This window comes from Nonomuraea sp. NPDC049400 (genome assembly GCF_044466425.1).
GTDB lineage: Bacteria > Actinomycetota > Actinomycetes > Streptosporangiales > Streptosporangiaceae > Nonomuraea.
Window position 1 is genome coordinate 1 of the sequence record NZ_JBITMP010000002.1, and the last position, 114102, is coordinate 114102.

Below are 114102 nucleotides of genomic sequence, written 5' to 3' on the forward strand. Positions count from 1 at the left end.
AGGGAGCCACACCAGCGGCAGACGACTGAGAGCCACACCCGCCCCTCCCGGGGCATCTGAACCCTACGAGCTCAGACGCTTCAACGGTAGGGACGGCTGACCCGCTGGCCTTCGTGATCGTGTCCCACTGTGTTTCCTTCTGAGGGGTGTTCCGTTGCTTCGGAACCTCACGGTACGGGGCGGGCCCTTGGCGTCCCCTTTGTGCTGCATGAACGTTTCATGAGTTCATCGAAAGCCTTTTCGGCGATATGAAACTGTAACTGAGCTGCTCCCTAGCTGATCAGCAAAGGTGAGCGCAAAGATCCGCAGTTCACGGTGTGTGCGCGTGGTTGCGGCGGGCGATTGACAGGCCCTGCCCGGCCGTTCTACGTTCCCGAAAACCTTTTAGGTAGACCGCTTCGATCCCTGTTAGCGCTAACACTAGCGATCGCTAGATTGTAAGGGGCGAACTCATGAGACGACGCTGGGCAGCGGCCCTCACCGCGGCACTCGTGCTCATCCTCGGCAATGCCACGCCCGCGAACGCGGGCGCGCCGATCACCACCGCGATCTACACGGCCGACCCGGCCGCGCTGGTCGTCGGCGACACCCTGTACCTCTACACCGGCCACGACGAGGCACCGCCGGGCGGCACGAACTTCGTCATGCGCGACTGGCACGTCTTCACCTCGAGCGACGCCACCAACTTCACCGACCAGGGCGCCAAGCTCTCGATCTCGAACTTCTCCTGGGCGGGCGCCGACGCCTGGGCGGGCGAGGTCGAGCGCGGCGCGGACGGCAAGTACTACTGGTACGTCCCGGTCAACGGCAACGGCGCAGGCTGGATGGACATCGGCGTGGCCGTCGGCGACAGCCCGCTCGGCCCGTTCCGCGACGCCAAGGGCGGCCCGCTGATCAGCGACAGCACCCCCAACTCCTCCCCGCTCAACATCGACCCGACCGTCTTCACCGACGACGACGGCCAGGTCTACATGTACTGGGGCTCCTACTACGGCCTGCGCGCGGTCAAGCTCAACGCCAACATGACCTCCATGCAGGGTTCGGTGATCACGCCGAGCGGCGTGTCGAACTTCTGGGAGGCCCCCTGGATGTTCAAGCGCAACGGCGTCTACTACCTCGCCTACGCGGCCAACGACTCGGCCTGCTCGGCACCGGGCTACGCCTGCATCCGCTATGCCACCGCGAGCAACCCGCTCGGTCCGTGGACGCACCGGGGCGTGGTGCTCGACCAGGTCAGCTCGACCACCAACCACCCGGCGATCATCGAGTACAAGGGCCAGTGGTACATGGTCTACCACAACGCCGCCGCCCCGGGCGGGGGCAACTTCCGCCGCTCGGTGACCATCGACAAGCTCTACTTCAACGCCGACGGCACCATGCAGAAGGTCGTACAGACCGGCGGGCCCACCACTCCGGGCAACCTGGCGGCCAGCGCCACCCCGTCCACCTCCTACGTCTCGCCGTGGGAGACGCTCGCCGCGGTCAACGACGGCTACACCCCGGCGAACTCGGCCGACCACAGCCACGGCGCCTACGGCAACTGGGACCACCAGGGCACCGAGTGGATCGAGTACCGCTGGGCCGGCGCCCAGAACATCTCCAGGATCCAGACCTACTGGTTCGACGACGACCTGGGCATCGACCTGCCGGCCTCGTGCCAGGTGCAGTACTGGAACGGCAGCGCCTACGTCAACGTGCCCGGCCAGTCGTCCTGCGGCGTGGCGGGCAACACCTTCAACACCACGACGTTCACCTCGGTCAACACGACCCGGCTGCGGCTGAACATCACCTCCAAGTCCGGATACTCGACCGGCGTGCTCGAATGGAGGGCCTTCTCATGAGGCGTGTCTTAGTCGCCCTGCTCCTCGTCATGGGTCTGGTGGCGTTACCGGCCCAGGCCGACCAGACCATCGGCTTCCCGACGTTCAACGGCCCGGCCATCCCCGCGCCGCCGGGGTCGTACACGACCGGCAACATGATGCAGGCCATCTACAACGCCGAGAGCTCCGGCACCGACTTCTGGATGGACCGGCTGCTGGCCCGCTCGGGCAACGACCCGGCCGGCACGTGGCTCATGTCGCGCGGACGTGCGCTGTTCATGAAGACCCACACGCCCGGCACGCTGGGCTTCGCCGGCCAGGCGGCGTACTGGGAGAGCATCAGCAACAACAACGCCTTCACCGTCGCCGTCACCCCCGGCACCTTCACCGAGCAGGTGAACTCGCGCTGGCAGGCGCCCAGCTACTGGAAGAGCCGGCACACCAGCGGCTCCATCACGGTCGACCAGACGAAGTTCATCACCGAGAACAACGTGGCCGTGGCCAACCTGGCCATCACCAACGGCGGCTCCGCCTCGACGACGCTGCAGCTGCGGGCCACCTCGCCGTACGCCACCACCGGCAGCGGCAGTGAGCTGACCGGCCAGGTGAACGCCTACAACAACCTCACCACGCTCTACCCGAGGCTCACCGGCGACGGGTTCACAGTCTCCAGCGGCGGCCTCAACAGGTCCGTGACGGTCGCGGCGGGAGCGACGGCCACCGTCAAGGTCGTCATGGGGTTCGTCACGAACGAGATCCCGGCCTCCCGCACCGAATACGACGCCTACGCCGGCTACACGCCCGCCACCGCGTTCGCCACGCACGTGCGCGCCTACAACAAGTGGTGGGCCGACAACGTCCCCTACATCGACGTGCCCGAGCCGGCCATCAAGAAGAACATCTACTACCGCTGGTGGCTGATGCGCTTCAACCACCTCGACGCCGACATCCCCGGGCAGACGTTCCAGTTCCCCACCTCCGTCGAGGGCGCGCTGGGCTACAACAACGCGATCGTGCTGACCCAGCCCATGCACATCGACGACCTCAAGTACCTGCGTAACCCGATCTACGGGTACGGCGACTGGCTGAGCGTCGGCCAGGTCTCCAAGAACGGCCGCTTCGTGGACAACCCGGGCGACCCGGAGAACTGGTCGAACAGCTACACGCAGTACATCGGCGAGGCAGCCTGGAAGAGCTATCAGATCCACGGCGGCCAGCCCGCCATCGCCGCGAACCTGGCCCGCTACGCCGAGCAGGACGTCAAGGGCCAGCTGTCCTACTACGACACCGACAACAACAAGCTCATCGAGTACGACTGGGGCGCCCTGACGGGCAACGACGCGGACGCCGTCTCCTTCCACTGGAGACCCAACCAGAGAATGGACCGCGCCGAGGCCGCCTACCAGTACAGCGGGGCGCTGGCCGCCGCGCAGGCGTACGAGGCGATCGGCAACACGGCCAAGGCCAACGAGATGCGCACGCTGGCCACCCAGATCCAGAACGCCATCGTGAACGTGCTGTGGAACCCGAACAGGCAGCTGTTCGAGCACCGGCTGAAGCCCACCAACGAATGGGTGCCGTGGAAGGAGATCAACAACTACTACCCGTTCGCCGTCGGCGCGATCCCCAACACCGCCACCTACAAGCAGGCACTGCGCCTCTTCGACGATCCGGCGCAGTATCCGATCTTCCCCTTCTACACCGCCAACCAGGCCGACAAGGCGGCCTCGGGCACCGGCAGCAACAACTTCTCCACGATCAACTCCACCGTGCAGTTCCGCCTGCTCTCCTCGGTGCTGCGGAACTACTCCAACGAGTGGATCGACACGACCTGGTACAAGAAGCTGCTCTACTGGAACGCCTGGGCGCAGTACATCAACGGCAACACCCAGTATCCGGACGCCAACGAGTTCTGGGCGGACTGGAACGGCTCGTCGATCACGTACCGCTCGTGGATCCACCACAACATCCTGGGCAGCAGCAACTGGACCGTGATCGAGGACGTCGCCGGGCTGCGGCCGCGCAACGACGCCAAGGTGGAGCTCTCGCCGATCAACATCGGCTGGTCCCACTTCACCGTCAACAACCTGCGCTACCGCAACGCCGACCTGACCATCGTCTGGGACGACCCCGCCGACGGCGTCGTGCGCTACCCGGGCGTGCCCGAGGGCTACTCGATCTTCATTAACGGCAGCCGGGCGGCCACGGTGTCGTCGCTGGTGCCGTTCACGTGGGACCCGGCCACCGGTAACGTCACCACCAGCGGGACCGTCACGCACCACGTGGCCGTGCCCGGGCTCCAGGCGCCCACGCAGGTCGTCCACTCCAGCGCCCGCATGGTCGACATGCTGGCCAAGGCGGGCGTCGATCTGACCGACAACCTCACCAACCTCGCCGCCGACGCCACCGCCACCGCTTCCACCACCGCCTCGGGCAGCTCCGCGGCGGGGGCGAAGGACGGGTTCCCGATCAACGAGCCGTTCTGGGGCGGCACCACCGCGGGGCAGGACTGGTACGAGCTGAACTTCGGCGCGACCCGCACGTTCAACGAGGTCCGGCTCTACTTCAAGGACAGCCGGCCGGCCAGCTCGACCTATCGGGCGCCGGCGTCGTACACGATCCAGTACCACAACGGCAGCGCCTGGGTGGACGTGCCCGGCCAGGCCAAGACCCCGGCCGCGCCACGGGCCAACTACAACGTCGTCCAGTTCACCGCGATCAACGCGCAGCGGATGCGGGTGCTGTCCACGGCGGCCTCCGGCGCCAGGACCGGGCTCACCGAGGTCAAGGTCCACAACCGGGGCGGCGTGCAACCGCCCCAGAACCCCAACCTGGCGCTGGCGGCCACGCCGTCGGCGTCGTACACCTCGTCGTGGGAGAGCGTGGCCGCGGTCAACGACGGGATCGACCCGCCGTCGTCCAACGACACCGTCAACCCGCGCTGGGGCTGCTGGCCGGAGACCGGGCAGCAGTGGGTGGACCTCACGTGGTCCTCGGCCCAGTCCCTGAAGCGGGCCGAGGTGTACTTCTTCGACGACGACCAGGGGATCGACATGCCGGCGTCGTGGAAGCTGCAGTACTGGAACGGCAGCGCGTACGTGGACGTGCCGGGCGCGTCGGCGTACACGCTGAACAAGAACGCCTACAACAGCCTCACCTTCACCGCCACGAGCACGACCCGCCTGCGGGTGCTGCTCACCGGTAACGGCAGCAACTCCGTGGGCCTCCTGGAGGTCAAGGCCTACGCCGGCTGACGCCGCGGCAGGGGGCGTGCTCCCACGGCACGCCCCCTGCCGCTCGGCGTCGCCGGGCGGGGCGGATGATCAGCTCGTTCGGTAGTCGGTGCCGAGCGTGACGTCGCGCCACACCTCGAACCCGGTCCTGAGCGCGTCGAGGCGGGCGCAGGCGATGTCGTAGGCGGCCTGGCCCAGCAGCAGGCGCAGCGGCGGCTCGCCGGCCTGGACGGCGGCGATGATCGCCTCCGCCGCGCGCCCCGGATCGCCTGGCTGGTGGCCGTAGGTGGCCAGGGTGGAGGTACGGCGCACACCCGCGGTCTCCGCGTAGTCGTCGATGCGGACGGGGGACTGGCGCATGGAAGGCCCGGGCCAGTTCGTACGGAACGCCGCCGGCTCGACGATCGTCACCTTGATGCCCAGCGCCGCGACCTCGGCCGCCAGCGATTCGGAGATGCCCTCGACGGCGAACTTGGTGGCGTGGTAGTACCCCGTCGCCCCGAACGCCGCCAGGCCGCCGAGCGAGGAGATGTTCACGACGTGGCCGCTCCTGCGGGCGCGCATGCCCGGCAGCACGGCCTTGGTGACGTCGATCAGCCCGAACACGTTGGTGTCGAACAACGCGCGGACCTCGTCGTCCTGGCCCTCCTCGACGGCCGCCAGGTAGCCGTAACCCGCGTTGTTGACCAGGACGTCGATGCGGCCGAAGGCGGAGTCCGCCTGCTTGACCGCCTCCGCGATCTGGGCCTTGTCGGTGACGTCGAGCGGGAGGGCCACGGCCCGGTCGCCGTGCTCGGCGACGAGGTCGGCCACCTGCCGGGGGTCGCGGGCGGTGACCGCCGCGCGCCAGCCGCGTTCCAGCACGGCGGTGGCCAGCGCGCGGCCCAGGCCGGTGGAGCAGCCGGTGATGAACCAAACGGACATGAGTTGTATATCTCCCAGTACATGGGCATGGCGAAACAGCGCCTCGGCCAACATTCGGCCAGGTGCGCCCGGGCCGGCGATCGGGAGTTAGCGTGGAGCCATGAGGCTCGTCGGGCTCGTCATCGCCTGCGCCGGGCTGCTGCTCGCGGCACTGACCGGCGACTTGATCGGCATCGTGGTGGGACTCGCGATGGTGGTGACCGGCTCGGTCATCTACGTCACCCACCACGACGGCACCGTCTTCTGACACCCGCCTCAGCGAAGGCGGCCCGCTCCGGCTCCCGCGGGGACGAGGGCGCGCAGCGCTCGGGGCGGGTGGACGCGGGTGAACAGCGCCGGAGTCCAGCCTGCGTCCGAACCGACGGCCGTGCCGTTCGCCGCGTTGTACGCCGCGTTGTACGCGGCCACCAGGTTGTCCTTGGCGGTGATCGCAGTGCCGTTGAGCACCGACAGGACCTTCGCCGCCGCGATGCCGTCGAAGGCGTTGCTCTCGGCGTAGACCTTGGAGCCGAGGCCCACACCGACGGCGAATTCCGGTGTCAGCTTCCGGTGCAGCCGCCGGCGCCCGCGTTCGCCGGCGTGGAGTTGAGCGCTTGCAAGGTCATGGCTGCGCCCAGAGAGGGCAATTCTAGAGCGCGTGCTCTGTTATTGTGGCAGACATGCCTCGCCCACGAGTTCACGATCTTGATTGGTTCCTGGACGTCGCCGAGCAGCTGGTGGCCGACGGCGGTCCGGAGCGGTTCGCGGTGCGCCGGGGACAAGGGTCAATCTCGTGATGCACGAGGTCGTTCAAGGATCGTCTTCTGCCTCAGCTGAGAATCGCAGAGGCAAGGCCCCGGATGAAAACAACGGATCGGAGCATGACACGTGAAGCGTAAGACCACCCTCGCCGTCGCCGCGCTATTGCTGAGCGCCACAAGCCTGATCGGCTCGAATGCGACCGCTCATGCCAGCTCGGCCGCATCCGACTGCCCTGCGTTCTGCATATACGAGCATGACGACTTCAACTTCTGGGGCGGGCGTTTGGTGGTCTTCTGGCCAGAAGGCCCCTGCCGGAACGTGCACAGCAGCAGGAACAACATGGCGAGCTCGATGATAAACAATACAAGCCGATCCGTAAGGCTGTATGACCGCAAGAATTGCGCCGGTCCGGTGGGCTACACCGCCAAGCGCAACAGCGAAGACAAGGACTTCACCAACAACGGCTTCGACAACAAGCTGAGCTCAATGAGATAGCCGTCGCGCCAGAAGGGGCGGAGTGTGCACTCAGCGGCATCGCCGCCACACTCCGCCCATGTTTCACAGGAGCTCAACGTGCCCGTTCGGCTGAGTAGCGCTGTTCTCGTTCTGGTCGTCGCAGCCAATGGTTGCTCGGCGGCGACGGCAGGTTCCCCCTCCGAGAGCGGAACGAGGACCGCTTCCGTCACGAACGTTCCGCCCGCGGGGGAAGAAGCGCGGAAGCTCGTTGTCCCGTTCGACGCGTACAACTTCTCCCCGGCCGAGATCATGACGATCGAGGCCGCGCAGGATCTCCTCATCCGTGACTGCATGCGCGGCAAGGGGGTGAAGTGGAAACTCTTGCCCCTCCCGGCCGAGGACGACATCGAACCGCAGAACCGCCGCCGTTACGGCGTCATCGAGCCGCAAATCGCCCAGTTCTTCGGCTACCACGCCCCGCTCGACCGGCCATCGGTGGCTCGGCACAACGCGGAACGGGACGCCCGGTTGAAGAAACTGTCGCCTGCGGCGCGGCGTGCCGTTTACGGCGACCCCGCCAATGACGCGGAAGGATGTTCGGACAAAGCCCAGGCGCACCTTTTGAAGGACGCTCCGGAGACCGACGCGTCCTTGTTCAACACGCTTATTCGGCAGACTTTTGACCGATCCCGGCGTGACGGAGATGTCGTGCGGGCCTTCCGTGCCTGGAGCGCATGCGTGCAGAAAAAAGGGTTTCAGTACCCAGACCCGCTCGCGGCCATCACCGATGAGCGGTGGATGAAGACCGAGAGGCCCTCCCGTCAGGAAATCATGGCGGCGGAGACGGACGTGTGGTGCAAAAAGAAGAGTGATCTTGTTTTCATCTGGGCCGCGACGGAGAAACGCATTCAGCAAGACGCCGTTCATGCTCACGCAGAGTATTTTCGGACACTCAAGACCCGCAAGGATCGGCAACTCGATGCCGCCCGCTGGGTCCTCGCCCGCGGGTGAAGTCCGGCCGTGACGCCGCCGGCGTGTTCCGTGCCGTGGCGAAACGGCGTTCACGGACGCCGATCTGTTCTCCGAGGCGGGCGGCCAAGCACAGGGCTTCGTCGATGGCCGCACCCGTTGGGAGATCGCGCCTTTCACATAGATGATCTCGGGGTGTTGTCGGCCGGGTTCCCGAGCGCCGCCACGAGCTCGGCCCCGGTCCTGACGACGTGGACGTCCTCGGGGCGGGCGGCCGAGCCGCCGGTGGTGGCCGACGCCCGGCCGTCATTGCGCGGGAGCACCTCGCGGCCGGGCTCGCGCGGGATCGGGCAGGTGCCGGCGGACCGGGTTCCAGCCGTCGCCGCCCGCCAGGTACTTCTCGGGGGTGAAGGCGGCGGCCTGATCGGGGCCGAGCTGCGGCCGGTCGTCGTTGACGGTCGCGCCCGGGCCGTAGTTGCGGTACTCGGACAGGCGGGCGTCCCGCCAGCTCAAGCCGGACATGTCGGTCCACGGCGCGTCCTTGATCTGCTGGCCCAGCCACGACTCGCGCACCAGCACCTGGCCGCGGGCCGTGGCCGAGCCGCCCGCCGGCCACGGGCGGCCCAGGTGGAAGGTGCGGGCGGGCGCGTCGCTGGTGAGGTGGCTGCGGTAGATCAGGAAGCCGTACGGGTTGCTCAGCTCGGTGCTGGCGGCCGTCACATAGCCGTTGTTGTCGGCGCTGCCGCGCGTCTTCCCCTTGATCAGGCAGTGGTCGAAGACGGCGGTGGCGCGGCCGAAGATGAAGTCGACGTCGCCCTCGACGTAGCAGCCGGTGAAGTACTGCCTGGCGACCGTCGTGGCCGAGGCGGTGTTGGCGTACAGGGTGTCCTGGTTGCCGATGAAGCGCACGTTGTCGTACACCTGCCGGTCGCCCGTCGTCCGCACGGCCACGGCCTGGCTGTTGCCATGGGCGGCCTCGTAGTAGGCGTTCTCGAAGGTGAGGTTGCGGGCGGTGAAGTCGGGGGCGCTGATCGTGTACGAGGCGCTGCCGGAGGTGCCGTACGGTCCCGAGCCGTCCGGCTTCTGCGTGGCCGCGGAGGCGTCGAACGTGAGCACCACCTCGCGGGGATCCCGCGTGTCGCCGACCAGGTGGCAACCTCGCCCGGGAATTGCGGCAATCGGTTGCATGAAATGCTGATCTAGTACCCTCACTCCGTCAATACTCTGCAGTGAAACGCACTATTGCTGCAACAATCGATTGCAAGATACCGGGCGATCTTGACCGCCGGAGCGCGCCGCCTCTACAGTCCGCCTGATATTTATCGGCGTTTCCCTGAAACTTTCATCGGGAGCATCGTGCGCACCCTTAGAGCCCTGGTGGCCGCCGCCCTGTTATGCCTCGTGCCCGCGGTGTCCGCGCACGCCGCGGCGGACGTCACGTACGACTTCGAGGACGGCACCACCCAGGGATGGGGTCCGCGCGGCGGCGGCGTCTCCGTGGCCGTGACGACGGACGCGGCCCACGGCGGGACCGGCAGCCTCCTGACCACCGGCAGGACCGCCACGTGGCACGGCGCGTCGATCAGCGCGCCGTTCGTCAGGGGCGTCGGTTACACCGTGACCGCGTACGCGCGGCTGGTGAGCGGCCTGCCGTCGAGCACGATCGCGCTGACCGTGCAGCGGACCCCGACCGGCGGCGACACGACGTACGAGCGGGTCGCGGCGGCCACCGTGACCGACGGCGGATGGGTGCGGCTCTCGGGTAACTACCTGTTCACCGCCGAGTCCGCCGGCGTGCAGCTCTACGCCGAGAGCTCCGACGCGACCAGCGATTTCTACCTGGACGACATCGTCATCACCCCGCTCGGCGACCCCACGCGCGAGCCGATCAGCAGCGACTTCGAGGACGGCACCGCGCAGGACTGGACGCCCAGGGCCGCCGCCGCGCTCGAGCCGAGTACGGCGGCCGCCCACGCGGGCAGCCGCGCGCTGGCGGTGAGCGGCCGGTCGGCCTCTTGGGACGGCCCCGCGCTGAACGTGCTCGGCCGGATGGCCAAGGGCGACAAGTACGCCCTGTCGGTGTGGGTGCGGCTCGGACCGGACACCGCCTCGGGCCGGCTCGGCCTGTCGATCGAGCGCAGGAGCGGCGGCACCACGAGCTACGAGCGCGTCGTCTCGCCGAAGGACGTGCCGGCCGGCGAGTGGGTGCGGCTGTCCGGCACGTACACGCTCGCGTACGACGTCGACTTCCTCAGCCTGTACGTCGAGTCCGACAGCGGCACTTTCCCCTTCTACCTGGACGACTTCTCCATGACCTACGTCCAGCCCAAGCCGATCCAGACCGACATCCCCGCGCTCAAGGACAAGGTGCCGTTCGTCATGGGATCGGCGTTCACCAGGCCCGACACGCTCGGCGTGCACGGCGAACTGCTGGCCAGGCACTTCAACGGCGTCACGCCCGGCAACGAGCTCAAATGGGACGCCACCGAGCCGAGGGAGGGCGAGTTCACCTTCACCGACGGCGACTACCTGGTGGACTTCGCCACCCGGCACGGCATGAAGATCCGCGGCCACACGCTCGCCTGGCACAGCCAGACCCCTGACTGGGTCTTCCAGAACGCCGGCAAGGAGCTGCTGCTCAAGCGCCTGGAAACGCACGTGCGCACGCTCGTGACCAGGTACAAGGGCAAGATCGCGGCCTGGGACGTGGTCAACGAGGTCATCGACGAGAACCAGCCCGACGGCCTGCGTCGCTCCAAGTGGTACGAGATCGCCGGACTCGACTTCATCCGCACGGCCTTCCGCGTCGCCCACGAAGCCGACCCGGACGCCAAGCTCTTCATCAACGACTACAACACCGAGTTCCCCCGCAAGCGGGAGGCCCTGTACGCGCTGGTCAAGCGGCTCAAGGATGAAGGGGTGCCGATCGACGGCGTGGGCCACCAGCTCCACCTGAACATCGAGCACCCGCCCGCCTCCTCCGTCGAGGCCACGATCGAGCGCTTCGCCACGCTCGGCGTGGACCAGCAGGTCACCGAGCTCGACGTCAGCATTTATACCGACTTCGTCTCCTCGTACGACACGATCCCGCCCGAGCTGCTCGTCCAGCAGGGGCACCGGTACAAGGAGCTGTTCGACGTCTTCCGGCGGCAGGCCGCGAAACTCAGCTCCGTGACGGTGTGGGGCGAGTCGGACGACGTGAGCTGGCTGCGGTCGTGGCCGATCCCGCGGCTGAACGCACCGCTGCTCTTCGACGACGAGCTGCAGGCCAAGGCCGCTTACTGGGGCGTCGTTGACCCGTCCCGGCTGGCGCCACTGGCACGGAGGCTGGCGGCGCCGGCCGGGACGCCCAAGGTGGACGGCAAGCGGGACCTCGAGTGGGACCTGCTGCCGGACTCGCCGGTCGCGCGCGTGGGCGACGTGTCCGCCGGGTTCCAGGCGCGCTCGTCCGCCAAGGGGCTCTACCTGCTCGCCGAGGTCACCGATCCGACCGTCGGCAAGGACGACCGGGTCACGTTCACCGTGGACGGCACGCCGTACGTTGTGGGGCGGGGCGGTGGTCCCTCTGGCGGCGCTACGGGCGGGCAGCATGGAGGGAAGGCGGCGGTGCGGCCGACCGCGACCGGGTACCGCGTCGAGGCGCTGGTCGGGACGGGCACAGACGTGAACGTCACCGTGCACGACTCCTCCGGCGAGGCCGTCTGGAACGGTAAGGTGACGCCGGCGCCCGCGGTCAAGCTCACCTCGGCCGCCCACCGCACGCCCGCGCTCGACGGCGTCGTGGACCGGGCCTGGTCGGCCGCGCCGGAGATCCGCACCGGGACCTGGATCCAGGGCACGTCCGGCGCCACCGCCAAGGTACGGTCGCTGTGGAACGGATCCACGCTGTACGTCCTCGCCCAGGTCGCCGACCCGGCTCTGAGCGAGGAATCCCCGAACCCCTGGGAGCAGGACTCCGTCGAGATCTTCGTGGACCCGGGCAACGGCAAGACCAAGGGTTACGAGGACGACGACGGGCAGTACCGCGTCAGTTTCTCGGGCCGGGTCACGGTCGGGGGGACGTTCGACGCGGGCGGCGTCAAGGACCACGTGAAGGCGGCGGCCAAGACGGTGCCCGGCGGATACGTCGTCGAGGCGGCCATCGACCTGCCCACGATCACCCTGGCGCCGGGCACGCTGCTGGGCTTCGACGTCCAGGTCAACGACGCCACCGGCACCGCCAGGACGAGCGCGGTGACCTGGAACGACAGCACGGGCCGCGCCTACCTGGACACCAGCCACTGGGGCGTCCTCCGGTTGGCCCGGGGGTAGGTGGGCCAGGGCGCATCCACCCGTTGCCCTACTGGGTGGTCGGCCTGCTGACACCCGCCCCGAGCGGTCCTCGCTGCGCTCGGGCTGTCTTCCTGGGGCGCGCCTGGCGGCGCGCAAGGTCTTCGCCAGGGGAGCGCTTCGCGCTCGGGGCTCAGGCGTTCTGATTGAGGCGCGCCTGCGGCGCGACGACACCTCCGGTGTCCAGTCGAGCCCCGCCCCTTGCCCTGTTACCGGCTGGGCCTGCTGATGCCCACCCCTGGCCGGGATGCCTTCGGGCAACCCGTTGACCGGGATGCAACGATTCAGCACTGGTCCTGACGCAAGGATTGCCAGTTCGGAGACTGACGAAATGTGTACACGATTGGGTACACTATAGCCATGCTGATCGAGACTCTGTCCGTGCGCGAGGCGCGTGAGCAACTGCCTCGCGTGCTGGAGCGGTTCCGCAAGGGCGACCGTACGCCGGTGGGCGTGGGGTCGCATCGCAAGACCGAAGCGGTCATGGTTCCGGTCGAGGTGTTTGATGAACTCACTGCGGAGCGGGCGAAGTCACTGACGGAGGCCATGGCGTCGGTGCGGGCTGAAGGATTCACAGCGGGCGCTGAAGCCGAGGCCATTACTGAACGCTGGGCGCGTGGCGAGATCAGTACGGCGCAAATGCGTGAGCTCGTTCGAAGGCTGCACGGCCTGCCGTGACCATTGATCCGTATGCCGACCCCTCCAGTGGTGTGCTGCGGAACCGCCTTGGAATTGCCGATCCCAGGCGGCTGCGCCAGGTGGAAGCGGACTTGACGCTGGTGGCATTGGCGGACCTGCACACCAGGGTCCTGCCCGGGGGCTACGACCTCATCCATCTGTGCTCATTCCATCGCGAGATCTTCGGTGATCTCTACCCGTGGGCTGGTGAGATCAGGGTGGTTGGGATCGCGCGATCGGATCTGTTCTGCCTCCCGCAGCACATCGAGACGTACTCGGCGGAGGTTTTCGGTGCCTTGGCGAAGGAGCGTTACCTGCGTGGGCTCTCGCGCGACCAATTCGTTGACCGGTTGACTCACTATTTCGCAGAGGTCAACGCGATCCACCCGTTCCGCGAGGGTAACGGCCGTACGCAGCGTGCCTTCTTCCGCCAACTCAGTCGTGAAGCGGGTTGGCCCATCGACTGGTCCGATCTGGAACCAGACGGCAATGCGCGAGCGTCAAAGGCTTCGCTGCGCGGCGACAATGAGCCGCTTCGTGTGCTGCTCGACTCATTGCTGAGCCGTGAGCCGATCAAGGATGATTGGCTCGAATCACCAGAGTCCACGCCGTGATCAAGTTCTCGCGGGACGCATGAGACTGGCGAGAAGCCGCCCAACTGAACGTTTGTAAGCTTCTTCGGCGTGTTCTCCCTTCGCGGGTTTCCGCCGCGCCCGGCAGGGCGCTACCTCAACCGCTCCGGCTGCCATGTGATCGTGACCGCGAGCCCCCGACATGTCAGAAAAAGGGACCGCCCCGCGTATCTGAGACGTCGCGCCCCGGGCTGCGTCAAGGACCATGTGAAGGCGGCGGCCAAGACGGTGCCCGGCGGATACGTCGTCGAGGCGGCCATCGACCTGCCCACGATCACCCTGGCGCCGGGCACGCTGCTGGGCTTCGACGTCCAGGTCAACGACGCCACCGGCACCGCCAGGACGAGCGCGGTGACCTGGAACGACAGCACGGGCCGCGCCTACCTGGACACCAGCCACTGGGGCGTCCTCCGGTTGGCCCGGGGGTAGGTGGGCCAGGGCGCATCCACCCGTTGCCCTACTGGGTGGTCGGCCTGCTGACACCCGCCCCGAGCGGTCCTCGCTGCGCTCGGGCTGTCCTTCCTGGGGCGCACCTGGCGGCGCGCAAGGTCTTCGCCAGGGGAGCGCTTCGCGCTCGGGGCTCAGGCGTCCTCATTGAGGCGCGCCTGCGGCGCGACGACACCTCCGGTGTCCAGTCGAGCCCCGCCCCTTGCCCTGTTACCGGCTGGCCTGCTGATGCCCACCCGGACCGGGATGCCTTCGGGCCACCTTGAGCCGACGGGCCAACCCGGTTGGCGGGCCGGCTCGTCATGCCCGCTCTGCCAAGGTCATGGCAGACAGAATGTCTCGGGCCAGAGAAAGCCCGGAGGCAGCGACGAACTTGTATCGGTGGTCCATGGCTTTCGTGACGTCGGCCACGGTGCCAAACCCGTAGTCGAGCGGAATGGGACGGCCTTCCAGATCCAGAACCGCCCCTCCGGCCGCCTGAAGGATGTAATGACCAGTAGCGAGATCCCAAGTGGCGAACCCCTTGGCGAACTCGATCATGGCGTCCCGGGGGATGCGAACGAGGATCAGGGAGCATGTCACCCGTGGAGCCGTCGAGTACGAGCACTGCATAGAGGGCGGCTCGTACCTGATCCGCCGAACGGAGCGGAACGACGTCGGAAAGCCCGTGGTCATGGAGACCGGCCGTGGCATGACACGGATCGCCGTACTTGACCTCTGGAAGCTGATCGCCGTGGGTGACGTCGGCTAGGGCCGCCTGTTCGGTGTTCCGATCGTGCGGCATACGGCCTTGGACATCTCGTCGGTGCCGACGGTCCGCGCTGTGTGCGGGCAGATCCCGCGTCCGCGCTGGACGAACCCACGGCCCCTATCTGGGTCTCAGTTGTCGGCTATGTGATCAGATTCGCGGGAAGGGCCGGTCGGCACCGCGGCGGGCGTTGGCGGCGGCGAGGCGGTCCGGCTGGCGACGGCTGCCAGGATCGCACCTGCCACGGCTGCGGCCGCGGCGGCGCCGAAGGCGGTGGCGCCGGTGTCGTGGGGGCCGGTGAGCTGGCCGGCGACGGCGGTGCCCAGGCCGTAGCCGGCCCACATGAAGGTGTTGAGCCAGGCGAAGGCCTCGGTGCGGTAGTGGGCGGTGGCGTGGTCGGCGAGCAGGGCCGGCACGACCGCGTCGCGCGGCCCGGTCACCAGCCCGACAAGAGTGATCAGTACGGCGAGCGTCACGAAGCCGGGTGCCCAGCCTCCGCCGAGCAGGATGGCCGCCTCGGCGAGCGAGAGCAGGATGAGCAGGCGCCCGCCGGTGATGGGCCAGGCCCGCCCCCCGTACCCGAGAGTGCCGAGGAGGGCACCGGCCGACAGCAGGCCCATCAGCACGCCGGCGGAGGAGGCGGAGCCGAAGGCAGTGGCCGAGGCGACCGTGGCGATGCGCAGGCAGCCGAAGGCGAAGGTGCCGAAGGCGGCGATGGTCAGCAGCAGGAGGGTACGCCGGTGGGTGAGCGGCCCGGCCAGGCGTAGCCTGCCCGGTGGGGTGGGCGCTGCCTGCCGTACCGCGGCGGAGACCAGGAGGAGCGCGGTGCCGAGCAGGACGGCGGCGCCCGCGGCGGTCACCACGCTGTGGGCCGGAACGGCCAGGGTCAGGACCGGCACGAGCAGGGGGCCGGCGATGAACGTCAGCTCGTTGACGGCGTTGTCGACCGCGTAGGCGGCGGGCAGGGAGGCAGCGGGGACGAGGCGTGGCCAGGCGCTTCTGATGACTGATCCAGCGGGCGGGGTGGTGGCGCCGAGCAGTACTGCGGCGCCGATCATCAGGGTAGGCGGGGTGAGCAGGAGGAGAGCGTAAGCGAGGGCGTGGGTGGCCAGGTAGCCGGTCAGGGCCGGGCGGGGGCCGTACCGGTCGGCGATGCGCCCGCCGAGTGGCGCACACAGGGCCAGGGCCAGCGCGTGGCCGGTGAGTACGAGCCCGGCGGGGGCGTAGGAGCCGAGGCGGTCGACGGCGGCCAGTAACAGGGCGAGGCTCAGCACGGGTGTGCCGAGCTTGACGATGAGCCCGGTGACGAGCAGGTGAGGGACGCCCGGTTGGGCGAGCAGACGGCGATAGGGCGCGAACATGGTGAACTCCGTTACCATCTAACCAAATTATGCCTATGACACACGGAGAGGTGTTACTAGTCAAGTGGAAATAGCCTGTAACGTGACCCGGCAGGCGCCGCTGATCGCCGAGCTGGTCAACCTGGCCACGGCGCAATGGCGGGGCGGCGCCTCAGTGCGGCCACTGGCGGGCGAGGAACTGGCGACAGCGTTCGCCGCCCAGCTCGGCGACCGCGCGAGTGCATCCCTGCGCGCCGTCCCGGACGCGGGGCGGCATCTGGCCGAGCTGGCCACCGAGCTGCGGCAGGTGCTGCTGGCCGAGCATCCGGCGGACCAGGCGGGCCGCATCAACGCCATGATCCGCCGGTATGGCGCCCAGCCGTACCTGGTCGAGGATGTCGGCCAGCCGTTCCACCTGCATTTCCATGGTTCGGGTGGCACCCAGGTGGGGGCCCTGGGCGGCGAGTTCGCCACGGCGCTGGCCCTCATCGTGGACGGCTACGGCCCAGACCGCTTCGGGGCGTGCGAGGCGCACCAGTGTGAGGCGGTCTACATCGACCTGACCCGCAACGCCTCGCGCCGTTACTGCAGCACGGCGTGCACGGCTCGAGCCAAGACCGCTGCCTACCGCAGCCGCCGCCAAACCTGACCAAGGCTCGCCCGGACGATGGGATGGACGGTCATGATGTCCCGCCACTGGAGCAGAGGTGGGTGCTCAGCGTCCGGGTGACCCACTGCTCCCAGCGCTCCCGCGGCCAACCCCGCTCCTGCACGAAAAGCAGGTACAGCTCGGGGCTGAGCAGGCCGTACAGCAGGTCGGCGGCCTCCTCCACCGACACCTCGGCCCGCGCCCCGGGTTTGCCGACAAGCGCCTTGGCCGCACCCTGCTGGACGACATATCGGGGATCGACGTCGTGCGGCCACAGCGCGGCCACCTCGGGGTCGCTCGCGACCGCCGCCTCCAAGACCTTGCCGATCGGCGCGACGCGCTCCAGGACCGAGGTCGTGCCGGCGACGTAGGTGCGCAGCATGTCTTGGGCGGTGTCGGCGGCAAGCGCGGCGGTGTACCACGGCCGGTCCATCGTGGCCACCGGCTCGTCATCGCCCGCGATCGTGACGTCGACCAGCTCCTTGAGCAGGGCGCGCTTGTTGCCGAAGACGAAGTAGATCGTCTGCACCGCGACCCCGGCCTTCTCGGCGACGTCCTGCAGGTTCGTCGCCCCGTATCCGTCCTGCACGAACAGCTCCGATGCCGCCGCGAGGATGCGCCGACGCGTCTCTTTCGCCTTCTGAGCCCGCTTGTTCGTCCGCTTGACATCGCTCATAGCTAGAGTCTATCTCTAGATTAAGTCGCTAGAAGTCAACTCTAGAGAGCAGGTCCAGTCATGACGGTCATCAGTGTCACCCGCTTCCAGGCCGATCCCGCGGACGCCGAGCAGGTTCAGGCCCGGCACGCCGCTCTGGTCACCGCGATCAGAGCCGCTCACCCCGGCCTCACCGAGGCACGCCTCGGCCGGCTGAACGAGGAGACGTGGGTCGGCGTCTGGCGTTGGGATTCGGCCGCCAGCCTGCAGGCGGCCCGCCAAGCCGCGCCCGGCACCCCTGCGGCCGTCGCGGCGTTCTCGGTCGCCCGCGACGTCATGGCGGAGGACATCGAGGTCCTGGCCGAGCTCTGACCGCCTGCCCCGGCACCGGAACCCCGGAGCCGGGGCTTCCCCGAATCGAGGAGATGACATGATCGAAATCGACGCGTTGACCAAGGTGTACGGCTCGGCGCAGGTCCGGGCGGTCGACCAGGTGTCGTTGCGCATCCCCGCCGGATCGGTCTTCGGCTTCCTGGGACCCAACGGCGCCGGCAAGACCACCACTATCAAGATGCTGGCCGGCCTGCTGGCCCCCACCTCGGGGCAGGTCCGGCTGGGCGGTTTCGACGTGGCCCGGCAGCGTTCGGCCGCGATGGCGCAGTTCGGCGCCGTGCTTGAAGGCTCGCGCAACGTCTACTGGAGCCTGTCGGCCTGGCAGAACCTGATGTACTTCGGCCGGCTCAAGGGCCTGCGCAAGGCGCAGGTCGCCGAGCGTGCCAACGATTTGCTGACCGATCTGGGGCTGTGGGAGCGCCGCAACGAGAAGGTGGGCGGTTTCTCACGCGGCATGCAGCAGAAGGTCGCAATTGCCGCCGCTCTCATCGCCGGCCCGCCGATAGTGCTGCTGGACGAGCCGACCCTCGGCCTCGACGTAGAGGCCACCCGTACCGTCAAGCACTGGATCGCCGAGCAGGCCCGCGAACTCGGCACCACCATCCTGCTCACCACGCACCAGCTGGATGTGGCCCAGGAGCTGTGCGACCGGGTGGCCGTCATGCGCAAAGGGCGGCTCATCGCCGACCTGCCCACGCAAGAGCTGCTGGCGAGCTTCCGCGAACGCGATCGGTACGAGATCCGCGTGGAAGGAACGGCGCCACCCGGGTTCGACGCCGTCACCCGCGACGGTGTCACCACGATCAGCGTGCGGGTGAGCGGCCCGCGCGAGGTGTACGACGTGGTCGAGCGCCTGCGCACGCAGGGGGTCGTCCTGGAGTCGCTGACTCAGGTGCAGCCCGACCTGGAGGATGTGTTCCTCGCCATGGTGAACGAGGGGTCCCATGCTGGTTGACGTTTTGGGCGCGGAGATCGGCAAGGGCCTGCGCGTGCAGCTGGCCCACCCGATCGGGCATGTCATCACGCTGCTGATCAGCACCACCATGTATCTCGGCCTGCAGTTCGTGCTGGGCGAGGGCGAGCTGCGCCAAGACCTGCTGCCGCAGACGCTCGTAGCGATCGGCGGCTACTGGTTCCTGCAGTACGCCGCTCTGGTGATGGTGGCCGACCTCATCGAGGAGAAACGCGCCGGCACCTTCGCCCAGGCGCAGATGACCCCGGCGCCGCCGTGGCTGCCGATGCTCGGCCGGCTGATCACCGCCTCGGTGTTCGGCCTGGCAGTGGCCGCCGTCGCCGCGCTCGTCCCCATGCTGGTGGCCGGGATCACCGTCCCGCTGCGCTGGGCGGCGCTGGCGCCGGCCCTGCTGCTCGGGATGAACGTGCTGGCCTTCACGTTCCTGCTGGCGGCCCTCGCGCTGGTCTCCCCGATGATCGGCGCCGTGCAGTCGCTGTTCACCGCACTGGTACTGCTCCTTAACGGCTCGTTCCTGCCGCTCGCCTTCTATCCGGACTGGCTGGCCGTACTCGCCAGGGTCCTGCCCACCACGCTGGGCATCGAGGCGCTCACCCAGACGCTGTTCCAGGGCCGGACCCTGGCCGAGGTCTGGAGCGGAGGCACCCTGCCCTGGCTGCTCGCCCACACGCTCGCGCTCATCGCCGCCAGCGGCTTGCTGTTCGTCCGCAACCACCGCCGAGCTCTGCAGGAGTTCTCATGACCTTCGGCCGCGGATTCGCCGCAGAAGTCCGCAAGGGCCTGCTCAACCTCGCCGCCGGATGGCGCCAGGTCCTCATCCAGATGATCACTTTTCCGCTGTTCTACCTGCTCATCGTGCTGTTCATGGGGCGCGGGCAACTGCGCTCTGATCTGCTGCTGCCTGTACTGCTCGGCATGGTGGCGCTGACCTTCATCCACGAGCAGGTCAACCGGGTGTTCTGGAGCTACCTGGGCGACATCCAGTCCGGCGTGCTGGAACAGACCTACCTGACCCCGCTGCCCTCGGCCGCGCTCATCCTCGGTCGCCAAGTCGCCGCCGTGATCTCCGCTCTGCCCACCGCGCTGGCCGTCCTGACCACCGGCGCGGTCGCCGTCACCCTCCAGGGCAGGCAGGTGCCCTTCGACGCGCAGGTCATCGTGCCACTGGCCGCCATCGCGCTGGGCACCTGCGGACTGGCTCTCATCTTGTGCGGGCTGACCCTGGTGTTCAAACGCATCGAGATCATCACTCAGCTGTCCGTCGCCGTCTACGCCATCGCCGGCGGCACCCTGGTCCCCTTGGCCGCCATGCCCGACCCGATCGCCTTCCTCAGCCGGCTCCTGGTTCCCATCGCGCCCGGCATCGAGGCGATGCGGGACATCCTGCTCGGCGGGCATTCCTTGGCAGCCCTGCCCACGGGCTGGGGTCTTGGGTGGCTGGTGACCCAGCCGCTGCTCATCACCACCGTCGGGGTGGTCCTGTTCAACGGGCTCGAAAACCTCGCCCGACACCGCGGCACCCTCGGCCGCTATTAGGCCACGCAACGCCTCGGCGACGTACGCCGACAGCAACGGTCGACTTGCGGTGAGATGGCCGCGATCGCGACCCGGAGCCGTTCATGACCTCCACTCTTGGGCCCGACTACCATGTGATCGTGACCGCGAGCCCCCGACATGTCAGAAAAGGGGCCGCCCCGAGTATCCGAGACGTCGCCGCCGCGGCCGGCGTCTCGCACCAGACCGTCTCGCGCGTGCTGAACGACTCACCCCGGGTGCGGCCCGACACCCGCGCCGCGGTGCTGGCCGCGATCGAGCGGCTGGGGTTCCGCCCCAACCGGGCCGCCCGCACGCTCGGCCTCGGCCGGGCCAGCGGCGTCACCGTCGTGACCTCCAACACCATGCTGTACGGCTACGCCGCCACGCTTCAGGGCATCGAGGAGGCAGCGAGGACCGAGGGCGTGGCCCTGGGGATCAGGGTCGTGGAGTCCGCCGAGGTCGAGCAGACGGTCGACTACGTCAGCGATCCGAGCGCGGGCGGGCTGGTGGTGATCGCGTTCGACCCGCTGGGCACGGCGGTGGCGGAGGCGCTGCCGCCGCACATCCCTGCCGTCCTGGCCACTGAGCCGGTCGCGCCGGACCTGGGGCGGGTGGCGATCGCGCTGGACGAGCGCCGGGCCGCCGCCGACGCCACCCAGCACCTGCTCGACCTCGGGCACCGCACCGTCCACCACGTGGCCATCCCGTCCGAGGGGCGCGCCGGGGGACGGCACGAGGGCTGGCGTGACGCGCTGCGCCGGGCGGGCGCGGAGATCCCCTCGATGCTGGCAGGCGGGTGGGACCTCGAGTCGGCGTACGCGGCGGGGGAGCGGCTGGCCCGCTCGCCGGACGTGACGGCGATCCTGTGCGGGAACGACGACATCGCGCAGGGCGTGCGGCGGGCGCTCTACGACGCCGGGAAGGACGTGCCCGGGGATGTCAGCATCGTCGGCTTCGACGACATCCCGGGCTCGGCCTTCTGGACCCCGGCGCTGACCACGGTGCGGATGGACTTCGCGGGGTTGGGCCGGGCGTGCTTCCACGCTGCGCTGGCCGAGCTGGGCGGGCACCCGCAACCGGCCATCTCGCTGGTCCCGCCGCGCCTCATCGTCCGCGAGTCCACCGCCCCTCCGCGCCCGGCCTGACCCGGAACGCTTTGCGTGAGGTGCCGGCTGATCATCAGGCGCCGGATCTGGTTGGTGCCACCCGCGCCATGGTCGCCCAGACGTCGGCCCAGGCGTGGGCGCGCCCGTCGCAGCGAGGGTGGTGGCCCGCGTCAGGATTCGTGAGGGAAGAGCGGGGCGCCGCGTCCGGACTCTCGAAAGCACTTCAGGACAGGCGCAGGTAGGTGCGTTGGATGAAGGGGCGCTCGCACAGGTGGTAGAAGAGGTAGATGCCGGCCTGGAAAAGCGCCGCGAAGGCGAGCCCCTCCAGGGACCGTGACCACAGGGCCCATCCATAGGCGGGCAGGTTGCCGACGCTGTACATGGGGTTGCGTACGTGCCGGTAGGGGCCGGAGACGACCAGTTCGCTCGCGTCGTTGAGAGGGCGGCCGAGGAACATGTCGCGGCAGTAGTAGGTGTCCAGACCGGTCGTGCTCGCGGCCCACAGCTTGTAGAACGTTCCCGTGATCATGAGGGCTGCGCCCGCGGTGCAGGTGACCCAGGTCGGGATGGCGTCGGGGATGTTGCCGCCGTAGGCGTGGATGACGACGGCCTGGGCGAAACCCTGGTTCATGAAGAGCAGACCCAGGGCGACCTCGTAGAGGGCGTAGGCGCGGTCTTCGCCGAAGCGCTTGATGAGGGCGGTGCGGCCGTGTCCGCTCAGCGTCAGGCTCAGCCCTCCGTAATACAGCAGCCACACCACCGCCGCGTAGCCGGTGGCGATGGCCGGTGGCATCAGCAGCGGGGTCATGAGGTAGCACAGGGCGGTCATCGTGCCGAACAGCAGCAGGCGCACCGGCCGGTAGCGGGTGCCGCGCTCCAGGCGCAGGCCGGAGATGCCGAGGAGAATGGTGGGCAGGCGCCAGGCGAGAGCCCGCGGGGCGGCGAGATTGAACATGCGCGGTCTTTCGGTGATGTGACGGTCAAGGCGGAACGAGATCGGGGGTTCGGCCATGTCTTCGGGGCGGGCCACGGGGGAGTGCCGGGCACGGGTGTCGTCAGGCACGGTCGTCGGGCCTTGTGCGGTTGCGGGGCTGGTCAGGACGTCGCCGGCGGGGCGGCGGGCGTTCTGCGGCGGACCGCCATGTGCGGTGGACGGTGGGTGACCACCAGTTGGCGCGTCCGGCCAGGCGCATGACGGCGGGCACGAGCAGAGCACGGATCACGGTGGCGTCCAGCAGCACGGCCAGGGCCAGGCCGACGCCGATCATTTTGAGCGGGGTGAGGCTGGAGGTGGTCAGTGCGGCCATGACGATGGCGAAGATGACGGCGGCAGAGGTGAACAGGCGCCCGGTGTGCTGTAGGCCCCGGGCCACTGCGGTGACGGTGTCGCCGGTGCGCTGGTGTTCCTCGGTGATGCGGGCCAGCAGGAAGATCTCGTAGTCCATGGACAGGCCGAAGGCGACGCAGAGGATCATGCTGGGCATCAGGATGTCGATGCTTCCTGTGGTGGTGAAGTCACCGACCAACCAGCGCAGGTGGCCGTCCTGGAAGACGTAGACCAGAACGCCGAACGTGGCGGTCAGGCTGAGCGCGTTCATCAGCAGCGCCTTGGCCGCCAGCACGACGCTGCCGGTGAGCGCGGTGACCAGGACCAGGGTGGTAAACGCGACCAGGGCCAGCGCCAGGGGCAGGACGCGGCCGATGCTCTGGCGGGTGTCGGCCAGATTCCCGCCGGGCCCGCCGATCAGGACAGGTCCGGGAGCGCGGACCCGGCGCAGCCGATCGACCAGTTCGCTGTTCTCCAGGGAGTAGGGCTCATAGGCGGTGGTGACCACCAGATGGGAGACGGCCGCCCCATCAGGAATGGCGGGTGCCGCCCGAGACGAGGCTCGGATGGCCGAGCCCCGGGTGTAGGAGCCGGTGGCCGTGTCCACGCGCACGACCCCGCTCACCGCTGATGTCCGCTGGGCGTAGTCACTCAGGATCGGGACGTTGGCGCGATTGCCGGGCAGCTCGGGCAGCACGATGGTGGTCGGGGCGATGCCGCCACCTGTGGCGAAATCCCGGCGCAACTGCTGGCCGGCCTGGGCCGCGGGCGCCTGTGGTGGTAGCACCCGGTCGTCCAGGGTGGCGAAGCGGACGCCTGCGAAGGGAACGCCGAGCGTGATCAGCAGCAGGGTGACAGGCACCGCGACGCTGATCGGGCGGCGCATGACGGCGACGGCGGCGTTGAACCACCACCGGCCAGCCGGGCGGCCGGCTCGCCAGGGGCCGGGTATCGGCAGGCTGTTGACGCGTTCGCCGAGCAGCGCCAGGGCGGCCGGCAGCACGAGGAGGCTGGTGATGGCCGCAAGGACGGTGATGGCGATGCCGCCGTAGGCGATGGAGCGGAGGATGGTGAAGGGGAACAGCAGCAGCGCGGCCAGCGACAGGGTCACGGTGGCTGCGGAGTACGCCATGGCGCGTCCGGTGGTCCTCATGGTGACGGCGATGGCCGCGGACGGTTCCCGGCCGCGCGCGAGTTCTTCCCGGAAGCGGGTGATGACGAACAGGCTGAAGTCGACGGCGAGCGCGAACCCGAGCGCGGTGGCGATGCTCAGGGCGAACACCGCGATCTCGGTGACCTCGGTGAGCAGCCGCAGCACGGCCATCGCGCCGACGACGGAGAGGGCGCCGACGAGTACGGGCAGCAGCGCGGCGACGGCGCTGCCGAACACCAGCAGCAGAATGACGAGGGTCAGTGGGGCGGCGATGAGTTCGGCTGTGCGCAGGTCGCGCTCGCTGCGTTCCTGGGTCTCGGCTCTGATCGGGGCTTCACCGGTTGCCGTGACGGACAGGGGCCCCTGGCGGCCGACGAGGCCGGCGACGAGTCTGCGGGCTGCGGTGATCCGATGGGCGTGATCGCCGTTCAGCCGGGCCGTGATGAGGGCGCTGCGGCCGTCCCGGCTGCGCATCGCCGGTGAACGCGTCTCCCAGTACGAGGTGATCCGCGTCGCCGCATGGTCATTCGCCAACGTGGCGGCGAGCCGCATGCCCGCGGCGACGTTGCCGGGGTCGTCCACGGAACCGGCGGCGCGAGCGATCAGTACGAGGTGCGGACTGCCTTGGCCGAGCGTGTTCTGCAGCAGGTCGTCGGCCTGTGCCGAAGCGCTCCCGATCGGACCGGTGTTACCGAGGACGAGCCGGTCCTGAATGTCGTGGCCGACCAGCAGCGCCAGGACGAATGCGGCAGCGGTCAGCCAGAGCACGGACCATTTGGACCGCCTCGGCGCCGCGGCGTGTGACATGCGGGTACTCCTTCTCGACGCGGCGCGTGAGGAATGCGGCGACGACCGCGACGGCAAGGCCGGCACATACGTCACTGAGGTAGTGGTAGCGGCAGTAGACGACGGACGACGTCAGGCTGCAGACGAGGACCAGGCACAGGCGGAAGACGCGTTTGGACACCAGCCGGCGCATGGTGAGCAGCGCGGCCCAGGACATGGCGACGTGGGAGGATGGAAAGCACGTTCCCCGCGGATCCAGCTCCATGATGGAGGTCTGCATCCGGGTGACGAGATAGCCGGACAAATGGGGCGTGCCGAAATCGTCGGCGAGTGCGTGTACCGGCCCTCGCAGCGGCACGAGCAGGTAGCCGGGGTAGCACAGCACATGCGCCAGCACCTGGGCGAACATGAGCCTTGCCGCGTGACGGATCCGCCCTCGGGCCACCAGCCACAACGCCGGAACCGACACGAGCAGGTAGTAGGAGAAGTAACTGGCCATCATCACTTCGGTCAGCACCGGCGTGACGTACCGATCCAGCGCAAGGTTCGGCACCCCGCCCAACGCCCACGTCTCCCATGCGATGACGTCCGCATCGACGTAACGGCCGCGCAGGGCCGTGGCGTATCGCTCGGCGGAGGTGTACAGGTAGGGCTGCAACGCCAGCGGGCAGAAGATCCACAGGCCGGCCGTCCATCGGTGCCGCGGAAACCGATCGGCCAGCACCGCGCAGGTCAGCATGAGCATGGCACAGCCACCGAAGCCCGCCAGCAGTGCCGCAGCCGTGTCCACCTGCTCGGCGAAGAGGGCCACGAAGGCACCGGCAACGGCGAGATAGCCGAGGAACAGCCAGGTCAACGGCGCCTTCCGGCAGGCCTGCCACGAGGCCGACGCCGCGGGGTCGGGCAGCACGGGCAGGGGCGCGTTGACCATCTACGCCGTGAGAACGGACGGCGGCGCGGTGCCGTCCTGCCCGGCGGGGATGAGGCCGAGACGGCGACCGGCGGCAGCACACGCGTCCACGATGCGGGCCAGGTGGGCGTCAGTGTGCGCGGCGGTGACGCTGAGGCGGATGAGCGCCTTTCCCCTGGGGACACCTGGCGGAACCATGGCGTTGGTGTAGACGCCTTCGTTCAGCAGCTCCTTCCACAGGCGCGCACACAGCAAGGTGTCTCCCACCTGTATCGCTATGGCCGGAGTGATGCCCGGGGCGGTGGCGAAGCCGAGTGCCGCCAGATCGGCGCGCAGCCTTTCGGCGGCGGCCATGACGCGCAGGCGGCGTTCGGGCTCGGTGCGGATGATGTGGAGCGCGGCTCGCGCAGCGGCGACGCAGCCTGACGGCAGGGACGCGGAGAACACCGCAGGCCGCGCGTGATGACGCAGGTAGTCGATGACGCGCCGGGAACCCGCGACAGCGCCGCCCAGGGTGCCGAAACATTTCGAGAACGTCAGCGTCTGCACATCCACCGCCGCCAGTTGGCCGAAGTGTTCAGCGGCACCCCTGCCCCCGGCACCGAGCAGGCCGACATCGTGGGCACCGTCCAGGATGAGACGGGCACCGTGGGCGCGAGCCAGCCGTACGATCCCGGGCAGGTCGCACAGATCGCCGTCGGTGGAGAACATGCCCTCGCTGAGAATGAGCCGCCCTTTGTCGGGGCCGGCCGTCTCCAGCAGCCGCTCCAAGTGGCCGATGTCGTTGTGCTGGTAGCGCGCCACGCTTGCCTGTCCCAGCTGGGCGGCGTCGACGAGCGAGGCATGGATGTACCGGTCCACGTACACCACGTCGTTGTGGGCGAACAGCGCGCCTAGGGCGAGATTCGCCTGGTAGCCGGTGGAGACCACCAGGGCCGCTTCCATCTCGAGGAAATCGGCGAGCTCGGCCTCCAGCTCCTCGTGCAGCGCCAGCGAGCCGTTGAGCAGGCGTGAGCCGGAGTTGCCGACTCCGTGCCGGCCGAGCGCGTCAACGGCGGCGGACTTGAGACGCGGATCGTTCGACAGAGCCAGATAGTCGTTGGACCCGGCCATCAGCACGGCACGGCCGCCGATCACGACCTCCCCGTTCTCCAGCCGCTCGGTGATGGGACGGTAGTAGGGGTAGGTCCCCGACTCGACGATGGACTGTTGGTCGGGGCGGGGACGGCATTTACTGAAGGCATCCAGCACAGGCTCTGCTCTCTTCTCATTGCGGCACGTCGGCGTCCACAGACGAACGCCACCCAGCGACGATCACCAAGGGTGATCGCTTGCGGTGCGGGGGCAAGTTTGGAGCAACGAACGCCGAGGAAGGACGTGCCTTGACCAAACCTTTACCCATTGATCGTCACGGAGAGTCACTGGCTCGTCATACTTGGTGCTCCGCAGGAGATCGCACAACGCCCTTCAAGGGGCCTGTGATGCCTGTGTCCACGCCGATCTCAGCATGGAAAGGACGCCTCCGCGTGAGCGACGAGGAGATCTTCGAGGAACTGCGCTCCCTCTGCGTCAGCCTTCTGGACGCCGACCCCGCGGCCCTGAGCCCGGCCACGGATCTGCGCCGCGACCTGGAGGCCGACAGCCTCGATCTGGCCGAGTTGGTGACGGCCGCCGAGGTGCGGTTCGGACACCCCTTCGACTTCGATCTCGCCTTGCGCATGCAGACGCTGGCCGACGCGGTGACACTCGTCCGGGCCACCGTCGACCGCGGCCGTTCGGCGCAGCCCGGCTGATGGCCTCCAACACTCGCGTCGCTGTCACCGGTCTCGGGGTACGCACGCCCGCCGGCCACCATGCCAAGGACCTGTGGGAAACCCTGGCCGCGGGTCGCTCCACCGCGCGCATCATCACATCCTTCGCCGCCGACGGCCTGCCGGTGAATTTCGCCTGCCAAGTGGGCGACCCCAAGTGGGAGGAGCATGTGACGGTCAGGCAAGCGCACCGCATGGACCGCACGACCCTGCTGGCCGTGTGTGCTGCCGCTGATGCCGTCACCGATGCAGGCGAGCTCCACGCACCACCCGAACGCCGCGCGGTGATGACCGGAACCGGGCAAGCCGGCAACGAGACGTACGAGCAGGCGATGCTGGGACACGGCGAGTTTGGGAATCCCACACCGCTGACCGTGCCGAAGAGCATGCACAACGCGGCCGCGGCATGGATCAGCATGCGACATCAGGTCTTGGGACCCAGTCTCACGGTCTCCAGCGCGTGCGCGTCCGGCGGCCACGCGATCGGCGAGGGCCTGCGCCTGATCCGGGACGGTTCGGCCGACGTGGTCGTGGCTGGCGGCGCGGAGGCATGTGTATCACCCTCGGTGTTGTTGGCCTTTCACCGATGCGGCGCCTTGTCCAGGCGCGTCACGGATCCCGAACGGGCCTCGCGTCCCTTCGACATCGACCGCGACGGATTCGTCATGGCCGAAGGAGCTGCCTTCGTGGTGCTCGAGCGGCTCGAGGCCGCCCGGCGGCGCGGCGCCCGCGTCTACGCCGAACTGGCCGGTTACGGCCGTACCTCCGACGCCTACCACCTGACCATGCCGGTACCCGACGGCGGCGGGGCGGAACGATGCATGCGCCAGGCGCTGACCGACGCGCGGCTTTCACCAGGCCACGTGGTACATGTCAACGCCCACGGCACCGGCACGCCTCTCAACGACCTCGCCGAGGCGCAGGCGATCTCACGGGTGTTCGGACCCGGGCAGGTTCCGGTCACCTCGACCAAGAGCGTCATCGGACACGCCCTCGGCGCGGCCGGAGCAATCGAGGCCGTCGTCAGCGCGCTCACCGTGTTCCACGGTGCGGCGCATCCCACCGCCAACCTCGACACGCTCGATCCGGGCTGCGACATCGACGTCGTACGTGCCCCTCGGGCGCTCGCGCCGGGTGCGGTCCTGTCCAACTCCTTCGCCTTCGGCGGCCACAACGCCAGCCTCGTCTTCACCCCATCCGGCACATGAGCCTTTACGCGAAGAACGGTGCCTCCAATGCGGTCCCACCCTCATGCTCCCGCACAGGCGACCCAGCCCGTGCGCTCACGCCGGGAGTTGACGCAGTTCGTCGAACTGCCCTACCACCTCCATCGCGACGACCCGCACTTCGTGCCGCCGCTGCGCAGCGAGTGCCGCCGCCTGCTCGACCGCGGGCGCAATCCCTTCTTCGCCTACGGCGAGGCCGAACTGTTCATGGCCCGCAGCGACGACGGGCGCGTGGTGGGCCGGATCGCCGCCGTGGACAACCCTCGCCACAATGACTTCCACCGTGCCCGCGACGGCTTCTTCGGCCAGTTCGAGTGCGTCGACGACCCGGCCGTGGCCCAAGACCTGTTCGAGGCGGCCGCCGCCTGGCTGCGCCGGCGCGGCCTGAACACCATGATGGGCCCGGTCAACTTCACCACCAACGACGAATGCGGCCTGCTGGTGGATGGCTTCGACGCGCCGCCTTGCGTGCTCATGCCCTACAACCCGCCTCACTACCCGGCCCTGCTGGAGGCCGGCGGGCTGACCAAGGCGAAGGATCTGCTGGCCTTCGAACGCGATGGCCGCCCCTACGACGACCGGATCGTCCGGATCGCCGACAGCGTCCAGTGGCGTCACCGGCTCCGGGTCCGCTCCCTCGACCTGCGCGACTTCAACGCCGAGACGGCCCGTATCAAACACATCTACGACCACGCATGGCAGGAGAACTGGGGCTTCACCCCGATGACCGACAAGGAGTTCACCGCGCTGGCCCGCCGGCTCCGAAAGATCGCTGATCCTTCGCTCGTGCATCTGGCCGAGGTGGGCGACGAGCCCGTCGGCGTCATCCTCGCCCTGCCGGATCTCAACCAGGCTCTGCCGGTCGCGCACGGTCGGCTGACCCGCTTCGGACTGCCGATCGGAGCGGCTCGGCTGGCCCGTGCCGCACGCCGGATCGACCGCGCCCGTTGTGTACTGCTCGGCGTCGTCGCGGAGTTCCGCGGCCGGGGAATCGAAGCGGTGTTGATGCGCCGCCTGCATGAAGCAGGCGTCACCAGAAGCTACCGCGGGATCGAACTCAGCTGGTGTCTGGAAGACAACCACGCCATCCTCCGCACCATCACAGCCGTCGGCGCCACCCACACCAAGACCTACCGGATCTACCAGCGTTCCCTATGACCCGCTACCTCCTCACCGGCGCGACCGGTTTCGTCGGCCACCGGCTGACCCGGATGATCCTTGCCCGCGGGCATTCCGTCACCGCGCTGGCCCGCCCCTCGGCGCGCGCCCAAGCCCTACGCAAGATCGGCGTCAAGGTGATCGACGGTGATCTGAGCACCGGAGCCGGTCTTGGCGAAGCCGTCGCCGACGCCGACCGGGTGATCCATCTCGCCGCCCTGGTCAAGGCACGTACCGCTGCCGACTACTGGACGGTGAATCGCCACGGCACCGCCCGGCTGGCGCGTGAGCTGGCCGCTCTGGCACGCCCGCCCCGCCTGGTGGTCTGCTCATCCCTGGCCGCCGCAGGCCCTTCGGGCGAATCACCGGACGGGCACCCCGGTGGGCCGGTCTCCCACTACGGCGCCAGCAAGCTGGCCGGTGAACAAGCAGTGCGCGAGTACGCCGACCGGCTTCAGGCCGTCGTCGTGCGACCGGGCATTGTCTACGGCCCCGGCGAGCCCGCGCTGCTGCCTGTTCTGGTGCCCATGATCAGACGCGGGCTGGTGCTCAAGGCGGGACTCGGACCGCGCCGCTACTGTCTGCTCTACGTCGATGACCTGTGCACCGCTCTGCTGGCCGCCACCGAACGAGGCACTCCGTTGTCCAGCGACAACCCCGACGCAGGCGTCTACCCGATCTGCGACGGGCTCACCTACGACTGGCCGGACATCTGCTCCGTCCTGGCCCAGGTGATGGGCTGCCGTTCTCCCGCCATCCTGCCGATGCCCATGAGCGTGGTCCACACAGCTGCCCGGCTGGCCCAGCTCATCGGCCGGGTTCGCGGCCAGATGCCGGCACTCAACTCCGACAAGGCCCGGGAGATGGGCTGCGCTCATTGGGTGTGCCCGTCCGAGGGCATCCGCGTGGCTACCCGCGAACTCGGCTACGCTCCGCTCACCCCGCTGCACCGCGGGCTGACCGCAGCGGTCAGTGGAGGCCTGGAAGACACCTGAACGCGGCTGACCTCCAGCCTCGCCCTGCGCCCCAAGCGCAAGACAGCCTTCATCGCCACGTCCGTCGCGACCAGCTTCGCGATGCTGGCCTGCTGGCTGTACGGTAGGCCGGCGTTCCGGCGGCGGGCGTCTGCCGCTCCTTCACGTACGCCACCGCCCGGCCTGACCTCCCCTTGGATACGGATTGCGCCGGGCATTCCAACCCAGAGCCATTCTGCGGAGTTATTTCGATACATGGACCGTTACGAGGGGTTCCATGAGTTCGTGCGTGCCCGGCAGCAGTCGCTGATGCGGACGGCGTACCTGCTCACGGGGAACCCCCATCTCGCCGAGGACCTGTTGCAGACGGTCCTCACCCGCGTCGCCTCTCACTGGGCGAAGTTCGCCAAGAGCGGCAACCCTGAGGCGTACGCGCGCAAGGCCCTGGTGAACCAGGCGCTCTCGTGGCGCAGGCGGAAGAAGATCGAGCTGCCCGAGGCCGAACTGTCGGAGCTGGCCGAGCCCGGGCAGCCACACGACGAGGCGACCGTGCGCCGTCTCGCTCTTCGCCACGCGCTGGCGCAGCTCACGCCGAAGCAGCGGGCGGTGATCGTGCTGCGTTTCTACGAGGACCGCTCAGAGCACGAGACCGCGCAGCTCATGGGTGTCTCGATCGGCACCGTCAAGAGCCAGACCCACTACGCGCTGTCCAAGCTGCGCGCGCTCACTCCCGAGGAGGTGTACCGATGAACACACTGCGTGATGATCTGCATGCGCTGGCCGATGAGGCGCCCGTCGTCGATCTCGCGGCCCAGGCGGTACGGGGTGCGCGCAGAAGGCGCGCGACCCGGCTGGCCGTGGTCGCCGCCGCCGTGACCTGCCTGATCGCGGCTGGTGGGGCTGTGCTGCTGCAGCAGATACGGCCCGCGCCCCCGATCGTGCTCACCCCGCCGGAGACGAAGGCGCTCCCGCTGCCGGCGAAGGGTGTCGGACCGGTGGAGCAGGCGTACCGGCCGGAGTGCCGGAGCGCGGCCAAGGATGCGTGCCGTGTCTGGCGGATCGCGACGCGTGAGGGCGACACGTACGAGCTGGGCAGGGATGTGACGGGGCCGCTGGAGGTCACGGCAGACGGCCGCAGGATCGCGTACTACAGCTCGCAGCGCCGCACGATCGTGGTGCGCGACCTGGAGAGCGGCAAGACCTGGAAATCGCCGCTGAAGCAGCCCGCGGAGGACTTCGCGGTCGAGTACGCGCTCCGCCTGTCGCCCAACGGTCTGCGGTTCATCGTGTCGGGATGGGGCGGCCGGCGCCAGCCGAACAAGCTGGTGGACGTGGAGCGCGGGACGGTGACCGACCTCAAGCGGGGATGGTGGCCGGTGAGCGTGTCGGACGGCTCCGGATCCGTCGTCCTGGCAAAGCCGTACGAGAACACCAGCCAGGTGTGGGTGCTCGGCCACGACCCGATCACCATCCAGGACTTCACGTACTACTACAGCGCTGTCGCGCCCGACGGCCGGACGCTCGCTCGGCTGGGACAGACCTTCGACCCGGATCGAGAGCCGATGGTGCAGGAGGACGGCACAATCGTCACCTTCGATGCCATACAGGCCGGCCGGGAGACCCGTACCCCCATATCCGGACTCCCGGAAGGGCTCCATCTTTCGCGGCTCGGGAGCTGGCTGAACGCCACGGAGGTGAGCGTGCTGGCCACCCCCGAGCGGCACGGCCCGGACGGGCCCCCGTCGCTCGTTTATGCGGTGGATGTGCGGACGGGCAAGAGCAGGGAGCTGTTCGCCTTGCGCAAGGGCGGGCGGAACGTGGTGCCGGGGCTGGTGCGCTGAGCGGGCCGGCTGGAGCGCCGGGCCGCCGAGCGGGATGAGGACGCGGTCAGAGGCCGTTCCAGGTGGGCGGCTGACGACATCGTCAGGCGGTCGGATCGAGGAGGATCCGCATGCGCGCGAAGTCGAACGTGAGCGCGTACGGCTTGAAGAACTCGTGCGTGGGCAGCCCGCCGATGCGGAAGCCGAAGCCGCTCTCGAACCACTCGGGGAACGCGCCGACGAGGCCGGGGATCTGGCGACGGACAGCGGTTCCCAGCGTCACCCTCCCGACGCTCACGGGATGGAGTCCGTCGCCCGGGGGGATCTCGATCCCGGCGGCGGCGAAGGTGGAGCGGGGGGCGGTGAAACCGATGTCGCCGCCCCCGGTGTCGACGAAGAACACCATGCGGTCCAGGTCGTTCACGGCGCCGTGGGACAGCAGGTAGTGGTCGCCCAGGAACCACAGGGGCGCGCTGTGCCTCGCCCGCACGTGCGCGCTCTTGTCCCTGCGCAGGACGAGCGCCTGACCTGGGTAGTCGATGGTGGACAGGAAGCGCGCCAGGACGCTCGTGCCGATCGCACCCTGGGTGACCCTGCCGTCAGGCGCGGTGATCCGGATCGCGTCCGGGATCGTGTGGACCGGCACATTGCCGACACTCAGGTCGCCGAGGGCCAGGCGGTCCACGCGTCCCTGGTACGCCTTGTGCTCGCCGTAGACGGTGCGGCCGGTGGTGTAGCCGTACATGGGGATGCGGAGCGCGTCGGCGTAGTCCTGGTTGAGCGCGAACAGGGCGCCGGTGTCGAGGAAGAACAGCGCGGGTGGAGCGCCGTTCAGCGACGCCTCGATCAGCGGGAGCGGATCGGTTGCCGCGAACGGCACCCGCACCGTCGCGGGACCGGAGATCTCGTACGGCGTGCGCCCGGCGAAGCTCCTCAACTGCCCGGCCGTCGCCGTGGGGCCGTCCTCTTTCACCGAGGGAAGCAGCGCGGCCAGCTCCGCGAACTCGTCCCCACGCCACAGCGCGTCGGCGAGGTTGCTCAGCGCGCGCGAGTGCCCAGGGTCAAGCCGCAGCACCCGCCTCAGCAGGCGTTTGGCCGCGGGCAGCCGGTTGGCCAGCAGCGCGACGTAGGCGTGCTGAGCCAGCGCGTGCACGTGATCGGGATCGCTGGTGAGGACCCGCCGGTAGAGGGCGTCCGCGGCGGCGAAGTCGCCTGATGCGAACAGTTCGTCGGCCTTTTCCAGGGCCTTTCGTGCCGGCACGGCGGCTGCGGCGGCCGGGCCGCTCCAGAGCGCGCTCCCTCCCGCTACAGCGGTGGCCTTTAAGAACGTACGGCGAGTACTCATCGCCACACTCCTTCAAATACTGGTCGGTATCTGGATACCGATCAGTATTCATATACCCTTGGGGATGTCAACCTCGAGGATCGGAGCACGTGCGGTGGGAGAACGGCTCACCCGGCAGGAGCAGCGGGAGCGTAATCGCCTCAACCTGCTGGAGGCCGCGGAGAAGGTGTTCGCGGAGCGCGGCATCCAGGGCGGCTCCATCGACGACGTCGCCGCCGAAGCCGGCCTCACCAAGGGCGCCGTCTACTCGAACTTCGCCGGAAAGGAAGACCTGTTGCTCGCGGTCATGCGCCATCGCCTTGGCCAGGAGGCGCGGGCCCAGTCGGAGCGCCTGCTCCACTCAGGCCGGGAGCCGGACGAGCTGGTGGCGGAATACGGTCAGTACTGGGTGGAGGTGGTGCGCAGCGAGGCGCAGGAGAAATTCGCCCAGATGACCGTGGAGCTCATGATCCACGCCACCCGGCATCCGGCGGTGCGCGAACAACTCGTCGCCGTGCTGTTCCCGCCCGGCGGCAGCTCGGACCGCCATCCTCTGGCGCCTCCGGGCAGCGCGCTGGCCGAGCTGCCGTACGAACAGGCCGACGCGATCCTGAAGTCGCTGGACATCGGCATGCGCCTGCTCACCCTCCTGGCTCCCGAGCACTGCCCTCCGGAGCTGTTCCCCACGGCCCTGCAGCTGCTCAGCGGCCCCAAGGCGGCCGACTGACGGAGCTCGGGCTGGTTTCAGGTTCGCAATGCTGAGGTTTGCGCAGATCAGAGGTCACTGGGCGAGGTGGCGGCTGATGACCAGGCGCTGGATCTGGTTGGTGCCCTCGAAGATCTGCATGATCTTGGCCTCGCGCATGTAACGCTCGACCCGGAACTCGCGCGTGTACCCGTACCCGCCGAACACCTGCACCGCGTCCGTCGTGACCTTCATCGCCACGTCCGTCGCGACCAGCTTCGCGATGCTGGCCTGCTTGCTGTACGGCAGGCCGGCGTCCCGGCGGCGGGCCGCGTCCAGATATGTGGCGCGGGCGCTGGCCACCCCGGCTGCCATGTCCGCCAGCAGGAACCCGAGCCCCTGGTGGTCGATGATGCGCTTGCCGAAGGTCTGCCGCTCCTTCGCGTACGCCACCGCCTCGTCGAGCGCGGCCTGGGCGAGACCGGTGGCGCAGGCGGCGATGCCGAGCCGTCCGGAGTCGAGGGCGCTGAAGGCGATCTGGAGCCCCTGCCCCTCCTCGCCGATGAGCCGGTCCTCCTCCAGGATGGCGCCGTCCCAGTGCGCGCTGGTGGTCGGGACGGCGTGCAGTCCCATCTTCTCCTCCGGCCGCCCGAACGTCAGCCCGTCGGCCGACCCCGGCGCGAGGAAGCAGGAGATGCCCCGCGAACCCTCGCCCGTACGGACGAACAGCGCGTAGAAGTCGGCGATGCCGCCATGGGTGATCCACGCCTTGTTGCCGGTGATCCGGTAGCCGGTCTCGACCCGCTCCGCTTTGCAGGTCAGGGCGCCGGCGTCGGACCCGGCCTGCGGCTCGGACAGGCTGTAGCCGCCGATCAGGCGTCCGGCCAGCATGTCGGGCAGCCACCGCTCCCGCTGGGACGGGGTGCCGTAGGCGGCGACGGGGAAGCAGGCGAGGGTGTGCACGCTGGTGGCGACCGCGACGGCCGCCCACCGCATGGCCAGCTCCTCGATCACCTGCAGGTACACCTCGTACGGCTGCCCGCCGCCGCCGAACTCCTCCGGGTACGCCAGCCCGAGCAGCCCCGCCGCGCCCAGCGTGGCGAACAGCCCTTCCGGGTAGGTCTCGGCGCGCTCGTGCTCGTCGACCCGGCGCGCGAGCTCCTTGTCGGCGATCTCGCGGGTCAGCTCGATGAGGTCCTTGGCGTCCTGGTCGGGCAGCAGCCGCTGGACGGTCACGTTCACTCCTCAGGCAGGGTGCGGGGCGGGCTCGTCGAGTCGCGCGAGCGCGGCCCCGGCACGCTCACGGAACTCAGCTACCCTGGCGAGCTTGATGTCCTCGTACCCTCGGATCAGCTCGGGCAGACCCGCGATCTCCGCGACGGCCTCGGCGGTCGAGGGGGTCAGCCGGGTCAGCGCGGTGCGCATCAGGTCGCGGTATTCGGGGACCAGCTCGCGCTCGACGCGCCGCACATGGGCGTGGCCGAAGACGTCGAACGCCGTGCCGCGCAGCACCTTGGCGGCCCGCAGCCCGCGGAACACGATTCCGGCGGAACGGCGTACCTTGATCTTGCGCTTGAGGCCCATGGCCCGCAGCAGGGGCGGGTGCAGCAGCACCGACACGACCGCGTCGGCGCCGAACTCGCGCTCCCTGCGCTCCTTCTCCGCCGGGTCGAGGTGCAGGCGGGCGACCTCGTACTCGTCCTTGTAGGCCATGAGCCTGTGCAGGGCGCGGGCGTAGGCGAGCCCGATCGCCGTGCCCGCCTCCTCGCCGGCGCGCTCGACCGCCTCGGCCGCCACCCGGCGCACGTCCTCCTCGTACGTACGGGCGTAGGCCGCGTTCTGGTAGCCGGTCAGGTCCGCGACCCGCGTGGCCACCACCTCGTCCAGCCCCTCGGCGACGACCGGCTCCGCCACCGAGGCGGAGAGGCCGGCCGAGTCGGAGAGGCCGGCCGCGGCGGCGCGGCCCCAGCGGAAGGCGGCGAGGTTCTTCTCGACGGCGGCCCCGTTGAGGGTGATGGCCCGCTCGATGGACGCGGCGGAGACCGGCAGGCAGCCGTACTGGTAGGCGGCGCCGAGGAGCAGCAGGTTCGCCGGCATGTGGTCGCCGAACAGCGACTCCGACAGCCCCTGGGCGTCCAGGCACTCGACGCGCTTGGCGGCGGAGGCGACGCGCGTGACCGCGTCGGCGTGACCGGGCACGGCCATCCGGCCGGTCACCATGGCGGCGGTCGGGACGACGGCGGTGTTGAGTACGGCGACGGTGCGTTCGGGCGCGGCGACGGCCAGGTTCGCCTCGGAGGCCGCTCCCAGCAGGTCGAACCCGATGACCACGTCGGCGCTCCCCGGCGAGGCACGCAAGGAGCCGTCCACGGGGCGCGCCGAGATCCGCACGTCGCTGAAGACCGGGCCGCCCTTCTGCGCCAGCCCGGTCTGCTCGAGCCCGGCCGCGTGGAGCCCGTCGAGGTGGGCCGCCATCTGCAGGATCTGCGAGACGGTGACGACGCCGGTGCCGCCGATGCCGGGCATCCTGATCAGGGCCTCGCTCGGCCTGCTCCCGGGCTCGGGCACTTCGGGGGCCGGCGGCGTCTCCCTCCGCGGCTTGGTGCCCGGCTCCACCAGCAGGAACGACGGGCAGTCGCCCTTGAGACAGCTCAGGTCGGTGTTGCACGAGGCCTGGTGGATGCGGGTCTTGCGGCCGTACTCGGTCTCGACCGGCTGCACGGACAGGCACGTCGACACCTCACCGCAGTCGCCGCAGCCCTCGCAGACCCGCTCGTTGATCACGACCTTCTGCGTGGGCACGGGCAGCTTGCCGCGCTTGCGCAGCCGCCGCTCCTCGGCCGCGCAGCGGTCGTCGTGGATCAGCACGGTCACGCCGTCGAGCTCGGCCAGCTCCCGCTCCACCTGGGGCAGGTCGTCGCGGTGCCGCACCGACGCGATCCCCGCCAGCCGTACGTCCCGGTACGTCTCGGGCTCCGGCGTGGTGACCACGATGCGCCGCACGCCCTCGAGGGCCAGCTCGTGCGTCAGCGCGGGCACGTCGAGCCTGCCTTCGGCGCGCTGCCCGCCGGTCATGGCCACGGCGTCGTTGTAGAGGAGCTTGTACGTCATCCGCACCCCGGCGGCGACGGCCGCCCTGATCGCCAGGGAGCCGGAGTGGTGGAAGGTGCCGTCGCCGAGGTTCTGCACGAAGTGCCGGTCACTGGTGAACGGCGCCAGCCCGATCCACTGGGCGCCCTCGCCGCCCATCTGGGTGATGCCCACCTGGGTGCCGCGCCCGTGGCCGTCCAGAGCGATCATGGCGTGGCAGCCGATGCCGACGCCGACCAGCGTGCCCTCGGCGGTGCGGGTGGAGGTGTTGTGGGGGCAGCCGGAGCAGAAGTAGGGGGTGCGCGCGGCCACCAGGGGCAGCATGACGCGGTTCCGCTTACGGGGGCGCGGGGCCGGCTCCTTGCCCAGGCAGGTGGCGATGGCCTTGGCCACGTCGTCGGCGCCCAGGGTGCTGCGGGCGGTGAGCAGCTCCCGGCCCACGACGGCCGGTGCGCGCTCGCCCCCGTACAGGGCCTGCTTGAGGTGCCCCTCCAGGAACGGCACCTTGTCCTCGACCACCAGCACCTTGTCCAGGTCGGACGTCATGGCGGCCAGGTCGTCGTACGCGAGCGGGAACGGCATCGCGAGCCTGATCAGCCGTACCCCGTGCTCGTCCAGCGCTGCGTCGTCGAGGCCGAGGTCCGCCAGCGCCCGCAGCACCACCGCGTACGTGGTGCCGGAGGCGAGGATGCCCAGCTTGGTGTTGCCTTCTCCGGACATCACCCGGTTGAGGCGGTGCGCGCGGGCGTACTCGCGGGCCAGGTCGAGGCGGCGCGTGAGCATGTCGTGCTCGGCGTCCAGCGCGGCCGCGCCGAGCAGGATGGGAGCGGGGCCGCGCTCGCGCTTGTCGGGCACCGGGATGCCGGCGCTCAGCTGCCCGAGGTCGACGGTGGAGGACGCGTCGGCGATGTCCGCGACGATCTTCAGCCCGGCCCAGAGCCCGGTGGCGCGCGACAGGGCCACCGCGTGCAGCCCGAACTCGATGATCTCCGCCACCGAGCCGGGCGCGAGCAGCGGCATGGACAGGCTCTGGCACATGGGCTCGCACGAGCTGGGCAGCGTGGACGACTTGCAGCCGGGGTCGTCGCCGATCCAGGCCACCGCGCCGCCGAGGGGCGCCGTGCCGGCCACGTTCGCGTGCCTGATGGCGTCGGCGGCCCGGTCGAGGCCGGGGTTCTTGCCGTACCAGAAGGCGGTCACGCCGTCGTGCCGCCGGCCCGGCACCTGGCCGAGCAGCTGGGTGCCGGCCACCGACGTGGCGGCCAGCTCCTCGTTCAGTCCTGCCTGGAACACCACGCCCGCCGGCTCCAGATACCGCGCCGCCCGCCCCATCTCCAGGTCCACGCCGCCCAGCGGCGAGCCCTGGTAGCCGGAGACGAACACCCGCGTGTCCAGCCCGCGCTCCTGGTCCAGGCGGCGCTGCTCCAGTGTCAAACGGATCAGGGCCTGGATGCCGGAGATGAGCACCCGGCCGTCGGCCGCCGTGTACTTGTCGTCGAGCGACACGGAAGTCTCGCTCACGCTCACGCGAACCTCCTGGCTTCGTACCTCGCACGGGGATTGCCCGCGTATTCCCAGCACAGCAACGCGGGCATGACATGCGCAAGTATTAGATGAGAAAGTGTGCCTAAGACGCAAACTATGTGGGGACTACGGCCTTGGTGGCTGATGTTCTTTGCGCCGGATGAAGGAGTTCTCGCATGGCTGATGTGGATGAGATCGATCATCGGGTCCTGAGGCTGCTGCGCGAGGACGGGCGCCGGACGTTCTCGGAGATGGCGCAGCTGGTAGGGCTGTCGGTGGCGGCGGTGAAGCGGCGGGTCGACCGGCTCAGGGATCTGGGGGTGATCACCGGGTTCACCGTGCAGATCGACTACTCCAAGCTGGGGTGGGGCATTGAGGCGTTCACGGAGCTACGCTATCCGGGCACGACTCCGGTGAGCGAGATCATCCGCACCGCCGCCGACGTGCCCGAGGTGCAGACGGTGTTCACCATCGCGGGCGATCCCGATGCCCTGATCCATGTGCGGGTACGAGATCTCGGGCATCTGCAGCAGGTCATCGACCGGTTGCGCCGCGCCGGCGACGTGACCGGGACCAAGACGCTGCTGATACTCGGCTCGTGGACCAGGGACGCGCTGGCTCCCCGCTGACCTCAGGACGCCTTGCCGGGCCGGCTGGGCTGGCCTGGCCGGGCGGGGCGGTCGGTGCGGGAGAAGTGCCACACGAGCAGGCCGATGGCGGCGAGCATGGGGATGCCCAGGCCGACCAGCCACACCGACACGCCGGTCAGCGGGAGGACGGCGCCGTCGTCGGTCCTCGTCGTCTCCGCTTCCCCTGACTCGGGCCGGGGATGGCGCCGGCCGGGAGCCACCTCGGCGGCGGGCTGTTCGTACGGGCCGCGCCCCTCGCCGGGACGGGCCCGGTGCGGCCCCTCGCTGGGCCCGCCCTTGATCACGCCACCGCCGTGAACGATGTGGAGCGCGCCTTCGCCGGGGCGGGGTGGGCTCTCGGCCGGCGGACGCCCGTTTCCGGGCCCGGTGGCGTCGGCCGACGGCGCCGCCTTCGAGGTGGCCGTCGCCGTGGGGCGGGAGGCGGGAGGCGTGGCCGCGTCGGGCGCGGGAGGCGCGGCCGGGCCGGGGCTGGGCGGCTGGGCGGTCACGGGGCCGGCGGACGCGCAGGGGCGGCCGTTTCCGCCCGCGTCGACGGCGCACTCGCCCGAGCCGCCGGTGTCAGGAGCGGCCTTGGCCCGCGCCCGTGCCGGGTTGATCATCCGGGTTGAGCGGCCGTCCGTCCCGGTGGCCGAGACCTCGACGTTGTTGGTGACGCGCGTGCCGTCGGGGACTGCCGGGTCGAGCATGACCGGGATCTCGTAGGTCACGCTCGAGCCCGGCGGGATCGCCAGCCCCGCACCGCCGCAGACGACGGTGGCGCCTCGGTTGACGAGGGCGCAGTCGTCGGACAGGAGACCGGGGGTCGTGTTCGGATCGAGGTTGTTGACGATCGTCACGTTCTCGGCGTCGCCGCGTCCGGTGTTCTCGACGGTCACCATGTAGACGGACTCCGCGCCGATGAGCATCGGGTGCGGGGTGACGGTCCCGGTGACCCGCAGCTGCGCGCCGACCGGAGCCGGAACGGTGCCCCCGCCCAACGCGGCGAGCGCGATGACCCCGACGAGCCCTCGCATGATCATCTCGTCCCCTCCGCCGCAACTTTTGCCGCACCTGTCTGACCGGGGACGATCCTGCTCTCACCCATCGAACCCATGGGGACGCCCCAACCGGAACCATGCGCCGCCATGACGAAGCCTTTACCTCTGACGCGGGTGCGCGTTTCCGCGCTCGACGAACACCGGCCACCGCCGGATCCCGGGCGCGTACTGTCGGGATCATGTCAGGTGTTGCCCGCTACGACGAGATCGCCGACTTCTACGCGGACGGCTGGACCGACGTCATCGACGACCCCGCCTCGGTCCGCCTGCTCGACCTGCTGGAACCGGTCGTGGACCTGCGGGTGCTGGACATCGCCTGCGGCCACGGCCGCATCAGCCGCGAGCTCGCCCGCCGCGGCGCCACCGTCGTCGGCGCCGACCTCTCCGAGGCGCTGATCGCCAAGGCGAGGGCCGCCGAACATGACACCCCGCTGGGCATCAGCTACCTCCACGCCGACGTGTCCCGGCCCCTCGAGGCCGGCCTTGCCCCGTTCGACGCGGTGGTCTGCAGCTTCGGCCTCTCCGACATCGACGACCTCGAAGGCGCGATCGCGGCCACCGCCGGCGCCCTCCGGCAGGGAGGCGTCTTCGCCTGCTCGATCCTGCACCCGTGCTTCCCCGGCGGCGGGGGCGTCTCCGGCTCCTGGCCAGGGGACGGGCGTTACCACACGGAGGGCTGGTGGCGCGCCGACGGCGAGCTCTCCTCGCTGCGCCGCCAGGTCGGCGCCAACCATCGCACCCTCTCGACGTACCTCGGCACGTTCCGCCGCCACGGCCTGTGGCTGGACGCACTGGACGAGCCCGAGCCGGCGCCCGCCTGGGCGGCCACGCGGCCGGATGCCGCGAAGTTCCCCGTGTTCCTCGTCATGAAATGCGTCAAGCGGTGATGGTGTGTGGTGTGGCGGCACCCGGAGCACGCCACACCACACACGTACGGGGGTCAGCCCACCCGGCAGGAGACCGAGGGCCAGTTGTGGTTGCCGTTGTGCTGGATCGTGAAGCCGAAGGTGTTCCCGTTGCCGTTGGGCCTCATGGTCATGACATTCCCGCTCGAGTCCCAGGTCGGCGTGCCGTTCCAGGTGTTGATGACCTTCTGCGGACTCTGCAGGGTCACCGTGACGATCCAGGTGTTCGTGCCGGACACCGCCACGGACAGGTTGAAGCGGTCGCTCCACTGCGAGCCCTGCGAGACGGTGGCCGTGCAGCCGCCGCCGCCCGGAGGGGGCGTGCTGGAGCCGGAGCCGCCGAGGGCGGACAGGACGGCGTCGTAGGCGGGCTTCTTGTTGTAGTTGCCGTCGAACAGCAGCGGGGTGCCGCTGCTGCGCCAGGAGTACTTGTCGGTGACGCCCCAGACCGTGATGCCGGTGCAGCGTGAGACGGCCAGGCAGGCGTTGACCACGCTGCGGTAGCTGTTGGCCTGGGCGGTGCCGGAGCCCTCGATGTCCAGCTCGGTGATCTGCACGTCCACGCCGAGGTTGGCGAACTGCTGGATGTTCTGCTGGTAGTTGCCGGGCACCGGGGACTGGCTGTTGAAGTGGGACTGCAGGCCGACGCAGTCGATCGGCACGCCGCGCTGCTTGAAGTCCGCGACCATGTTGTACACGGCGCGGGTCTTGGCGGCGTTGGCGTCGTCGATGTTGTAGTCGTTGTAGCAGAGCTTGGCGGCGGGGTCGGCGGCGCGGGCGGTCCTGAACGCCTCCTCGATGTAGCTGTTGCCGATGCGCTGCTGGAAGACGGAGTTGCGGCGGGCGCCGCTCGAGCCGTCCTGGAAGGCCTCGTTGACCACGTCCCAAGAGTGGATCTTGCCCTTGTAGTGGGCCATGACGCCGTTGATGTGGCTGTTCATGGCGTTGCGCACGTCGGTGGCCGTGGACAGGCCGCTGACCCAGCCGGGCAGCTGGGAGTGCCAGACGAGCGTGTGGCCGCGGATCTTCATGCCGCGGCTCTGGGCGTGGCTGACGATCCGGTCGGCGGGGCCGAAGTTGAACGAACCGCGCGAGGGCTCGGTCGCGTCCCACTTCATCTCGTTCTCGGGGGTGACCGAGTTGAACTCGCGGTTGAGCACGGTGGCGTACGCGGACTCGCCGAGGTGGTTGGCGGCCACGGCGGCGCCGAAGTAACGGCCCTTCTCCGCGGCGGCGGCGCCGAGCGTGCTGGCGGCGCCCGCCGCGGTGGCCATGCACATCACCAAGGTCACGCCGAGTGCCCCTGCGACGAGCGCGGGCTTGAGACTCATGTCTTCGTTCCTCCGGAACGCTGGGGCGGACAAAGCGGTACGGAGAGCTCACCTTGGAAGGTCAGTCTGAGGAGATCCCCGAAATGTGTCAACACACGTCAGAAATATTTCGGACACCTCGTTGACAAGGACCTGCTACGAGGTGCGAAGACTCATTCCGAAACATTTCAGAATCCATGAAAATAACGCATGGCGGGCCGATACGTAGATTTCCGGATGCTTTAGCTGCCGGTTGTGCCTAATGTCAGCCGCGACAAAGTGCCTTCCGAGAAGGTGGGTTCATGCGTGCGCTGACCGTGTTCCTGTCCAGCCTCCTGCTGGCCACGGCTGTCTCCGTCCCCGCCGGTGCGCAGACGAGGCCGGCCGTCGTCACACCTGACGTCGTCTTCCAGCGGGCCGACTTCGCCGCCGGCACGTCCGAGGGGACGACGTCCGGCGACGGCCTGGCGTTCGGCCAAGCCGCCGGCACCGTCCCCTACACCGACGCGCTCGGCACCAAGACCTGGGAGTACGCCCGCTGGACCGGTCCCGAGCGGGCCGTCGGCTTCCCGGCCACCGAGCTGATCGCGTCCTGGACCGCCGACGTGCCCCCGGGCAGCTGGATGCAGGTCGAGACCCGGGCCAGGAACGCCGAAGGGCTGACCAAGTGGTACTCGCTCGGCCGCTGGGCGTACGCGGAAGGCGACATCCGCCGCACCTCGGTGCCGGGACAGGGCGACGCCGACGCCAACGTCGCGGTGGACACGCTGGTCGCGGCGGCGGGCAAGCCCGTCAGCGCCTACCAGTTGCGCCTGACCCTCTACCGCGCGCCCGGCTCCTCGGTGACGCCGCGCGTGCGCACGTCCGGCGTCATGGCCTCCAACGTGCCGGAACGCAAGACCGTGCCGGTCAGCCCCGGCGGCGGCGCCTGGGGGACGGAACTGGCCGTGCCGCGCCGCTCCCAGAACGTCCACCAGGGCCACTACCCCGAGTGGGACGGCGGCGGCGAGGCGTGGTGCAGCCCGACCTCGACCACCATGATCCTCGGCTACTGGGGCAAGTGGCCGAGCTCCGCGGACACCTCCTGGGTCGATCCCGCCGACCCGAACCCCGAGGTCGACTACGCCGCCCGGTACACCTACGACCACGCGTACCAGGGGGCGGGCAACTGGCCGTTCAACACCGCTTATGCGGGGCGGTACGGTCTGGACGGGTTCGTCACGCGGCTGCGGTCGCTGACGGAGCTGGAGCTGCTGATCAAGGCGGGGATCCCGGTCATCACGTCGCAGTCGTTCAAGAAGGGCGAGCTGCCGGGCGCCGGATACGGCACCAACGGGCACCTCATGGCGATCGTCGGCTTCACCGCCTCGGGTGACGTGATCGCCAACGACCCGGCGTCGTCGAGCAACGACGCCGTGCGGCGCGTGTATCCGCGGGCCGACTTCGAGAACGTCTGGCTGCGCAGCTCGAGCAGCGGCGGCGTCACGTACGTCATCCACCCGCCCGGTCACGCGCTCCCCGCCACGACGCCTGGACTGCCCGCCAACTGGTAGCCCCGCTTCGCGTCAGCGGGTTTCCACGGTCGGGGCGTCCCTCTTGCGCGAGAGGCGTCCCGAGAGGGCGGGGAGCAGGCCGTGCGGCAGGAAGAGCACGACCAGGATGAGCACGAGCGCGTACACGGCGTACGACAGCACGCTGGGCGCGTACGACGGCATCCCCGGCAGCGCGGCCAGGCTGTTGAGCCCCTGCACGAGCAGCGTGATCGCGGTGGCCCCCACCACCGCGCCCCAGATCGTGCCCAGCCCGCCGACGACGGCCATGACGATGTACTGGATCGAGATGAGCACGGGGAACGAGCCCGGCGCCACGTACCCGGTGTAGAAGCAGTAGATCCCGCCGGCGAGTCCCGCGAACGCCGCCGACAGCGCGAACACCACCAGCTTGTACCGCCCGACCGGGATCCCCGAGGACGCGGCGGCGGTCTCGCTGGTGGCCAGCGCGCGCAGGGCGCGCCCCGGCCGGGAGTCGATGACGTTGCGGGTCACCAGCATCACCAGCGCCAGCCCCGCCCAGGTCAGGTACGCGTACGCGGCCGCGGAGCCCGCCTCGAACGACCCGACCGCGAACTGCGGGATCGCCTGCAGCCCGATGTCCCCGCCGGTGACCTCCAGCTGCCCGGCCAGCGAGAGCAGGATGAGCTGCATGGCCAGCGTGGCGAACGCCAGATGGTGCCCGCGAAGGCGCAGCAGCGGCACGCCGATCACCAGCGCCGACCCGGCCGCCGCGACGGGTGCCGCGAGCAGTCCGGCCACCGGCGGCACGCCGTGCAGCGACAGCAGCGCGGCGGTGTAGGCGCCGATGGCGTAGAAGGCGCCCTGGCCCAGGGAGACCTGCCCGGCGTACCCCATGAGCAGCGACACCCCGACCGTGACCATCGCGGCCAGCCCGAGCAGGATGTACACGGCCAGCGCGCTGTCGTCGAGCACCGCGGGCAGCGCCAGCGTCACGGCCGCGACCAGCAGCCCGGCCACCAGCCGGATCATGTCGGCTCCTGGGAGACGGCCGAGCGCCGGCTCGCCTGTACGATCATCACGACGATCATGAGACCCAGCGCCACCTCCAGCTGGTGCGACCCGTAGCCGTACCCCGCGGCCATGGTCTCGGCCACGCCCAGCAGCAGCGCGCCGGCCAGCGTGATCACGGGCCGGGTGAGCGCGCCGAAGACGGCCGCGGCGAAGGCGTTCACGATGAGCGTGACGTCGGTGTCGAACGAGATCGGCCGCAGCGGCGTCACCAGCACCCCGGCGATCCCGCCGAGCAGCCCGCCCAGCGCGAACGCCAGCAGCCCCATCAGCCGCGTGTCGATGCCCACGACTCGGGCGGCGTACGGGTTGGACGCGCAGGCCGTCAGCGCCTTGCCCAGGTAGGTGCGCCCGAAGAAGAGCGCGAGCAGGGCGAAAGCGGCCGCCGTCACGCCGATGACCAGCAGGTGCTGCGTCTGGATCCGCGCGCCCGCCACGGTCACCGAGCCTGCGAGCCCGGGCGCGGAGCGCGGCTGGTCGCCCCACAGGACGATCTCGACGGCGTACGCGAGCACGCCCACGCCGAGCGTGACGATCAGCGACGAGAGCGGCGTGGTGTCCCGCTTGCCGATGGCGGCAAGACCCGTCAGCAGGCCGGCCAGCGCCGCGACCAGGACGGCGGCCAGTTCGCTCAATCCGTGCGGGACTCCGAGGCCGAGCAGCGAGGACGTGCACAGTCCCGCCACGACCGCGAACGTCCCTTGCGCGAAGTTCACCACGCCCGTGACCCGGTGGATGACGACCAGCCCGCTGGCGATGAGCGCGATCGCACACCCGACCGCAAGGCCGTTGAGGAGGTAGGTGAGGAACGCGCTCATGTGATCGCCCCGCCCAGGTACGCGCCCGCCACGCGCGGGTCCTCGGCCAGCTCCGCGCATTCGCCCTCGGCCACCGAACGCCCGGATTCCAGCACATAAGCCCGCCGGCACAGGTCGAAGGCGAGCCGCGCGTTCTGCTCGATGAGCAGCACGGTGAGCCCCTGCGACCGGTTCAGCTCGGAGAGGTGCCCGGCCAGGTCGGCGGTCACGTTGGGCGCGAGCCCCAGGGAGAGCTCGTCCACCACCAGCACCGAAGGCCGCGACATCATGGCCCGCCCGAACGCCACCATCTGCTGCTCGCCCCCGGACAGCACCCCCGCCCGCCGCCCGGCCAGCTCGGCCAGCCGGGGGAGCAGGTCGTAGACGTACGAGGGGTCGCGCTCGCCCGAGCGCCATCCAGAGCGCCATCCCCCCAAGGCCAGGTTGTCCGCAACCGACAAATCCGGAAACAGCTGGCGGCCCTCCGGGATGAGCGCCAGCCTGCCCTCGACCTCGACCGTGCCCGAGGCCGGCCGGAGGAGGCCCGCGAGGGTGTTGGCCAGCGTCGACTTGCCCGCGCCGTTCGGGCCGAGCAGGGCGACCATCTCGCCCCGCCGCACGGTGAGCGTGACGTGGTCGAGCGCGGTCGCGGTGCCGTACGAGACGACCAGATCCCTGACGTCGATCATGAGGCCTGTCCGAGATAGGCGGCGAGCACCAGCGGATCGGCCCGCACCTCGGCGGGCGAGCCGTCCGCGATGACCTGTCCCAGGTCGAGCACCACCACGCGGTCGGCCAGCCGCGTCACGAACGCCACGTCGTGCTCGATGAGCAGGATCGTCAGGCCGTCCGCGCGCAGCTCCTCGACCAGCGCGGCGAGCCGCTCGCGCTCCTGGGCGCGCAGCCCGGCGGCGGGCTCGTCGAGCAGCAGCAGCCGGGGCCGTGCGCACAGGGCGCGGGCTAGCTGGAGCGCCCGCTGCTGCCCGATGGGCAGCAGGTCGGCGGGCCGGTCCGCCCAGTCGGCCAGCCCCACCCTCTGGAGCACGGCGTCTGTTTCTGCGCTGGTCTCCCGCTCGTCGCGCCGGTGCCGCGGCAGCCGCAGCGCCGCCGACACGAACCCGGCACCGGTACGGCTGTGCATCCCGACCATGACGTTCTCCCTGACGGTCATGCCGCGGAACACCCTGGCCGCCTGGAACACGATCGACATGCCGAGCCTGGCCCGCCTGTGCGGCGGGAGCCCGTCCACGCGGTGCCCGAGGAACGAGATGCGGCCGCGCTCGGGTGTGAGATGCCCGGTGATCAGGTTGAACAGCGTGGACTTGCCTGCCCCGTTCGGCCCGATGACGCCGCAGACCTCGCCGTCCGCGACGGCCAGCGAGACGTCGCGGACGGCGTAGACGCCGCCGAAGGAGCGGGAGAGCCCGGTGACCGTCAGCACGCGCTACCCCGCGCCGACGGTCTTGGCGAGCTGCTCCTTGGCCCATTCGGTGGGAACGAACTTCCCGTTCTGCACCGTGTTGACCGAGATGAACTCGGGGGAGAGCCCGGAGTGGTCGGTGGGGGAGTAGCGGAAGCGGCCGTTCGGCGTGACCAGGTCCATGCGCTCCAGCGCCTGCTGCACCTTGGCCTTGTCGGTGCCGCCCGCCTTCCTGATCGCCTCGAAGAGCAGCAGGCTCGCGCTGTAGCCGTCCTGCGCGAACTGCGGCGGCGGGTAGCCGTGCTTCTGCTGGTAGGGCTGGGCCATCTGCTCGATGACCTGTTTCTGCTTGCCGTCGGGGAGGTACTCGCCGACGACGCCGATGGCGCTCTGCACGGTCATGCCCTCGGCGGCGCCGCCCATCGGCTCCAGCCAGAGCTTGCTGGCCTGCGACGCGGTCAGGAACAGCGGCGTCTTGAGCCCCGAGGCCACGTACTGCTTGGCCGCCGTCACGCCCGGCGCGCCCGAGCCCCAGAACACCAGCGCCTCTGCGGCCGAGTCGCGCACATGGGTGAAGAGCGGGCTGAAGTCCGAGGTCGTGGTCTCGTACGGCTCGTCCACGGCGATCTTCACGCCGTACTTGGGCGCGAGGGCGACCATGGACTTGTGGCCGGATACCGAGTAGGCGCTCTTGGAGTCCCAGGCCACGGCGACTGTCTTGATGCCCTTGGCCTGGATGTACTGCAGGTAGCGCTCGGCGTACATGCTGGACAGGGCGGGGGTGACGAAGACGTACGACTTGATCGGCTCGACCTGCTCCTGCGCCGGGGCCAGCGACAGGTACGGCATCTTGTCGCGCTGGGCGAGCGGCTCGATCGCGAGCGCCGAGTTGGAGAAGACCGGGCCGATCAGCGCGTCGATCTCGCCCTTGATCTGGTTGTAGGCCACGATGCCCTGGTCGGGAGCGGTCTTGTCGTCGCGCGTGACCAGCTCGACCTTGCGGCCCAGCAGCCCGCCCTGCGCGTTGACCTGCTCGACCGCCAGCTCGACGGCCTTCTTGTCCTCGCTGCCCAGCGGGGTGTAGTTGCCGGTCAGGGAGACGATGAGGCCGACTTTGATCGAGCCTTCGGCGCTTGAGCCGCCGCCTCCGCACGCGGCGACGGCTAACGCGAGACAAACCAGGGACGGGAGCAACCTGCGCATTCAGGACCTCCTGGGATGTGGCCCTGAATGTAGGCAGATACATTACGGCTGTCAATACTGTGCCCAATATACGTGGAGGGCTTTCCGATGCGGCCTCAGTCGGTGATGCTGACGTTCCTCGGAGACCATGTGTACGGCCGCGGCATCTGCGTGTCGTCGGGCAGCTTCATCGAGGCGTTCGCCAAGGTCGGGATCTCCGAGGAGGCGACGCGCTCGATGCTGACCAGGATGGTCCGGCGCGGCTTGCTGCGCCGTCAGCGCTCGGGCCGCCGCATGTACTTCGGCCTCACCCCGACGAGCACGGAGGTGCTCAAGGACGGCGAGCGCCGCATCTGGCACAGCGGCGTCGTCAACGACGCGGACGAGGACCGCTGGACGCTGATCGGCTTCTCGCTGCCCGAGTCCTGGCAGCGGCAGCGGCACGAGCTGCGCTCGCGGCTGGTCTGGGCCGGGTTCGGACCGCTGCAGAACGGCCTGTGGATCGCGCCCGGCGAGGTGGACGCCGCGCGCGTGGTCGAGGACCTCGGGGCGAACATGAAGGTCTTCGCCGCCGAGCCCAGACAGCCGACCGACATGCAGGCGCTGGTCAGGGACGCGTACGACCTGGCGGGCCTGGGCGAGCGCTACCGCGAGTTCCTGCGCCGCTGGGACCGGGCCGATCCCGCGCCGGACGCGCCCGACGACCTGGCGCGCTCCCTGACGCTGCTGACCGGCTGGCTCCAGATCATCAGGACCGACCCGCGGCTGCCGCTGCGCTACCTGCCGCACGACTGGCCGGCGGAGAAGGCGCAGCGGGTCTGCCACGCGCTGCACGAGCGGTTCAGGCCGGAGGCGGCGCGAATCGCGGAGCGGCTCCTCGACGTCGTGCCGGATGTAACTTGGGCAGAACGGTGACAGCGATCGCATAGTGGCCTAACTTGAGGGCTTGAGCGTCAAGGAGCGCCGATGCGGAATCAGGGGATTGGCTCGTGGCCGGCACGCAGGGCCCGCATGACGCCCGAGCGCGTGGCTTTGACGTACCGGGGACGCGACCGCACCTACCGTGAGCTGCGCGAACGGACGTACCGGCTGGCGTCAGCGCTGGGCGTGGGGCGCGGCGAGCGGGTCGCCTTCCTCGGGGTCAACCAGCCCGCGCTGGTGGAGACGTTCTTCGCGGCGGGGCTGCTGGGGGCGGCGTTCGTCCCGCTGAACGCCCGGCTGGCCAGGCCCGAGCTGCGGTTCATCCTGGAGGACGCGCAGCACTCGGTCCTAGTACTGGGCGAGGAGCAGGACGGCGACGGGCTGCCGGGACGTCACGTCGTGGCCGCCGACTACGAGGAGCTGCTCGCGTCCGGTTCGCCCGAGCCGATCGACGAGCCGGTGCGTCAGGACGACATATGCCTGATCATGTACACGTCCGGGACGACGGGACGGCCCAAGGGCGCCATGCTGACCCACGCCAACCTGACCTGGAACACCTTCAACCTGCTGGTCGACGTGCCGCTCGCGCACGACGAGGTCACGCTGGTCAGCGCGCCGCTGTTCCACATCGCGGCGCTGGCCCAGACGCTGATCCCGACCGTGCTCAAGGGCGGCCGGGTCCTCCTGGAGCCCTCCTTCGACGTGGACAGGACGTTCGACCTGATCGAGGGGGAGCGGGTGACGGTGATGTTCGGGGTGCCGTCGATGTTCGGCTTCCTCGCGCGGTCGCCGCGCTGGGCGGGGTCGGACCTGTCGAGCCTGCGGCACCTGCTGTGCGGGGGCGCGCCGGTGCCCGAGCCGCTGATCCGGATATATCAGGATCGGGGGCTGACGTTCCTCCAGGGGTACGGCATGACCGAGACGGCCCCCGGCGCCCTTTTCCTCGGTGCGGAGCACTCGATCACCAAGGCGGGCTCGGCCGGGGTGCCGTGCTTCTTCTCCGACGTCCGGCTGGTCGCGCCGGACGGGACCACCGCGGGTCCCGGCGAGCCGGGGGAGGTGTACGTACAGGGCCCCAACGTCATGCCCGGCTACTGGCGGCGCCCGGAGGAGAGCGCGAAGGCGCTGTCGGCGGACGGCTGGTTCCGCTCGGGGGACATCGGCGTCGCCGACGAGGACGGCTACGTGCGGATCTCCGACCGCATCAAGGATGTGATCATCTCCGGCGGCGAGAACATCTATCCCGCCGAGGTGGAGAGCGTGCTGTACGAGCACCCGGCGGTCGCCGAATGCGCGGTGATCGGCGTGCCGGACGAGAAGTGGGGCGAGGTGGGCATGGCCCTGGTCGTCGTGCGGGGCGGTTCGAAGGCCGAGGCGGGGGAACTGCTGGCATATCTGGACGGCCGCCTGGCCCGCTTCAAAATCCCGAAATATCTGCAGTTCGTGCCCGAATTGCCCAAGAACGCGGCAGGCAAGCTGCTCAAAGCCCCCCTCAGAAAGCTCTACGGGTCCGACCGCCACGACCACAGGAGATGATCTTCAATGCGCACCTCGCCGCCGTTCCGCGCGGACCACGTCGGCAGCCTGCTCCGCCCGCCCGCGCTGCTCACCGCCCGCGAGACCCTCACGGGCGACGCGCTGCGCGAGGCCGAGGACGAGGCCATCAGGGAGGTGGTACGCAGGCAGGAGGAGATCGGGCTGCAGAGCGCCTCCGACGGCGAGTTCCGGCGGGCGTCGTGGCACATGGACTTCATCTACCAGCTCGGCGGCATCGGCCAGGCCGCCGACGAGCACATCACCGTCCGCTTCCACAACGAGCAGGGCGACATCGAGTTCACCCCGGCCGCGCTGCGGGTGCACGACCGGATCAGGCTGACCGAGCCCGTTTTCGCCGACGACTTCGCGTTCCTGCGTGACACGGTGACCACGACAGTGCCCAAGCTGACCATCCCCTCGCCGAGCATGGTCCACTACCGGGGCGGTCCCGCGGCCATCGACCCCGAGGTCTACCCCGACGTCGAGGAGTTCTGGCGCGACCTCAGCGCGGCCTACGCCGAGCAGGTGCGCAGGATCGGCGCGCTCGGGTGCACGTACCTGCAGTTCGACGACACGAGCCTGGCATACCTGAACGACCCGGCCCAGCGGGCGGAGCTGGCCTCCCGGGGCGACGACGCCGAGCACATGCACCTGCGTTACATCAAGCAGATCAACGCCGCTCTCGCCGCCAAGCCCGCCGGGATGACGATCACCACGCACATGTGCCGCGGGAACTTCCGGTCCTCCTGGGCCGCCTCGGGCGGTTACGACTTCGTGGCGGAGGCACTGTTCAACGAGCTGAAGGTGGACGGGTTCTTCCTGGAGTACGACGACGAGCGCTCCGGGGGCTTCGAGCCGCTGCGCTTCGTGCCGCCGGGGAAGATGGTGGTGCTGGGGCTGGTCACGACCAAGCGCGGGGAGCTGGAGTCGAAGGACACGCTCAAGCGGCGGATCGACGAGGCGGCCAAGTTCATCGACCTCGACCAGCTCTGCCTGTCGCCGCAGTGCGGCTTCTCCTCCACGGTGGAGGGCAACCAGCTCACGGCCGACCAGCAGTTCGCCAAGCTCCGCCTGATCGCGGAGACGGCGCGGGAGGTGTGGGGATAGCTGCTCGGCCGTCACGGCAGGACAAGAGCCCGGGCCGGCACCTGCCCGGGCTCTTGCGGCTCGTCAGCGGATGACGATCGTGGTGAGCGCCCGCGGCTGGAGCGTCACCGTGCGGCCCGTCACCGGGGACGGGGTGAGCGAGTTGGCGCCGTCCGTGAGGTACGCGGTCGCCCGGCCGCGCACGCCCTGCCACGTGACGGGCGCGGTGCCGGTGTTGAGCACCTCGATGACACGGGAGCCGTCGGCGTTGCGGAACGCGGAGACCTTCAGCGCCGGATCCGCCGCCTGCGCCTCCAGCCTGACCGCGCCCGGCCGGATGAACCTGCTGTACGCCGCCAGCGCCCACAGCCGCTTGGACACCCGGTACGTCTTCGCCGCGTCGTCGAGCTGCAGCAGCGCCCTGGTGGTGCCGCGGGAGCCGCCCAGCCAGTAGACGTAGCCGCTGACGTTGCCGAGCGTGAGCGCGTCGTGGACGGCCTGCGCGATCGTGAAGCCGTCGTAGCCGCTCCCGTCGTCCCAGTTCTCGTTCCAGGTGCTGCCGCTCGGGTTCCACTCCGACATCCAGGTGCGCCTGCTCGTCGGCAGCGGGGCGTCCACCGGGCTGGCGTACGTGTGCCCGGTGTGGGTCTTCACCCAGCGGCGGGCCTCGGGGTCGGCCTCGATCGCGGCCGTGTACGCCTTCGCCTGGTTCCAGCCGAAGGAGTCGCAGCAGACCACGTTCACGCCCTTGGCGACCGGCCCGAGCACCTTGACGAACTGGGCGGCCTGCTCGGGGGTGAAGCGCATCGAGGCGTACGAGGCCGTCCAGTCGGGCTCGTTCGTGAACCCGAGGTCGGTGATCTTGATGCCTTCCCTGGCGTAGAACTTCGTGTACTGCACCAGGTAGTCGGCGTAGGCCTGCTGCCACTCCGGCTTCAGCGTGCCGCCGTTCTTGTCGGTGCCGTTGTCCTTCATGTAGCCGGGCGCGCTCCAGGCGTCGGCGAAGAAACGCTTCACCCCGTACGCCTTGGCCGCCTTGGCCACCCACACCTGGCTGTTGTCGTCGCCGTCCCAGACGTACTTGGGCGGGGCCTGCGGGCCGCCCGGGTCATCGGGCTGGATCGACACCATGTGGTCGTACGGGCTGCCGGTGGGGGACGAGCCGATGCCCAGCCGCAGGATGCTGAGCCCCGCCCCCTTCTCGCGGTCGAACCACAGGTCGAGGACCTCCCGCTGCTGCGACTCCGACAGTGCCTTGAGCAACTCGTTGCGCCGGAACGCCTGGGAGATGCCGAAGCCGTCGATCTCCTGGTGCCTGACATGCTCGTTCACGGTGATGGCCGGTGGCTGGGACGGGTTCACCGCGGGGACGCCGAGCAGGGCGACCGCGACAACTCCTCTTAACATGACGCCTCCGAAAGTTTTCGGAAATGTATCGATATGTTTCATCGATATCGCCGGAACCGTAAGGCGTCGAGAGGTGCCACGTCAACAGTTCGGCAGGCGTCGCCGTGCGACAGGAGGGAGCGGGCCAGGGTCCCATGAGCCGCGGGGAGCCCTGGCCCGTGGGGTCAGCGGCCGAAGGCGATCGTCCGGCCGGCCTTGACCCGGTCCGCCTTGTACGTCACCTGGTCGATCGAAGTGCCCTTCGGGTCCACCAGGATGATGGTGTCCCCGCGGTTGCCCAGGCGCACGGCCCCGTCCAGCGTCACCCGCAGCGCCGCCCCGCCCTCGACGGTGCCGGTCAGTGCCTTGCGGCCGCCGGAGGCGTCCGACAGGGCCCAGCCCGCGAGGTCGATCGGGCCCGGCGTGAGGTTCAGCAGCGTGACCGTCTCGTGCCCGAGGTCGGCGCCGACCGGGTCGGGGAGTGCCGCCATGATCAGCAGATCCCCGGCCGCGACGAGCGGCGGCTTGACGGGGGCTCCGGGCGTGGCCGGGTCCGGGGCGATGACGAAGTCCTCGGGCCAGACCGTGAGCTGGATCCGCTGACCTGCCCCCTTGATCACGTCGTGCAGGTTGCCGCGTTCGAGCTTGCCCAGCAGGAACACCTCGTCGTCCCGGTTGACCGGGTCCGCCCGCAGCCACGCGTCGAAGCCGTCGAAGTCCGTGAACCCGGCTGCCAGGTACGGCACGATGCGGCGGAACAGCTTCGGCCATATCACCAGGCGTTCCGCGTCGCCCAGGCTGCCGATGGCGGCAGGGCCGTTCGGGTCGGCGGTGGAGCGGGACCAGATGCCGATGGCCTTGCGCCGGGCGGCCTGCGACACCTCTGCCAGGTGCGTACGCAGCTGCGCGGGCAGCGTCGCGTAGAACGCCGGATAGACCAGCCCGGCGGCCAGCAGCATGCCGTTCACGGACCCGTCCACGAGCGCCGGGTCCAGGAACACCGAGGACCCGTCGGCCCCCGGATGGTCGCCCGCGTACACGAACCCGATCAGCCGTCCGTTCGCGTCGATCCCGTTCGTGAGCACGTGACCGCGGACGGAGTCCTGGTCCGCGGAGCGCACCTTGTTCGGCAGGTCGTCCCAGTAACGCACGTTCGTGAAGCCGAGCAGGCGCAGCAGTTCGTCCCGCGCCGCGTTGGCTCCGGCGAGCTCCTGGTGTGTCTCCTCGAAGTGGGTCTCCAGCGCGTCGATGGACTCCAGGCGTATGGAGACGCCGCGGGCGTTGATCTTCGCCGGTCGGCCCGAGCGCCGCGGCAGTGCCTCCACCAGCGCGGGCGAGTCGGGCAGGAACTTCACGGTGTCGCCGTCGGGCTCAGGGCCCTGTCGCGGGAGATCCGCGTACCGGATCACGAAATTGCCGCGTAAGAGCGTGTAGGTCATGGAATTGCCCCCCATCTTGTGGCGAGCGGAGCGTAACTCGCCTTCTGGGTAGCGTCCATGCGCAATTCAGCAGCGATTTCGTGCCATGAAAAGGGGGGTGAAAGGGGGTCAGGCGAGGCGGGACTGGAGGCCGTCGAGGACCCGCTGGAGGCCGTACTCGAAGTTGTCCTCGTCGGACTCGCGGGCGTCCTGGCCGCGCTGCGCGGCGTAGCGGGCACGCAGGCGCGGGTAGTCCTGGACGGCCCGCTCGGCCGCCGGCCACAGGCGCTCCAACCACTCCTGCTCGGTCTGGCCGCTGCGGGCGATCATGGACAGCATCGCGGCCTCGCCGGTGGACACGCCCAGCACGTACGCGACGACCGTGTTCATCGCCTGGTCGGCCTCCTCGGGCGAGAAGCCGCCGGTCTCGAAGATGCCGAGCAGGTGCTCGGTCTGCCGGAGCATGTTGGGCCCGAGGTAGGCCAGGCCCACCTCGCCGAGCTTGGCGGCGATCCAGGGATGGCGCAGGATCGTGGCGCGCAGGCTGCGGGCGACCTGCTCGATGCCCGCCCGCCAGCCGGAGGCGCCGTCCTGCTCCGGCAGGGGCAGCTCGCCGTAGACCTCGTCCACGGCCAGCTCGAACAGCTCGTCCTTGTTGGCGACGTGGCGGTAGAGGGAGGTGGCTCCGGCGTTGAGCCTGCTGCCCAGGCGGCGCATGCTGAGGGCGTCGACGCCTTCCTCGTCGAGCAGCCGGACGGCCTCGGCCACGATCTGCTCACGGCTCAGCGCGGGTTGCTCCCGCTCACGGCGCGGTCTCGCCCACACCGAGGGGATGGGCTGTTCGTTCGACGGCATGACACCTACCATAGCGCACATCGTACGCAAATGCGCACGCCGAACCGTGGGCTTCTCCTCCCCGCTACGGGCGCTGGTGGCCGAAGCGGACCGGTTTCGGGCCACGCAGGCGGACCTCCGGATCGCTCATCGCCTGGTGCGGTGAGGGCCGCTCGACCGCGGGCTCGACGACCGGTTCGGTCTCACCCGCCGCCACGATCCGCCGTACGAGCCGCTCCCGCAGTCGTGCCGCCACCTCCGCGTGCGAGGGGAAGCCTGCGAGGTTGACCAGCTCGTGCGGGTCGTTCTCCAGGTCGTACAGCGCCTGCTCGCGATAGACGGGAGCGGCCGGGTCGTCCCACGGGTGGGCGTCCTCGGCCACGGCGTAGTACTTCCACCGGGACGTACGGATCCCGCGCCCCACCTCGGACTCGCTGACCTGGAAGAACACCTCTTCTGGCCACGGCGAGCGGGGATCGCGCACCAGCGGCAGGAGCGAGCGCCCCTGCATCGCGTCGGGGACCGGCAGCCCGGCGGCCTCCAGGAGCGTGGGCGGGAGGTCCAGCGTGCTGACCGGGCGGGAGACGGCGCCGCCGCCGTCGAAGCCGGGACCGCGCAGGGCCAGGGGCACGCGGAGCGAGGCGTCGTGGCAGGAGCGCTTGTACTCGCCGTTGCGGGTCTTGAAGTGGTTGCCGTGGTCCGAGGTGTACGCCACGATCGTGTCGTCCAGCAGGTCCATGCTGCGCAGCGCGTCGAGCAGCCGCCCCAGTCCCTCGTCCAGGCGCTTGACCTGTCCCAGGTAGCCGCCCATGTGCTGGTGGGCGGTGCCGCCGAGCGCGGCCAGGTCCTGGGGCATCCAGCGGCCCTGGTGGCGCTCCTCGTACCCGTCGGGCGCCGGGTAGTTGTCCACCTCGTTCTGGTGGTGCGGCTCCAGGAAGGACAGGAAGAGGAAGAACGGCTCGTCGTGGTGGTCGGCGACGAATCGGATGGCCGCGTCCACCAGCGCGTCGGAGCGGTAGCCCGGCAGCAGCACGGGGTCGTTCGCCTCGTCGTACACGATCGTGCGGTAGGCGTCCGAGGTGTGCTCGAGGGCGTTGGCCGCCAGCCACGACTGGTAGCCGCCGCGCTGGCCGGCGGGCACGGGCTCGCTGCCGCCCAGGTGCCATTTGCCGATGTAGCCGGTGGCGTAGCCGGCGGCGCCGAAGTGGTGCGCCAGCGTGCGCTCCTCGGGCGGCAGGACGCGGCCGTTGCGGTGGACGCCCGTCGTGGTCGGGTAGCGGCCCGTCTGCAGGGCGGCGCGGGCGGGCGCGCACACCGGCTGCGGGGTGAGCGCGACCGTGGCCTGCGTGCCGTGCCTGGCCATCCGGTCGAGGTTCGGGGTGAAGGGGCCGACGGTGTCCCACCGCTGCTGGTCGGTGAAGAACACGATCACGTTCGGACGCAAGAAATGACTCCTATTTGAGGCCGGTCAGCGCGATGCCGCGGACGAAATATCGCTGGGTGAGGACGAACAGGACGGCGGTGGGGACGAAGAGGATCACCGAGCCGGCCGCCGTGAGGTGCCACAGGGTGAAGTACTCCTGGTTGAACAGGGTGAGCCCGACCGGGATGGTGCGCATCTCGGGCGTCGAGGTGGCGACCAGCGGCCAGAGGAACTCGTTCCACTGGAAGACGAACGTGAACAGCCCGAGGACGGCCAGCGCGGGCCGCGTCTGCGGCAGGATGACGCTCCGGTAGACCCGCAGCTCCGAGGCGCCGTCGATGCGGGCCGCGCTGATCAGGTCGTCGGGGATGGGCTGGATGAACTGCCGCATGAGGAAGATCCCGAACGCGTCCATGAGGAACGGCGCGATCAACCCCTGGTACGTGTTGAGCCACCCCATGTTGGCCATCAGCACGTACAGCGGGATCATCCGCACGAAGAACGGCACCATGAGCGTGGCCAGCAGCGCCACGAAGAGCGTGTTGCGCAGCGGGAAGCGGAACTTGGCGAACACGTACCCGACGAGCGGGTCGAAGACGAGGTGCGCCAGCGTGATGGCCCCGGCCACGACGAGGCTGTTGACGATGAAGTTGCCGAAGGGCGCGCGGGCGAACAGCTCGGCGTAGTTGCCCCACTGCGGCGAGTCCGGCCAGAGCACGGCGTTCGCCGACAGCGTCTCGGCCTCGGTCTGGAGCGAGAGCGAGAGCATGTAGAGCAGCGGGAGCACCGTCACCAGCGAGGCCAGCCCGAGCAGCAGGTAGAGCAGCGTGCGGCGCATCAGTACACGACCTCCCCGCGCCGCCCCGCCCGGAGCTGGACCAGCGTGAACGCCACGATCACGATCAGCAGCAGCACCGACTGCGCCGAGGAGTAGCCGAAGTCCCTGGCACGGAAGGCCACGTTGAAGATGTGGAAGACGGACAGGTCGGTGGCGTCGCCCGGGCCGCCGCCCGTGATGATGTACGCCTGCCCGAACGCCTGCAGCCCCGAGATCACCGCCATGACCGAGACGAACAGCGTGGTGGGCGCGAGCAGCGGCAGCGTGATGCGCCAGAACCGGCGCCACGCGTCCGCCCCGTCGATCCTGGCGGCCTCGTGGTAGGTCTCGGGGATGCCCTGCAGCCCGGCCAGGAAGAGCACCATCGTGTACCCCACGCTCTGCCAGAGCGTCACGGCGGCGATGGTGAGCAGCGGCGCGGTGTTGAGCCACTGCTGCGCGGGCAGCCCGGCCGCGATCAGCACCCGGTTCAGCACGCCCAGCTCGGGGTCGAGGATGTTGCGCCACAGCAGGCCGACGATGGCCACGGAGGTCAGGTACGGCACCAGCAGCAGCACCCGGAACGCCACGCGGCCCTTGAGCGGCTGGTCGAGCGCCAGCGCCAGGACCAGCCCGAGCACGATCGAGCCCACGACCACGGCCACCGCGAAGGCCACGGTGACCAGGAACGAGTGCCGCACCGCCGAGTCGGCCAGCGCCTGCGTGTAGTTGCCCAGCCCGGCCCACTGGTCGGCCTGCGGCCCGGTGCGCAGGCTGGTGGCCACCACGTTGCCGATCGGCAGGTAGAAGAAGGCCGCGAAGAACAGGATGGCCGGGATGAGGAACAGGTAGGCGGTCCGCGCGTAACGGCCGGCGAGCGTGCGGGGCCTCACCGCAGGAAGCCCTCCGCCGACTTGGTGAACGCCGCGAGCGCCTCGGCGGCCGGCTGGTTCTGGATGAGCACCTGCTGGTACATGACCTTGAGCTGCTCCTCCCACTTGCCGAGCTGGCCGGTGAGCCGCACCTGCTGCGAGGAGTCCTTCGCGTACGGGAGCGCGTCGGCGAAGACCTTGGTGACCTCGTTGGAGGCCACCTCGGGCAGCTTCGTCCACGACACGCGCGGCATGAGCATGCCGGTCTCCTTGGTCGCGGCCTGCTCCACCTCGATGGCGGTGATGCGTTTGATGAAGTCCCACGACAGGTCGGGTCTGGCCGCCTTCGCGGGCACGAACATGCTGACCCCGGCCGCCTGCGTGGCCTGCACCTTGTGCTTGAGCGGCGGCGCGACGCCCAGCTCGATGTCGGGGCTGGTCTTCCTGATCGGGTCGAGGTCCCACGGGCCGGTGAGGATCATCGCGGCGCGCTTGGCCGAGAACAGCTTCTGCGGGCCCGAGTAGTCGGTGCTGGACACCGGCACGGGCGCCACCTTGTGCTTGTGGATCAGGTCGGCCTGGAACTGCAGCGCGGCCACCGCGTCCGCGACCGGCGTCATGACCTTGCCGGTCGCCGGGTCGTAGGGGGTGACGCCGGCCTGCGTCAGCCAGGGCCAGACGTAGAGGTAGTCCTGGTTGAGCGCGACGCCGTACACGCCGTCCTTGGTGAGCTTCCTGGCGGCGGCGAGGAACTCCTCCCAGGTGGCCGGCACCTCCACCCCGGCGTCCCTGAGCATGGCCTTGTTGTAGAAGAGCGTGTTGCAGGTCAGGTGGAGCTGCACGCCGTACACCTTGCCCTGGTACGAGTTGCGCTCGACGGTTACGGGCTGCCAGTCGGCGGGGAAGCCCATCGCCTTGCCGTCGCGGTCGACGTAGTCCTGCAGCGAGCGGGCGTTGCCGGAGACGGCGAACTCCTGCACCCACCCGCCGGGCTCCTCGACCAGGTCGGGCACGGTCCCGGAGGCGAAGTCCGCGAGCAGCCTGGTGCGCAGGTCGGGCCACTGGTACTTCTGCAGGTTGACCTTGACCTTGTTGGCCTGCTCGAACTCGGCGATCACCTTCCGGTAGGCCTGGTAGTCGTGGCCGGCGTTCCAGTAGACGGTGAACGTCCCGGGCGCGGCGGCCTGCGGGGCAGGGGCTCCCGCGCAGGACGACAGGACGGGCACGGTCGCGGCGGCGCCGGCGAGGCGGAGCAGGTCACGGCGGGAGAGAGGGGAGGACATCTCGGGTTTTCCCTTCTAACAAGAGCCCCGCCGCAGGAAGGTCCAGGACCGGACGATCTCGCGGGCGGGCGGCGGCTCCTCGGCCTGGAGACGGTCGAAGAGCAGGCGTACGACGTCGGTGTAGTCGTGCCTGAGCGGGCCGACGGTGCTGAGCTGCGGATTGCTGATGAGACCCTCGTCGATGTTGCCGACGCCGACGATCGCGACGTCGCCGGGCACGCTCAGCCCGGCGTCCCTGGCGGCCCAGATCGCGCTGATGGCGGCCCGGTCGGAGGCCGCGAAGATCGCGTCGGGGCGGTCGGGCGAGCGCAGCAGCTCGGCGGCGGTCTGGTAGGCCGCCACGCGGTCGTCCGCGCCCGAGATGATGATCCGCTCGCTCACGCCGTGCCGGTCCAGCGCCGTCGTGTAGCCGAGCAGCCGTCCGGCGGGCTTGTCCCGGTAGAGCTCGTGGCGGTGCGCCAGGAACGCGATGCGCCGCCTGCCCTGGGCCAGCAGGTGCTCGACCGCCTCCGCGCACGCCTCCGCCTCTGGAGTGCGTACGACGTCGCAGCCCTCGAGCCCGCTCTCGTTGCTCAGCACCACCATCGGCAGCCCGGTGGCGGCGAGCCCGGTGAGCAGCTCATGGGTGAGGTGGTCGCCGGTGAGGTTGACCAGCGCGCCGTCGGCGATCCCGCCGCGCAGCACGTCGACGGCGGCCTTCGCGCGGGCCTCGGAGTAGACGGCGAGCGTCACCACCGAGTAGCCGCGCGCGTCGGCCATCTCGTGCAGGTCGGTGGCCAGGCGCTCGTCGCTCGGCACGCCGCCGAGCGAGCTCAGCACCAGGCAGACCCGCTGGGTGCGGCGCTTGCGCAGGCTCCTGGCGGCCTGGTTGGGGGTGTAGCCGAGCTGCCTGGCGGCGTCGAGCACGCGCTGCCTCGTCTCGGCGGCCACGGGGCGGTCCCGGCCGCTGAGCACGTAGGAGACGGTCGCCACTGACACGTTCGCCAGCTCGGCCACTTGTCGCGCTGTTGGTCTCATGTTAGTCGAATAACCTAGCATTCCCTAGGGGGTTAGAGGGAAATTGTCTGCCTCTGAGGTCGGTGGAGAGGCCGAGGTGTCGATGATCCCCATCGCTCGGCTCGTGTGCGTGTTAATCGTTTAGCACGGTAATCCCAGGCGTCCGCCAGATCAACCCGTCTCCTCGGGCTTTCCCCAGCGGCGTTCCCGGAGGTAGACGGATGTTGAGATGATCAAGCGATATCAGGGTCTGGAGGAGCGCGAGGAAGGCCTTCAGCCAGGCGGCGGCCACGGTGCCGTCGATCGGGGGCTGGGCCGGGTGGACCACATCGGCTTCACAGTGCCCGATCTGGAGGAGGCCAGGACGTTCCTGGTGGACGTGCCCGGCTGCGAGTGCATGTACTCGCTAGGTCCTTTCCGGCACGACGACGGTCCCGTGGATGGAGGAGCACCTCAACGTGCACCCGCGCGCGGTGATGGAGCGGCCGCACTTCTTCGGGTGCGGCGGTCAGGCGATCTCCGAGGTGCCGCGCAACAGCGACATCAGCGGGTGTCACGTGGCCCTTGACGCTTTTGGTGTCGCCGCCGAAGACGGCGTCTGTGTACCAGACATTCTTGGAGTAGTTCTTGCAGCTGAACAGAATATCGCTGCTCGCCTGATCGCGTCCGCCGCTCACCCCACCAGCTAGACCTACCCAACAAGCCCTTCCAGGAGAAGGCCCCAGAGCCGCTTCGTACGGGCGCATGTGAGCCATGCGGTTTCATGCGTCTCGTCTCCGGCCTCCGAGCGGACGACGCGCCGGATGAACATGAGCCCACCGGCCTGGCAGAGCTCGTAGATCACGGCCATGCACTCACACGTGTGGCCGCGCACCCGTACGCCCTGTGTTCGAGGGGTCGGCGGCCACCAAGCGAGACGCTCGTGTCCATCCCGGAGGGGTGCTGCGTGAAAACGTGCCAGCTGTAGTCACCCACGACGGACTTCACCTCCTGCGAGGACCGCAGGAGAAACCGTTCGGGACTACTGGCTGTTCAAACCCCAGCAGCGTCCTCAGGCCGTCTCCAGCAGTGGAATCTCCTCCCGCGACATCGGGCCAACGGCATCAGCCCCAGCGCCGTCACTCCCGCAGGACAGGTCAGCCCACACAACTCGTCCGCCCTCATCTCCCGCGACACCCAACCGGGTACAGAGTGCGGCCACGATGGCGAGCCCTCGCCCGCCTTCAGACAGCTGTCCTTGATGACCTTCGTGCAGGACGGGCTCGTTCGATCCCCCGGCGTCCTTCACCGCGACCCAGGCGGCGGTTCCGAGCAACCAGATCCCAACCGTGAAGACACCGCCTGCCGACATTGTGTGCAAGATCGCGTTGCTGGCCAGCTCCACCACACACGAGATCGCATCGTCGCGGACAGGGCAGTCTCCCAGCAGCGCGGTGGCGAGCCGACGCACGGTAGGCAACTGCACTCGTTCGCCGGGGAAATCACAGCGCCAAGCCATACCGTTCATCGCCCCACCTTCCCTTACGTCGGTGGCGCCACTCGCCACCATCCGAACAACGTCCGATGTCACGCTGCGCAGCCGCCTCGATACTGTCATTCGCCATGCAAACTTGCACACGCTCCCATGGCCGGCCCCTGGCGCCGCGACCGCGCTGCGGCTGAGCGCCGACCGCATGACGATCGCCACCGACGGCACCGACGACGCCCTGGTCACCGTCGAACTCCTCGATGCCTCCGGCTCACCGGCCGAGCATCAGGCCAGCCCGGTCACCGACTACTCCACCGAAGACGGCTGGGGCAGCGCCGCGGACACGCCGCGTGCTCGTTGACCGTGCGGCCCAAATCATGCGACTTCGATCTGGCCTTCAACAAGCATGACCACCTGCTTGTAATACCGATACAAGGTTCGGTGGAATTTCCGTGAAACAGAAAAGAGCATCCTGCAAGAACTTGTCAGGCAGTCCCGGCCACCTGCCGCGAAGCGACGATCACACTACTTCAAGGGCCGGTGCGAGCTATGCGAGGAACCCGGCTCGTTTGCGGGCATGGCGGAGTCCGGTGGCCAGGCGAGGCATGGTGAGCACGTGCAGAAATGGTCCAGCTCACTCGATGCCGTCGTCACGCAGACCGAACCGATCCTCGAACCCGAGTCGTCGTACGCGAATCGGCCGCAACGCCTGCAGACCGTTGCGTGGTTGCCATGCACCAGGATATCATCATTACAAATGATCATATGGATATCATCGTTCCCGAGATCTGGGAACACATACTTCCGCATCCTGCTCAACAGGTTATACGGCATCCGGACCAGCTCGGTTTATCGCGTTGATGGCACGGCGCATGATCTCGGTGCTGACCTCGTCGGGGCCCGGCCTCGCCCCAGAACCATTCGTGAGATGCGAGAGTCCGCCGAGCCGTACTTCCTGAAAACACATCGTCTCCTGGATGCGGATCATCTTGATGATCGCATAATCTACTTATGCCGTGACGGCCGTGATGCGCTGGTTTCTGCTGCCCGCCTCTCATCGCTGGCTCAGCTTCAGCGCGCCTCCGAGGTGAAATCTGTAGATGTGTCCCCCGAGGCTGCCGAAATCAGCTTCGAGCATCGCCTCAGGCATCTTCTCGTATACTCGAGTCACAGAGCTTCGGGATCTTGGGCCGAGCACGTCCTGAGGTGGAACGTAAGTACTTCCTGCAGTTCGGTGGCGCTGGTGAGGTATGAGGACCTGGTGTCGGACCCCGTCGGCATCGCGGAGCAGGCCGTTGCTGCAGTGCTTCCAGGGGCCTCGAGGATCGATGGCCAAGTCCCGACTTTCGGAGAACTTCAAACGGCCGATCCTGGCTTTTTTCGCCGCGGAGTCGCGGGAAGCCACCACGACGAACTTCCCGATCGTCTGCAGGATCTCTTTTGGAGCTGCCCGCTCAATGTTGAAGCGATGAATCTGCTCGGCTATCAGCGATGAAAGATGCTTGACGGATATGTCGATTGATGAATCTCGGCAGGATATGCATCCGGCCAATCTTGTAGCCCCATTCTTCGTCGAGGCGAACCGGATCGCACGAACGATCAATCAAGCGCTGGAGAAGTTCGGCGTATCGTTGCTCGAGTTGGAGTTCCGTCGCCACGAAAGCGTCGAAGATCTTCTCCTCTATCGATTTTTGCGCTCCATGGACAGCCAAATCGAGATCTTGGGGGAACTGTCACGCATGGTCGGCGTACCAGAGGAACGAGTTGCGTCTTCTCTGCAGAGTGCGGACACTGCATCAGGTCGCTCCCAGTTCCCGCAGACGTCCCTAGAAGTGGTATTCCGTGCGCAGCACGAAATGACCGGCCTCTTGCGGGCATTGCAGTCGTCCTGCGAGCCGAAAATTCGCTCGTGGGACGCTGACGCACAGGAGATGTATTGGGATTGCAACGTGCGCTGGAACAGGGTGGCCGGCCGATCTGCTGAAGTCGCGGAAATTCTCGGTATTCTGACTGTCGACCCGATGGCAAAACAGGCTTGACGGCGACGCGCAGGGCGACCGAGGTTCATGGGACGGTCCCGTCCGGTGAGGTGATGACGGACCCCGATCCTCTCGGTGGCGCCGGACTATCCCGGCAACGTAGTGCACGACCGGAGACGACAGATCGACGGCAGCGCGATGAAACGGCACCGCCAGTTCCCGATCGTGACGATGTGAATGTGATGATCAACTCATCTATCAAGAGCTTCTTCAGGTCGCCGACCGAACACCGGCATCGCGATCGTGCTGTGACCAGGGCACCCGCCGAGGAGTATGAGAAGGTTCAACGGTAAGCAGCGCGTACACCCGATTAAGGGCTTCCTCCATCCCATCGCGGGGATATACCCCAGCGTTGTACTCGGCTGTCAGGTAAGCGCTCTCGTCGGTGGGGTGGACCCAGTCGATGAAGCAGGTGACACCGGGCCTGGTGTTGATGGGGGACGGCACGGCCCGGTTCAGGTCCACCAGGCGGACGTCGAGACCCGCCAACCGTAGGTCGTCATGTCTGGAGTGTCCGGTGCGGGCGGTGAGCACGCAGGTGGGTGGGCTCGACACATCGACCAGATCTTCCTGCCAGATGCCGTTCACGACCCGTAATGGCAGTGCGTGTTCGATGGTATCGATCAGGTGGTGTTGAACGCTCTCGGCATGACCGCGGCCGCTGGCGTCGCAGAACACCGGGATCCCATGGGCGAAGAGTCCCACGCTTCGCCAGTAGCCGGGTTGACAGCGACCGTGGCCGTTGGTCACCAGCCCGGAGTGCGACAGTCCGGTCGTCTCCTCGAAGGCCTGCAGAACAGCGCCCGCCACCAGAGCGAACTCGGTCACTCCCCGCCTGGCGGCGGCGCTGGCCAGCTCGGATGCAACGCCATCTGGCAGTCGTCGCTCGAACATCACTGTGGTGCCATCGAGATCGGTGCCTGAGGCGATGGGCCACCGCGGCGGATATTGACCATTTGTCTGCCTTGTAGCACGCCACCACTGACGCCTTTGTTCCCCCCAGGAGCCGTGCAATGCCTCGCGCTGGACCGTGGCGAACTCGGCGTAAGGCCTTGCTTGCCGAAGTGCTGCGGGCTCGGGCCCACCGCATGCCGCAGTGTAGAGAACGGTGAGATCGCGGAGTAGCCATGCCACGGATCCAGCGTCCATGACGAGCTTGTCGAACGAAAGACCGAGCAGATGACGCAGTGTGTTGTCGGATGCCAGAGCCACTCGCCATAGTGGCGGCTCGCGTCGTATGAATCGTTCGTTCAACGCCGCGTGCATCTCGACCGGGTCCAAGTCGTCCAGGACCATAAAACGGAGCTGAGTTTCCCGGGTCGTCGCCGCGGAATTCCCCGACGGGTAGTAGCGGCGCAACACGTCGTGCCGAGCGGCGAGGGTACGGAGGGCAGCAAGAAGCGCCGACCGGTTCAACTCACCGGTCAGTTCCCAGCAGACAGTGAGCGGGATCGGGCTTCCCAGCGGTTGCCCGGTGAGTGATCGCAACCAGGACTCCTCCTGCAGTGAGATGTCGTCCATCGCGCTTGCCATCCGTCCTCCTTCTGCTAGTGCGTCTTGGCCGGCGAGGCCACGATCAGCCGGAGCGATGAGCCTTGTCGATCTCGGCCAGCACCCGGTCTGCCAGCTCGTCCGGGGTCAACGCGCCAGAGTCCACGAAGTACGTCCCGACCGGCATCAGAGCACGGGCGGCGAGGCAGCGATCGACTTGGGCGAGGCGCCACTCGCGAATCTCCTCGTCTCGGGTCGGGTCCGGCGCGAGCACCTGTTGCTTGATCCGGGTCCGGAGCACTTCCTTGTCGAGATCGAGGTAGAGGTTGAGCAGGACTTCCCCCGCCTCTACTGCACCACCCTGGATCTGTTCCAGATACAGAGGATTCACGAGGGTCATCGGGACGATTATCGGTCGCTCGTACTGACGGCGAAGTTCCAGCAGTGTGGTCAATGTGAGGCGCCGCCAAATCGGCAGATCCTGGAAGTCTCCGCTCTCCGGTGCCGGTACGGTCGCGCGGAGCAGGAATCCGATCTCCTCGGGATCGAGGACGAGGCTGTCCGGCAGCCTCTCGCGGAGCTTGCCGCTCAGCGTGGTTTTGCCTGCGCCGAAAGCGCCATTGATCCAGATGATCAAATGAATTTCCTTCCCACGTCGGGTCTTTCTACCGCCGTCCCGATCGGCTGGAGTCCATGGGGCTACGGCAACACCTGCGTGAGGCTGCTTCCTGACGCCGGCCACCGTGGCTGTCGCGGGCGCGTCCGCGCTCGCGCATCAATTCGACTGCCCGCCGAGCTCATCCGTCATGGCCATCGCGTCCCAGGCCGCCCCCGCGACCAGATGCAGCCGCAGCTCTCGGGCGCCGTTCATCGCGGTGTGCACCTCCGTCGTGTCGAGGAGGTACGCGTTGCCGTCGGCGGGTACCCGGAAAACCTCGTTGCGCTCGACAAAGACAAACGGAGCATGTTCGGATGTCTTGATGGCGACGTGCAGCCGTGCCGTGTCGTCGCGGTGTACCGAGTAGCAGGTGCGTGCGTCGAGCGCCAGAAGCCTGGCCCGGAACAAAGGGAAGGGGAAGCTGTCGAACGCTTCCTCGAAGTAAGTCCCCCGCAACTCCGGATTGAGCTCGGAATACTCAGTCTCGGGTGCGATGTCCTTCTCCTGATAGCACGATTCGTACCACGGATCGTGCGATCCAGGCCGTACCTGCAGCGCCAGCTGCCGGGTCTGGTCGAAAATGAGCGGATGGCGCATGAGTAGCGCATCCGCCGCTGTGGCGAGCAGGTCAGGATCCAGCCCGAGGTCGATTCGTCCGACCAGTCCGTTGGTCGGGCCGCCGACGGCCGACGTGGGAACAATCCACTTCACATCGATCACGTCACTCTCTTGTACGTGTTGTTGCCGAAGAGGTACTGAGGCGGAAGGGGGATCTGTCCGAATGTGCGCCCGTGTACCAAGGTGTAGGCGCCGAACGAACTGATGGCGATACGATCTCCCACGTTTGGTAGTCGGCCACGCTGTCGGTAGCGCTCCGTCCGCCGCAACCGGTCGTTTTCGTAGAGCGCCGGCCCGTACACATCTCCTCGGAACTCCCAGTGCTCCGTACCGGAGAGAACGAAGACCGTCGAGAAGGCCCAGGGGGCGAGGTTCCAGGGGGAAGCCGCGATCGTCACCGCGTGGTTCGCCCGATCGACGTCGAGGACCTCGCTGATCAGGTACGCGCTGTCCAGCAAAAGCGCGGAGCCGGGCTCGACCCAGCGATGCAGCGGCCGGTCCAGGCAGCGTTCGGCGTCCTCGAACACGGCGCCTACACGTTCCATGGCCTTCCGCAAGGCAGGCAGATCGCGCGACAAAGCGAGGAATCCGCCTCCCAGGTTGATCTCATTGACGCTGCCGAATAGGCCGGCCAGCGCGACCCCGAGAAGCGCCCTGTACTCGAGTGTGCGTGCCACGTCCGCAGAGAGCGCTTCGCCGGTGTGCACGCGCAGTCTGCCGATATCGAGGCCCGACGCTCCTACCTGGGCGATGCTGTCCTCTGAGAGCTCGATGCCGAAGCGGCTCACGCTGTGCCGCATATCGGGATGGCGTAGCGGATCCGGGAGTCGCACCCGGATCCTGAGACCGACAGGTGAGCGCACATTCAGAGCGCGGAGCTGGTCGATCTGTGTCACTGACTGCGCGTCGAAGAGCACATTTCTGCTCAACAGCTCCCGAACGTCGGCTGGCCGGAACGCTGGTCCGGTCGCGGTGAGAACGCCGAATCCTGCGGCCTCGGCCAAATCGCACTCGCCCATCGATTGCGCGTCGGCGTAAATACCGCAGCGTGCCAGTAGACGGAGCACGTCGACATTCGCACATGCCTTCAGCCCGACGCTCAACGCGATGCCACTGTCCACCAGAATTTGTTGTAGCTGTCGCACGTGTGCTTCGAGCCGGGCCCCGTCCCAGAGCACGAACGAAGTGTCGGGGATCGATCCGGCCGCCGCGACGAAATCCGGCGAGGGCCGCTCCACCGGAGATCTGAAGCCGCCCGGCGCGGGTTGCGCGATCGACCAGCCGTCGACTTCGCCGGCCAGATCATGTAACAGGCCCTCGACCTGGCGCCAAGCGGATCTCACGTCGGTGCCTCCCCTCGCACTCGGACAGGTCCGAACGTAGGTCACCGGCCCGGCCGACGAACCTGATAGTTGTCAGGGCAGCCGCTTGCCGAGTCCTGATTACCTTGTGCGAAAACCGAGGCGCCGTCGCATGCGAGGTACCGGCAGATGTCCGTAAATGGGTCGTTCGATCTCTCGCCTTCGCAGCAAATCGTGTGGCTGCATGAACGGCTGTCACCGGGGAGTCGAGCCTACAACTTCACCGCGTACGTGACGTTCCGCGGTGCCCTGGATACGGCTGCCCTTCGGGCAGCGCTGGCCAGGGTGCTGCTCCATCACCCAGGTTTGCGATTGGAACTCGTCGAGACCGAGGACGGCCGACCGGCACAGCGGATCAGCGAATCTTGCGAACCGCGGTACACGGTTGACGACATCTCCGACGAGTCCGATGTCGAAGCGGCCTTCGAAGAGATTCTTGCGGAGGAGTCGAAGAAGGCGTCTTTCGACACCCATCAAGCTCCGCTGGTCCGCTGGCGACTGGTCCAGCTGAGCCGGGACGAACACCGGCTGATCCACGTCGAGCATCACTTGATCCACGACGGGAGGTCCTTCCTGATCCTGATCCGCGATCTTGTTCTCGCTTATCAAGGGTGTGAGCTTCCCAAGGCGACGTCCTACGCGGATCACGTCGCCCAGCTCCCTTCGGAGCGAGATCTGAGCGACGGGTTGAGGTTCTGGGAACATCAGCTGAGCGACGCCGCCTTGGGCGTTCCCCTGTCCGGCCTGACGCGGCCAGGGGGAGTCCGGAGGAACCGCGGCGCCCAGTTCATGCAGGTCTTCGATGCCGAGCTGGCGGGTGGGATCCGTGCACTCGCCACGCGAAGCGGGAGCACCTTGTACACAACGATGCTGGCGTTGTTCGCGGAATTGATGCGGCGACACAGCGGCCAGGACGAGCTGGTACTCGGCTCAGCCGTCGCCAACAGGCCGGCCGAGCACATGAACTCTGTGGGCATGTTCATCAACACCATCCCACTTCGCCTGCGTCTGTCTCCGCGGCTTTCCCTGGAGGAACTGCTCGCCGAGGCAACCGAGACCTTGATCTGTGCCCTGCCACATCAGAACGTTCCCATTCAGCGGATCACCGCGGCTGTGGGGCGACACACCAGCGGTGTGGAAAACCCGCTGTTCAACGTGGCCTTCAGCGCCGTCGACGACGATCTCCCGGACCTTGACACGGCCGGTTTGGATATCGCCCTGACCGAAGGACTCAACAGCGGGACCACCAGGTTTGATCTGGATCTTGTTCTTCGCCCGGACTCGCGGCGGGTGGTAGGACCTAGGTCCGGTCCGGTCGAGATGGAGATCCAATGGGATTACGACGCCGACCTCTTTGACGAATCCATCATCGAACTGCTGGCTGGCCGCTACCTTGATCTCGTTCGTGCCGCGGTGCAAGCCGACCTGCGGACCCCGATCGGCGCGCTCGCCGCACACGAATGGGACAACGCGCCCACCGCGCCGAAGGTGAGCTGGTCTCTGGGCGGTCGGCCCGACGATATGGCCGTGGTCACCGCCTCCGAACGGCTGAACTATGCCGAGATGGACCGCCGGGTCGAGCGGTTGGCCGGGATCCTTCGCAGAGCCGGCGTGACGGCCGGACAGCCGGTGGCCCTTCTGCTGCCTCGTGGCCTCGACTGTGTGATCGGCCTGCTGGCGTGCCTCCGTGCCGGTGCCGTCTATTGCCCGCTGTCGCCGGCTGATCCTCCCGAACGCCGCCGTCGGCTTCTCGACCGTCTGACACCAGCCCTCGTGCTGACCACCCTGGCACAGGGCCGCGGACCGTTACCCACCGTCTTCGTCGACGGTGCGCAGGACGACGTCCAAGTGGTCGCCCGCGATGTGGCCGCCGTCGAAGGTGCCGCCTATGTCATGCATACTTCGGGATCGACCGGGTCCCCGAAGGCTGTCATCGTCAGCCGCGACGCCCTGTTCAGGCAGACCGCTGCCATCGCCGATCGTTACGGGCTGACTGCGGACGATCGTGTCCTTCTCTTCACCCAACCGCACTTCGACGTCTCGCTCGAGGAAATTCTTCCGACGCTCGGCGCTGGAGGGTGCCTGGTTCTTGCGCCGGACGGTGTGCCGAGTGGCCAGGATCTGATCAGGGTGGTCGCCTCCGAGAAGGTATCAGTGGTCAACCTTCCGACCAGCTATGTCTTGGCGGTCGAGGACGAGTTGATCGCCGCGCTCCGCGAGGGACGCTGGTCGCCGCGATTGATCGTGATGGGAGGAGAGCGCCTGCGCGTCGACGCTGTAGACCAGCTGCTCACGGCCACGTCGGCAACGGTGCTCAATGGATACGGGGTGACCGAGGCCACTATCACGTCGACCGTTCACGAGCTCGATGCGAGAAGCGGCGCGGCAGGATCGACCGTCCCGCTGGGACAGGATGTCGACACGGTGATCACCCACATCCTGGATCGCGACCGCCGACCTCTGCCTGACGGGGCCGTTGGAGAGCTCGCCATCGCCGGTTCGACACTCTCCGACGGCTACTTGGGCGACGAGACGACGACAGCCGCCCGGTTCATCCGGCTCGAGCACGTGGGCGGCGGGCAGCGGGTATACCTCACAGGTGACCGGGGTTATCGCGATCTCTCGGGCACATTGCACTTTCTCGGGCGCATCGATGATCAGATCAAATTTCGTGGCTATCGCATCGAGCCGGACGAGATCAAAAGCGTTCTGTTGGACCATCCGGCGGTCGTTGACGCCCATGTCGCCCTGATCAACGGGGAGGCCGAGGGCCAGCTGGTGGCGTACGTCCAGGCGGACACGGACGCGCGTGAGTTGAGGTCGTTCCTCGGCTCCCATCTGTCGGCTCACATGATTCCGTCGAGCTTCGTACTGACGGATGCTCTACCGCGCACCGGGACCGGGAAGGTGGACCGTGCGGCGCTTCCCGTCCATCGTCGCCCGGTGGACGAGTCAGGCCCGGCCCTCAGCGAGCACGAGAAGCGCATCGCCGCAATCTGGGGCGAGGTGCTCGGACTGCAACGGGTGGGCCGGGATGACAACTTTTTCGACCTGGGAGGTCACTCGCTCCTGCTGCTTCGCGTCCATTCCCGGCTTGTCCGAGAGTTCGGCTGGGAGGTGGCGTTGATGACGCTGTTCCGCTTTCCAACGGTGGCAGCACTAGCCGGCCACTTGGCTGGCTCCACCGACGCGGGGGTCGACTCCTTAGCCGGCACAGCGCGGCTCCCCGGACGCGATCGACTTTCCACTGTTAGAAGACGACGTGCCGGGCTTGGGCGACGCCAGAGAGAGCACGAGGAGGACAAGTGAGCCAGGACGAGAGTTTCATCGCTGTTGTGGGCATGGCCGGCCGCTTCGCGGGCGCGGCCGACCTTGACGAGTACTGGGCCAACCTGAGTGGCGGCGTGTCCTCTATCGCCCGCTATGCGCCGCAGCGGATCGGCGCTGAGACATACGTTCCTGCGCGAGCTGCGATCGACGACGTCTGGGATTTCGATGCCGAGTTCTTCGGCTACTCCCCGCGCGAGGCGACCATACTGGACCCCCAACATCGGATCTTCCTGGAGATCTCGTGGGCAGCGCTGGAGGATGCCGGCTATGACCCGCATAACTGCCCGTGGCCGGTAGGGATATACGCGGGCAGCAGCCAGACGGAGTTCGACCGGCTCGTCCGCCAGCACACCACCGTGGATGAATGGACGTTGCGGCTGGCCACCGCGATGGACCTGCTGACCGCGCGTACGGCCTACAAACTCGGCCTTACCGGGCCGGCTGTCACCGTGCAGACGGCTTGCTCGACCTCCCTCGTCGCCGTGCACGTCGCCGCGCAGGCCCTGCTGGCAGGGGAGTGCGACGCCGCGCTCGCAGGTGGCGTCTCCGTGGCCGTTCCCCCCGCTGTGTCGCAGTTCCGAAAAGGCGGACCCGCGTCACAGGACGGTCACGTACGTGCCTTCGACGCCACGGCCAGCGGCTTCGTGCCCGGTGATGGGGCCGGGGTGGTGGTGCTGCGCCGGCTGGCGGATGCAGTGAGAGACGGCGATCACGTGCGTGCCGTGATCCGGGGCTCCGCCCTCAACAACGACGGCCAGTTGAAGATCGGTTTCACTGCTCCTAGCGTGCACGGTCAGTCGGAGGTCATTCGCGCGGCTCACGTCGTCGCAGGAGTCGATGCCGGAGACATCGGCTACGTCGAGGCCCATGGAACCGGCACGCCGCTCGGCGATCCGATCGAAGTCGACGCGCTTACGGCCGCCTTTCGTGCCTCGACCGATGCGTCTGGCTTCTGCTGGATCGGATCGGTCAAGACGAACATCGGCCACACCGATGCGGCCGCCGGAATAGCGGGCTTCATCAAGACGGTCCTGTCTCTTGAGCATCAACAGATTCCGGCGAGCCTCGGCTTCGGGCGGCCTAATCCACAGATCGACTTCGCCAGGAGCCCTTTCAGCGTCAACACTGAGCTGCGGCCTTGGACCCCACGATCTGGCACGAGACTGGCGGGCGTCAGCAGCCTCGGGATCGGTGGTACCAACGCTCATGCCATCCTCGAAGAGGCGCCAAGTCTCCGTTCGACACCCAGCTCGAGGCGATGGCACCTTCTCACGCTGTCGGCCAAGACCCCGTCGGCCCTCACAGCCCTATCCAGCGCAGTGTCCCAGGCGCTTCGTCGCCGACCGAGCGTCGCGCTCAGTGACGTCGCGTGGACGTTGCAACAGAGCCGTAGCAGTCACCCGTTCCGGCGCTTCGTGGTTTGCTCTTCGGCTGTGGAGGCCGCCGAAGAGCTGGCACGTCCCGCTGAGGATGGCACGGACCAGGCCGGCAGTGTCTCGTTCAACCCCGTCATGCTCCTGCCCGGTGCTCTCGCCGGCGATTACGAAAGCGAGCCGGTCTATCGGCAGACCTTGGAACGATGCCTCGGCATCGCCGGTAGCTCGACCGGGCCGGTTCAGACTTTCGCGCGAAATTACGCGCTGTGCCGGCTCTGGCAAGGTTGGGGAATCGAACCAGTCGCTCTGATAGGCCTGGGTACAGGCACCGTCGCGGCCGCGTGTGCCGCCGGTGCCGTGACCGAGGAAGAAGCTGTTGCCTTGATCACCAGGTCTGAGGCGCCACGAGCGGCGAAGGCGCCCGAGATCCCCTGGCTATCAGGTGTCACCGGTGGATGGGTGACGGCTGACGACATCGACGACCCGACTTTCTGGTCGGCACAACTCGGTGAACAGATCCGGTTCGACGCCGCTCTCGCGACCCTCCTCGAGTGGAGGAATCTGACGCTGATCGACCTCGGCTCGTCGCAGACAGCTGCTGCCGAGTTGCGCGGCCGCCTCGATGGCACAGGCCGCCACCGACTGCTGCCCTCGTCCGGTGCCGAAGCAGACATGCGGACGATGCTCACCGTCCTTGGTGAACTCTGGTCAGCCGGCGCTGCCCCTCACTGGCATCGACTGTACAGCGGTGACCGTCCGGTTCGTGTCTCGCTTCCGGGGTATCCGTTCGAGCGCAGGACCTACCGGCCCGGACCAGCGCCCGTCGTGCCCGTCATCCAGGAGACTCCGCAAGATTCGGAGGGCGACGGGCGCGCGTCGACCCCCGCAGATAGCCCCAGCGTCCTGGAGTGGGTCCTGCTTGTTTTCGAAGAGTTGTTCGGTATCACCGGTATCAAGCCCGAGGACAACTTCCTGGCGCTGGGTGGCGACTCGCTTCTGGCCGTTGAGCTGTCCACGCGCGCAAACGAGGAGTTCAATGTCGCCTTGCCGCTCCGGGCTGTCTACACCACACCCGTGGCCAAGGATTTCGCCGGTGTCCTGGAGACGGAGATCGGGTCGAGCCGGACGTGAAACTCCTTGTCCTGGGCGGTACATCGTTCGTCGGTCGTGCCATCGTGAACGCGGCGCTGTCGCGTGGGCATGCTGTCACGACCTTTAACCGCGGCCGCACGGGGTCGGATGTCCCTGGTGTGGCAGTGCTCAGGGGCGATCGCGACCGTGACGACGGTCTGAACGCTCTGCAAGGCAGGACCTTCGACGCTGCGATCGACACCTCAGGGCTGGTGCCTGCGCAGACGCTCCGGACGGTGCATGCTCTCAGCCGATCCGTGGGGTTCTACGCATATGTGTCGAGCGTTTCCGTTTACGCGGACTGGGAGCGGACCAGAGTCGATGAGGAATCGCGGGTGCTCGACGCGGACCCTTATGAGGACGGCGATCCAGGCAATCCTCGTCGGTACGCAGTGCGCAAGGCCGGTTCCGAACGAGCGGTCGCCCTCGGCTATCCGGCTGACCGTTCGCTGATCTTGCGGCCCGGCACGATCGTCGGTCCATACGACAACGTCGGACATCTGCTCTGGTGGCTCCAGCGCATCGCGCAGGGTGGAGAGGTTCTCGCACCCGGCTCACCGGACCGTGGACTCCAGCTGCTGGATGTACGTGACATGGCCGATTTCCTCGTCGCCCGGGTCGAGAACTGGGCGCCGGGGGTCTTGAACATGGTTCCCTGCCGGGCGAACACGACAATGGGCGGTCTTCTCCGCGCCATGGCAAGCGTGACGGGCTCCGATCCCGAATTCGTATGGGCAAGCGATCAGGAACTACTTGAGGCAGAGGTTCTTCCGTGGCTGGAGATGCCTTTCTGGCTTCCCGACCAACCGCGTTATCGGGCGGCATGGGCCGTCTCCGGTGACCGTGCCGCAGCGTCAGGGCTCGACCCCCGGCCTATCGAGGACACACTCGGTGATACCTGGCAGTGGCTGGCGGCCGGAGGTGCCGTGTCACGGATGCCTGGATCTTTTCCGCCCGGTATGACGCGGCTCCGCGAACAGAAACTGCTCCAGGCATTGCGCGTCTGGAAGGAAAAGCCGTGGGACGCGCCGTCTGGAGCGCATGAATCGCGTTGACAACAGCAAAGGGGTCTACCGACACATGACAGAGTTGAGCGTCGCCCGCGGTGGTGAGATGCCTCCGGCACCTGCTGCAGGAACATCTTTGCTGGATTGGTACTCGCACTGGTGCACCTCTGGAGGCGGACCCGCGCTTGAGCAGGCCGGCCGGGTCTGGTCGTACAGCGAGCTGGATGCACTCGCCGAGGAAACCGCCGACGGCCTGCGTCCACACATCGGTCGCGGATCCGTCGTCGCCGTGTGTCTCGATCGCGGTCTGCCGCTCGTCGTCACCGCCGTCGCGCTCGCCAAGCTACAGGCTGTCTACCTGCCGCTCGGCCCACGTCCCCCGCAGGGCCGGCTGACGTCCGTGCAGCGGTCCGTACGGATCTCGGCCGTGATCGAGGGCGACAGGTCCGCGCTCGCGTCCCCGCTTCCCGCCGGAGCCTTCGCCGTGTTCGCGGATCGGCCAGGTGGCCGAACGCAAGTCCACGAGGGATCGTTCTACAGCGTCCTGACGTCCGGTAGCACCGGATCCCCGAAGCTCGTGGCAGTCAGCGAGGACTCCCTGACGAATGTCGTCCGCTGGTATGTCGACTTGGTCGAACTGGCTCCGGGGCAGCGACACAGCTTGGCCCTGCATCCCCCCTTCGACCCTCACCTGATGGAGACATGGTCCACGCTCTGCTCCGGAGCGACACTTGTAGTCGCCCCGGAAGCGGTTCGTTCGGATCCCGGTGCCTTGGTCGACTGGTGGGCAGACGCGAGGATCACCGTCAGCAATCTGCCGACGCCTCTGGCCGAACTCAGCCTGGCACGGCCGTGGCGGAGGGCACTGCCCTTGCGCCATCTCGTCATCGGTGGCGACCGTCTGCGTCGCGGACCGAGTGCTGGGCTGTCCACACAGGTCCACAATCTCTATGGGCCGGCCGAAGCGGCCGTGGTCAGCACAGCGCAGACGCTCTCGGACCTCGTAAGCGACCAAGGTGACCCCTCTATCGGGGCTCCGATTCCAGGCGTGGCCGTGTGTGTCGTGAACCAGGACGGAGAGATCGTTCCGCGAGGCGAAAAGGGCGAGCTCCTCATCGGCGGTGTCGGCCTGGCACTCGCGTGCTATGACGATCAGGGCGAGCTGCCGGTGTTCTCCGCACCGCCCGCGCTGCTCGATGATCAAGCCAACGTCTATGCGAGCGGTGACCTGGTCCGGATGCGCCACGACGGCACGCTCGACTTCTGCGGCCGTCTCGACGACCAGCTCAAGGTCCGGGGCGTTCGCATCGAGCCGGCTGAGGTCGAACGCGCCCTGGAGAGGTTCCCTGGAGTTCGACGCGCGGCAGTGGTCCGGACCTCCGGCGAGGTCGAGGAACTGACCGCCTTCCTCGAGATGGGGCCTGGGACGCTGCCTGATCTGGCAAGCCTGAGAAACCACGCGCGTGAGTGGCTGCCTGCGGCCGCCGTACCCACTGCATTCGAGGCAGTCGAGAGCCTTCCGCTCACCGCTAGCGGAAAGATTGATCGCAGCGGCCTGACTGCCTTGCACCAGCCGGTGACGCCCATGCCTCTTCCTCCGGAAGAGGCGAACCCTGCAGAGGCGATGATCCTGGAACTCTGCAGTGACCTCCTCGGTTGCCGCGTGTCCCTTGCCGAACGGTTCACGGACATCGGTGGTAACTCACTTATGACGGCGCGACTTCTGAACGCGGTACTGCGACGCACCGGCGTGAGACTTCGCGCGACGGACATCCTGCGGCAGGAGGACCTTCGCGGGATCGCCGCGCTGATTGACCTCAACGGCATGCGAGGGGCGGGAGAAGGTTGAGGTGTTCCTCCCGGACCAGGTCGTAGCGCAGTGCACAGAAGACGAGAGCCTCACGCTTCGAGTGCATGCGACCACCGCAGGACGAAGCCCACTCGCTCACCAGCAGTTTGTGCGTCAGAAGATAGTCGATATGGTAGTTGATACTGCCTCGGTTAGCTTTGCGGAAGCCCTCGGCAGGGCGTAACCGTTCAGCGACCTCCTGGACGGAAGGAATGGCCGCCATCGGAGACACCCGCAGTCTGGGTTCACACAGTGCTACCAGGACCAGAAAGTGCTTGGTGTTCGTGTCGATGAGCGGCCGATCGAAATCGGGTGGCGCACCGACATGGCTCTGGTCGAGCAATCGCGGCTCATTGGCGAAGACTTTTAATTCCAACAGTCCAAAAGCTGCTGGAATGAGCACCCGTGATAGCTCGAACGGCACGACCATGTCCAGGCGTCTGGGCGCCACCTTGATCAACTCTGTGCCGCCCTCGAGGTTCTCGACGACAAACGGAGTCGAAGGCGTGTAGTTGGACATTGTCCAGAAGTCGTCGCGAACGGAGATACGGCCGATTCCCTTGTTCGCGTTCCGCTTCAGTGAGCGTGATCGAGGTGAGATGCCGAAGTCGAGCCGGCGCCCGACGGGTATCTCCATCTGTATCTCACGATCGGCGCCCGCCGTGGCCGCCCAACTGACGACGACGCTCCCTGCACCGCGTCCGCTCTGAGCATGCCCCATGATGTGGGTGCCCTCGGGACCGCCCCCGCGACCCGAGACCGCCCGGACCTGCTCATCGGGCCGGCGGGAGCCAGTCGTCACATTCTGGCGATTCCTCTTGTCCGCACCGATCACCAGGCTGTTCAAATGCGCATTCACTGGCATCACTCTCAATTCATCCGCCCCAGTCGGCCGATCGAGTCCGGGCGTCACTCGCGGCGCGATCGATCGGCGGCCCTACCGCGCGCGACCGGGGGTCTGTTCTTGGAGGCGAGTCGGCCGATGTTCAGCCGGTCGCACAGCGCTTTTCGTCGCAACTGCGCAGATGGTCGTGTATCTCGCTGCGATGAGATGTTGCGCTCGCCCGGCTGCAGATGCCCGCTGACGTCCTGGCCGGAGGGGCGGGACCGCTCACAGATCATCGGCAAGTGTCTACCGCGCCGGCCCCTCGGAGGCGACGGTGACGTGCGGAGCGTTCCGCAGCGCGCGGACAGACGTCCGAAAACCCGTTCTCGATCAGGGACTTCGTGGGGATGGGGGATACCGCGGAGTCGATCCGGCCGGCGATATCGCGATGCTGTCCCACTTCGTAGCCGACATCCTGTGTCAGGGGGATGGCTGTGTCGATCTCCACGATTGAGTCACCCGGGGGTGCGCCTATCTGGATATGTCGTCCTTGTGCCCTAATCAATCCCTCTGTCGAACGTAGATAAGAATTGATCCGCATCAGGGTGCCGCAATCCGGCAACGGTCGGCGAAGGGCGTTCGATGCGACCGGAGCGGCTATGTCGTTCACCCGGCGAGGACGTCCGTTCATCATCCTACGTAAAGCGACAGCGCCGAGATGCTCGCCGCACCAGCTGGCCGACGAACCGCAGCATGGGAGGAAGCTATACATGGTCAAGCATTCGTATGGCGTTATGTGTCACTCGTTGCCCTCGATTACATTGTCCATCCGACCTCCCCGCCGTGAACGTTCCCGCTACTTTGTCAAAAATTTAGGGTAGAGGTCGCACACCGGCCTGTCAACGGCGTGTGGCGAATACCGGGCTTGAAAAGCTTGCAGCCACAACCCGTGAATGCCATTCCTTGCTGCTGGTCAGCAACTCTGCCGGTAGGATCCGGTTCCCGGATGGCAATGGTCCGACTCGCCTTGATCGGCCACGGCCGACTCGTGGATGATCGTCCGGCTGGGTTGGGCCGGAGTACGCCATCGTCTCGATCTTGTTGTCATGCTGTCGGGCAGCGTGCCTACCCGGCTGTCTGACGACGGCGACAATGCTGGCCATCCTGCCCGACGACACCCTCGACGGCATGATCCCGGACATGCCGCCCTGCCGGTCCGCCGCCACGGCTACACCGGCCAGACCTCCTACCGCTGCTGGAGCCCGCGCCTGGTGCCGCTGGCCCGCCTCATCCGCGTCGCCACGCTCAGATGGAGCATCGAAGAAGGTCATCAACTCGCCAAGCAGGCCTGCGGCCTGGACGCCGGACAGGTCGTACGCTGGCGCTCCTGGCACCGCCGGAGCACCATGGCCCTGCTCGCCTACACCTTCATCGCGGTGGTCACCGCTCATCAGCGCCAGCCCGGCGGGCCCCCTCGTCGAACACCTCGGCCTGGTCGCCATCGCCATCCTCGAACTGCTCCGGCAACTCCGCGGCCTGGTCATCCTCGACCCGCGCCGAGACCAGGAACACCGCCAGACCTGGTCCATATGGCGGCGACGGCACCAATACCGCGCCCGCCGCTGCCACCAGCGATGGCACGCCCACGCCGAGACAGCATCGTGATCACAACGATCCACGGCTGCCGTAACCGACGATTGTGCCAGGCTGGGTTACGTCGCTCTGTCGACGATCTCGAGGAGGCTGCGGTAGTGAGCTAGTTCGGCGCATGCGATCATGGACGTCTCGTTGAGATGCGGGTAATGCCCCGACCAATGGCTGACGAACCCACGAGCCTCCGCTATGAGGAGCGCCGTGGCGAGGCGTGTCGCAGGCTCGACATCGTGACCAAGAAAGCCCGCCGACTCCCCATCGAGCACACTCAGCAGCCCTTGCAGAGCCGAGCAATCCGAGAGGGGAACATAGCCGGCTTGCCGTGCACGTGTTTCGATATCGCCGCCATTCGTTACTGGTGCGGGAACAAGACGCACGTCGTATAGCGGAGGGTGCTCGACATCCAGGTGGATCTGCTCGTCCCAAGTGAAGCACCCATCCCCCAACGATGCCCAATAAGGGCCTTCATCAGCAGAGCGATAGACAACTGCGTGTGTGGTGACTCCAGCCGTCATGTGAACCAGGGACACGCCGTACGTGGCCTCTGACGCGTGCGGCTGCCGTTCGGCCAATGGCATCGAAGCCGCCAGCCAGTAACCGCCGCCGTTCGGCTGGCCGCAAGAGGGCGCCGGCGGATGCTTCAGGAGAGGATCGGAGTCCGGCGCCATGTGTTCGCCGAGAATCTGCACCGCTTCGGCGTGATTCTTTGCCGCAGACGCGTGGGAAATCGCCCTCAACGCAAATTCTAGTCGGCTCCTCGGCCTGGGCATGTGCATATGGGGCTTCCCCTTCAAGGACAAGAAGGATGCGGTCAGCAGTCAGGCTGCCAGGAACTCGGAGTCAGGTACTCGGAGCGGAGGTGGGCGTACTCGGGGGTGTACCAGTCTCTCGGATACTTCACTTCGTCGGATCCGGAAAGAAACGCTCCCCACCAGGAGAACGAGGAGTTCGCAATGACGTGGCGATGGCATCGGGTCATGCAGGCCAGATCGACAATATTTGGTTGATCAACCGATAGTTGTGCACCACGTAGAAATCTCATCTCGGTCAAGACCCAGTCGGGATCATCAGTGAGGACGATGACGTCCTCGGGGTCGGTGTCGCCGAGCGCCCGACGGTAGTAATCTGCCGACGGCAACAGATAGTATCGTTGGAAGCGCAGATAGTCGCCGCGTCGTACGTGGATCGCCGTGACCGGGCCGTTCTCCAGCAGACGTGGATAGACGCGATAGCATTCGCTCAGCACGTCGTCGGTTGGACTGAGGCAAGTGCGTACGGCCTCTCGGTGATTCCACCAGAGGCGTGTGTCCTGAAGCCATCGCTCGTCCCTGGGCTTCAGGTAGTCGACGGTCGCGAAGACGTCCACGTCCGTCGGCTTGAGCGGACGGAACCATTCCCTGGGTATATTGAAGGCGGCCGAGTAGGACCAAGGGGGAAGACGAATCGGCAGGTTGAGGTCGATGGCCCGTCCTATAACAGCGGCGATCTGCCACAAGTTGTTGCCCAACCGGCCGTACAACCCGAGTTGGGAGAATGTCAGGGCCACATCATCGGACGTCGCCGCCTCGTCCCTTCTGTCGAGCCGGACATCCTCAGTCACTTCACGGCTTCCATGTTCAGACTCATCAATCGGCCCCGTTCTTTGTCCATGTGAGGCAGGTATGCCTGGGTATAGTCATCTATATGGGCATGCCTTGTGCTGCGCCAGTCCCAGCGACGGACAGCTGAGAATCCGACGTGAGCCAGTGCTTCTTCCAGCGTGTCCTCGTCAAATATCATCTTGTGATAGTCGTGACGATCATGTTGTCCGCCGACGCACAGCCCGACCAGGTCGCGCAGGCCGTTCGTGAGGCGACCGAATACATACTCCTCTGCGATCGCTTGAAAGTCGGGCACTCCGATCCGCAGGATGCCGCCTGGGCGGAGTACGCGGAACCACTCTGCTAGAACGTCCAAGTAGTCGTGCCGCCCGAAGTGTTCTAGGACGTGACTCGCGTAGATCGAGTCCACCGACCCCGTGTCGAAGCACGATAGGTCTTCCACAGGTCCGACCCGGTCGACATGCGGATAAGCGATCGCATCGATGTGCAGGAAGCCTGGAATGTGCCTTGGCCCGCAACCCAGGTGGAGTTCCAATGCGCTCACGACCTCGCGCCGAACCGATCAGCGGGGACGTAGCCGGCCGGTTCGCGGCGATGAGTAGTTACAGTGGCCATCACCCGCGGGTCTCCAGGCTCTGCGTGCTGGTGTGGTCTCCGCGCCCGAAATCCCTTCTGGACCGACACCCCATCCGTCGCCTCGATGTCAACGATTCGATTGGCTCCAGGAGTCGGATGGTCCACAAACGACAGGTTCACGCACGGCCCCTTCGACGCCCTCGGTAAAGACCCATGGTGCCGACATCGAGGGGCGGACCGGTCCTGACAGGTGTCAGGCACATGGAGGTGTGAAGCGCACCCGATGGCTCAGTCCCAGGACCGCGGAGCGGTCTCAGCCCGTGAGACCAGGCGTCCGTCGACCTGCTGGGCGCTGGTCAGTTCTATGACCGCACGCCCGCCGCTGTGCTTCCTGTCGTGGCTCTCGGGGCGGTTGCTCATGGGTTGGCCATCGTCTGGTACGTCCGCTATGGTCGCAGCGCCGCCGTCGAGGCGTCTGGCGCCGCACCGGGGCCCGGCTCGGCATCGAGGACCTGCTCGCCCTGCTCCGCGGCATGGTCACCGCTCCACGATTTATGCCCTCGGACTCAGCATTCCGGCCTAAAATAATTGTCGCAACGAGTGGGCCTCGGCCTCGGCCGAACTCAAGATTCAAAGGGCGGCCCGGGGAGGACCAAATGAGGCCTTGCAGTTGTGTAGGCTTGTGGATAAGGTAATGTGGCTATGATCATCTGGCTGAATGGGCCGCACGGGATTGGTAAGACGACAACGGCCGCAGCCCTTGCCCGTCGCATCCCGGGGTCATGTGTCTTTGACCCGGAGACAGTCGGCTTCATATTGCGGCGAACGCTCGAAGGTGTTCGGCCGGTGTCCGACTTCCGGCATTGGCCGCCATGGCGTAGAATGGTGGCGACTGCAGCGGTCTCTATTTCTGAGTATGTGGAGTCGACTCTGATCCTGCCGCAGACCGTGGCTGAACGTGAATATTGGGCTGAAATACGTACGGCCATCGAGACGGCTGGTATCCCCCTGAAGCACTTCACTCTCATCGCGGATCACGAGGAACATCTGCTGCGCATAGACAGGGACGAGGTTGAAATAGGAGCAAGGGGCGGTCGGCGTTCGAAAGCCGACGGCTTCAGGAGCAACCTGGGCTGGCTCGCGAACGAGTCTATTATTCTGGACACGACCGGGCGCTCCGTGGATGACGTCGTGACAGAGATAATCAGGTCGATCGGCCTGCCGGCGGCGGACAGCATGAACCTCTCCAAGTAGTCAATCGCGACGCTGCGCCGGCGTGGCGGCACGGGTCGCTGCATTTCGGGCCATGCCCTGCGACCTTTCGGCACCCCGGCCACGATCATAAGTTTCGGGGGGATGCCGCATGAAATGATTGATCCAATTCATGCGGCATGCCAAAATGCTAATATGACGAATGTCTTAGTCACGAGTGCCCCAGCCATCGGGCATGTCAATCTGGTGCTTCCCGTGGCCCGGTCATTGAGGCGGCTTGGCCATTCGGTCACCGTAGCCGCCAGTCCTGAGATCCACTGGCATGTCGGCAAGTGGCAACTTCCACATGTGCGGAAGGCGCCGTTGCGCTACCCGGTGGTGACAGAGCGGAGCGCCTGGAAGCATATCCCAGTCGATATGGCAATCACGAGTGCCCAAGAGATTCTCAGACTCGCCGAAGACGTCAATCCGACTCACATCGTCTTCGACCGGTCGGATCTCGGTGCCGCTTTGGCCGCAAGTCATCTGCAACTAAAGGCCGTTTGCGTTGCATCCACCGGTTTCGGGACGTTCAATTGGATGCGTGCGGAATCTCAGGCGATCATCGAGGAGGCGAACGAGACTCTTCGCCTCTCTCGTGCGGATATGGCTTTGTCCCGCCCGACATGGCTGACGTACCTACCGCACTCGTTTCACGGATCATCGGTTTCCGACATCGCCTCTGATGTCATCGCATGCGACCCCCGAGAGAGCAGTCTCGTGCGAAGTGCTGGATCCGGTCGGCGGATACTGTTGAGCTATGGGACGACACCCCGGGTTCCTAGGGAGGTGTTGCTGAAGGGCTTGATCGAACGCTTGTCTCCCGCGTTCGAGATCGGCGTGGTCGCCCCGCCTGGCGCGACCGGCCTTGACAGTGTGCCAAGTAATGTTGAGATTCTTGATGTGCCCTCGCTGGAGGGAGTTGCCTTCGAGTATTCTGTCGTTGGATGCCATGGGGGGATGAGCACTGTCACGGAGGCATTGTCGTCGGGAGTTCCGGTGCACAGTGTGCCGTTCAGCCGGGATCAGCAGTACATCGCCTCCCTCTGCTCGAATCTTGGAGCCGGCGACATGATGCGTTTCGATGAGGAATCAGTCATGCATTCGCTGGATGAGATCTCGGAGGCCATTGCCCGAGTGGCGTCGGAGGAAGCATACGCGATCGGTGCTCTCTCTTTTGCACGAGAATATGCAGAGCTTCCACGACTGGATGAGATCCTGAGTCGATGGTGATGGCAACGCCGTTGCGTTTGACTGAGCGACCACTCGTCAAGCCCCCCGTGACAGCACAACGGGACCTCTGAAGATCTCGCGACCAAGCCAGAAGATCATCAGGAGTCCCGTTGCGGGAGGGACGATCGAGGTAGCCCTGGGCGTGCACGCGCCGGGCCATCTGGGTGAGCTCGCAGTGGAACAAGATCGAGCACCGGGAGTATGCGCGCTCGCCGTTGATCAGAGGCCCACGAGCAGCACGGGACCGCCGACTGCTCAGCAGAAGCGCATTTTCCGTCAGACCCACTCATGTCCGTGGCCATCCTGATCAGCGATAGGCGGCTGCTTGCGTGGTGTACAGCTTGGCGTAGCCGGCTCCTGATGCCATAAGTTCGTCGTGGGTGCCCTGTTCGGCGATGCGGCCGTTCTCCAGAACAACGATGTGATCGGCGTTGCGTACCGTCGAGAACCGGTGGGACACCAACACGGTGATCCTTTCCTCTCCGTCGGCCTGCTGCATGAATCGTTCGTAGAGATCGTGCTCGGCCACCGGATCGAGCGCTGCGGTCGGTTCGTCGAGGAACAACATCAGAGGCTTACGCCGCATCAGGGCCCGAGCGAGCGCGAGACCCTGCCACTGGCCCTGTGACAGTTCGCGGCCCCCGTAGAGGTGACCGAGCTGAGTGTCCAGACCGTCCGGCAGCTTGTCGACGAAGGAGGACGCGCCGGCTTCGGCGACAGCCCGGGACACCGCCGCGTGGGAGTCCATGTCCGGCAGGTGCCCGATACCGACGGTCTGGCGGACCGGTAGCTGGAAGCAGACGAAATCCTGGAAGACCGCGGTGAGTCGGCAGCGCCAGGCAGTGATCTCCAGGTCGGCCAGAGGGACGCCGTCGACGGTCATCGTCCCCGAGGTCGGCCGGTACATCCCGCTCAAGAGCTTCACCAGCGTGGTCTTGCCGGCTCCGTTGGTGCCCACGACAGCGACGACGGATCCCGGACGCAGCGTGAGATCGATTCCGGACAGTACGGGCTCGACCGTACCCGGGTAGGTGAACTCGACACCTCGCAACTCGATGCCGACCTTCAGGCGATCGGGTACGGGTCGGGTACCGGCGGGCCGCTGTTGCTCGGCGTAGGAGCGCAACCAGAGGTAGTGGCCGACGGCGTGCCCGGCGTCGGCGATACGGCGAAAACCACCGACGGTATCGCGTATCTGTGCGCGTAGCCGGACGCCGAGTGTGATGACCAACATAAGGTCGCCGAGCGACGCCTGTCCGGTGCTCGCCAGATGGGCGGTGAGCACCAGCGCGGCGATGAACCCCACCGCGTAGCACATCCAACCAGATAGCTGCCAACCGATCGCACCAAGGTCGGCGCGGAGAACGGCGGAGAGGACCCGGTGACGCGCCGCGTCAGCGATCTGGTCCAGCACAGCCCCCGCTCCGGAGACATAGATCTCCTTGCCACTCTTGGGTTCGATGCACATCTTGTGCAGCCGTTCCTCCAACCGCTGGTCACCTGCCGTGGTGACGCGGGCGCGGGCGAGGTGGCGCTGACCTCGCTGGGCACCCCACAACGGCGGCAGCGCGAGCAGCGCCAGGACGATCAGCCCCGGATGAACATCAGCCAATAGCCACAGCGAGAGGCCCGCGCTGATCACCGAGATCACTGAGTCGCTCATCGCCCAGCAGGAGCCAGCCAGCGTTTCGGTGTGCCGCCGCAGCAAGCTGAGCCGATCGAGGTAGTCGACGCGTTCGAGGTGTTCGAGGGTGGGGATGACCGCGGTGTTGGTCAGCACCTCCTGGTTGACGGTGAGATGAACGCGATCGGTCAGCGCGAACTGGTAGTTACTCCGGGTTCGGCCGCCGGCGGCTGAGATGATGTGGGCGATGACCCCGATGGCAACGGCGAGCAGAAGCCCGGCGCCTGCCGAGTGCGCCGAGTCCACCACCCACCGCTGGCTCAGACCGGTGGCGGCGACGGCTATGGTCTTCGCCGCGGAGAGCAGGATGACGAGTATGACCACGGCGCGATCCGCTCGCCAGGCGAGGTGTAACATGTGCCAGGCTATGCGGATCACCGTTCTGCCTCCGTGTTTCTGAATCGAGCCGCCTGCAGGTGGAAGTCGCGCGCGTATGCCTGACCGTTAGCGATTAGCGTTTCGTGGCTGCCTTGTTCGGCGACTCTTCCCTTGTCGAGCAGTACGATGCGGTCGGCGGGGCGGACGGTGGAGAGCCGATGGGAGATCAGCAGCACCGTCGCCCCGGTGACCTCAGCGATGATCCTCCGGTAGAAGCCGGCCTCGGCCTCCACATCCAGATGCGCGGTGGGCTCGTCCAAGATGAGCAGATCCCGCCCGTGCTCCACCGCGAAGATGGCCCGGGCAATGGCGATCCGCTGCCACTGGCCGCCTGACAGATCTGTGCCGCCGTTCAGATCCGAGGAGAGGGGCGTGCGGTACCCGTCGGGCAGTTGATCGATGAAACCGTCTATGCCGACTTGGCGCGCAGCCGCACGGATCCCGTCCAGATCGTCGCGGTGTTCTGGGGCGGCGAGCGCGATGTTGTCCGCGACGGATAACGGGTAGCGGTTGAAATCCTGAAAGACGACCGCGGCCCTGCGACGCCAGGCGGCCAGATCGGAGGACTGCAGCGGGCTCCCGTCGACCAACAGCTGTCCGGCGGTGGGAACGTAAAGCCCTGCCAGCACTTTGACCAGGGTGGTCTTGCCCACGCCGTTGTGACCGACCAGCGCCAGTACCTCTCCGGGGCGAACGTGCAGGTCCAGTCCGTCGATGACGTTCTGGGAGGCGCCGGGATATCGGAACACCAAGCCCTCGGCGTGCAGGGCTGCCGGGCCATCAGAGCGACTCCGACCGGCCGTCAGCGCCCGCGTGTTCTCGTGCGAAGAGTTCAGCCTGTTCAAGGCACGCACTGCGCCCAGGCCGTACTCGATGTCGAATGCCTCACGACCCATGCCGCCCATCTCGAATAGCGCCCAGGCCGCGACCAGCACCGTCATCAATTCCTCCACCGGCAGGTCACCCCGTGCGGCGGCAAGCCCTGGCCAAAGCAGTGCCGAGCCCGCCGAGATCGCCGCCAGCAGAGCGATGAACCACTGCCGTCGCAGCACGTCACGGTCGATGGACCACAGGGGACCGGCCCAGGCCAGCTCCTCGCGGGTGCGCAGGTGGACGACCCACTGGTGCAGGCCGAAGAGCCGGACCTCCTTGGCCGCGGCACCGGTAGAGGCGATGTCCGTCCAATACTCCACGCGCCGCCGTAGCCCCTCACGGCTGTCCCGTACTTCCGCGATCTGCAGCCACCAGCGGCGGAGTGCCGCACGCATGATCAAGGAGGCTCCCAGGAGAACGACCGACAGGGCCGGGGTGAACGACACCGCGATCACTCCGGCCGAGCCGAGCGCGGCCAGGATCCGGAAGAGCAGCCGGAGCTGACCGACCGAGGCGGTTCCCGGTGAGCGGAACCTGCCTTCCCCGATGTCGGAGGCGCGGGCAGCTTCGTCGGCGAAGGCTGAATCCTCGAGATGCGCCATATCGTCGGGCGACAGCGCCAGCGCGCGCACCCGCCGCCGTACCCGAGCATCGATCCGGCCCGCGGTGTACTGCTCCAGGGCGGCGCTCGCCAGTCCCAGTACCTCATCGGCGATCAACAGGATGGACATGGTCATCACGGGCCAGACAAGCGTCGCGGCGGCCCCTCGTCCGGAGGCCATGGCGGTCAGGCTGGCCACCAGCCAGCCCGTGGCCAGGGCGGACGCAGCGGGGATGCCGGCAATGACCGCGTGTACGAGCACCAGGCCCCAACCACAGCGGCGTTCCTCCAGCGACAACCGCAACAGGCGCGACCGGACTGATAGGAAAGTCCTCAATGAGGCCGGCCGGCAGGTGGAAAAGACGAATGTGGAGCGTCTCATCGACCGACGCTGCGAAGAGAACGGTTGCGGGGAATGTGCTGTGCCGGAGCCGCCATACGCGATCCTGCTCGTGCGCCGTCCACGATCGCGGTGTCAACGCTCGTCAAGGCCGCGGAGAGCTCTTGGGCGACCAAGGCGACCGATCGGAGCGGGTTTCCCTCACCATGAGGCTGGCGCTGGACGCTCTGGGATCTCGTGGTCAGGAGGGTCATGCCCCGCCTCGCGAGTCTCCATGAAGGGTCATCTCCTTCTCCACCCTCAAGAAAGAGCTCGGTGATCGTCTGCCGCCCATGTTCTCTTGGGTGAAGAGAGGGCGGATAACAGCGTGAATGGTTGGTTCCGGGGCGACCGGATGGTTCACGACGGTCACCGCAGAACGGAAACGGGTCTGCGCCTCGGCGTCCGCGTCGCGCAGATGGATATCGGCGATCGGCTCTCCCCTGGCGACCCGGTCACCGACGCGCTTGTGCAGTACGACGCCGACGGCCCGGTCGATCGGAGCATCCTTGGCCAGTCGTCCAGCGCCCAGGTGCAGACCGAGCGCACCGATCGCTCGGGCATCCATCCGTTGGATCCAACCAGATGTCTCGGCATTGACGGTCGTGACGTAGGGCGCGGAATCCAGCTGGTCCGGATCGGTTATTACTGCGGGATCGCCGCCCTGCGCGCTCACCCACCGCCGGAACGCCGAGAGCGCGCGTCCGTCCAGAAGGACTTCGCGCACACGCTTTTCCGCTCGGACGGGGTCCCGCTCGTCTCCCGCCAGGATCATGGCCTCTGCGGCGAGGGCAGCGGACAACTCGGTGACACCGGGCATCTGCGCGCCGTTGAGGACCTCGATGGCCTCGCGTACCTCGAGGACGTTGCCGCTGGCCCGTCCCAGCGGTTGGTTCATGCTACTGATCACGGCATGACAGCGAAGCCCGAACGCCGCACCGATATCGATCATCAGTTCGGCCAGGTCGATGGCGTCGGCGAGGTGACCGGTGAGCGCGCCAGAGCCGAACTTGACGTCGAGGACCACGCCGTTCGTGCTGGCTGCGATCTTCTTGGACATGATGCTCGCGGCGATCAAGGGGAGGCTTTCGACCGTCCCTGTGACGTCGCGCAACGCGTAGGTGGCGCCGTCCGCAGGTACCAGCGCTTTCGACTGCTGCACCACCACCATGCCCGCGCGGCTGAGGACATGGAGGATCTCCTGCTCGTCCAGCGCCAGGCGGAGGCCCGGAATCGACTCGAGCTTGTCGAGTGTTCCGCCGGCGAAGCCGAGGCCACGCCCGCTGATCTTCGCGATGGGTATGCCCAGCGCCGCCAGTACGGGGGCGACGATCATCGTGGTCTTGTCGCCGACGCCGCCTGTACTGTGCTTGTCCACGACGGACCGGCCGACGCCGCTGTAGCCGAGCCGCATGCCGCTGTCGACGTACGAACGGGTGAGTGCTACCACCTCGTCGAAGCTCATACCGCGACAGGCGACCGCCATCAGCCAAGCGGCCATCTGGTAATCGGGCATGGTGCCCCTGGTGTAAGCGTCGATCACGCCCGAGATGGATTCGGCAGTCAGTTGCTCACCGGCGCGCTTGCTGGCGATGGCGGCAAGGACATCGGTCATCGTGTGGCCTCCTTCATGGCGACGGCGAGCGATCGCAGATTGGGCTGAAGCTCACTCATCGGTACTGACAAGTTGAGCCGGATGCCGTACCGATCCGGATAGAGGTCGGCCCACGCGGCCTCGTCTCCGCTGAAGAGCAGATTCGGGTTGACCTTCAACCCGGCTCGGCCTAGCTCGTTGACCCAGCGCGTGTAGGCGGCCGACGAGGGGAAATCGGCCCTCAACCACCGGAAGGTCGAGTAACCGGCGACCGGCGGACCGGTCTCAGGGGAGATCTCGAAGAGTCCCTCGTGCTCGATGACATCGAGATTCCGACGGAAGGCGTCGCGTGCGGCGGAGAGCTCGCGACGGAAACAGGTGATCTCGTCGGTGCTGAGGAAAGGGACCGAGTGCCTGTGGAAGTCAGCGGCCAGCCGACGCGTCAGGCGCGGGATTTCAGCGCCGTCGCCAGAAGCCAAGAGCAACAGACCGAGGTGCAGGGCGGCGATCATTCCGGTAGCGGCATGCACGGTGTAACCGCGCTCAAAACGATCCGCTGCGGCGAACTGCACGAAGTCGGGGTCGGAGGTCGCGATGAAGCCGACCCTCAACCCCGGCATGGACAGATCCTTAGACGGGGTCATACAGAGCATCCACCGCTCGCCGACGAGCCGCTCCCGCAGCGTCCGTCTCAGGCTGCCTGGGGGTACGAACTGCGGAAGAGAGAACGGGATGTCCAGGAGACAGAGGTCGCCTGTGCGGTGCGGCGGTCGTTCGAACACCGTGCCGAGAACGCCGTTGGGTGCCACATCGACCAGCAGGCGCGGCCGTTGCCCGGCTGGCGCGGCGGTGGTCCGGCCTGTGGCCGAGTAGAACTGCGGGTTGCCGGCCCCGTGCCGCGCCAAGGAATGTTCGAAGGCGAAGTAGTTCGGCAACGGAAGCACCGGTTGCAGCTTCCGACGACTCGCGTAGTCGCTCGCCACGCTGATCGCCTCGGTGGTCCCATGGAACAGCACAATCTGGGCGGCGTCGATCGCGGGCAAGGCGAGATATCGCGCCAGCAGCAGACCGACGAGTTCGCGCACAAGTTGCTCACGGCTGTCGTCGTACTCCAGGCTGCGCCGCTCGACGACGTCCGTGAAGATGCGAGTCAGACAGGTGCGGACGGCAGCGGCCGGCGGACGCTTGTTGACGCCGTAGCCGAGCTGCTCCGCAGTCGTGCCGACGCCATTCCTGATAGTCCGGTAGTACCGGACGCAGGGGGCATCGGCGAACCCTGCTGCGTTCAGCGCGTCGTCCAGCATCAGAGGCCTCAGTAAATCTGGCTGAATGCACCGAGCAGGCAGTCGCCGATCTCCGCAGCCTGGTCGGCGTCGAGGGGCAGCGGCGGACAGATCATGATGTTGGTCCCTTGCTGCCGCACCAGGACGCCGCTCCGTCGCGCCATGGCGACGGCGGCGGTCGCCACATCTGGATGATCGGTCTCGACAACGGTCACCAGGCCGAGGCCGCGCACGTCGGTCACCCTCGAATCGGTTTCGAGCTTCTGAAGCTGCGCGAGCAGAGCCGCACCACGGGCAGCGGCGTTGGCCACCAAACCGTCCTCGGTTATCACGTCGATCACGGCCATGGCGACGGCCGCCGCCACCGCATGTCCTCCGGTCGTGTGGCCGTAGCGCAACCCCTGTATCAGCGGTTCCGCCGTGAACGACGCATGGATCTCCTGGGTGGTGGTGACGGCGGCCAACGGGACGTATCCGCTGCTGATTCCTTTGCTCATCGCGACAATGTCGGGTGTGATGCCGTCGTGCTCGAAGCCGAACATCCGGCCGGTGCGCCCGAACCCGCAGAACACCTCGTCGATGATGAGCAACGTTCCCGTGCGGTGGCACAACGCTCGCAGCCCGGCCAGGAGGCCGGGCGGGAGCACGATGCCGCCGCCGACGTTGAGCAATGGCTCTACCAGCACGGCTGCGGCTGGTCGCGCCCCGTTCAGCAGCCGCTCGAAACCGGCGAGCAACATTTCCGCGTTCTCAGGGAAACGGACAGAGCGGGCATCACCTGGCAAGCTGACGCGATCGACCTGGAAGGGCGCGCTCCAGCCGGTCTGGACATGGGGCAAGCCGGACAGATGCCGTGCGAGGCTGGTCGAGCCGTGGTAGCCGAGCTCGAACGTGATCACACGGTCTCGCGGCTCGCCGAGGTTCCGCCAGTACTCATGGGCGATCCAGATCGCGGCCTCCACCGCCTCGGACCCGCTGTTGAGCAGCAGAGTCGGTCCCAAGGGATCGGGCAGGAGGTCAGCAAGCCGCGCGGCGAGCGCTTCCGCTAGTGGGTGCGAGGCGTTCGTCAAGTCGTAGTGGGACAACTCGTTGATCTGGCGCATCGCGGCCTCGATCAAGCGCGGATGACCGTGCCCACATGAGACGTTGAGTGCTCCAGAGATACCGTCCAGGTACCAGTTACCGTTTTCGTCACGTACCTGGCATCCGCGAGCGCGAACGATCGTTACCGGGGCCGGCTGGCTCACCGGCGACCAAGGTCTCCACATCCGGGTGGGGGACATCGCGCTAACCTCAGCTTTCGTTGGCGCAGGGAGCTGCATCCGGTCTCAGCTCGATCAGCCGTCGGGTGAGGCCATGCAGCTCGAGGCGGTATTCGTACGTGGCCGATGCGTGCCGGCGGTCGCGGCCGGTCGCGAGGTGAGCCAGGACGTCCGCCAGTGCTTCCGCCGTGGGTTCGGCGAGTACGATTCCGGACCCGTCGCGACGCACTTCGTCGGCGGTGGCTCCGAAGCCGTCCACGATGAGCGGCACGCCGTACAGCCTGCTGTCGCGTAGACGCAGCCGGACACAGGTCTCGTTCTCGACTCCCGGCCGGGCGATGCAGACGAATCCCATGGCGCCCTTCAGCATCGCGTCTCGCTCGTAGTGCCGCAGCGGATCATGGCGGATACGGACTCGGGATCGCATTCCGAGCACGTCGATGTCGCGGTCGAGCTCCGAGATGACCGCTTGGTTGTCCGGGTGGGGGCCACCGTAAACGAACGCGGCAGTCACGTCGATACCACGAGTGGCGCATAGCGCTACGGCCTGTACCAGGACGCCGGGATCATAGAAAGACCAAAGCCCTCCGGTCCACAGGAAGTCCGCCTTGGGCCGGGATATGGCGCTCTCGGCTCGCAGCCGACTGTGGTGGCTGAAACCGATGGGAATCGTCGTCACGACGTGATCCATGGTGGGAGACCTCGCGATGTCATCAGGCCCGATGCGGCCTGCGGTCATGAGGGAGCTCACCACGGTGGCCTTCTCTACCGCGGAGCGGCAGATGAAATGATCCGACAATGCGATCTGTCGGTTGTAGCCGGCCACGATCGCCTCGTAGGCACGAGACGGTGAGTCGGCGCGCAGGAGCGACGGGAACCCCGCGTGTTCGAGCGGCGGTGCTGTCTCCGAAATGATCGTCAACTTGTTCGACACCGCGTCTTCGAACCGCTGGTCGTCGGCGATGTCGAAAAAGAAGGCCACATCGGCGGTCCTCACCAGTTCGCTCCAGCCCTTGTGTGGCGCGGCCAGCGTGGCTTCGCCCAGATGCAGGGCGTCCGTCGTATCGGGTGAGTAGACGACGACGTCGAAGGTACGGCTGAGCGTTTCAGCCAGCTCGGCGATCCTGAGTCCGAGTCCCGTCGTGGCGGCGGCGCACACCGGGTACTGCCCGGCATCGAACAACAGCGTGAGACCGGGCGCCATCAGACATCACTGACCCGATTGGCGTTCACGAAGTCCTTTACGAGAGTCACTGGTGCACCTATCGATCTTTCGATGCCACCGGGCTGGACCACTTCCACCAGCACGTGCCGCATTTCGGCGGACGCCAGCAGAATCATCCAGGCGGCATTGAAGTTCTCCGCCGCGGCGGGTTTCTCCGCGGCGGCGACAACGACGTGGTGCTCGCCTTCGGGCCGGATCAGCAGAGCACCCTCCTGCGCGAGCCTTGCCGGATCGTCGGTTGGGGCGGCGACGATGGACAACGAATGACGGCTGAGATGCTCGAACGCGTGCTCAACGCGCCCACCAGCCTCACTGTCGTAGGTGAGCTGATCCGGCAAGACCAGGGCCGTAGGGCCGACGGCCACAGAAAGCGCTGCTCTGATCGCTCCGGAGAGTTCCGGCCCGCTTCGCTCCGACTGGTAGACGAAGACCAGCTCGAACAGTCCCGAGTAGCGGGCAAGGTAGTCAACCAGCTGTGTCTTATGTGGCCGGATGACGACGACCAGTCGAAGCAACGCCGACCGCTTGGTTGCGAACTCCACCACCGGAGCGAGAGATCGGTCAATGACACTGGTGCCATCGGCCAGCAAGTGCAGTTCCTTCGGGTATGGCGCGCCGAACCGCTGTCCGTAGCCGGCGCAGGGCACGATCACGGTGACGTCCGGTGGTGCCTGTCTGCTAGACGGAGGCACCGGCCACGTCCTCCTCCCTGAAGTAGTAGGGAGTCCCCAAACCGTCGCGTAGTGACGCGCACAAGGTGCGCGCTTCCTGGATGCGGCCACCCCTGACCATGGCGAAGATGTCGGCCAACTGCGCCACGCTGTGGTCGTGCCCGCCCTCGAACGTGATCTCCGACAGGCCGAGGCGAAGCGCGAAGCGCCCGTCGAAGCGCGGAAGCTCGGCGGACACGTTCACCCGTACTCCCGCCTCTGCCAGCCCGTCGGCGAAGTCCATCGCGTCGAAATCCGAGCCACATGCGACCCAGACCTGATGGCAGTCGGTGATCTCAGGCGTCCCCTTCACCACGTCGAAGCCGGCGTCGATCAACTTGCTGCCGAGAAGGCGAGCGTTGTGAATGACCTGAGCGGCATACTTGACTCCAAAAGTCTCGAACTCGACGGCTGCCAGTGCCAGTGCCAGTGTGTCCGCGAAATGATGGCTGCTGATCATCTCGAACTGTGCCTGGCGGATCTGCTCGGCGAGCTCATCGTCGCGTGTGAACAGGACACCCTTCTGCGGCCCCGGAAAGGTTTTGTGGGTGGATCCGCCCATTGTGTCGGCGCCGTCGTCCAAGGGGTTGCGGTGAGCTCCTCCGAGGACGAGGCCGAGGGTGTGACTCACGTCGGCGTGTACACGCGTTCTGGGGCTGATCTCGCGGACGATCTCGACCACCGATGCCACGTCGATCTCCGACAGGCTGTTCTGCAGGTCCAGATACACCAGCGATGGCTGGTGCTCCTTCAGGAGTGCGCGCAGTTCGTCAGGGGCGATCCGACCTTGTTCCTGGCCCACTGTCAGCGGTCGCCGGCCGACACGCGCGATCATCGAACTCGTCGCATAGTGGCCACCGCAGCTTTGTTTGATGCTGATGACGGACTCACCCGTGGAGCCGCCGAGTGCGAGCAGGACCAGCGTCATCGCGCTCATCCCGGAGATCGGCCGGACATTGACGTGTTGCGCTCTCGCAAGCTGACGGAGAACCGGAACCGCGACAGTGGTCTCGATGTCGCCGACACCTTGCGCGCCACGAAAGAACCACTGGCGGGAGTCGAGCGTCGGATTGAAGAAGTACCGGTTGTAGAAGTCGTACCGTAAGGGCGCGCTCGCCGTCGGCGACAGTCTGTTCTCGCTCGGGACCAGATTGATCATGTCGCGGCTGACCTGCGCCTCGGTCCGAAGTCTGTCCAGGACTCTGCGGACGAGTTCAAAGCCTTCGCCATGGGCGAGATCGCTCGCGGCCTGTGCACCCGTCAGCATTGCTCGACCTTGTGAATCACGCCGTCCGGCACACGCTGCGTGACGTTGCTCATCGCGGCACGCGTCCGTAAATCGCTCGCAGCAATTGTCTCGGAGAGCGCGGGGAGTTGGTGAAGGCCTCACGCCCGTGGGACACCCGGTCATTACGGAGCACCAGCGCCTGGCCGTCCTCGAGCCGGATCGACGCCACGTATTTGCTGTCCGCCGTCCGGCTGCTCCGTCGAATACTGTCGAGGGCTCGCGCCAACGCCTCGGATTGACCCTCGGCAGGCGTCCACGTGGCGATGCCGTCATCGGAGTAGCGGTTCACGATGGTTCCATCGTTCTTCACGCGAAATGCCTCACCCTCTCGGTACGCATCGATACCCTTGAGGGACGCCGTCCTGCGCAGCACCCGGGGATGGAGCAGGGCTGAAGCGGCTTCACGGTCCCGCTGGTAGAGGTCGTGGAACGCTGCCACCGCGTTGAACAGGAGCGAGTTCCCACCCCGGTGTGCGGCCCGCACGCAGTACATCACCACAGTCGGGGTCTCCTCCGGGTCGTCGAGCGTGCCGTCGACGTGAAAGTCCTGGGCCGTACGGACGGCGAACCCCGGATGGCTACTGCGGTCTGTTTCCCTTATCTCAGCGATCTCGCGGTCGAATTGCTCGGCGCCGGGCATGCGATACAAGGCCGGAACCACGGGCTGCCCCAGGTCCCAGCCGTCGGCGAGAAGCTCGATAGCAGAAACCGGCGTAACGTCGGCCGGCATGTCCGCGACGGCGAAGCCGTAGATGTCGAGTTGTTCTTTGAGCGCGTCCAGTCCGCTACCGTCACCGCCGACGGCAAAAGACCGCCTCGCCGCTGGATCCCGATAGTCGACTAAGAACTGTTTCACACCGCTTCCTTACTTGACGTGGCTCGAGCCCACCATGGCGGATGGTGGGCGGGGATGGTCCTGACACCTGTCAGCACATGAAGGGTGCGTAGCAGGCCACCAATGCTGACAACTGTCAGGAGCCTCGCGAACGGCAGGTGCGATGAACTGATCCCTGTGACGGGCGTCTGTTGCGAAGCGATGGTGATGGCGAGGGCGAGCGATTGCCGTTGGCCGCGCAACGAAGAGCGCATGCGGGGGAGCGAGCGGTGAGCGACTCATCAGGTACCGCGGCAGGCGGCGCGATCGTCGTGGTCACGGCGATGGCGCTGTCCCGCAAGGCTCGTGCGCGACTGAGCGAGATGCTGGGACCTGGCTTCGTTGTCGTGGACATCCTGCGCGCCCCACCGACGGCGAACGTGGTTCTGGCTCCGTCGGTGACTCGCTCTGCCGTGTCCAGTCTTCGTGGGATGTTCCCCGGTGCGAGGATCGTCGTTGCCGAGTTCGACGACGATGAGCTCGATATTCACTACAGCGGGCCCGTCACCCGGGCCGTTCTCTCCGGGGCGGACGGGTACTTCGTGGCTCCGAGCCTCGCCGGCATCTCAATGGCGATCGAGGGCCAGGCCCGTCTGCAGTTGACCGGTGATGTTCAGGCCAGCGGGTTGCAGATCACCGCATCCGCCGACGCCATCGAGCCGGTACCTCCAGCCGTCGACACATCGCCGACCACGGCCGCGGACATGCCGGAGGACGACGGCTCCGGTTCGTCGATCGTCTGGCTGAACGGGCCTCCAGGCGTCGGCAAGACAACGGTCGCAACGCTGCTCGCACAGCATCGACCCACCGTCCATCTCCTGGACCCGGAAGAGGTCGGCTGCATGCTTCGCCGTGTCGCCGCTGATCCGGTCGAGAAGCTGCACGAGTGGAGCGCCTGGCGAACTCTTGTGGCCGAGACCGCCATCCAGTTGCTGCGCCACCAAGGCACCGGTGACCTGATGGTGCCGATCGGCCTGCACGAGCAGTTGGGCGCCCTGGACATGTTCGTTCACGTCTCCGCCGAGAAGATCACGCAGCGTCATGTCCTGCTGCACTGCGAACGTGCGGTTCTCGAAGAGCGCATTCGTGGGGATGCCGAGGACCCCTCCCTGGTGGCATCGCGCCTCGAACAAGTCGATCGCTACGAACTGACTGGTACCTGGCTGAGCCGGACCGCTGAAGTGGTCGACACGACCGCTTTAAGTCCCGCTGAGACCGTGCGGGAGGTATTGGCCCTGCTCCATGCTCCAGAGCGGCCACTGTAGTGACGCCGTCGGATCTGCCGTCGAACCAAGAAAGAGAGAATTGGAGTTTCAGGCTGATGGGAAACGCCTTGGTGGCCGACATCCCCGCGAGAGGACCTGCCGATCTCGTGCTCCTGATCGTACGGCCTGCAGCGGTTCGGCCACGACGTGACGGTCTGTACTGGCAGGAAGTTCTCCTGCATCCGCTCAGGTGTGCGCGCGTCGAAACCTCAGCAGGCGCCGACCTGGCACATGCAGTGTGATCGGACGCGGTTGCGGTGCGGAGAGAGCCAGTTATGAGAGATCGGGATACAGTGATTCATGGTGCGCTTCCTCGGGAAAGTCGTGTTTACGTCGCAGGTCATCGCGGCATGGTGGGTTCGGCGATTTGGCGCAAGCTCAGAGCGGAGGAATTCAGCCACCTGATCGGGGCGACCTCCGCCGAGCTGGACCTCAGAGACCGTGACAAGACATTTGCGTTCTTCTTTGAGCACCGGCCCGAGGTGGTGATTGACGCTGCGGCCCGAGTCGGCGGCATTCTCGCGAATCGGGACCATCCAGTCCAGTTCCTGAGCGACAACCTGCGAATTCAGGTGAATCTCATGGATGCGGCGCTGGCGGTACGGACGCCGCGATTGCTTTTCCTCGGCTCGTCGTGCATTTACCCGAAGTACGCCGAGCAGCCGATCCGTGAGTCGAGCCTGCTCACCGGTGAGCTGGAGACGACCAATGACGCGTACGCGATTGCGAAGATCGCCGGCGTCATGCATGTCCAAACAGTGCGGCGCCAGTACGGGTTGCGGTGGATCTCTGCGATGCCGACCAACTTGTACGGGCCGAACGACAGCTTCGATCTGACGAGTTCACACGTCATGCCGGCGTTGATCCGACGCTTCCACGAGGCGACCACTGCCGGAGCTCCGGAGGTGGTGCTGTGGGGGACCGGCACGCCGCGGAGGGAGTTCCTGCACGTGGACGACCTCGCGGAGGCATGCCTCTTCCTGCTCGAGAACTACGACGACTCAGCGCCGATCAACGTCGGTGTCGGCAGTGACGTGACGATCCGCGATCTGGCTGAGTTGATCGCCCGGGTGGTCGATTACCAAGGTGTTATCGTCAACGATCCGTCGAAGCCGGACGGTACGCCTCGCAAGCTGCTTGATGTCAGCCTGCTGACCGCGCTCGGCTGGAAATGTGGCACAAACCTCGAAGAGGGCATACGACGGACGTACGCCTGGTACCTCGAACACTTGTAAGGAGACGGCTGAGCCGGTCGGGCCGCCGCCCCGTCGTCCAGTTCCAGCTGGTCCAGCCCATCGAGTGCCTTTGTTCGGTGTGATCATCGGGTGGTTGCTGCCGAACAGCACCTTGGTCCGGCCGTGACCCTTGAGGTAGGCGATCATCTCGGTGGTCCAGGGGTAGCCGATGTGCCCGGCGACGATGGTCAGTGCGGGGAAGTCGAGGGCGACCCGGTCGAGGCACGGGATGGACCGGCCCGGCTCGGAGGGGCGTAGCGGGCCGGTGTGCCCGGCTTGGGTGCAGAAGGGGATGCCGAGTTCGACGCACTCGGCCTACAGGGGGTGGTAGCGCCAGTCGTCGGGCGGCAACTCCCACAGCCAGGGCAGGACGCGCAGCGTCTTGAAGCCAGTTCCGTGACCGCGCATCGGAGCTCGCGAATGGCGGTCATGGTCTTGCGCAGGTCGACGGAGGCCACGCTGGCCAGGCGGTGGGGGCCCCGGCGACGAAGGCGGCCACCTCGTCGTTGGAGATCAGCACGCCTTGCGGGCCGTACCAGGCGCTGATCAGGACGAGATCGACGGACGCCGAGTTCATGGCGGCGAGCGTGGTCGAGACCGGCGGCAATGCCGCTCGGGTCCGGCTGATCGGCATGGGTGAGTGTGTTGGTCGTGTCGAGGCGGTAGCCGAGGTCGAGGGTGTCGGCGTCGAGGAGAGCCTGGTGGCGTTCATGCCAGCGTCCGGTGGCGAGGTCGGTCGCGAGGCGGCGCACCGCGTGCTCGATGCGCTCCTGGTCGAGGGTGGCCAGGGCGGAGATGGCGGCGCGGACGTGCGGGTCGAGGTAGTAGTGAGGGCGTCGCCAGTAGGCACCCAGGAATCCGTCGGTGCAGTCGGCGGGCACCGGTACCGGGACGACGGTCACCCGCGTGCCGTCGCGCCGGAGGTGGGTCCGGACGACGTCAACGGCGGCAAGCCGGGAGTCGGCTTCGGCGATCTCCGGGAGATATTCACTCCGCTGCAGTACATGCTCGGCTTCGGCATCCCCTGTCTGGTCGGTCTCCTGGGCGCGCCCCCTTGTCTCGGCCGCTCGTCCACCGCTTCGGGCAGCGCAAGATTCTGCTCGGCTTCGGCGTGGCCACGAGACGACGGCCCGTGTCCTCACCGCCTGGACTATCAGCGGGCGCGCGGCCATCGCCGCTGCCACGGCCCTCTGGTGCTGACCGGAGTCACGAGGACGCGCACCGCGATCGCGGTTGCGGGAATCTTGCTGATCGGCACGGGCGTCCTCCTGCCCTGGCGGCTGAGCCTGGCGGCCGGTGCCACGGATGAGTCCGTCATGCTGGTACGGGAGTAAAGGTTCGACCTGACGGAGTGTTCCGCATGTCCATAGAGCTGCAGTCCACCGGCACGTTCACCATTGGCGACAAGAGCGTTCACCGCCTCGGCTTCGGCGCCATGAGTCTGACCGGGCCCGGGGTCTGGGGGCCGCCCCGCGACCATGACGAGGCCATCCGGGTGCTGCGCCGGGCCGTCGAGCTGGGCGTCGACTTCATCGACACCGCCGACTCGTACGGGCCGTACATCAGTGAGGAGATCATCCGGGAGGCGCTGTACCCGTACCCCGAGCAGCTCCTGATCGCGACCAAGGCCGGGTTCGTGCGTCCGGGGCCGGCGCAGTGGGTGGTCGTGGGCCGGCCCGCGTACCTGCGGCAGGAGGTCGAGATGAGCCTGCGCCGGCTCAAGGTGGAGCGGATCGACCTGCTCCAGCTGCACCGCATCGATCCGGAGGTGCCGCTGGAGGACCAGCTCGGGGAGCTCAAGGCGCTGCGGGACGAAGGCAAGATCGGCAGTATCGGCCTGTCCGAGGTGAGTGTCGAGGAGCTGGAGCGGTCGCGGCGCATCGTCGAGATCGCCAGCGTGCAGAACCGGTACAACCTCACCAACCGGATCTCGGAGGGGGTGCTGGAGCACTGCGAGGAGCAGGGGATCGGGTTCATCCCCTACAGCCCCATCGCCAAGGGTGCGCTTGCGGCGCCCGGCAGTCCCGTGAACCACGTCGCCAAGGCCGTCGGCGCCACGCCCGCGCAGGTCAGCCTGGCCTGGCTGCTGGCCCGTTCGCCGGTGACGATGCCGATTCCCGGCACCTCCACGGTCGCCCACCTGGAGGAGAACCTGGCGGCCTCGACGGTGGCGCTGACCGCCGAGCAGTTCAGCGAGCTGGGCTGAACGGGCCGGCCCCTTGACAGGGGCCGGCCCTCTCGTGGGTCAGCCCAGGCCGTTCTTCATGGCCGTGAGCAGCTCGGCGTTGGTGGTGTCGCCGCTGAGCTCCCAGAAGAACGCGCCGCCGAGGCCCTGGCTCTTCGAGTAGCTCATCTTGCCGCCGATCGTGCTCGGCGTGTCATAGCTCCACCACTGCCCGCCGCAGTACGCGTACGCGGTGCCCGCGACCGTGCCGGTGGCCGGGCAGCGGGTCTTGAGCACCTTGTAGTCCTCGATGCCCTGTTCGTACGTGCCTGGCGCCGCTCCCGTGGCCGTGCCGCCCGGCGCGGCCTGCGTGACCCCGGTCCAGCCGCGGCCGTAGAAGCCGATGCCGAGCAGCAGCTTGCTCGCCGGCACGCCCTTGCTCTTGAGCTTCTGGATCGCGTTGTCGGAGTAGAACCCGGCGATCGGGATGCCGGTGTAGGAGGTGAGCGGCGAGTGCGGGGCGGTCGGGCCCTGCGCCGCCCAGGCGCCGAAGTAGTCGTACGTCATCACGTTGTACCAGTCGAGGTACTGCGCCGCGCCGGCGTAGTCGGCCGCGTCGATCTTGCCGCCGTTGGTGCCGTCGGCGGTGATGGCCGCGGTGACCAGGTTGCCGGAGCCGAAGCGGGAGCGCATCGCCGACATGACGTTCCTGAACGCGGCAGGGCCGCTGGTGTCGCAGGTGAGGCCGCAGGCGTTCGGGTACTCCCAGTCGATGTCGATGCCGTCGAACACGTCCGCCCAGCGCGGGTCCTCGACCAGCTTGTAGCACGAGTCGGCGAACGCGGCCGGGTTCTGGGCGGCCTGGGTGAAGCCGCCGGACCAGGTCCAGCCGCCGAAGGAGAACAGCACCTTCAGGTTCGGGTACTTCTTCTTGAGCTTGCGCAGCTGGTTGAAGCTGCCGCGCAGCGCGCCGGCGTCCCACGTGTCGGCCACGCCGTCCACGCTCTCGCTCGCCTGGTAGAAGCGGTCGTAGTCGGCGTAGCTGTCGCCGATCGTGCACTGGCCGTTCTGCACGTTGCCGAACGCGTAGTTGATGTGCGTCAGCTTGGCGGCCGAGCCGCTCGTATCGATGTTCTTGACGTGGTATCCGCGCTGGTAGACGCCCCACTGCACGAAGTAGCCGAGCACCTTGTTCCCGCCGCCACCGCCGCCGCCCGTGGTCGTGGCGGTGATGGCGTTGCTGTTGGCGGAGCGGTTGCCGGCGGCGTCGCGGGCGCGGACGGTGTAGGTGTAGGCGGTGTTGGCGGTCAGTCCGGTGTCGGTGTGGGTGGTGCCGGTGACGGTGGTGATGAGGGTGGCGCCGCGGTAGATCTCGTAGCCGGTGACGGCGACGTTGTCGGTGGAGGCGTTCCAGGCGAGTGAGACGCTGCTGCCGGTGACGCCGGTCGAGCGCAGGTTGCCGGGCACGGACGGCGGGGTGGTGTCCGTGCCGCCGCCGCCCGTCGTGGTGGCGGTGACGGTGTTGCTGTTGGCGGAGCGGTTGCCGGCGGCGTCGCGGGCGCGGACGGTGTAGGTGTAGGCGGTGTTGGCGGTCAGTCCGGTGTCGGTGTGGGTGGTGCCGGTGACGGTGGTGATGAGGGTGGCGCCGCGGTAGATCTCGTAGCCGGTGACGGCGACGTTGTCGGTGGAGGCGTTCCAGGCGAGTGAGACGCTGCTGCCGGTGACGCCCGTTGAGCGCAGGTTGCCCGGCACCGATGGCGGGGTGGTGTCCGTGCCGCCGCCGGTCGCGGGCTTCCACAGGGCGGGGACGTTCGGGGGCTCCCAGCCGGGCTGGGAGGTGTGGCTCTGGACGCACTCGTACTCGACGCCGTTGTACGTGACGTGCGTGCCTGCCGTGTACGCCGTCCACGGCGCCCACTCTGCCGCGGCGGCGTACACCGAGGCCGAGGCCTGCGGCGGGGCGACCGCCACGGCGGTGAGGGGGAGCAGTAACGCCACCAGGATCTTGCTCAGGGTGCTGTGTCTCATGGCTCTCCGACATCCGGTTGGGGGGTGTGTGGGGGTTGGGATGCCAGGAAACTATTAGGAAAGTTTCCTTTAAGTTATGAGACGACGTTAGCCTTTGCCCGCGGAGGCGTCAACGGGGTGGCCCTGGTGTCATTCGGCGGCGATGGGCGGGGTGCCGTGCGTGTGGGTTCGATGGGGGCGATGCCGCCGCCGACCGATCAGTGGCTTTGATCATTTGAGCCCGTTCTGTCAGTGAGGTCGGGTAAGTTCCCGGATCAATTGATCAGCCGGCCGCGCAGGAGCGGGCACTTCCGCCTGCACCCGCGAGCCGGCCGGGGCGGGAGGTTCTGAGGTCGTGGACGCGGACATAACCGCGTGGGAGCAGCGCAGCGTGGTGCAAGTCGTGCCGCCTGTCAAGCCGCGCAAGCTGGCGAAGGTGCCCTTCGTCGAGCTGGCCGACGGACGCTTGCAGGGAGTCGTGTCGAGCGGGTCCGACATCGAGCGGGTCTACGTCTCGTCGATCACCGCCGGCACCCACGCGCTGAGCTGCAGCACCAACAACAACCGGCCGTGCGGCGCGCTGCACGGCTACGCCTGCAAGCACATCCACCAGCTGGCCGACGAGGCGGTCCTGCAGTACGGCCTCGAGCGGGTGGCCCGTTACCTGGGGGTGGAGGTGCCGGAGGGCCAGTTCCTGATGTCCTCCATCAAGGGGCCGATCGAGCGCACCCCCGCGGCCGTGGTGTTCAGCCGGTTCCTGCGCCACCTCGCCTACCTCGAGGTGCCCGGCAGCACGGAGCCGCTGGCCGAGCTGCACTGGTTCCCGGCGACGGGGGCGGTGCGCTGATGCGCGGGCTTCAGGAAGGAAAGGCGGTGCGGTGATGCTGGACGTACAGCTCGGTGAGCTGCTCGGCGACGCGCCCGCGGGGGTCGGCGAGGCGCTCGACCTGGTGGCGGGGTTCGACGAGGCGCTCACCCACGGGTTCGCCCGGCTCGGTGAGGAGGCGTCCGCGGCGCTGGCGGCCCTGGCGGGCGCGCTGGCCGCGAGCCCGCTCGGCGACCGGATCGGCGAGGCGGCGGAGAAGGTGAGCGCGGGGTCGATCGGCGACGAGCACCTCGCGGCGCTGGCCGGTGGACGGGCGGCGCTGTTCGGAGCGGTGCACGACGCGCTGCTCGCCCGGCTCGACACGGCGATCGGCCGCACCCGCGCGGCATGGGAGCCCGCGGAAGGCGCGGACGGTCCCGAGAGCATGCTCGCCGGATGCCGGGGCTGGCTGCGGGAGCTGGCCATCACCGGCTGGCGCGGCGTCGACCACGACCTCGTCTCCTCCTCCGACCAGGCGATCGAGGCACTGCTCGCCGTGCCCGCGATGCGCGGGCTGGCGGTGCTGCTCGACGGCCTGGCGGCGGAGCTGCGGGCGTCGTGCCCGGTCGCCACGATGGACCTGCTGCCCGCGCGCCGCTGGGGCGACCTGTGGACGCGCGCCCTGCTGCTGTCCCAGAAGGGCGCGTGGAACGGCGCCGCCGAGCCGGTCTCGGGGCGGCTGCTGATCCTCGGCACGGACGTGCACGAGCACGCCACCGCCGTCCGGGTGCAGGTCCACGGCATACTCGAGCTCGGCGGGGGCGCCCCATCCAGGCTGGTACGCACGAGCGTGGCGGCCGCGAAGGTGGACACTATCTCCGGCCCGTCCGTGTGGCGGCTGATGGGCGAGCATCCCTTGCTCATGGGCGCGCTGGCCGAGCACCTCAGCCTGGAGATCACCGGCATGCCGCTGCTCCCGGGCGGCGACCTGGTGTGGCACGACGACCGGGCGCAAGCCGGCGAGGCGGCCGACCCGTTCGCGACGGCGCGGGTCCAGCTCGCCACGGCCGAGGCGCCGCCGACCCCGCCCCTCGACCGCCATCCCGTACGCATCGCGGAGCCCGTCTTCCTCGAGGGCTACACGATCGACGGCGAGACGCTCGACCTGGGCGGCAACAGGCTCCGGGTGGCCCTCGACCGGCTGCCGTCCTGCGGCCCGCTCACGCCCGAGCTGGTGTCGGCCTCCTCCGCGTGCATCGGCCTGATGCGCTGGGACGGCGGGCAGTGGCTCCTGCAGCCGCTCGCCGTGCACGCCACCGTCAAGAAGAAGCCCGTCGTCGCGCACATCGGCGACTGGGCCATGGGCCCCACCGACCCCAAGGTCGTCAAGGCCGAGGCCAAGGCCGGCGACGTGGTCGCCGTGCTACGCGAGCGAGCGGGGCGGTTGCTGCGGAAATGACCGATTCCCAGACCACCGCGGACGAGACGCGGCGCCAAGTGCTCTACTGGCGGCTGCTGTCCCGCCTGTTCGGCGCCGACGAGCAGCCCACCCTGGAACGGGCGAGCGTGGCCATCGTCGACGACCTCGGCCTGCCGCCGGCCCTGCTCGACCCCGGCATCTCGGTCGACAACCTCGTGCAGCGCTTCCCCGATCTGGCCGCCGAGTTCGAGGGCCTGATGGCGGAGCGGGACCACGAGGAAGGCGACGAGGTCCGCCGCGCGGCCCTGGTCTCCAAGCTGCTGCTCAACGTGTTCGCCACGGGCTCGGGCAACGTCACCGCGGGACAGCTGGAGGCGTGGAAGCAGGACGCGGCCTGGTTCGAGCGCGGCATGGGCTGCGAGCCGGGCGGGCTGCGCCACAGCCCCGGCAACGAAGAGCTGGCCGGGCTGCTCGCCGGGCTGGAGGGCGACCTGGTCAAGCGCATGCACCTGCGCGAGGTGCTCGCCGACCCGGCGCTGGCCAGGCAGCTCACGCCCAGCATGTCGCTCATCGAGCAGCTGCTGCGCGACAAGTCCAACCTGTCGGGCGTCGCGCTGGCCAACGCCAAGGCGCTGATCCGCAGATATGTGGACGAGGTCGCCGAGGTGCTGCGTACCCAGGTGGAGCAGACCAGCGCGGGCGTCATCGACCGGTCGGTGCCGCCGAAGCGGGTCTTCCGCAACCTCGACATCGAGCGCACCATCTGGAAAAACCTCACCAACTGGAGCCCGGAAGACCAGCGACTCTACGTCGACCGGCTCTACTACAAGCAGACCGCCCGTCGCACCACCCCCGCCCGGCTGATCGTGGTCGTCGACCAGTCGGGCTCGATGGTGGACTCGATGGTCAACTGCACCATCCTGGCGTCGATCTTCGCCGGGCTGCCGAAGGTGGACGTGCACCTCATCGCGTACGACACCCGGGCGATCGACCTGACCCCGTGGGTGCACGACCCGTTCGAGGTGCTGCTCCGTACCAAACTCGGCGGCGGCAACGACGGCCCGGTCGCGATGGCCATGGCCCGCCCGAAGATCGCCGATCCGCGTAACACCGTGATGGTGTGGATCTCCGACTTCTACGAGTTCGACCGCTCTCAGCCGCTCTACGACGGTATCGAATCGGTCTACCGCTCCGGGGTGAAGTTCATCCCCGTCGGCTCGGTCAACAGCTCGGGCCAGGAGAGCGTGGACCCGTGGTTCCGCAAGAAATTCAAGGACCTGGGCACCCCGGTGATCTCAGGCCACATCCGCAAGCTCGTCTTCGAGCTGAAGAACTTCCTCGCTTAGGAGACCCTCTTATGAGTGACGATATGCTGCGCGCCCCCGCAGAGGTGAAGTACGCCGAGGAGCTCGACTATCTGGAGTCGGTCGACGACGGTCCCAAGCCGTTCTCGTGGCGGCTCAGCCCCCGCATGATCCGGCTGTTCGTCCTCGGCTCCGAGCGCTCCGACGGGCTCGACAGGGAGATCCCGCAGAAGTGGTTCGGTGACCGCAGCTTCGTCGAGCGCAGCATCGTGACCCTGGCCTCCGACCGGGGGCTGCTGCTCATCGGCGACCCGGGCACCGGCAAGAGCTGGCTGGCCGAGCTGCTGGCCGCGGCCATCTGCCGCAACTCCACGCTGGTGGTCCAGGGCACGGCGGGCACGACCGAGGACCACATCAAATACTCGTGGAACGTCTCCATGGTCATCGCCAAGGGCCAGTCCCGCGAGTCGATGATCCCCTCGCCGATCATGACGGCGATGGAGAAGGGCGTGATCGGCCGCTTCGAGGAGCTGACCCGCTCGACCAGCGACGTGCAGGACGCGCTCATCTCGATCCTGTCCGAGAAGTACGTCTCCATCCCCGAGCTCGACGACGACAACATCGTCTTCGCCCAGCCCGGCTTCTCCATCATCGCCACCGCCAACAGCCGCGACCGGGGCGTCAACGACCTGTCGTCCGCGCTCAAGCGCCGCTTCAACTTCGTCCGCATCCCCGTCGTGACGAACAAGAAGAGCGAGGCCGAGATCGTCCGCTTCCGCACCGAGGAGCTGCTGCGCAGGCACCGGATCGAGCTGGACGTCCCGCCCACGCTGCTGGACATCCTGCTGCAGAGCTTCGCCGACCTGCGTTCGGCCGCCGCGTCGGCCACCAGCGACGACGAGAAGCTGGAGTCGGCGCTGTCCACCGCCGAGCAGATCGGCGTGCTGGAGGACGCCATCCTGCACAGCCACTTCTTCGGCGACCGCACGCTGCGCGCGCAGACCCTCGCCGGCTCCCTGGTCGGCTCGCTGGCCAGGCGCAGCCCCGAGGATCTCGCGATCCTGAACAAGTACTGGCACGGCGTCGTCGAGCCCCGCAGCAAGAAGGACGGCGGGGAGTGGCCGGAGTTCCTCGAGGGCGGCCGCGAGGCCATCGCCACCCTGTCATGAGCACGTTCGACCCGCTGCGGGAGCAGCTGACCCAGGCGGCGCGGGAGTTCGGCGGCGACGTCGTGTCCGACGTCCTGACGGGGCTGGTGGACGACGTCGACCGGGCGCTGCGCGAGGAGCTGGAGATCTTCCCGGTCTGCCACCACTCGCCGGCCTCGGCGCTGGCCATGGTGCGCAGGCTGCGGGAGAAGCAGCCGAAGGTCATCTACCTGGAGCTCTGCGAGGACCTGCAGCCGCTGCTGACCGAGCTGCGCAACTGCCGGCTGCCGGTGGCGGTGCAGGCGTTCGCGACCGACATCGACGGTTTCCCCGCGTCGTGGGCGCCGCTCAGCGTGGTGGCGCCCATCACGGAGGCCTCCGCCGAATACCAGGCCATCTCGTACGCGCTGGAGACCCCGGGCGTCGAGCTGGTGCTGGTCGACAGGTCGACCGACCACGTCTTCCAGTGGGCACCGAAGGAGGAGCCCGACAAGAAGGAGCACACGGAAGAGGGCGGCCTGCACGGCGACGCGGTGGGCGTCGAGATCGGCGACCTGCGCCCCCGCTTCGCCGAGCTGGAGGAGCACCTGCTCCACCACGGCAAGGTGCGCCACTGGTCCGAGTGGTGGGACCAGTACGTCGAGCAACCCCTCGCCGGAGCGGACTACGACACCTACCGCCAGGTCATGGTGCTGATCGGCAGCCTGTTCCGCCGTCTCGACCGCGGCGGCGACCGGCTGTCGGTGGACGAGGACCGCGAGCGCTACATGTGGACCAGGATGCGCGAGCACCTGGCCGCGTCCGGGGCCGATCCCGCCGACTGCCTCTACGTGTGCGGCGCCTTCCACGCGGCCAGCCGCGTGGAGCAGTTCGGGCTGAGGTCCACGGCGAGCTTCGAGATCAGCCCGCGCGCCGGCACGAAATGGCTGTACGGGCTCATCCCGTCCAGCCACTCGGCCATCGAGGCCCAGTTCGGGCTGGCCTCGGGCTCGGTGTCGATCGCGGCGGCGTCCTGGGCCAAGTCGCTGACCCGCAGCAAGCTGACCCCGTTCCAGCTGGCCGGGCAGAAGGGCGCGCGCAAACGCGCGGCCAAGCTGCCCGTGCCCGTCGCCAGGGGCGAGGTGGCCGACCGGCTGACCGGGTTCCTGTCGAAGCCGCCCGCGCTCGACGAGATGGACGAGGCCGAGCTGCTCGGCTGGAGCGTCGACATCGTCCGGCTGGCCCGCCGCAACGGCTACCTGGCCAGCACCGCCGACGCCATCGCCGTCTTCGAGACCTCGATCCTGCTCGCCGGCATGCGCAACCGGGCCAGGCCCACCCCGTACGACTTCCAGGACGCGGCCGTCACGTGCATCGAGAAGGACGTCGTGCCGGGCCGCCGCGACGTGCGGCGGCTGTGCGAGATCCTGCTCGGCGGCGACCGCGTGGGCGAGGTCGGCTACGACGCGATGCCGCCGCTGGCCCGCGACGTGTACGACCGGCTCGCGCCGCTCGGGCTGGACCTGGAGAAGCGCACGATCCAGCGGGCGCTGCTCGACCTCAACGCCAACCCCGACCTGGTGCCCTGCTCCGACCTGCTGTGGAAGCTGCGCTACCTGCTGCCTTCCGACGCCGTGCGCCCCATCATGGGCGAGCGGGGGCTGGGGGAGCGCTCGATCCAGGAGAGCTGGGACGTGGCGTTCGGCAAGCACCAGCGCTCGATCATCGAGCTGGGCTACGAGGGCGTCACCATCGAACAGGTGCTGGAGCAGCGGCTGCGCCGTTCCGTGTGGGACCCGAAGGCCACCGCGGCCGTCGCGCTGGCGGCGGTCGAGGACGCGGTCATCTTCCTCGGCGGCCGGCGCATCGCCGACGAGCTGGGGGCACGGGCGGTGGAGCTGCTCGCCTCCGAGCGGAGCGTGGACGACGCGCCCGAAGTGCTGCGCAGGATCCGGCGGCTGATGGCGCACTACCGCGCCCACGAGCCGGAGCTGCCGGCCTGGTGCGAGGAGTTCGCGACCTCCGGCTACGCCCATTACTGCACCCTGCTGCCGACCGCCTTCGTGGCCGACGACACCGGGGTGCGGCAGGTCGCCGCCATGCTGGGATTCCTGTTCTCGATGGAGAGCCTCGCGATCTCGCTGGGCTGCGACCGGGCCCAGCTGGAGCTGGCCGTGCAGCAGTCCCATCCCGAATCACCGGCCAAGGTGGCGCTGCTGTGGGCCGCGCGGTCCCAGCTCGGGCTGCTGTCGCAGGCCGAGCTGCGCGAGCGGTGCGACGAGCTGCTGGCCAACCCGCTGGTCGTGCCGTCGTTCCCGCACTACATCATCGGGTTCGTCCAGGCCATGGAGCCCGTCCCCGCCCTGTCGGGCTTCGTGGTGGAGGTCATCTCCAAGGCGTTCGGGCGGCTGCCCGACCGGGTGCTGCTGCCGTGGTTGCCGAAGCTGATCACGGCGCTGCGGGACCAGGCGGGGGAGCTGGTGCCGGTGCTCGTACGCGAGGCGGGGCGCACGTTCCCCGGCACGCTGGGCGCCGTGGACAGCTGGGTGCCGCCCTGGTCGGCCCGCCCCGCCGCGGCCACGCCCGCCGCGCCGGCGGCCTCGGGGCCGGTGGCCGAGCTGCTCATGGGGCATCCGGCGGCGTGCGACGCGGTGGCGGGACTGCTCGGATGCGAGGGCTCGTGGCAGGCTCCGGCGGCCGGCGGGGCGGACCACGGGGAGGTTACCGCGCTCCTGGCCGACCATCCGGAGCCCGCACTGGCGGTCGCGGGCCTGCTCGCCTGACCGGCCTCCGCTCGCCTGGCGTTCTGGTCCAAGGACCGGTCAGCCCCGCAGCCCGCGCGGGCCGGCAGCCCGGCCGGCCCGCGCGGTGTCCCTGCTGCCGGTGTCGCAATCCTTTCTGCTCGGCGCGCGATCACCGCTCACACCGGGAGATACGCCGGGAACGCGAGAAGGGTTCAGATCAGTGTTTCTTCGGTGGGGCGGCGCCGAAGGCGACGCGCGGCGGGCGGCCGCCGAACAGCTCGCTGACGGTGACGAAATGGTAGCCGCGCTTGGCCAGGCTCTTCAGCACGCGCGGCATGGCCCCCACCGTCGTGCGGTGGATGTCGTGGAACAGGACGATGCTGCCCGGCCGTACCGACCTGAGCGTCCTGCGGGCCACCGTGGCGCTGTTGCGGTAGCGCCAGTCCAGGGTGTCCACGTTCCACATCACGATGGGGCGGGCGATCTGCCTGCGCACGGCTCTGTTGAAGCCCCCGTACGGCGGGCGGACCAGGCGGGGCACGACGCCGGCGGCCGCCTTGACCGCCCGGTCGGTGCGGGCGAGCTGCGAGCGCACCCGGGCGGCGGACAACCTCGTCAGGAGAGGGTGGGACCAGGTGTGGTTGCCGATCTCGTGCCCGGCCGCGACGGTGCGGCGCAGCACGCGGGGGTACGCCACGACGCTGCTGCCCACGACGAAGAACGTGGCGCGGGCGTGGTACTTCGCGAGATGGCGCAGCAGGGTGCCGGTGTGGCGGCCGGGACCGTCGTCGAACGTGAGCGCCACGCACTTGACGCGGCGGCAGTCGACCCGGGGCCGCGGCCGGGCCTCGGTGGCGGAGTCGCCCATCGCCTCGAACGGCGCCACGCCTGCCGCCTCGAACGGCGCCACGCCCATCGCGTCGGAAGGCGCCACGCCTAACGCGTTGGACGGCACCAGGCCAAGCCTGTCGGACGGTGCCATGCCTAACGTGTCGGGCGGCGCCGCTCGAATGCCCGAGCGCGCGGCGGCCTGGGCGGCGCCCGTGGCGGCGGTGAGCGTGACCAGCGAGGCCGTGGCGAGCACCCCCGCGGTCACCCGCTTCGCCCCAGCCAGGAACGGCGCGTGCGATCTGCCCCAGACATCCATCCATCCCCCTTGTGCGCGGCGCTCCCGGCGCGTCCTCCCATAAGGACGATCCCGGACGGAGATCGTTCCAACAGGTACGACAACCGCCACGCACACATGGTTCGCAGAAGATCGCATTCCGGATGAGGAATCCGCGCCGCTGACCCCGGAGAGGATCGACCCTCAGCGCGACCAGGAGCGTTGTACGGCGTCGCGCACGCGGCGCCGGGCCGGGGGCGGCACGTCGCCGTTGGCCGCCACCGGCAGCGCGGGCGGCGCGGCTGGCACGAGCACGGCGGACTCCTCCTCGGTCACCGGCCGCTCGATCTCGGCGAACGCGCCGTCCGCGCCGCGCACGATCACGCCCGTCTCCACCCCGTGGCCGACCGTGTGCCGGTCGCGGGCCTGCAGCCCGAGGCAGATCCGCCGGGCGATCACGAACCCGAGCACGGGCCCGGCGATGATCAGGACGCGGAAGATCCAGGTGGTCGTGTACAGCGAGATGTGGAAGGTCGAGGCGAGCAGGTCGTTGCCACCCGCCATCCAGAGCACGCCGTAGTAGACGATTCCCGCGACCCCGAGGCCCACCCGTGACGGCACGTCGCGCGGCCGGTCCAGGAGGTGGTGGACGGCGTTGTCACGGGTGATCCACCGCTCCAGGAACGGGTACAGGGCCAGCCCGGCGAACAGCAGCCCCAGCGCGCCCAGGGCCGGGATCAGCACGCTCATCGGCACCGTGTAGCCGAAGACCGTGAACTCCCACGGCGGCATGATCCGCAGCGCGCCCTCGAGGAAGCCCATGTACCAGTCGGGCTGGGAGCCCGCGCTGACCGTGCTCGGCGAGTACGGGCCGTACAACCAGACGGGGTTGATCTGGAAGAGCGACGCGAGCAGCGTCACCGTCGCGAGCACCCACAGGAAGAACACCGTCGTCTTCGCCAGGAACGCGGGGAAGAACGGCGCGCCGCGCACCACCCGGTCGCTCAGCCCCTTGGCCCTGAACTGGGTGTGCGTCTGCCGCCAGGTCAGCACCACCGCGTGCAACGGGATGAGCACGAGCAGCAGAGCGGGGATCAGCAGCACGTGGATGCTGAACAGCCGGGAGATGATGTCATCGCCGGGGAACTCGCCGCCGAACAGGAACATCGCCAGGTACGTGCCCACCAGCGGCACCGACACCGTGATCCCGTGCAGGATGCGCAGCCCCGCGCCGGACAGCAGGTCGTCGGGGAGCGAGTAGCCGAACAGCCCGTTGAACATCACCAGCAGGAACAGCACCACACCGATCAGCCAGTTCAGGTCGCGCGGCTTGCGGAACGCGCCGGTGAAGAAGTTCCGCAGCATGTGGATGACGATGGCGCCGAGAAAGACGAGCGTGGCCCAATGGTGCATCTGCCGCATCAGCAGGCCGCCG

The 114102-nt window shown here is 67.9% G+C and carries 101 protein-coding genes (1 of these 101 only partly in view); 48 read left to right on the forward strand and 53 right to left on the reverse strand.

All coding sequences use genetic code 11. From position 1 onward, the window contains the following. The first annotated feature begins 452 nt into the window (after positions 1-452). Together ACIBVN_RS02025 and ACIBVN_RS02030 are read left to right on the forward strand one after the other, a co-directional pair. Positions 453-1841, forward strand: coding sequence for a glycoside hydrolase family 43 protein (locus ACIBVN_RS02025; RefSeq protein WP_397131655.1), 1389 nt, complete (start codon positions 453-455; stop codon positions 1839-1841). Further along, on the forward strand, positions 1838-5074 hold the full coding sequence (locus tag ACIBVN_RS02030) for an MGH1-like glycoside hydrolase domain-containing protein (RefSeq protein WP_397131657.1): 3237 nt from the start codon (positions 1838-1840) through the stop codon (positions 5072-5074). Before ACIBVN_RS02025 ends, ACIBVN_RS02030 begins: the two co-directional genes overlap by 4 nt. 69 nt (positions 5075-5143) lie before the next feature. On the opposite strand, the gene ACIBVN_RS02035 is transcribed toward ACIBVN_RS02030, so the two are convergent. Then, on the reverse strand, positions 5144-5977 hold the full coding sequence (locus ACIBVN_RS02035) for an oxidoreductase (RefSeq protein ID WP_397131659.1): 834 nt from the start codon (positions 5975-5977) through the stop codon (positions 5144-5146). A 100-nt stretch (positions 5978-6077) separates the two neighbouring features. On the opposite strand from ACIBVN_RS02035, the gene ACIBVN_RS02040 reads away from it, so the two are divergent. Further along, positions 6078-6224: a hypothetical protein gene (locus tag ACIBVN_RS02040; RefSeq protein ID WP_397131661.1), complete on the forward strand. Its 147-nt coding sequence runs from the start codon at positions 6078-6080 to the stop codon at positions 6222-6224. Between the two features lie 8 nt (positions 6225-6232). On the opposite strand, the gene ACIBVN_RS02045 is transcribed toward ACIBVN_RS02040, so the two are convergent. Beyond that, a complete protein-coding gene (locus ACIBVN_RS02045) occupies positions 6233-6496 on the reverse strand; it encodes a hypothetical protein (protein ID WP_397131663.1) in 264 nt (87 codons plus the stop codon). Between the two features lie 348 nt (positions 6497-6844). On the opposite strand from ACIBVN_RS02045, the gene ACIBVN_RS02050 reads away from it, so the two are divergent. Both ACIBVN_RS02050 and ACIBVN_RS02055 read left to right on the forward strand, forming a co-directional pair. Continuing rightward, a complete protein-coding gene (locus tag ACIBVN_RS02050) occupies positions 6845-7213 on the forward strand; it encodes a peptidase inhibitor family I36 protein (RefSeq protein ID WP_397131665.1) in 369 nt (122 codons plus the stop codon). 78 nt (positions 7214-7291) lie between these two features. After that, entirely contained in the window at positions 7292-8185 is an 894-nt protein-coding gene (locus ACIBVN_RS02055; RefSeq protein ID WP_397131667.1) for a hypothetical protein, read from the forward strand. A 134-nt stretch (positions 8186-8319) separates the two neighbouring features. Here ACIBVN_RS02055 and ACIBVN_RS02060 read toward each other — a convergent pair whose 3' ends face one another. Both ACIBVN_RS02060 and ACIBVN_RS02065 read right to left on the reverse strand, forming a co-directional pair. Continuing rightward, positions 8320-8466 carry a hypothetical protein gene (locus ACIBVN_RS02060; protein ID WP_397131669.1) on the reverse strand — a complete coding sequence of 49 codons (147 nt, stop codon included), beginning with the start codon at positions 8464-8466 and terminating at the stop codon, positions 8320-8322. Beyond that, positions 8450-9331 carry a pectinesterase family protein gene (locus ACIBVN_RS02065; protein WP_397131671.1) on the reverse strand — a complete coding sequence of 294 codons (882 nt, stop codon included), beginning with the start codon at positions 9329-9331 and terminating at the stop codon, positions 8450-8452. Before ACIBVN_RS02065 ends, ACIBVN_RS02060 begins: the two co-directional genes overlap by 17 nt. A gap of 168 nt (positions 9332-9499) precedes the next feature. On the opposite strand from ACIBVN_RS02065, the gene ACIBVN_RS02070 reads away from it, so the two are divergent. The 4 genes from ACIBVN_RS02070 to ACIBVN_RS02085 all read left to right on the forward strand — a co-directional run bounded on the left by ACIBVN_RS02070 (position 9500) and on the right by ACIBVN_RS02085 (position 14211). Then, the gene (locus ACIBVN_RS02070) at positions 9500-12454 is read left to right on the forward strand and encodes an endo-1,4-beta-xylanase (protein ID WP_397131673.1); all 2955 of its coding nucleotides are present in this window, start codon (positions 9500-9502) and stop codon (positions 12452-12454) included. 378 nt (positions 12455-12832) lie between these two features. Beyond that, positions 12833-13150 (forward strand): antitoxin VbhA family protein, encoded by a 318-nt coding sequence (locus ACIBVN_RS02075; protein WP_397131675.1) that lies wholly within the window; start codon positions 12833-12835, stop codon positions 13148-13150. Beyond that, positions 13147-13764, forward strand: a complete 618-nt coding sequence (locus ACIBVN_RS02080; protein ID WP_397131677.1) for a Fic/DOC family protein — start codon at positions 13147-13149, stop codon at positions 13762-13764. Before ACIBVN_RS02075 ends, ACIBVN_RS02080 begins: the two co-directional genes overlap by 4 nt. Positions 13765-13905: 141 nt before the next feature. After that, on the forward strand, positions 13906-14211 hold the full coding sequence (locus ACIBVN_RS02085) for a sugar-binding protein (RefSeq protein WP_397132378.1): 306 nt from the start codon (positions 13906-13908) through the stop codon (positions 14209-14211). A 318-nt stretch (positions 14212-14529) separates the two neighbouring features. Here ACIBVN_RS02085 and ACIBVN_RS02090 read toward each other — a convergent pair whose 3' ends face one another. Further along, positions 14530-14769, reverse strand: a complete 240-nt coding sequence (locus ACIBVN_RS02090) for a hypothetical protein (RefSeq protein ID WP_397131679.1) — start codon at positions 14767-14769, stop codon at positions 14530-14532. 13 nt (positions 14770-14782) lie between these two features. On the opposite strand from ACIBVN_RS02090, the gene ACIBVN_RS02095 reads away from it, so the two are divergent. Then, entirely contained in the window at positions 14783-14980 is a 198-nt protein-coding gene (locus tag ACIBVN_RS02095) for a hypothetical protein (protein ID WP_397131681.1), read from the forward strand. Positions 14981-15108: 128 nt separating this feature from the next. On the opposite strand, the gene ACIBVN_RS02100 is transcribed toward ACIBVN_RS02095, so the two are convergent. Next, positions 15109-16356: an MFS transporter gene (locus tag ACIBVN_RS02100; protein ID WP_397131683.1), complete on the reverse strand. Its 1248-nt coding sequence runs from the start codon at positions 16354-16356 to the stop codon at positions 15109-15111. 64 nt (positions 16357-16420) lie between these two features. On the opposite strand from ACIBVN_RS02100, the gene ACIBVN_RS02105 reads away from it, so the two are divergent. Continuing rightward, complete coding sequence (locus tag ACIBVN_RS02105) at positions 16421-16966, forward strand: CGNR zinc finger domain-containing protein (RefSeq protein WP_397131685.1); 546 nt, start codon at positions 16421-16423, stop codon at positions 16964-16966. Positions 16967-16997: 31 nt separating this feature from the next. On the opposite strand, the gene ACIBVN_RS02110 is transcribed toward ACIBVN_RS02105, so the two are convergent. After that, complete coding sequence (locus tag ACIBVN_RS02110) at positions 16998-17642, reverse strand: TetR/AcrR family transcriptional regulator (RefSeq protein WP_397131687.1); 645 nt, start codon at positions 17640-17642, stop codon at positions 16998-17000. A 60-nt stretch (positions 17643-17702) separates the two neighbouring features. Here ACIBVN_RS02110 and ACIBVN_RS02115 point away from each other — a divergent pair, with 60 nt between their 5' ends. The 5 genes from ACIBVN_RS02115 (at position 17703) to ACIBVN_RS02135 (ending at position 21668) form a co-directional block, all read left to right on the forward strand. Next, positions 17703-17993 (forward strand): antibiotic biosynthesis monooxygenase, encoded by a 291-nt coding sequence (locus ACIBVN_RS02115; protein WP_397131689.1) that lies wholly within the window; start codon positions 17703-17705, stop codon positions 17991-17993. 58 nt (positions 17994-18051) lie between these two features. Then, complete coding sequence (locus ACIBVN_RS02120; protein WP_397131691.1) at positions 18052-18969, forward strand: ATP-binding cassette domain-containing protein; 918 nt, start codon at positions 18052-18054, stop codon at positions 18967-18969. Continuing rightward, a complete protein-coding gene (locus tag ACIBVN_RS02125; RefSeq protein ID WP_397131693.1) occupies positions 18959-19729 on the forward strand; it encodes an ABC transporter permease in 771 nt (256 codons plus the stop codon). Before ACIBVN_RS02120 ends, ACIBVN_RS02125 begins: the two co-directional genes overlap by 11 nt. Then, the gene (locus ACIBVN_RS02130; RefSeq protein ID WP_397131695.1) at positions 19726-20523 is read left to right on the forward strand and encodes an ABC transporter permease; all 798 of its coding nucleotides are present in this window, start codon (positions 19726-19728) and stop codon (positions 20521-20523) included. Before ACIBVN_RS02125 ends, ACIBVN_RS02130 begins: the two co-directional genes overlap by 4 nt. A gap of 83 nt (positions 20524-20606) precedes the next feature. Beyond that, a complete protein-coding gene (locus tag ACIBVN_RS02135; protein WP_397131697.1) occupies positions 20607-21668 on the forward strand; it encodes a LacI family DNA-binding transcriptional regulator in 1062 nt (353 codons plus the stop codon). 184 nt (positions 21669-21852) lie between these two features. Here ACIBVN_RS02135 and ACIBVN_RS02140 read toward each other — a convergent pair whose 3' ends face one another. The 4 genes from ACIBVN_RS02140 to ACIBVN_RS02155 are packed head-to-tail and all read right to left on the reverse strand — an operon-like array spanning position 21853 to position 27056. Continuing rightward, the gene (locus ACIBVN_RS02140; protein WP_397131699.1) at positions 21853-22692 is read right to left on the reverse strand and encodes a PEMT/PEM2 family methyltransferase; all 840 of its coding nucleotides are present in this window, start codon (positions 22690-22692) and stop codon (positions 21853-21855) included. Beyond that, positions 22685-24916 carry an MMPL family transporter gene (locus ACIBVN_RS02145; protein ID WP_397131701.1) on the reverse strand — a complete coding sequence of 744 codons (2232 nt, stop codon included), beginning with the start codon at positions 24914-24916 and terminating at the stop codon, positions 22685-22687. Before ACIBVN_RS02145 ends, ACIBVN_RS02140 begins: the two co-directional genes overlap by 8 nt. Then, positions 24798-25826: a phosphatase PAP2 family protein gene (locus ACIBVN_RS02150; RefSeq protein ID WP_397131703.1), complete on the reverse strand. Its 1029-nt coding sequence runs from the start codon at positions 25824-25826 to the stop codon at positions 24798-24800. The genes ACIBVN_RS02145 and ACIBVN_RS02150 overlap by 119 nt, the downstream gene beginning before the upstream one ends. Beyond that, positions 25827-27056 (reverse strand): aminotransferase class I/II-fold pyridoxal phosphate-dependent enzyme, encoded by a 1230-nt coding sequence (locus ACIBVN_RS02155; RefSeq protein WP_397131705.1) that lies wholly within the window; start codon positions 27054-27056, stop codon positions 25827-25829. A gap of 275 nt (positions 27057-27331) precedes the next feature. On the opposite strand from ACIBVN_RS02155, the gene ACIBVN_RS02160 reads away from it, so the two are divergent. From ACIBVN_RS02160 to ACIBVN_RS02185, 6 genes are all read left to right on the forward strand, one after another. After that, positions 27332-27598 carry an acyl carrier protein gene (locus ACIBVN_RS02160; RefSeq protein WP_397131707.1) on the forward strand — a complete coding sequence of 89 codons (267 nt, stop codon included), beginning with the start codon at positions 27332-27334 and terminating at the stop codon, positions 27596-27598. Beyond that, positions 27598-28824, forward strand: coding sequence for a beta-ketoacyl-[acyl-carrier-protein] synthase family protein (locus ACIBVN_RS02165; protein WP_397131709.1), 1227 nt, complete (start codon positions 27598-27600; stop codon positions 28822-28824). The genes ACIBVN_RS02160 and ACIBVN_RS02165 overlap by 1 nt, the downstream gene beginning before the upstream one ends. 141 nt (positions 28825-28965) lie before the next feature. Next, entirely contained in the window at positions 28966-30000 is a 1035-nt protein-coding gene (locus tag ACIBVN_RS02170; protein ID WP_397131711.1) for a hypothetical protein, read from the forward strand. Beyond that, complete coding sequence (locus ACIBVN_RS02175) at positions 29997-30995, forward strand: NAD-dependent epimerase/dehydratase family protein (RefSeq protein ID WP_397131713.1); 999 nt, start codon at positions 29997-29999, stop codon at positions 30993-30995. The genes ACIBVN_RS02170 and ACIBVN_RS02175 overlap by 4 nt, the downstream gene beginning before the upstream one ends. Positions 30996-31229: 234 nt before the next feature. Then, the gene (locus tag ACIBVN_RS02180) at positions 31230-31724 is read left to right on the forward strand and encodes a SigE family RNA polymerase sigma factor (RefSeq protein WP_397131715.1); all 495 of its coding nucleotides are present in this window, start codon (positions 31230-31232) and stop codon (positions 31722-31724) included. Beyond that, positions 31721-32815, forward strand: coding sequence for a hypothetical protein (locus tag ACIBVN_RS02185; protein ID WP_397131717.1), 1095 nt, complete (start codon positions 31721-31723; stop codon positions 32813-32815). Before ACIBVN_RS02180 ends, ACIBVN_RS02185 begins: the two co-directional genes overlap by 4 nt. A gap of 82 nt (positions 32816-32897) precedes the next feature. Here the strand turns inward: ACIBVN_RS02185 and ACIBVN_RS02190 are convergent, their stop codons facing one another. Next, entirely contained in the window at positions 32898-34139 is a 1242-nt protein-coding gene (locus ACIBVN_RS02190) for an aspartyl protease family protein (RefSeq protein ID WP_397131719.1), read from the reverse strand. Positions 34140-34203: 64 nt separating this feature from the next. Here ACIBVN_RS02190 and ACIBVN_RS02195 point away from each other — a divergent pair, with 64 nt between their 5' ends. Next, complete coding sequence (locus ACIBVN_RS02195; protein WP_397131721.1) at positions 34204-34845, forward strand: TetR/AcrR family transcriptional regulator; 642 nt, start codon at positions 34204-34206, stop codon at positions 34843-34845. A 54-nt stretch (positions 34846-34899) separates the two neighbouring features. Here the strand turns inward: ACIBVN_RS02195 and ACIBVN_RS02200 are convergent, their stop codons facing one another. Both ACIBVN_RS02200 and ACIBVN_RS02205 read right to left on the reverse strand, forming a co-directional pair. Next, a complete protein-coding gene (locus tag ACIBVN_RS02200) occupies positions 34900-36039 on the reverse strand; it encodes an acyl-CoA dehydrogenase family protein (RefSeq protein WP_397131723.1) in 1140 nt (379 codons plus the stop codon). A 9-nt stretch (positions 36040-36048) separates the two neighbouring features. Continuing rightward, a complete protein-coding gene (locus tag ACIBVN_RS02205; RefSeq protein ID WP_397131725.1) occupies positions 36049-39414 on the reverse strand; it encodes an indolepyruvate ferredoxin oxidoreductase family protein in 3366 nt (1121 codons plus the stop codon). Between the two features lie 179 nt (positions 39415-39593). On the opposite strand from ACIBVN_RS02205, the gene ACIBVN_RS02210 reads away from it, so the two are divergent. After that, entirely contained in the window at positions 39594-40046 is a 453-nt protein-coding gene (locus ACIBVN_RS02210; RefSeq protein WP_397131727.1) for an Lrp/AsnC family transcriptional regulator, read from the forward strand. Between the two features lie 2 nt (positions 40047-40048). On the opposite strand, the gene ACIBVN_RS02215 is transcribed toward ACIBVN_RS02210, so the two are convergent. Beyond that, on the reverse strand, positions 40049-41086 hold the full coding sequence (locus ACIBVN_RS02215) for a hypothetical protein (protein ID WP_397131729.1): 1038 nt from the start codon (positions 41084-41086) through the stop codon (positions 40049-40051). A 197-nt stretch (positions 41087-41283) separates the two neighbouring features. Here ACIBVN_RS02215 and ACIBVN_RS02220 point away from each other — a divergent pair, with 197 nt between their 5' ends. Continuing rightward, on the forward strand, positions 41284-41991 hold the full coding sequence (locus tag ACIBVN_RS02220; protein ID WP_397131731.1) for a class I SAM-dependent methyltransferase: 708 nt from the start codon (positions 41284-41286) through the stop codon (positions 41989-41991). Positions 41992-42044: 53 nt separating this feature from the next. Here ACIBVN_RS02220 and ACIBVN_RS02225 read toward each other — a convergent pair whose 3' ends face one another. Then, the gene (locus ACIBVN_RS02225) at positions 42045-43340 is read right to left on the reverse strand and encodes an endo-1,4-beta-xylanase (RefSeq protein WP_397131733.1); all 1296 of its coding nucleotides are present in this window, start codon (positions 43338-43340) and stop codon (positions 42045-42047) included. A 281-nt stretch (positions 43341-43621) separates the two neighbouring features. Between ACIBVN_RS02225 and ACIBVN_RS02230 the strand changes: the two genes are divergently transcribed. Further along, positions 43622-44872: a C39 family peptidase gene (locus ACIBVN_RS02230; RefSeq protein ID WP_397131735.1), complete on the forward strand. Its 1251-nt coding sequence runs from the start codon at positions 43622-43624 to the stop codon at positions 44870-44872. A gap of 12 nt (positions 44873-44884) precedes the next feature. On the opposite strand, the gene ACIBVN_RS02235 is transcribed toward ACIBVN_RS02230, so the two are convergent. Genes ACIBVN_RS02235 through ACIBVN_RS02255 form a run of 5 tightly spaced genes read right to left on the reverse strand, consistent with a single transcriptional unit; the run spans position 44885 to position 49321 of the window. Next, positions 44885-45862, reverse strand: a complete 978-nt coding sequence (locus ACIBVN_RS02235) for a branched-chain amino acid ABC transporter permease (RefSeq protein WP_397131737.1) — start codon at positions 45860-45862, stop codon at positions 44885-44887. Next, on the reverse strand, positions 45859-46719 hold the full coding sequence (locus ACIBVN_RS02240; protein ID WP_397131739.1) for a branched-chain amino acid ABC transporter permease: 861 nt from the start codon (positions 46717-46719) through the stop codon (positions 45859-45861). The genes ACIBVN_RS02235 and ACIBVN_RS02240 overlap by 4 nt, the downstream gene beginning before the upstream one ends. Beyond that, positions 46716-47387 carry an ABC transporter ATP-binding protein gene (locus ACIBVN_RS02245; protein ID WP_397131741.1) on the reverse strand — a complete coding sequence of 224 codons (672 nt, stop codon included), beginning with the start codon at positions 47385-47387 and terminating at the stop codon, positions 46716-46718. Before ACIBVN_RS02245 ends, ACIBVN_RS02240 begins: the two co-directional genes overlap by 4 nt. Further along, positions 47384-48139 (reverse strand): ABC transporter ATP-binding protein, encoded by a 756-nt coding sequence (locus ACIBVN_RS02250; protein WP_397131743.1) that lies wholly within the window; start codon positions 48137-48139, stop codon positions 47384-47386. The genes ACIBVN_RS02245 and ACIBVN_RS02250 overlap by 4 nt, the downstream gene beginning before the upstream one ends. Before the next feature lie 3 nt (positions 48140-48142). Beyond that, positions 48143-49321, reverse strand: a complete 1179-nt coding sequence (locus ACIBVN_RS02255) for an ABC transporter substrate-binding protein (RefSeq protein WP_397131745.1) — start codon at positions 49319-49321, stop codon at positions 48143-48145. An 87-nt stretch (positions 49322-49408) separates the two neighbouring features. Here ACIBVN_RS02255 and ACIBVN_RS02260 point away from each other — a divergent pair, with 87 nt between their 5' ends. The 3 genes from ACIBVN_RS02260 to ACIBVN_RS02270 are packed head-to-tail and all read left to right on the forward strand — an operon-like array spanning position 49409 to position 52864. Continuing rightward, on the forward strand, positions 49409-50215 hold the full coding sequence (locus tag ACIBVN_RS02260) for a PaaX family transcriptional regulator C-terminal domain-containing protein (RefSeq protein WP_397131747.1): 807 nt from the start codon (positions 49409-49411) through the stop codon (positions 50213-50215). Positions 50216-50266: 51 nt separating this feature from the next. Further along, positions 50267-51757, forward strand: coding sequence for a long-chain fatty acid--CoA ligase (locus ACIBVN_RS02265; RefSeq protein ID WP_397131749.1), 1491 nt, complete (start codon positions 50267-50269; stop codon positions 51755-51757). Positions 51758-51763: 6 nt separating this feature from the next. Next, complete coding sequence (locus tag ACIBVN_RS02270) at positions 51764-52864, forward strand: 5-methyltetrahydropteroyltriglutamate--homocysteine S-methyltransferase (RefSeq protein WP_397131751.1); 1101 nt, start codon at positions 51764-51766, stop codon at positions 52862-52864. Positions 52865-52927: 63 nt separating this feature from the next. On the opposite strand, the gene ACIBVN_RS02275 is transcribed toward ACIBVN_RS02270, so the two are convergent. From ACIBVN_RS02275 to ACIBVN_RS02310, 8 genes are all read right to left on the reverse strand, one after another. Continuing rightward, the gene (locus ACIBVN_RS02275; protein ID WP_397131753.1) at positions 52928-54250 is read right to left on the reverse strand and encodes a glycoside hydrolase; all 1323 of its coding nucleotides are present in this window, start codon (positions 54248-54250) and stop codon (positions 52928-52930) included. Between the two features lie 164 nt (positions 54251-54414). Continuing rightward, on the reverse strand, positions 54415-55668 hold the full coding sequence (locus tag ACIBVN_RS02280; protein WP_397131755.1) for a lamin tail domain-containing protein: 1254 nt from the start codon (positions 55666-55668) through the stop codon (positions 54415-54417). 108 nt (positions 55669-55776) lie between these two features. Further along, entirely contained in the window at positions 55777-56502 is a 726-nt protein-coding gene (locus tag ACIBVN_RS02285) for a TetR/AcrR family transcriptional regulator (RefSeq protein ID WP_397131757.1), read from the reverse strand. A 64-nt stretch (positions 56503-56566) separates the two neighbouring features. Further along, positions 56567-57925, reverse strand: coding sequence for a sulfatase-like hydrolase/transferase (locus ACIBVN_RS02290; RefSeq protein WP_397131759.1), 1359 nt, complete (start codon positions 57923-57925; stop codon positions 56567-56569). Positions 57926-57935: 10 nt separating this feature from the next. Then, entirely contained in the window at positions 57936-58742 is an 807-nt protein-coding gene (locus ACIBVN_RS02295; protein ID WP_397131761.1) for a carbohydrate ABC transporter permease, read from the reverse strand. Next, complete coding sequence (locus ACIBVN_RS02300) at positions 58742-59614, reverse strand: carbohydrate ABC transporter permease (RefSeq protein WP_397131763.1); 873 nt, start codon at positions 59612-59614, stop codon at positions 58742-58744. The genes ACIBVN_RS02295 and ACIBVN_RS02300 overlap by 1 nt, the downstream gene beginning before the upstream one ends. After that, positions 59611-60876 (reverse strand): extracellular solute-binding protein, encoded by a 1266-nt coding sequence (locus ACIBVN_RS02305; protein ID WP_397131765.1) that lies wholly within the window; start codon positions 60874-60876, stop codon positions 59611-59613. Before ACIBVN_RS02305 ends, ACIBVN_RS02300 begins: the two co-directional genes overlap by 4 nt. Before the next feature lie 15 nt (positions 60877-60891). Further along, positions 60892-61893 carry a LacI family DNA-binding transcriptional regulator gene (locus tag ACIBVN_RS02310; protein WP_397131767.1) on the reverse strand — a complete coding sequence of 334 codons (1002 nt, stop codon included), beginning with the start codon at positions 61891-61893 and terminating at the stop codon, positions 60892-60894. 419 nt (positions 61894-62312) lie between these two features. Between ACIBVN_RS02310 and ACIBVN_RS02315 the strand changes: the two genes are divergently transcribed. Continuing rightward, on the forward strand, positions 62313-62561 hold the full coding sequence (locus ACIBVN_RS02315; protein ID WP_397131769.1) for a hypothetical protein: 249 nt from the start codon (positions 62313-62315) through the stop codon (positions 62559-62561). Between the two features lie 362 nt (positions 62562-62923). Here ACIBVN_RS02315 and ACIBVN_RS02320 read toward each other — a convergent pair whose 3' ends face one another. Continuing rightward, positions 62924-63379 (reverse strand): ATP-binding protein, encoded by a 456-nt coding sequence (locus ACIBVN_RS02320; protein WP_397131771.1) that lies wholly within the window; start codon positions 63377-63379, stop codon positions 62924-62926. A 103-nt stretch (positions 63380-63482) separates the two neighbouring features. Here ACIBVN_RS02320 and ACIBVN_RS02325 point away from each other — a divergent pair, with 103 nt between their 5' ends. From ACIBVN_RS02325 to ACIBVN_RS02335, 3 genes are all read left to right on the forward strand, one after another. After that, positions 63483-63701 (forward strand): hypothetical protein, encoded by a 219-nt coding sequence (locus tag ACIBVN_RS02325; RefSeq protein ID WP_397131773.1) that lies wholly within the window; start codon positions 63483-63485, stop codon positions 63699-63701. Between the two features lie 396 nt (positions 63702-64097). Next, a complete protein-coding gene (locus ACIBVN_RS02330; RefSeq protein WP_397131775.1) occupies positions 64098-64835 on the forward strand; it encodes a sulfotransferase domain-containing protein in 738 nt (245 codons plus the stop codon). Between the two features lie 16 nt (positions 64836-64851). Beyond that, positions 64852-65379, forward strand: a complete 528-nt coding sequence (locus ACIBVN_RS02335) for a hypothetical protein (protein ID WP_397131777.1) — start codon at positions 64852-64854, stop codon at positions 65377-65379. A 210-nt stretch (positions 65380-65589) separates the two neighbouring features. Here ACIBVN_RS02335 and ACIBVN_RS02340 read toward each other — a convergent pair whose 3' ends face one another. The 4 genes from ACIBVN_RS02340 to ACIBVN_RS02355 all read right to left on the reverse strand — a co-directional run bounded on the left by ACIBVN_RS02340 (position 65590) and on the right by ACIBVN_RS02355 (position 69489). Further along, positions 65590-66912, reverse strand: a complete 1323-nt coding sequence (locus ACIBVN_RS02340) for a condensation domain-containing protein (protein ID WP_397131779.1) — start codon at positions 66910-66912, stop codon at positions 65590-65592. Between the two features lie 43 nt (positions 66913-66955). After that, complete coding sequence (locus ACIBVN_RS02345) at positions 66956-67507, reverse strand: AAA family ATPase (protein WP_397131781.1); 552 nt, start codon at positions 67505-67507, stop codon at positions 66956-66958. Between the two features lie 138 nt (positions 67508-67645). After that, the gene (locus ACIBVN_RS02350; RefSeq protein WP_397131783.1) at positions 67646-68248 is read right to left on the reverse strand and encodes a hypothetical protein; all 603 of its coding nucleotides are present in this window, start codon (positions 68246-68248) and stop codon (positions 67646-67648) included. Beyond that, the gene (locus ACIBVN_RS02355) at positions 68245-69489 is read right to left on the reverse strand and encodes a hypothetical protein (RefSeq protein ID WP_397131785.1); all 1245 of its coding nucleotides are present in this window, start codon (positions 69487-69489) and stop codon (positions 68245-68247) included. The genes ACIBVN_RS02350 and ACIBVN_RS02355 overlap by 4 nt, the downstream gene beginning before the upstream one ends. A 147-nt stretch (positions 69490-69636) precedes the next feature. Between ACIBVN_RS02355 and ACIBVN_RS02360 the strand changes: the two genes are divergently transcribed. The 4 genes from ACIBVN_RS02360 to ACIBVN_RS02375 are packed head-to-tail and all read left to right on the forward strand — an operon-like array spanning position 69637 to position 78200. Next, positions 69637-72816, forward strand: a complete 3180-nt coding sequence (locus ACIBVN_RS02360) for an amino acid adenylation domain-containing protein (protein ID WP_397131787.1) — start codon at positions 69637-69639, stop codon at positions 72814-72816. Next, positions 72813-75344 (forward strand): type I polyketide synthase, encoded by a 2532-nt coding sequence (locus tag ACIBVN_RS02365; protein WP_397131789.1) that lies wholly within the window; start codon positions 72813-72815, stop codon positions 75342-75344. Before ACIBVN_RS02360 ends, ACIBVN_RS02365 begins: the two co-directional genes overlap by 4 nt. Then, positions 75341-76399: an NAD-dependent epimerase/dehydratase family protein gene (locus ACIBVN_RS02370; protein ID WP_397131791.1), complete on the forward strand. Its 1059-nt coding sequence runs from the start codon at positions 75341-75343 to the stop codon at positions 76397-76399. Before ACIBVN_RS02365 ends, ACIBVN_RS02370 begins: the two co-directional genes overlap by 4 nt. After that, positions 76386-78200: a non-ribosomal peptide synthetase gene (locus tag ACIBVN_RS02375; RefSeq protein ID WP_397131793.1), complete on the forward strand. Its 1815-nt coding sequence runs from the start codon at positions 76386-76388 to the stop codon at positions 78198-78200. Before ACIBVN_RS02370 ends, ACIBVN_RS02375 begins: the two co-directional genes overlap by 14 nt. Here ACIBVN_RS02375 and ACIBVN_RS02380 read toward each other — a convergent pair. The 6 genes from ACIBVN_RS02380 to ACIBVN_RS02405 form a co-directional block, all read right to left on the reverse strand. Continuing rightward, positions 78169-79059, reverse strand: coding sequence for a hypothetical protein (locus ACIBVN_RS02380; RefSeq protein ID WP_397131794.1), 891 nt, complete (start codon positions 79057-79059; stop codon positions 78169-78171). The two genes, ACIBVN_RS02375 and ACIBVN_RS02380, sit on opposite strands and share 32 nt — an antisense overlap. Before the next feature lie 1407 nt (positions 79060-80466). Further along, entirely contained in the window at positions 80467-80598 is a 132-nt protein-coding gene (locus tag ACIBVN_RS02385) for a hypothetical protein (RefSeq protein ID WP_397131796.1), read from the reverse strand. A 140-nt stretch (positions 80599-80738) separates the two neighbouring features. After that, positions 80739-81368 carry a hypothetical protein gene (locus ACIBVN_RS02390; protein ID WP_397131798.1) on the reverse strand — a complete coding sequence of 210 codons (630 nt, stop codon included), beginning with the start codon at positions 81366-81368 and terminating at the stop codon, positions 80739-80741. 122 nt (positions 81369-81490) lie between these two features. Next, positions 81491-82279 carry an alpha-1,2-fucosyltransferase gene (locus ACIBVN_RS02395; protein WP_397131800.1) on the reverse strand — a complete coding sequence of 263 codons (789 nt, stop codon included), beginning with the start codon at positions 82277-82279 and terminating at the stop codon, positions 81491-81493. After that, positions 82276-82824 carry a class I SAM-dependent methyltransferase gene (locus ACIBVN_RS02400; protein WP_397131802.1) on the reverse strand — a complete coding sequence of 183 codons (549 nt, stop codon included), beginning with the start codon at positions 82822-82824 and terminating at the stop codon, positions 82276-82278. The genes ACIBVN_RS02395 and ACIBVN_RS02400 overlap by 4 nt, the downstream gene beginning before the upstream one ends. 320 nt (positions 82825-83144) lie before the next feature. After that, positions 83145-83276 (reverse strand): hypothetical protein, encoded by a 132-nt coding sequence (locus tag ACIBVN_RS02405; protein WP_397131804.1) that lies wholly within the window; start codon positions 83274-83276, stop codon positions 83145-83147. A 282-nt stretch (positions 83277-83558) separates the two neighbouring features. Here ACIBVN_RS02405 and ACIBVN_RS02410 point away from each other — a divergent pair, with 282 nt between their 5' ends. Together ACIBVN_RS02410 and ACIBVN_RS02415 are read left to right on the forward strand one after the other, a co-directional pair. Beyond that, a complete protein-coding gene (locus ACIBVN_RS02410; protein WP_397131805.1) occupies positions 83559-84110 on the forward strand; it encodes an AAA family ATPase in 552 nt (183 codons plus the stop codon). Between the two features lie 153 nt (positions 84111-84263). Beyond that, positions 84264-85340: a glycosyltransferase gene (locus tag ACIBVN_RS02415; RefSeq protein WP_397131807.1), complete on the forward strand. Its 1077-nt coding sequence runs from the start codon at positions 84264-84266 to the stop codon at positions 85338-85340. A 307-nt stretch (positions 85341-85647) separates the two neighbouring features. On the opposite strand, the gene ACIBVN_RS02420 is transcribed toward ACIBVN_RS02415, so the two are convergent. The 9 genes from ACIBVN_RS02420 to ACIBVN_RS02460 all read right to left on the reverse strand — a co-directional run bounded on the left by ACIBVN_RS02420 (position 85648) and on the right by ACIBVN_RS02460 (position 97473). Continuing rightward, the gene (locus ACIBVN_RS02420) at positions 85648-87402 is read right to left on the reverse strand and encodes an ABC transporter ATP-binding protein (RefSeq protein ID WP_397131809.1); all 1755 of its coding nucleotides are present in this window, start codon (positions 87400-87402) and stop codon (positions 85648-85650) included. Further along, the gene (locus ACIBVN_RS02425) at positions 87399-89174 is read right to left on the reverse strand and encodes an ABC transporter ATP-binding protein (protein ID WP_397131811.1); all 1776 of its coding nucleotides are present in this window, start codon (positions 89172-89174) and stop codon (positions 87399-87401) included. The genes ACIBVN_RS02420 and ACIBVN_RS02425 overlap by 4 nt, the downstream gene beginning before the upstream one ends. 292 nt (positions 89175-89466) lie before the next feature. Beyond that, the gene (locus ACIBVN_RS02430; RefSeq protein WP_397131813.1) at positions 89467-90870 is read right to left on the reverse strand and encodes a thymidine phosphorylase; all 1404 of its coding nucleotides are present in this window, start codon (positions 90868-90870) and stop codon (positions 89467-89469) included. Next, a complete protein-coding gene (locus ACIBVN_RS02435) occupies positions 90867-92153 on the reverse strand; it encodes a hypothetical protein (RefSeq protein WP_397131815.1) in 1287 nt (428 codons plus the stop codon). The genes ACIBVN_RS02430 and ACIBVN_RS02435 overlap by 4 nt, the downstream gene beginning before the upstream one ends. Before the next feature lie 8 nt (positions 92154-92161). Next, positions 92162-93454, reverse strand: a complete 1293-nt coding sequence (locus tag ACIBVN_RS02440) for an aspartate aminotransferase family protein (protein WP_397131817.1) — start codon at positions 93452-93454, stop codon at positions 92162-92164. Further along, positions 93426-94598, reverse strand: a complete 1173-nt coding sequence (locus ACIBVN_RS02445) for a hypothetical protein (protein WP_397131819.1) — start codon at positions 94596-94598, stop codon at positions 93426-93428. The genes ACIBVN_RS02440 and ACIBVN_RS02445 overlap by 29 nt, the downstream gene beginning before the upstream one ends. Further along, on the reverse strand, positions 94598-95272 hold the full coding sequence (locus ACIBVN_RS02450) for a hypothetical protein (protein ID WP_397131821.1): 675 nt from the start codon (positions 95270-95272) through the stop codon (positions 94598-94600). The genes ACIBVN_RS02445 and ACIBVN_RS02450 overlap by 1 nt, the downstream gene beginning before the upstream one ends. 25 nt (positions 95273-95297) lie before the next feature. Next, complete coding sequence (locus tag ACIBVN_RS02455) at positions 95298-96596, reverse strand: DegT/DnrJ/EryC1/StrS family aminotransferase (protein ID WP_397131823.1); 1299 nt, start codon at positions 96594-96596, stop codon at positions 95298-95300. Between the two features lie 49 nt (positions 96597-96645). Beyond that, on the reverse strand, positions 96646-97473 hold the full coding sequence (locus tag ACIBVN_RS02460; protein ID WP_397131825.1) for a TauD/TfdA family dioxygenase: 828 nt from the start codon (positions 97471-97473) through the stop codon (positions 96646-96648). A 248-nt stretch (positions 97474-97721) separates the two neighbouring features. Between ACIBVN_RS02460 and ACIBVN_RS02465 the strand changes: the two genes are divergently transcribed. Next, positions 97722-98756 (forward strand): AAA family ATPase, encoded by a 1035-nt coding sequence (locus ACIBVN_RS02465; RefSeq protein ID WP_397131827.1) that lies wholly within the window; start codon positions 97722-97724, stop codon positions 98754-98756. A gap of 275 nt (positions 98757-99031) precedes the next feature. Continuing rightward, positions 99032-99991, forward strand: coding sequence for a GDP-L-fucose synthase family protein (locus ACIBVN_RS02470; protein ID WP_397131829.1), 960 nt, complete (start codon positions 99032-99034; stop codon positions 99989-99991). A 427-nt stretch (positions 99992-100418) separates the two neighbouring features. Here ACIBVN_RS02470 and ACIBVN_RS02475 read toward each other — a convergent pair whose 3' ends face one another. Then, complete coding sequence (locus ACIBVN_RS02475) at positions 100419-100568, reverse strand: hypothetical protein (RefSeq protein WP_397131831.1); 150 nt, start codon at positions 100566-100568, stop codon at positions 100419-100421. Here ACIBVN_RS02475 and ACIBVN_RS02480 point away from each other — a divergent pair. Next, positions 100567-101325, forward strand: a complete 759-nt coding sequence (locus ACIBVN_RS02480; protein WP_397131833.1) for a hypothetical protein — start codon at positions 100567-100569, stop codon at positions 101323-101325. The two genes, ACIBVN_RS02475 and ACIBVN_RS02480, sit on opposite strands and share 2 nt — an antisense overlap. Before the next feature lie 26 nt (positions 101326-101351). After that, positions 101352-102197, forward strand: coding sequence for an aldo/keto reductase (locus tag ACIBVN_RS02485; RefSeq protein WP_397131834.1), 846 nt, complete (start codon positions 101352-101354; stop codon positions 102195-102197). Positions 102198-102236: 39 nt separating this feature from the next. Here the strand turns inward: ACIBVN_RS02485 and ACIBVN_RS02490 are convergent, their stop codons facing one another. Then, positions 102237-104183, reverse strand: a complete 1947-nt coding sequence (locus ACIBVN_RS02490; RefSeq protein ID WP_397131836.1) for a glycosyl hydrolase family 18 protein — start codon at positions 104181-104183, stop codon at positions 102237-102239. Between the two features lie 334 nt (positions 104184-104517). Between ACIBVN_RS02490 and ACIBVN_RS02495 the strand changes: the two genes are divergently transcribed. Genes ACIBVN_RS02495 through ACIBVN_RS02515 form a run of 5 tightly spaced genes read left to right on the forward strand, consistent with a single transcriptional unit; the run spans position 104518 to position 111601 of the window. Next, positions 104518-105009 (forward strand): hypothetical protein, encoded by a 492-nt coding sequence (locus tag ACIBVN_RS02495; protein WP_397131838.1) that lies wholly within the window; start codon positions 104518-104520, stop codon positions 105007-105009. 34 nt (positions 105010-105043) lie between these two features. Next, positions 105044-106426 carry a hypothetical protein gene (locus ACIBVN_RS02500; RefSeq protein ID WP_397131840.1) on the forward strand — a complete coding sequence of 461 codons (1383 nt, stop codon included), beginning with the start codon at positions 105044-105046 and terminating at the stop codon, positions 106424-106426. Continuing rightward, entirely contained in the window at positions 106423-107733 is a 1311-nt protein-coding gene (locus tag ACIBVN_RS02505) for a VWA domain-containing protein (protein ID WP_397131842.1), read from the forward strand. The genes ACIBVN_RS02500 and ACIBVN_RS02505 overlap by 4 nt, the downstream gene beginning before the upstream one ends. Positions 107734-107744: 11 nt before the next feature. After that, positions 107745-108860: an AAA family ATPase gene (locus tag ACIBVN_RS02510; protein WP_397131844.1), complete on the forward strand. Its 1116-nt coding sequence runs from the start codon at positions 107745-107747 to the stop codon at positions 108858-108860. Continuing rightward, a complete protein-coding gene (locus ACIBVN_RS02515; protein WP_397131845.1) occupies positions 108857-111601 on the forward strand; it encodes a DUF5682 family protein in 2745 nt (914 codons plus the stop codon). Before ACIBVN_RS02510 ends, ACIBVN_RS02515 begins: the two co-directional genes overlap by 4 nt. A gap of 178 nt (positions 111602-111779) precedes the next feature. On the opposite strand, the gene ACIBVN_RS02520 is transcribed toward ACIBVN_RS02515, so the two are convergent. Both ACIBVN_RS02520 and ACIBVN_RS02525 read right to left on the reverse strand, forming a co-directional pair. After that, entirely contained in the window at positions 111780-112709 is a 930-nt protein-coding gene (locus ACIBVN_RS02520) for a polysaccharide deacetylase family protein (RefSeq protein ID WP_397131846.1), read from the reverse strand. Positions 112710-112871: 162 nt separating this feature from the next. Beyond that, positions 112872-114102: the 3' portion of a cytochrome bc complex cytochrome b subunit gene (locus ACIBVN_RS02525; RefSeq protein ID WP_397131847.1), read on the reverse strand. Its footprint extends 281 nt past the window's final position; only the last 1231 of its 1512 coding nucleotides appear in the window; the start codon falls outside the window, past its right edge — the gene reads right to left on this strand; the stop codon is at positions 112872-112874.

What these genes read in the sequence shown, in the direction of transcription:
- ACIBVN_RS02025 (WP_397131655.1), top strand. Translation starts at nt 453, where the DNA reads ATGAGACGACGCTGGGCAGCGGCCCTCACCGCGGCACTCGTGCTCATC.
- ACIBVN_RS02030 (WP_397131657.1), top strand. Translation starts at nt 1,838, where the DNA reads ATGAGGCGTGTCTTAGTCGCCCTGCTCCTCGTCATGGGTCTGGTGGCG.
- ACIBVN_RS02035 (WP_397131659.1), bottom strand. Translation starts at nt 5,977, where the DNA reads ATGTCCGTTTGGTTCATCACCGGCTGCTCCACCGGCCTGGGCCGCGCG.
- ACIBVN_RS02040 (WP_397131661.1), top strand. Translation starts at nt 6,078, where the DNA reads ATGAGGCTCGTCGGGCTCGTCATCGCCTGCGCCGGGCTGCTGCTCGCG.
- ACIBVN_RS02065 (WP_397131671.1), bottom strand. Translation starts at nt 9,331, where the DNA reads ATGCAACCGATTGCCGCAATTCCCGGGCGAGGTTGCCACCTGGTCGGC.
- ACIBVN_RS02075 (WP_397131675.1), top strand. Translation starts at nt 12,833, where the DNA reads ATGCTGATCGAGACTCTGTCCGTGCGCGAGGCGCGTGAGCAACTGCCT.
- ACIBVN_RS02090 (WP_397131679.1), bottom strand. Translation starts at nt 14,769, where the DNA reads ATGATCGAGTTCGCCAAGGGGTTCGCCACTTGGGATCTCGCTACTGGT.
- ACIBVN_RS02095 (WP_397131681.1), top strand. Translation starts at nt 14,783, where the DNA reads ATGCGAACGAGGATCAGGGAGCATGTCACCCGTGGAGCCGTCGAGTAC.
- ACIBVN_RS02100 (WP_397131683.1), bottom strand. Translation starts at nt 16,356, where the DNA reads ATGGTAACGGAGTTCACCATGTTCGCGCCCTATCGCCGTCTGCTCGCC.
- ACIBVN_RS02110 (WP_397131687.1), bottom strand. Translation starts at nt 17,642, where the DNA reads ATGAGCGATGTCAAGCGGACGAACAAGCGGGCTCAGAAGGCGAAAGAG.
- ACIBVN_RS02115 (WP_397131689.1), top strand. Translation starts at nt 17,703, where the DNA reads ATGACGGTCATCAGTGTCACCCGCTTCCAGGCCGATCCCGCGGACGCC.
- ACIBVN_RS02120 (WP_397131691.1), top strand. Translation starts at nt 18,052, where the DNA reads ATGATCGAAATCGACGCGTTGACCAAGGTGTACGGCTCGGCGCAGGTC.
- ACIBVN_RS02125 (WP_397131693.1), top strand. Translation starts at nt 18,959, where the DNA reads ATGCTGGTTGACGTTTTGGGCGCGGAGATCGGCAAGGGCCTGCGCGTG.
- ACIBVN_RS02130 (WP_397131695.1), top strand. Translation starts at nt 19,726, where the DNA reads ATGACCTTCGGCCGCGGATTCGCCGCAGAAGTCCGCAAGGGCCTGCTC.
- ACIBVN_RS02135 (WP_397131697.1), top strand. Translation starts at nt 20,607, where the DNA reads ATGACCTCCACTCTTGGGCCCGACTACCATGTGATCGTGACCGCGAGC.
- ACIBVN_RS02145 (WP_397131701.1), bottom strand. Translation starts at nt 24,916, where the DNA reads ATGTCACACGCCGCGGCGCCGAGGCGGTCCAAATGGTCCGTGCTCTGG.
- ACIBVN_RS02150 (WP_397131703.1), bottom strand. Translation starts at nt 25,826, where the DNA reads ATGGTCAACGCGCCCCTGCCCGTGCTGCCCGACCCCGCGGCGTCGGCC.
- ACIBVN_RS02165 (WP_397131709.1), top strand. Translation starts at nt 27,598, where the DNA reads ATGGCCTCCAACACTCGCGTCGCTGTCACCGGTCTCGGGGTACGCACG.
- ACIBVN_RS02175 (WP_397131713.1), top strand. Translation starts at nt 29,997, where the DNA reads ATGACCCGCTACCTCCTCACCGGCGCGACCGGTTTCGTCGGCCACCGG.
- ACIBVN_RS02180 (WP_397131715.1), top strand. Translation starts at nt 31,230, where the DNA reads ATGGACCGTTACGAGGGGTTCCATGAGTTCGTGCGTGCCCGGCAGCAG.
- ACIBVN_RS02185 (WP_397131717.1), top strand. Translation starts at nt 31,721, where the DNA reads ATGAACACACTGCGTGATGATCTGCATGCGCTGGCCGATGAGGCGCCC.
- ACIBVN_RS02190 (WP_397131719.1), bottom strand. Translation starts at nt 34,139, where the DNA reads ATGAGTACTCGCCGTACGTTCTTAAAGGCCACCGCTGTAGCGGGAGGG.
- ACIBVN_RS02195 (WP_397131721.1), top strand. Translation starts at nt 34,204, where the DNA reads ATGTCAACCTCGAGGATCGGAGCACGTGCGGTGGGAGAACGGCTCACC.
- ACIBVN_RS02210 (WP_397131727.1), top strand. Translation starts at nt 39,594, where the DNA reads ATGGCTGATGTGGATGAGATCGATCATCGGGTCCTGAGGCTGCTGCGC.
- ACIBVN_RS02215 (WP_397131729.1), bottom strand. Translation starts at nt 41,086, where the DNA reads ATGATCATGCGAGGGCTCGTCGGGGTCATCGCGCTCGCCGCGTTGGGC.
- ACIBVN_RS02220 (WP_397131731.1), top strand. Translation starts at nt 41,284, where the DNA reads ATGTCAGGTGTTGCCCGCTACGACGAGATCGCCGACTTCTACGCGGAC.
- ACIBVN_RS02225 (WP_397131733.1), bottom strand. Translation starts at nt 43,340, where the DNA reads ATGAGTCTCAAGCCCGCGCTCGTCGCAGGGGCACTCGGCGTGACCTTG.
- ACIBVN_RS02230 (WP_397131735.1), top strand. Translation starts at nt 43,622, where the DNA reads ATGCGTGCGCTGACCGTGTTCCTGTCCAGCCTCCTGCTGGCCACGGCT.
- ACIBVN_RS02235 (WP_397131737.1), bottom strand. Translation starts at nt 45,862, where the DNA reads ATGATCCGGCTGGTGGCCGGGCTGCTGGTCGCGGCCGTGACGCTGGCG.
- ACIBVN_RS02240 (WP_397131739.1), bottom strand. Translation starts at nt 46,719, where the DNA reads ATGAGCGCGTTCCTCACCTACCTCCTCAACGGCCTTGCGGTCGGGTGT.
- ACIBVN_RS02245 (WP_397131741.1), bottom strand. Translation starts at nt 47,387, where the DNA reads ATGATCGACGTCAGGGATCTGGTCGTCTCGTACGGCACCGCGACCGCG.
- ACIBVN_RS02255 (WP_397131745.1), bottom strand. Translation starts at nt 49,321, where the DNA reads ATGCGCAGGTTGCTCCCGTCCCTGGTTTGTCTCGCGTTAGCCGTCGCC.
- ACIBVN_RS02260 (WP_397131747.1), top strand. Translation starts at nt 49,409, where the DNA reads ATGCGGCCTCAGTCGGTGATGCTGACGTTCCTCGGAGACCATGTGTAC.
- ACIBVN_RS02265 (WP_397131749.1), top strand. Translation starts at nt 50,267, where the DNA reads ATGCGGAATCAGGGGATTGGCTCGTGGCCGGCACGCAGGGCCCGCATG.
- ACIBVN_RS02270 (WP_397131751.1), top strand. Translation starts at nt 51,764, where the DNA reads ATGCGCACCTCGCCGCCGTTCCGCGCGGACCACGTCGGCAGCCTGCTC.
- ACIBVN_RS02275 (WP_397131753.1), bottom strand. Translation starts at nt 54,250, where the DNA reads ATGTTAAGAGGAGTTGTCGCGGTCGCCCTGCTCGGCGTCCCCGCGGTG.
- ACIBVN_RS02280 (WP_397131755.1), bottom strand. Translation starts at nt 55,668, where the DNA reads ATGACCTACACGCTCTTACGCGGCAATTTCGTGATCCGGTACGCGGAT.
- ACIBVN_RS02285 (WP_397131757.1), bottom strand. Translation starts at nt 56,502, where the DNA reads ATGCCGTCGAACGAACAGCCCATCCCCTCGGTGTGGGCGAGACCGCGC.
- ACIBVN_RS02295 (WP_397131761.1), bottom strand. Translation starts at nt 58,742, where the DNA reads ATGCGCCGCACGCTGCTCTACCTGCTGCTCGGGCTGGCCTCGCTGGTG.
- ACIBVN_RS02305 (WP_397131765.1), bottom strand. Translation starts at nt 60,876, where the DNA reads ATGTCCTCCCCTCTCTCCCGCCGTGACCTGCTCCGCCTCGCCGGCGCC.
- ACIBVN_RS02310 (WP_397131767.1), bottom strand. Translation starts at nt 61,893, where the DNA reads ATGAGACCAACAGCGCGACAAGTGGCCGAGCTGGCGAACGTGTCAGTG.
- ACIBVN_RS02315 (WP_397131769.1), top strand. Translation starts at nt 62,313, where the DNA reads ATGGAGGAGCACCTCAACGTGCACCCGCGCGCGGTGATGGAGCGGCCG.
- ACIBVN_RS02320 (WP_397131771.1), bottom strand. Translation starts at nt 63,379, where the DNA reads ATGAACGGTATGGCTTGGCGCTGTGATTTCCCCGGCGAACGAGTGCAG.
- ACIBVN_RS02330 (WP_397131775.1), top strand. Translation starts at nt 64,098, where the DNA reads ATGATCATATGGATATCATCGTTCCCGAGATCTGGGAACACATACTTC.
- ACIBVN_RS02335 (WP_397131777.1), top strand. Translation starts at nt 64,852, where the DNA reads ATGTCGATTGATGAATCTCGGCAGGATATGCATCCGGCCAATCTTGTA.
- ACIBVN_RS02340 (WP_397131779.1), bottom strand. Translation starts at nt 66,912, where the DNA reads ATGGCAAGCGCGATGGACGACATCTCACTGCAGGAGGAGTCCTGGTTG.
- ACIBVN_RS02360 (WP_397131787.1), top strand. Translation starts at nt 69,637, where the DNA reads ATGTCCGTAAATGGGTCGTTCGATCTCTCGCCTTCGCAGCAAATCGTG.
- ACIBVN_RS02375 (WP_397131793.1), top strand. Translation starts at nt 76,386, where the DNA reads ATGAATCGCGTTGACAACAGCAAAGGGGTCTACCGACACATGACAGAG.
- ACIBVN_RS02405 (WP_397131804.1), bottom strand. Translation starts at nt 83,276, where the DNA reads ATGAGCAACCGCCCCGAGAGCCACGACAGGAAGCACAGCGGCGGGCGT.
- ACIBVN_RS02410 (WP_397131805.1), top strand. Translation starts at nt 83,559, where the DNA reads ATGATCATCTGGCTGAATGGGCCGCACGGGATTGGTAAGACGACAACG.
- ACIBVN_RS02415 (WP_397131807.1), top strand. Translation starts at nt 84,264, where the DNA reads ATGACGAATGTCTTAGTCACGAGTGCCCCAGCCATCGGGCATGTCAAT.
- ACIBVN_RS02430 (WP_397131813.1), bottom strand. Translation starts at nt 90,870, where the DNA reads ATGACCGATGTCCTTGCCGCCATCGCCAGCAAGCGCGCCGGTGAGCAA.
- ACIBVN_RS02435 (WP_397131815.1), bottom strand. Translation starts at nt 92,153, where the DNA reads ATGCTGGACGACGCGCTGAACGCAGCAGGGTTCGCCGATGCCCCCTGC.
- ACIBVN_RS02440 (WP_397131817.1), bottom strand. Translation starts at nt 93,454, where the DNA reads ATGCAGCTCCCTGCGCCAACGAAAGCTGAGGTTAGCGCGATGTCCCCC.
- ACIBVN_RS02445 (WP_397131819.1), bottom strand. Translation starts at nt 94,598, where the DNA reads ATGGCGCCCGGTCTCACGCTGTTGTTCGATGCCGGGCAGTACCCGGTG.
- ACIBVN_RS02455 (WP_397131823.1), bottom strand. Translation starts at nt 96,596, where the DNA reads ATGCTGACGGGTGCACAGGCCGCGAGCGATCTCGCCCATGGCGAAGGC.
- ACIBVN_RS02470 (WP_397131829.1), top strand. Translation starts at nt 99,032, where the DNA reads ATGAGAGATCGGGATACAGTGATTCATGGTGCGCTTCCTCGGGAAAGT.
- ACIBVN_RS02480 (WP_397131833.1), top strand. Translation starts at nt 100,567, where the DNA reads ATGGCGGCGAGCGTGGTCGAGACCGGCGGCAATGCCGCTCGGGTCCGG.
- ACIBVN_RS02475 (WP_397131831.1), bottom strand. Translation starts at nt 100,568, where the DNA reads ATGAACTCGGCGTCCGTCGATCTCGTCCTGATCAGCGCCTGGTACGGC.
- ACIBVN_RS02485 (WP_397131834.1), top strand. Translation starts at nt 101,352, where the DNA reads ATGTCCATAGAGCTGCAGTCCACCGGCACGTTCACCATTGGCGACAAG.
- ACIBVN_RS02490 (WP_397131836.1), bottom strand. Translation starts at nt 104,183, where the DNA reads ATGAGACACAGCACCCTGAGCAAGATCCTGGTGGCGTTACTGCTCCCC.
- ACIBVN_RS02500 (WP_397131840.1), top strand. Translation starts at nt 105,044, where the DNA reads ATGCTGGACGTACAGCTCGGTGAGCTGCTCGGCGACGCGCCCGCGGGG.
- ACIBVN_RS02505 (WP_397131842.1), top strand. Translation starts at nt 106,423, where the DNA reads ATGACCGATTCCCAGACCACCGCGGACGAGACGCGGCGCCAAGTGCTC.
- ACIBVN_RS02510 (WP_397131844.1), top strand. Translation starts at nt 107,745, where the DNA reads ATGAGTGACGATATGCTGCGCGCCCCCGCAGAGGTGAAGTACGCCGAG.
- ACIBVN_RS02515 (WP_397131845.1), top strand. Translation starts at nt 108,857, where the DNA reads ATGAGCACGTTCGACCCGCTGCGGGAGCAGCTGACCCAGGCGGCGCGG.
- ACIBVN_RS02520 (WP_397131846.1), bottom strand. Translation starts at nt 112,709, where the DNA reads ATGGATGTCTGGGGCAGATCGCACGCGCCGTTCCTGGCTGGGGCGAAG.